The organism is Hydrogenophaga sp. IBVHS2, assembly GCF_002127215.1.
In the GTDB taxonomy this organism is placed as follows: Bacteria; Pseudomonadota; Gammaproteobacteria; order Burkholderiales; family Burkholderiaceae_C; genus Hydrogenophaga.
Genome location: NZ_NFUT01000002.1, coordinates 55,134 through 165,241 on the forward strand (window position 1 = coordinate 55,134; position 110,108 = coordinate 165,241).

The following is a 110,108-nucleotide window of genomic DNA, read 5'->3' on the forward strand; positions in this document are numbered from 1 at the left end:
CGCGGTAGAGCTCCCAGTTGCTGGTGAAGATGCCGCCGTCCTTGTTGCTGTCGGAGTAGCCCAGCATCACGTCCTGCTCGTGGTAGCCGGCACTGCGGCCGCGTTGCACCATGGCCTGGATGCCGGGCAGGGCGTAGTAGGCCTGCATGATGGGCGCAGCCTGCCGCAGGTCCTCGATGGTCTCGAACAGCGGCACCACGATCAGGTCGGCCCGGGCGTCGCGGTCGAGCGTGCCGTGCAGCAGGCCGCATTCCTTCTGCAGCACCAGCACTTCCAGCAGGTCGCTCACCGTTTCGGTGTGGCTGATGATGGCGTGGCGGATGGCGTGCGGACCGAAACGCTCGCGGCCGCTGCGGGCGGTCTCGAAGATGGCCAGTTCGCCCCGGGTGTGCTCGCTGTAGTCGGCCCCGGGCACGCGCAGCGGGCGGGCGTCGCCGAGCACGCGCAGCAGCAGCGCCTGGCGCGAGGCTTCGTCCAGGGCGCTGTAGTCGGCTTCGATGCGGGCGTGGGCCAGCAGCTCGGCCACCACGCGTTCGTGCTGGTCGGAGCTCTGGCGCAGGTCCAGCGTGGCCAGGTGAAAGCCGAACACCTCCACCGAGCGCATCAGGGGCCGCAGCCGGGCTTCCACCATGGCTTCGCCGTGGTGGGCCTTGAGCGAGGCCTCGATGGTCTGCAGATCGGCCAGGAATTCCTCGGCCGACGCGTACGGATGCTGCGGCGCCACCGCATGCCGCGCGGCCTCGGTGCCGGTCAGCGCCTGCAGGGTGGCGGCCAGCCGGGCGTAGACGCCGGTGAGCGCGCGGCGGTAGGGCTCGTCCTGCCGGTGGGCATTGGTGTCGGGCGAGCGTTCGGCCAGGGCCTGCATGGCCGGCGTCACGCCCGAGAGCATGGCCGAGACCGAGAGCTCGCCGCCCAGCAGGTGCACCTGGGTCAGGTGATGCCGCAGCACCATCTCGGCCTGGCTCCTGAGGGCCAGCTCCAGGGTGTCGGCGGTCACGTTGGGGTTGCCGTCCCGGTCGCCGCCGATCCACTGGCCCATGCGCAGGAACGGCGCCACCGGCCGGCCCAGCCCGTCTTCCAGTTCGCGGTACAGGCGCGGGATCTGGGCCAGGAAGGTGGTCTCGTAATAGCTCAGCGAGTTCTCGATCTCGTCGGCCACGCTGAGCTTGGTGAAGCGCAGCAGCCGGGTCTGCCAGAGCTGGGTGATGCGGGCGCGGATCTGCCGGTCGATGTCGGCCTGCTCGCGGGGCGAGGCGGTGTCCCGCTCGGCCAGCAGCCGCGCGATGGCGCGTTCGGCGTCCAGGATGCTCTTGCGCTGCACCTCGGTGGGGTGGGCGGTGAGCACCGGCGAGAGATGGGCCTGCCGCAGCGCTTCGGCCACGGCATCGGGGGCCAGACCTGCCTTGCGCAGCCGCTCCAGCGCCAGCCCCAGGCTGCCCTGCTGCTGCTGCCCGGCGCGTTCGTGCACGGCACGGCGGCGGATGTGGTGCCGGTCCTCGGCCAGGTTGGCCAGGTGGCTGAAGTAGGTGAAGGCCCGGATCACGCTCACCGTCTGGTCGCTGGACAGCCCCTTGAGCAGCTTCTTCAGCGCCTTGTCCGCCGAGGCGTCGTCGTGCCGGCGGAAGGCCACCGAGAGCTGGCGGATCTGTTCGATCAGGCCGTAGGCCGCTTCGCCTTCCTGCTCGCGGATCACGTCGCCGAGCATGCGGCCGAGCAGCCGGATGTCGTCGATCAGGGGCTGGTCCTTGGACGCGGGGGAGGGCGCAGCGGCGCGGCGCGCGGGCGTTCGGCTCATGGCTCTGGCGGGGTGTGGCGCGCGGGGCGCGGGGTCGGGACGGGCGGTGGGCCATGCTAGCATCCGATGGACCCTTGCCCGGGCTCTGCCGGGTGCCCAACACGCCCTCGGTCTGCAGGGCGCCAGCTTCCCGTCAGCCATGCCGTCTGCCCCGTCCGCCTCCCCCCTGGCCATCACCATCGCCACCCGCGAGAGCCGTCTGGCGCTGTGGCAGGCCGAGCATGTGAAGGCCCTGCTGGAAGCGCAAGGGCACCGGGTCACGCTGCTGGGCATGACCACGCTGGGCGATCAGATCCTCGACCGCAGCCTGTCCAAGGTGGGCGGCAAGGGCCTGTTCGTCAAGGAGCTGGAAACCGCACTGGACGACGGTCGGGCCGACATTGCGGTGCATTCGCTCAAGGATGTGCCCATGGACCTGCCGCCCGGCTTCGAGCTGGCCTGCGTGATGGAACGCGAGGACCCGCGCGACGCCTGGGTCTCGCCGCACTGCACCGGACTCGCCGATCTGCCCAAGGACGGCGTGGTGGGCACCTCCAGCCTGCGCCGCGTGGTGCTGCTGCGCGCCGCCCTGGATGCCCTGGGCCGCACCGACGTGCGCATCGAACCCCTGCGCGGCAACCTCGACACCCGGCTGCGCAAGCTCGACGAAGGCCAGTACCACGCCATCGTGCTGGCCGCTGCCGGCCTCAAGCGCCTGGGACTGGCATCGCGCATCCGCGCCATCTTCGACATCACCACCTCGCTGCCGGCGGCCGGCCAGGGTGCCCTGGGCATCGAGATCCGGGCCGGCCGACCCGAACTGGTCGAGGCCCTGCGCCCGCTGGTGCACATGCCCACCTGGCTGCGCGTGGCGGCCGAACGCACCGTCTCGCGGGCCATGGGCGGCAGCTGCTCCATGCCGCTGGCGGCCCACGCCGACTGGACCGCCGACGGCCAGCTGCAGCTCCAGGCCGCCTGGGGCGATCCGGAAGGCGACGCGCGTCTGGTGCAGACGTCGGCGCAGTCGGCCGCCAGCAGCCTGGCGGAAGCGGAAGCGCTGGGGCAGCGCGTGGCCCTGGCCCTGCAGCAGGCCGGGGCGCGACCGGTGCTCAAGGAGGCCTGAGGCCATGGCCGAGCACCGGTCCGGGCCTGCCATCAGCCGGCTCGGCCCGGTGGTGGTGACCCGCCCCGAACCCGAGGCCGGTGCCTGGGTCGAGGTGCTGCGGTCGCAGGGCTGGGCCGCCCAGGCCTGGCCCCTGATCCACATCGGCGATCCCCAGGAACCTGCCCTGCGCCACGCCCTGGCCCACTGGCGCGCGCAATGGTCCGCCTGCGACGCCCTGATGTTCGTCAGCGGCTCGGCGGTCCAGCGCTTCATGAACTCGCCCGGTCTGGTGCGCCCGGCCATCACGCCCGCCACCCGATTCTGGGCACCGGGTCCCGGCACGGCACGGGTGCTGGCCCATGCGCTGGGTGCCCTGGGGCTCCCGGCCGACCGCATCGACAGCCCGCCGTCCGACGCCGCACAGTTCGATTCCGAGCACCTGTGGCCGGTGGTGAGCGCGCAGGTCGGTCCGGGTCGGCGCATCCTGGTGGTGCGTGGCCGCTCCGACGCCCAGGCCGACGCGCCCGAGGGCGGTCTGGCCGGCCATGGCCGTGACTGGCTCATGGCCCGCTGCCGCGAGGCCGGCGCACAGGTGGAGGTCTGCGTGGCCTACGAACGCCGCCCCGCCGTGTTCGACCCGCCGGCCTTGCAGCGGCTGGCCGCCCTGACCGCGCCGGGATCGGTCTGGCTGCTCAGCGCTTCCGAAGCCTTGGCCGCCCTGCCGGGGCGCACGGCCGGCGTCGACTGGTCGCACGCCTGCGCGGTGGTCACCCACCCCCGCATTGCCGAGGCCGCGCAGTCCCACGGTTTCGGCCGTGTGGTGCAGGCCCGACCGGTGCTGCCCGAGGTGTTGCGCACCCTAGAATCCCTCTGAACACCATCATGAGCGCCACCGACCCGACCCCCGCAGCCGACATGCCCCCCCGACCCGAGCGGGCCGAGCGGCCTTCTGCGCCCCAGGCCGGCATCGGCCTGCCGGCCCTTGCGCTGGTGCTTGCCGTGGGTGCCCTGGCCTTCGCCGGCCTGCAGTGGCAGAAGCTCTCGACCACCCAGGTCGAGCTGGCCGAGCGCGCCCGCGAGACCGCGGAGCAGGTGGCCAAGGCCCAGGCGCAGGCCGCCCGTTCCGACGAGCTGGCCCAGGAACTGCAGGCCCGCCTGACCGTGGCCGAGGTGCGGCTCTCCGAGGTCAGCCTGCAGCGCACCCAGCTGGAAGAGCTGATGCTCTCGCTGTCCCGGTCGCGCGACGACAACCTGATCCAGGATCTGGATTCCACCGTGCGGCTGGCGGTGCAGCAGGCCCAGCTCACCGGCAGCGCCCAGCCCTTGCTGACCGCGCTCAAGGCCGCCGACCAGCGGATTGCGCGTTCGGCGCAACCCCGGCTGAACCCGGTGCAGCGGGCCATCGCACGCGACATCGACCGGCTGCAGTCCACCCCGCTGGCCGACATCCCCACCCTGGCCCTGCAGCTCGACGACCTCAGCCGCCAGGTGGACAACTGGCCCCTGCTCAACGAGGTCGGCCTGCGGCGGGCCGGCGTGTCGGCCCCGGCCGCACCGGCGCCGGCCAAGGCGGCGGCCACCGACGATCCGGAAGCCGGCGCCACCCCCCCGGCCGGCTGGCGTGACGCCGTCGCGCAGTGGTGGAGCCGCCTGTGGCGCCAGATCGGGACCGACGCGCTGGACAGTGCCCGCGACCTGGTCCGGGTCACCCGGATCGACCACCCGGAGGCCGCCTTGCTGGCGCCCGAGCAGTCCTTCTTCCTGCGCGAGAACATCAAGCTGCGGCTGCTCAATGCCCGCCTGGCCGTGACCGCGCGCAACATGTCGGCCGCCCAGGTGGACGTGATCGCCATCGAGACCCTGATCGAGCGTTACTTCGACGCCGGTGCCGGGCCGGTGGCCAGCGCCAGCACCACGCTGGCGCGTCTGCGCAAGGACCTTGCCGGCAGCCCCATGCCACGTCCGGACGATACCTTGGCGGCCCTTGCGGTGGCCGCCGGAGGCCGCTGATGCGTAGCCGTCAGAAGGGCGCGATGCGCAGCGTGTTCTGGCTGCTGGGTCTGACGGCTCTCGCCGTGGCGGCTGCCTTGCTCATGGGTGACAACAACGCCAGCGTGACCCTGTTCTGGCCGCCGCTGCGCTACGACATTTCCTTCAACCTGTTCCTGTTCGGCGGCATCGCGCTGTTCCTGCTGGTGCACCTGGCGCTGCGGGCGCTGGCCCTGCTGCGCGATCTGCCGGTACAGGCCCGGCGCTGGCGGCGCCTGCAGGCCGAACGGGCGGTGGTGTCGTCCATCCTGGATGCGCTGTCGCACCAGCTGGCCGGCCGCTTCGTGCGGGCCCAGATGGCGGCCCGGCATGCGGTGGAGCTGCTGCAGCAGCCGGCCTCGGCGGAGTGGCCGCGGCGGCATCAGTGGGTGGTGCTGGCCCACCTGATGGTGGCCGAGAGCGCGCAGTCGCTGCAGAACAAGGACCAGCGTGACCGCTTCCTGCAGGCGGCGCTGCAGCCCGATCTGCAGCGCAACGCGCCCGAGGCCACCGAAGGCGCCATGCTGCGCGCGGTCCACTGGGCGCTGGAAGACCGCGACGCCGCCGGCGCCCGGGCCCGTTTTGCCGACCTGCCCCAGCGCACCACGCGCCGCATCCAGGCGGTGCGTCTGAAGCTGCGCATGGCCCAGCTCGGTCATGCCACCGCCGACGCGCTCGATGCCGCCCGGCTGCTGGCCAAGCACCGCGCCTTTTCTCCCGACGCGGCCCGCAGCGTCATCCGCAGCCTGCTGCTCGATGCCCTGCGCGAGGCCCACGACCCCGCCCAGCTCCAGAAGGTCTGGGATGGCCTGGACGCCGCCGAACGCCAGACCCCCGACATTGCCCTGGCCGCCGCACGCCGGGCCAGCGGCCTGGCCGCCCAGGCCGCCGACCCGGCGCTGCTGCACCAGCAGATCCGCGAATGGCTGGAACCGCTGTGGGCCGGCTTCGACCAGCTCAGCAGCACACAGCAGCACCAGATGGTGACCACCATCGAACCCGGTCTGGCCAGCCTGGATGCCCCCGGCCTGGCGGCACTCGAGCAGCGGCAGCGCCAGCGGCCGGGCAATGCCTGCCTGCAGTACCTCGCCGGTCAGGCCTGCATGCAGCGCCAGCTCTGGGGCAAGGCGGCCCAGCTGCTGGGGCAGGCACGCCATGGCCTGAACGACCCGGTGCTGCTGCGCCGCACCTGGCGGTCGCTGGCCCGGCTGGCCGAGGAACGGGGCGACGAAGCCGCTGCGCAGGCGGCCTGGAAATCGGCCGCCCAGATCGACTGACCCCCCGTACCCGCCCATGAAAAAAGCCGACCCTGGGGTCGGCTTTTTCTTGTCGGCCCTGATGGGCTCAGCGGGCTTCGAACGGCAGCGTCATCTCGCGCAGGTCCTTGCGGGTCTCCACCAGGATCAGCGGGCCCTCGTCGATCACCACCGGGGGCTTGGGCTCGCGCGGCACGTGAACCGGGCGCGGCTCGGCGGCAATGGCCGCCTGTGCCTGTGCCACCTTGGCGGCGTCCGAGTTGACCCACTCCAGGCCGCTGGAGCGTGCCACGGCGTCCAGGTCGTTCAGCGGCAGTTCGAAGGGCTGCACCTTGGGCATGCCCCGGGGGGCAGCGGGCGCGGCAGCCACCGGGGCGGCCTGCGGCTCGGGGGCGCTGCGGCGCGGCGCACGCTCGCTGCGTTCGGCGCGCTCACGGCGTTCCGGCGCGGCGGGCACGTCGGCGGGAGCCGCTGGCTCGGCCGCAGGCGCGGCTGCGGCCGGCTGGGTGAAGTAGCTGCGGACCGGGGCTTCATCGCCCACCGATGCGGGCACGGCGTCGGCCTGAACCGCATCCTGGCCCTGCACCGGCGATTCGGCGTCGTCGCGGGCACCGCCCTGGCGGCGGTCACGGCCATAACGGTCGCGGCCCCGACGCTCGCGCGGCGCACGCTGTTCGCCACCCTCGGACGATTCGGTCGACGCGTCCGGCGCTGCGTTGCCGTCGGCACTGGTCTGGCCAGCCTCGGCGTTCACCGCGTCGGCATCCTGCCGGCGGCGCTCGCCACCCCGGCCGCCACGGCCACGGCGCTGCGGCTCCTGGCCCTCGGCGGTCGGTGCGCCATCGGCCACCACCGCCTGATCGGCGCTGGCCGGCGCTTCGATGCCGTCGGTGACGGGGGCTTCGCGGCGTCCATCGCGACGACCGTCGCGGCGGCCTTCGCCGCGCTCGGTGCGCTCGCCCCGTTCACCGCCGCGGCGGCCTTCGCCATTGCGGCCCTCGCCGCGCTCGTTGCGGCCATTCTCGCGACCCTCCACCGGGCGGGGTTCGCGGCCCTCGCCCTGGGCGGCGCGCTGGCCCTGGTTCTGGCGCTGGCCATCGCGCTGACCGCGTTCGCCACGCTCCCCGTTGCGCTCGCCGCCACGGCCACCCCGGCCACGGCCGTCACGGCGGCCATCACGGCCTTCGGTCTTGTCGGCCGCGGGAGTGGCCGGTGCGGGGGCGGCCGGTGCCGGTGCGGGCGCCGGGCTGCCGCCGAACAGCGACTTCAGCCAGCCGAAGAAACCGGGGCTGGCCGCCACCGGTGCGGCCACCGGGGCTGCCGGTGCAGGCGCCACGGCAGGGGCAGCGGGCACCGGAGCAGCCGCCACCGGCTTGGGCGCGGCCACCGGGGCCGGACCGTCGGGCAGCACGCCCTTGATGACCGGTTCCTGCTTGTTGGTGCGCTCCTGGCTGCGGCGGGTCACGGCGGCCACGTCCTCGACCTCGTCGGCCAGCTTGTAGCTGGCGTCCAGGTTGTCCAGGCGCGGGTCGTCGTGCTTGATGCGTTCCAGCTTGTAGTGCGGGGTGTCCAGCGACTTGTTGGGCACCAGCAGCACGCTGATGCGCTGCTTGAGTTCGATCTTGGTGATCTCGGTGCGCTTTTCGTTGAGCAGGAAGCTGGCCACTTCAACCGGCACCTGCACCAGCACGGCGGCCGTGCTGTCCTTGAGCGACTCTTCCTGGATGATGCGCAGGATCTGCAGCGCCGACGACTCGGTGTCGCGGATGTGGCCCGAGCCACCGCAGCGAGGGCAGGGGATGGACGAACCTTCGTTCAGCGCGGGCTTGAGGCGCTGACGGCTCATTTCCAGCAGGCCGAACTTGCTGATGGCGCCGAACTGCACACGGGCGCGGTCCTGGCGCAGCGCGTCGCGCAGGCGGTTTTCCACGTCGCGCCGGTTCTTCGACTCGTCCATGTCGATGAAGTCGATCACGATCAGGCCACCCAGGTCGCGCAGGCGGGCCTGGCGGGCCACTTCGTCGGCCGCTTCCAGGTTGGTGCGGGTGGCGGTGTCTTCGATGTCGCCGCCCTTGATGGAGCGGGCCGAGTTCACGTCCACCGCCACCAGCGCTTCGGTCTGGTCGATCACGATGGCACCGCCGCTGGGCAGCTGCACGATGCGGCTGTACGCGGTCTCGATCTGGTGCTCGATCTGGAAGCGCGAGAACAGCGGTGCGTCGTCGCGGTAGCGCTTCACGCGGTGCCCGTGCTCGGGCATAACGTGGCTCATGAACTGGTGCGCCTGCTCGAAGATGTCGTCGGTGTCGATCAGGATCTCGCCGATGTCGCTGTTGAAGTAGTCGCGGATTGCGCGGATCACCAGGCTCGATTCCTGGTAGATCAGGTAGGCGCCCTTGCCGCCTTGTGCGGCGCCGTCAATGGCGTTCCACAGCTTGAGCAGGTAGTTCAGGTCCCACTGCAGCTCGGGCGCGTCGCGGCCGATGCCGGCGGTGCGGGCGATGATGCTCATGCCGTTGGGGTACTCGAGCTGGTCGAGCGCGGCCTTGAGTTCCTGCCGGTCCTCGCCCTCGATGCGCCGGCTCACGCCGCCGCCGCGCGGGTTGTTGGGCATCAGCACGACATAGCGGCCGGCCAGGCTCACGAAGGTGGTGAGTGCCGCGCCCTTGTTGCCGCGCTCTTCCTTCTCGACCTGCACCAGCAGTTCCTGGCCTTCGCGGATCACGTCCTGGATGCGGGCCTGGGAGGGCGATGCGTTGCCCTGGAAATACTGGCGCGAGATTTCCTTGAAGGGCAGGAAGCCGTGGCGGTCTTCGCCGTAATCGACGAAGCAGGCTTCCAGCGAGGGCTCCACGCGGGTCACCACCGCCTTGTAGATGTTGCCCTTGCGCTGTTCGCGCCCTTCGATCTCGATTTCGTAGTCGAGGAGCTTCTGTCCGTCGACGATGGCCAGGCGGCGTTCTTCGGCCTGCGTGGCATTGATGAGCATGCGCTTCATGTTGGCGTTTCCTTCGTAACAACACACCAGGGCGCACGGGCGATGGCCCGCGACGCCGCATTGCCGTGAAGCTGCGGAGGAGGCGCGAACGGGGGGAGGAATTGCCGGAGAGCCGTTGACCCGAGGGATCGGGGGATGTCATCCGGGCGGCGCCGTGCGGCGCCGCGTCGAACCGCCGGGTCAGGGCGTAGGCGCGTGGATGTCGGGGCGCAGGGGAGGACGGGGGGGTCTCATGGACAGGTTTCCGGCCAGCGCTGCGGTATTCGCTTCATCCTCGCCCAGCCGCATGGTGACCATGGGCTGGCTGGGCGATTGGGGTATTCCGTATCGGGTTCGAGAGTCTTCAGCAGTTTCGCCCGCAGCGTCCACCGCACAGTCCAGGAGCGCGTTCACCGACGGGGTGACCGGGCCGCTGCCTTGAGCGGGTGATGCGGGATGGCATCCTGCCCGCCGGTGTCCGGCCACCAACATCGGCGGCGGGGGACCGGTGCATGCTCCGAGTGATGGCTCTGCCTTAAACTCAAGGCGAATCAATCACTTACAGCACACTGCGGGCGCTCTGCATTATAGACATGCCACTGCCGCCATGGTGGCTCATTTGCCTTGTCCGAATCCGCTTCGCCCACCGCCGCCCGCTTCATCACCGTCGATGAGGAATCCAGCGGCCAGCGCCTCGACAATTTCCTGATGCGCGAGCTCAAGGGCGTGCCCAAGACCCACATCTACCGGATCATCCGTTCCGGCGAAGTGCGCCGCAACAAGGGCCGCGTCTCGGCCGATGACCGCGTCCAGGCCGGCGACATTCTCCGGATTCCGCCATTGCGCCTTTCGGCCCAGCCCGAGATCAAGGCGGCCGCCGCCGTGCCGGCGCGGGAATTCCGGGTGGTACATGAAGACGAGGCCTTCATCGCCATCGACAAGCCCGCCGGCGTGGCGGTGCACGGTGGCAGCGGCGTGAGTTTCGGCGTCATCGAACAATTGCGCCGCAGCCGGCCGGACGCCCGCCTGCTGGAATTGGTGCACCGGCTCGACCGTGAAACCAGCGGATTGCTGCTGATCGCCAAGAAGAAGAGCGCGCTCAAGCAATTGCAGGACCAGTTCCGCGCCCGGGAAACCGGCAAGACCTATCTGGCGCTGGTGCGCGGCGATTGGCCGGCCCGGCTGAGCCGGCTGGATGCACCGCTGCACAAGTTCCTGCTGCCGGACGGCGAACGCCGGGTGCGGGTGACCACGGCAGAAGATCCGGACGGTCAGCATGCGCTCACATTGGTCCGTGTGGCCCGCAGAATTCCCGTCCTGCCGGGCTGCCCCCAGGGTGCCACATTGCTGGAGGTCACCATCAAGACCGGGCGCACCCACCAGATCCGGGTGCATCTGGCCAGCGCCGGCCACCCCATCCTGGGCGACGACAAATACGGCGATTTCGATCTCAATCGCGAATTGGCCCGGCATGGCTGCCGCCGCATGTTTCTGCATGCGTGGCGCCTGCGATTGAATCACCCGATCAGTGGCCAGTCACTGGAATTGCATGCCGAATTGCCGGAAGAACTCGATCGCTGGCTGCCGCCGGTTCAAACGTGATTAGAATCGGGGACAGCCGGTCCGTTGAATTCATCACCCGATTTAATTCCGTTCCGGTGTTCTTCTGACATGCCGCCGCGGCGGATCCTGAAAGGAATGCCTTCATGCCCACCTATTCCGAACTGATGGCGCAAGCCCAATCCCTGATGGCCCAGGCCGAACAGGCCCGCAAAGCCGAGATTGCCGGCGTGATTGCCGACATCAAGGGCAAGATGAAGCAGTACGGCATCACCGTGGCCGATCTGGGCGGTGCCGCCCCTTCGGCCAAGAAACCCGGCAAGTCCAAATCGGCGGCACCGGCGAAGTACAAGGGCCCGAACGGCGAGCTGTGGGCCGGTGGCCCGGGCCGCAAGCCGGAGTGGGTGCGTGCCGTGCTGGCTGCCGGCAAGAGCATCGAGGATTACCGGATCTGACCGGCCCTCGGGCCGAACAGCAAAAAGCCCGCCATCGGCGGGCTTTTTCATGGGTGGCGCAAGCGTCAGTCCTTGATCCAGATCACCGGCTTGCCGCTGGCTTCCCAGCCCTCGTAGTGGCGGCCGTACACGTCCTCGATGCGGTTGCGCTTGACCTTGAAGGTGGGGGTGATCATGTCGTTGTCGACCGTCCAGGGCTGGGTGACCACGATCAGTGCCTGCATCTGCTCGTGCGGGTCCAGGGTGGCGTTCACCGACTTGCGGTGGGCCGCCAGCGAGGTTTCGAGCTCGGCGCGGGCCGATGCATCGGCCACCGAAGCCGCAGCGTCCGGGTTGAGCATGACGATGCCCAGCGGCTGACCCAGGTTGGCGCCGGTGACCACGCAGGCCTCGATGGCCGGGTGCATCATGAGCTTGTCCTCGATCGGCGAGGGCGCCACGTACTTGCCCTTGCCGGTCTTGAACAGGTCCTTGACCCGGCCGGTGATGCGCAGGCAGCCGCGCTGGTCGATGCTGCCCTTGTCGCCGGTCCTGAGCCAGCCGTCTTCGGTGAACACCTCGCGGGTCTTCTCCGGCTCCAGGTAGTAGCCCAGCATGAGCGCCTGGCTGCGCATCTGGATCTCGCCGGTCTGCGGGTCGATGCGCTGCTCCACGCCTTCGTAGGCCGGGCCGACCGTGCCTTTCTGGTCCTGGCCCGCCACCGTGATGTGCGAGAGCGCCAGGTTCTCGGTCATGCCGTAGCCTTCGTTGATGCGGATGCCCAGTCGCTCGTACCAGTTGAGCAGCGACACCGGCATGGGTGCGGCACCGCCGGCGGCGAACTTGCACTGGTCCAGGCCGAGCGCCTTCTGGATCTTGCGGCGCACCAGCCCGCCGATGAGGGGCAGGCCCAGCAGCTTCTGCAGCTTGGCATCGGGCATCTTCTGGTGGATGCCCTGCTGGAACTTGACCCACAGGCGCGGCACCGAGAAGAACACCGTGGGACGTGCGCGCTGCAGGTCGGCCGCGAAGGTGTCGAGCGATTCGGCAAAGAACACGTGCATGCCGGTGCGCAGCCAGCCGTGCTCCACCAGCATGCGCTCGACCACGTGGGCCAGCGGCAGGTAGGACAGCATGCGGTCGCTGCCGGTGAGCGGGATCCGGCCCAGGCCTTTGTCCAGGGCCCAGGCAAAGTTGGCGAAGCTGTGCATCACGCCCTTGGGCATGCCGGTGGTGCCGGAGGTGTAGATGAGGGTGCAGAGCTCGTCGCCGTTGCGCACCGGGTTGCCCTGGAGCGGCGCGGTCTTGCTGCAGATGGCGTCCCAGCCGGTGTAGCTGTCGATGGCGTCTTTCGGCGAGAGAGGGTAGCTGATGCAGGGCAGGTCGGCGGGAACGCCCGGCTTCATGCCTTCCCAGCCGTCGAGCTTGCCGACAAAGCAGGCCTTGGCCCCGCTGTGGGTGAGGATCTGGCGGATGGTGTCCGGCGCCAGGGTGGGGTAGAGCGGCACCGAGACGTAGCCCGCCATCCAGATGGCCAGGTCGGACATCATCCACCAGGCGCAGTTCTTGGACAGGATGGCGACCCGCGAACCCGGCTCCCAGCCTTGGGCCTGCAGGTAGGCGGCCATGCGGCGGACCTGATCGGCCACCTGGCCCCAGGTGTGGTCCTGCACCACCCCGTTCCCCATGGGCTGTGTCAGGGACACGCGTTGCGGGGCGGTGGATTCCCAGTGGTAGAGGCGTTGCAGCGCCAGCAGGTCGGGGGCGACGGAACTCATGAAGCGGTTACTCCTGTGGGTGATGGGTGTCAGCCCGGCAATCTACCTGCGAACGGTCGTTCTATTCAGTGGGTTTTCCCCGGGGAACTTCGCGATTGGAGAGCGCTCCCCAGAAAACGCGTGCCGTTATGCTGGCCGGATGAACGACCTGCCCCTGAACATCCTGGAAGGCCAGACCGGCCCCGAAGGCGCGCCGGTGGCCGCCAGCATCATCGTGCTGCATGGCCTGGGGGCCGACGGCAACGACTTCGTGCCGATCGCCCGCGAGCTCGACCTCTCGGCCATCGGCGTGGTGCGCTACGTGTTTCCCAGCGCGCCGGTGCGTCCGGTCAGCCTGAACAACGGCTACCCCATGCCGGCCTGGTACGACATCTTCCCGCCGCCCACCGACGCATCGCTGCCGCGCCGCGAGGACGAACCCGGCCTGCGCGAGGCGGCCGGCTGGGTGCAGCAGCTCATCGATCGCGAGGTGGAGCGCGGTGTGCCACCGGGCCGCATCGTGCTCATGGGCTTTTCGCAGGGCTGTGCCATGACGCTCATGACCGGCCTGCGTGCGCCGCAGCGGCTGGCGGGTCTGGCGGGCCTGTCGGGCTACCTGCCCCTGGCCGGCAGCCTGGCGGCCGAGGCGAGTGCAGCCAACCGCGACACGTCTGTCTTCCTGGCCCACGGCACCGAGGACGACATCGTGGTGCCCGAGCGGGGCGAGGCCACGCGCGATGCGCTCACCGCGCTGGGCTACCCGGTGCAGTGGCACACCTATGCCATGGGGCACACCGTGTACCCCGAGGAGGTGGCCGACCTCAACCGCTGGCTGCTGGCGGTGCTGTCGGCGCCGGCGGCTGCCTGAGCTGACGGCGGCACCAGCGCCAGGCCCAGGGGGCCAGGGCCAGGCCGACCAGCGCATACAGCACCTGCACCGGTGCCGGGGGCCACAGGCCGGCCTGGAAGCCGGCGGCCGGCACGTCCACGGCGGCGTGCAGGGCCATCACGCCCGCCAGGCTGAGCCACCAGCGCCGACGTGGTGCTGCGGATGTGCCGGCCAGCAGCGCCGTGAACACGATCTGCAGGCTGAAGGCGGCGAGCCGCTCCAGCGGCAGGGCCAGCACGATCCACCCGCCCGCGTCGGTCACGGCCGACACCTGACGCGCCAGCACGGCCGCTGCCGGCGGCGGCAGGTCCGCCAAGGTCCGGGCCAGCCGATCGGGCTGCGAGGCCAGCAGCCACAGCTGCAGGCTGCCGGCCACGCCCACCAGCAGCAGCTCGGCCAGCGCCCAGCCCAGGGCCAGCCCGGCCAGCGTGCGCCCGGTGGGCCAGCCCTGCCAGCGCAGCAGCGCGGCACGGGTGCCTTCCTCGAACAGGCCCACGCTGAGTGCGCCCACCAGCACGAAGGTCCAGCCTCCGTCGGGCAGCCCGGTCAGTTGCAGGCCCAGCGGCTTGAGCACCAGGGCGGCCAGCACGAAGCCGGCTGCACCGGCCAGCAGAGGGCGCCACAGGCTCATGGCGTCACCGTCCGCCCGGGACGCAGGCGTTGCAGCCAGACAACCAGGTCATGGCCATACAGGATGAGGGCCAGGGCCAGACCGATCAGGGGCAGGGCCACGAACACCCAGCCGGTCAGGCGTTCGCCACCCAGGCCCACGCCCACGGCCAGCGCCACCACCGGATTCACGAAGGAATAGCTGCCGGCCAGCGCCGCACTGGTGTTCTGCAGCAGCCACAGGTAGGCATTGAGCGTGATCAGGGTGCCCGCCACCATCAGGTAGACCCAGGCCAGACCGGAGGCCAGGCTCACCTGCGACAGGCTGAACGACCGCGTGGCCGGCTCCAGCACCAGCGCCGCCACCGTGCCCATCAGGCCGCCCAGCAGCCATTGCGCACCCGAAGCCATGGCCGGTGCGGGCAGCTTCAGCCGGCGCGAGGCGTACGAGCCGATGCTCCAGGCCAGTGGCGCGCCGAAGGCGCACAGGGTGCCCAGCAGGGTCGTGGAGAAGTCGCCTTCGAGCGCCAGCAGCAGGGCGCCACCGGCACCCAGCACCAGGCCGACCCAGCTGGTCAGCGGCACCTTCTCGCCGCCCCAGCGGGTCCACAGCGCCAGCCACATGGGCATGGTGGTGACCACGGTGGCCATGAGGCCCGAGCCGATGCCCAGCCGCTGCGCCAGCATCACCAGCCCCATGGCGGCGAACACCATCAGCCCGCCGATCAGGGCGCTGGCCTGCCATTCCGCGCGGGTCGGCCAGGGCAGGCCCTGCCAGCGCGCGATCGCCAGCATCACCAGACCGGCCACCACGAAGCGGCTGCCGTTCATGAGCAGCGGGGGCAGCGTCTGCATGCCCACATCCAGGGCGAAATAGGTGGTGCCCCAGACGATGTAGACCGTGAGCAGGGCGACCATCAGCCGCCAGGACTGGCGACCATCGGTGTTTGCATTGAAAATGGACGGCATGGCGGCTGAATGACTGGAAAATGTTCGGCGCAGGAGCTGAGGCCCGAATTTTCAACGGAATCCCATCCATATGCAAGCAAATTTTCAGCTCGACGAGATAGACGCCGGAATTCTGACGGCGCTCAGTCAGGACAGCCGACGTTCTTACGGCGATGTGGCCTCCGAGGTGGGTCTTTCCACGGCGGCGGTGCATGAGCGGGTGAAGAAGATGCTGGAACGCGGCGTGATCGAGCGCTTTGCGCTGCGCGTCGACCCCGACAAGGTGGGTCTGCGCTTCACCGCCTTCGTGGCCATCCGCAACGACGGTGGCGTGCACTGCCGCGATGTGGCGCCGCGTCTGCGCGCGATGCCCGAGGTGCTGGAGCTGCACAGCGTGGCCGGCGAATACGACTTCCTGGCCAAGATCCGCACCACCCATGCCCGGGCGCTGGAAGACGTGCTCTACCAGATCAAGGCCATCCCCGGCGTGGCCCGCACCACCAGCACCGTGGTCCTCAACACCGAGTTCGAGGAGCGGCCGCTGCGGCTGCCGGCGGGCCCGGAGGCGGCCGCCTGACCGGTGGTGCGGCGGACGGCACAATCGTCATATGACTTCCGCCACCGCCCCGTTCCAAGACATGCCTCCTGCCGAACTGCTGCGCCGTCTGTACGACGCTGCGGTGCAGCGTGCCCTGCCCCTGCACACGCTGGGTGCCCACCTGCCGCCGCCCCCCCGCGGCCGCACCGTGGTGATCGGTGCCGGCAAGGCCGGGGGCGCCATGGCGCAGGCGGTGGAGGCCTTGTGGCCGGCCGAGGCGCCGCTGTCGGGTCTGGTGGTCACCCGCTACCACCACACGCCGCCGCGCCCGCAAGGCCTGCCGCAGCGCATCGAGGTGGTGGAGGCCTCGCACCCGGTGCCGGACGAGGCCGGCATGGCGGCGGCCGAACGCATCCTGGCCGCCGTGCAGGGCCTCACCGCCGACGATCTGGTGCTGTGCCTGATCTCCGGCGGCGGTTCGGCCCTGCTCACCCTGCCCTGCGAGGGCCTGACCCTGCAGGACAAGCAGCGCATCAACCGCGAGCTGCTGGAATGCGGCGCGCACATCGGCGAGATGAACACGGTGCGCAAGCACCTCTCCCGCATCAAGGGCGGGCGCCTGGCCACGCTGTGCGCGCCGGCCCGCATGATCACCCTGACCATCAGCGACGTGCCGGGCGACGACCCCAGCGTGATCGCCAGCGGCCCCACCGTGCCCGACGCCAGCACCTGTGCCGACGCGCTGGCCATCCTGGACCGCTACGGCATCGCCCTGCCTGCTGCGGTGCGTGCGCGGCTCGAGGCCGGCGAACTGGAGTCGCCCAAGCCGGACGATCCGCGTTTTGCCGGCCAGGAGGTGCGCATGATCGCCACACCGCAGCAGAGCCTGGAAGCGGCCGCCGCACTGGCCGCATCGCTGGGGCTGCCCGCGCACATCCTGAGCGACGAGGTGGAAGGCGAATCGCGCGAGGTCGGCAAGGTGCATGCGGCGCTGGCCCGATCGGTGGCCCTGGGTCGCAGTGCCTTTCAGGCGCCCTGCGTGCTGCTCAGCGGCGGCGAGACCACGGTCACCGTGCGGCCCCTGCAGCCGGGTCAGACCCGGGGCAAGGGCGGCCGCGCCGGCGAGTTCTGCCTGGGACTGGCGCAGTCGCTGGCCGGGCATCCGCGCATCTGGGCACTGGCGGCCGATACCGACGGCATCGACGGCATGGAAGAAAACGCCGGTGCCCGGGTCGACCCGGGCACGCTGGCGCGCGCAGCGGCGCAGGGGCTGAAGGTGACCGATCACCTGGCCCGCAACGATGCCCATGGCTTCTTCCAGGCGCTGGACGACCTGGTGGTGACCGGCCCCACCCACACCAACGTGAACGATTTCCGGGCCATCCTGATCCTCTGAGCGGCACCCTCCTTATACTGTATGCATGAACAGTATCGGGAGGCGCCATGGCCACGGTTCACGGCATTCAGGTCCACAAGGGCCGCGGGGCAGCCAGCTGGCATGCGCACCGCTTTGCAAGCCAGCGGCGGGAGGGCTTTGACGATGGCTGGCCGGCCGATGAAGGCGACGGCCCACCCCCGCCTGCCACCACCGTCACCTGGGAAGACGCCCGCAGCGCCATCACCCGCCACGAATCGCCGGACATCGGTTTTCGCTACGGCCTCAACCCCTACCGGGGCTGTGAGCATGGCTGCATCTACTGCTATGCGCGGCCCACCCACAGCTACCTCAACCTCTCGCCGGGCCTGGACTTTGAAACCCGGCTGATCGCCAAGCGCGGCCTGGCCGGGGTGCTGCGCCGCGAGCTCGCCCGTCCGCGCCACCAGGCCGACCTGCTGGCCCTGGGCACCGTGACCGACGCCTACCAGCCGGTGGAGCGCGAGCTGCGCATCACCCGCAGCCTGCTGGAGGTGCTGGGCGAGGCCCGGCATCCGGTGGCCATCGTCACCAAGGGCAGCGGCGTGGAGCGCGACATCGACCTGCTGGCGCCCATGGCCGCCCAGGGTCTGGCAGCGGTGTACGTCACCATCACCACGCTGGATGCCGACCTGGCCCGCTCCCTCGAGCCCAGGGCTGCGGCCCCGCACCGCCGGCTGCGCACCATCCGCACGCTGGCCCAGGCCGGCATTCCGGTGGGGGTCAGCGTGTCGCCGCAGATCCCGTTCGTCAACGACGACATGGAGCAGGTGCTGCAGGCCGCGCGCGAAGCGGGTGCCGGCCGCGCCTTCTACCAGGTGCTGCGTCTGCCGTGGGAACTCTCGCCCCTGTTCCGGGAGTGGCTCTCGGTGCACCTGCCCGAGCGGGCCGAGCGGGTGATGGCCCGGGTGCAGGACCTGCACGGTGGCCGCGACTACGACGCCGACTTTGCCCGCCGCATGAAGGGCCGTGGCCTGTGGGCCGACCTGCTGCGCCAGCGCTTCGTGCGCGCCTGCGACCGCCTGGGACTCGCGCGCGAGCGCGCCGCCCTGGACACACGGCTTTTCAGGGCCGATGAGGCCCCGGTCCAGGGACGGCTATTCTGACCCGGGCTCAGTGGAGGGACAGGATCTCGTCGGCGGTGGCCAGCTCGCTGTCGAGCTGTACATGCAGCCAGATCTGCACGCTCTGGGCGGCGTCGATCAGGTCCAGCAAGGCGGCCTGCAGATCGGCGGCCGAGCACGCGCCCGCCGGTTGATCGCACAGCAGGTGCAGCGCATGACCCGGCCCTTCCGAGGCCACGCGCATGCTGCGGTTCAGGCCGGCCACGCCGTTGTAGGCCAGCAGGGCCTGGTACAGGGCCGCCGGCGCATCGTCGGGCAGTTCGCCGATCGCCAGGGTCAGTTCGAGCCGGGCAGGGTTGTCGAGCCATCGCAGCCGGATGACGTGGGGACACATCTGAAGCTGCCACACCGACGCCCCGTCGGTGGCATGAAGCGCCAGCATCGGCATGACCGTCTGCAGTTCGTTCAGGAGCCGTTCGGGCGGTGGCAATGAAGCTGGCTGACTGGACATGGACGGTGTCTCCCGGATGGACGTGCAAGGTTGCAGCCCTTGGGTCACAGCCCGGACGCCACCGGTTCCCGCCGGATCGGCCGTTCAGCCCTGATGAAAGCCTGTCGTCAGCCCTGAGCCAGCCGGACCACCACCTCGTCCCGCCAGTGGCCCAGTGCGGCATGAAAGCCTTCCCACACGCAGCCGTTGCAGCCACGGCCACAGCAGGTGGTGGGCTCGGGCGGTGGTGGACGCAAGGCGGCGTCGATGTCGATGCCCTGACGGCGGGCGAGTCCCCGCAGGTGGGCCACCAGGGCGCGGGCACCGGGCAGGTCCACGGTCTGCAGGCCGGCGACGTCATGGCGCATGAAGCGCGGTTGCCGCCGACCCTCGAAGTCGGCGGTCTCGCCGAACATCGCGGCCGGTCGCACCCACAGGCCGAAGCCGCCGTAGAGCGCGCGGTACAGCGTCATGCCCTGCAGGGTCTCGCTGCACCGAACCGTGTCGATCACCTCGTACCAGCCGCCCTTGTAATGGCGGTACAGACCGGGCGGGGTGGGCTGGAGCGGGGGCAGGTCGTCGTCGGTCATGGATCGGTGAGATGTGCCGGCGGATTCTGCCCCAGCGTCGGATGTGGCAGCGCCGGCACCGGCCAGGCCGCTGCCTGCCGACCCCGGGCCCAGGCGGCCGACCAGTCGGGCAGTCGGGCGGCCGGGTCCTCGCCCAGGCCACGCACCACGCAGCCCAGTGCGGCTCCGGTGCTGGCCACCTGCGCCAGCTGCTCGGCGGCCAGCACACCGCCGATACCGACCACCGGCGCGCCCGCCATGTGCGCCCACCAGGCCAGGTTGTCCAGACCCTGCGGGTGCCAGGGCATGGCCTTGGTGGCCGTGCGCCACACCGGACCGCAGGCGATCAGGTCCGGCTGCAGGGCACGCGCACGGCACAGTTCCCACAGGCTGTGCGAACTCAGACCCAGCGACACACCGGATGCGCGTGCCTGCGCCAGCAGGCGGTGATCGTCGGCATCCAGCGCCAGCAGGTCTTCCTGGCCCAGGTGCAGCGCAACGGCCCCGAGCTCCAGTGCCAGCCGCCAGTGGTCGTTGATGACCACCGGCACGCCGCTGCGCCGGCCGGCCTCGATGGCCCGCGACAGCTCGGTGCGCAGAGGGGGGGACGCCACCCCGGCGCCGTCGGTCTTGATGCGCAGCTGCACCAGCGCGGCACCGCCGGCGATGCAGCGCTCCACGCGCGCGGCGCTGTCGACGATGGCATACACGCCCTGTGGGCCCGGCCTGTTGCGCTCGGCCGGGTTGGGCCAGCGGGGGGCCGCTTCGCCCGGCGAGAGCACCGGCAGCAGCGAGGGGTCGTGGCCGAAGCCGGGGGTGGCGATCACCGGGCCGGCGCCCTGGCCCACCGGGCGTGCGTGGCGCAGCGCGTGCGTGGCCAGCATCTTGCCCAGCACGGCGGCGTCGGTGGCCACCCAGCCCAGCGCCATGGCGGCCGCTGCACCGCTGGCCAGCGTGCAGCCGGTGCCGTGGTTGTGCGGTGAGGCCAGGCGGGGCAGGGCGAGCCACCCACGGGCGTGCGGCGAATCCAGCCAGTCGCACGACAGCGCACCGCCCTCGTCACCCCCGGTGATCAGCACCGCCTCGGCACCCAGCGCCCGCAGCGCGGCGGCCAGCATCGGAGACGCAGTGGTGTCGGTCGGCGGCAGCCCCAGCAGGGCCAGCGCTTCGCGCCGGTTGGGCGTGGCCAGACTGGCCCGGGGCAGCAGCCAGCGCACCAGGGCCTGCCGGAGCGCGTCGTCGGCCAGGGTGGCGCCGGTGGTGGCGCGCAGCACCGGGTCCACCACCACCGGCAGCGGGCCTTGCGCGCGCAGCCGGTCGATGCGCTGCGCCAGCGCCTGCACCTGCTCGGGATCGCCCAGCAGTCCGGTCTTGATGGCGCGGGGCGGCAGATCGGCCTGCAGCGTGTCGAGCTGCGCCGTGAACAGGTCGGCCGGGATCGGTGCCACGCGGGTGACGGCCACAGTGCTCTGGGCCGTGATGGCCGCCAGCACCGGACACAGGTGCACGCCGAAGGCGTCGGCCGCGCGCTGGTCGGCCGACAGGCCGGCGCCGCCGCCGCTGTCGTGGCCGGCCACGCTCCAGATCACGGGGGGCGGGGGGGTGGGTCGGTCGTTCATGGCGTCATCCGATCAGCAGGGGACGACCGGCCACCGGCGTGCTGGCCACTGCCATTGCCTGCGGCGCCATGGCACCGCTCTCGAAGGCCAGACGGCCGGCCTGCACCGCATGGCCGAAGGCCCGGGCCATGCCCACCGGGTCGCGCGCCTGGGCCACCGCCGAGTTGAGCAGCACCGCATCGAAGCCCAGTTCCAGCGCCTGTGCGGCATGGCTGGGCGTGCCGATGCCGGCATCGACGATGAGCGTGGCATCCGGCAGCCGCTCGCGCAGGGTGCGCAGCGCCCACGGGTTGATCAGGCCCTGGCCGGAGCCGATGGGCGCGCCCCAGGGCATGAGCACCTCGCAGCCGGCATCGAGCAGGCGCTGGCAGCTGACCAGATCGTCGGTGCAGTAGGGGAACACCGCGAAGCCCTCGCGCACCAGTTCGGTGGCGGCTTCCAGCGTGCCCCAGGGATCGGGCTGCAGCGTGTGTTCGTCGCCCACCACCTCCAGCTTGATCCAGTGCGTGCCGTACAGCTCGCGCGCCATGTGGGCCAGGGCCACGGCCTCGCGTGCGGTGCGGCAACCGGCGGTGTTGGGCAGCAGCCGGGCGCCGCGCTGGCGCAGGCCGGGCAGCAGCTGGCCGATGAAGCCGTTGTCGCCACCGCCGGCCAGCACCCGGCGCAAGCCCACGGTGACCACCTGGGTGCCGCAGACCTGCAGCGCCTGCTCCAGCACGGCGGGCGAGGGGTAGCCGGCGGTGCCCAGCAGCAGCCGGCTGTGCAGCGGGGTGCCGTGCACCGTCCAGGCGGTGTCGGGCCCGTTGTCGATGGGGGATGCGGCCGGGTGGTGGTGCATGGTCAGCCTCCGGTGATGGGTTCGAACGTGGTGATGCGGTCGCGTTCGTGCAGCACGGTGGTGGCACGCGCGGCGCGGGGCACGAAGCGCTGGTTGACGGCGGTGGCCACGGCGTCGGGGGCCACGCCACGCAGGGCCAGCAGGTCGGCCAGGGTGGTGCCGACGGGCAGGGTGCAGGGGTGACCGTCGAGGTCGACCGTGGCGAACCCGTTGACGGAACGGGCAGCGGAATGCGGGTTCATGCCGGGGCTCCTTCGGTGTGACCGGCCGTGTGCAGGCCGGCGAGTTGCAAGGCGTCCTGCGCCAGGGCCGGTGCGATCAGCCAGCCGTGCCGGAACAGGCCATTGATCTGCAGCAGGCCGTCCTCGTGGTGCACATGCGGCAGGTGGTCGGGGGTGGCGGGGCGCAGCTGGGTGTCGTGGTGCAGCAGCCGGGCCTCGGCCAGTTCGGGCAGCACGCTGTGGGCGGCGCTCATCAGTTCCACGGCGGTGCGCAGGCTGATGGGCGAGCGGTCCTCGCTCTCGATCTCGCTGGCACCCACCACCACCACATCGCCGGGCCGGGGCACCAGGTAGATGCGGTGGCGCGGGTGCAGCAGCCGCAGCGGCCGATGCAGCGGCACGCCAGGCGCGTGCAGCCACAGGATCTCGCCGCGCACGCCGCGCAGGGTCAGGCCGGCGCGGCGGGCACCCAGGCCGCGCACGTCGATGGCCAGGTCGCAGGTCAGGGTGCTGCCGCCGTCCAGCAGGAGGGCGCCGGGGCGCACGTCGCTCACCTGGCGGCCCCAGTGCCACTGCACGCCGGTGGCGTGTTCGGCCAGGGCCTGCAGCAACTCGCGCGGCATCACCTGGCCTTCGCCCGGCAGCGACCAGGCGTGCAGGCCCGAAGCCAGGGCCGGCTCCAGCGCGTGCAGGCCGGCCGCGTCCAGCGGCCGCACCGCCTCGGGGCCGGCGGCGGCCTGCAGGCGCGCAAGCACCCGCTGCGCACTGCCCAGGTCGCTGCGGTGGGCCAGCAGCAGGCTGCCGTGGCAACGCATCAGCGGCGGCTCGGCCGGCAACGCTGCTGCCACCTGGGCCCACAGCGGGATCGATCGCCAGCCCAGCGCGGCGATGCGGCCGTCCGCATGGTCCAGCTCGGCCAGCGGGCTGAGCATGCCGGCGGCGGTGAAGCCGGCGGCGCGGGGTCCGGCGGCGGGAGCCGACAGCGCCGGTGCCTGCGGTCCGGGTGCCGGGTCGACCACGCTGACCTGATGGCCTGCGCGCGCGAGCTGCCAGGCCAGCAGCCGGCCCAGCACGCCGGCGCCGGCGATGCCGATGCGTGCCATGCCTCAACCCTTGTGGGCGGTGATCGAATCCACCGGCACGTAGAACTCGCCGCCGGCGGCCCGGAACTCCGCACTCTTGGCCGCCATGCCTTCGGCCAGCGCCTGCTGCTCGCTCAGGCCGCGCGCGGCGGCAAAGTCGCGCACGTCCTGCGTGATCTTCATGGAGCAGAACTTGGGGCCGCACATGCTGCAGAAATGCGCCTCCTTCGAGGCGTCCTTGGGCAGGGTCTCGTCGTGGTAGGACTCGGCGGTCATCGGGTCCAGGCCGAGGGCGAACTGGTCGCGCCATCGGAACTCGAAGCGCGCCTGGCTCATCGCATCGTCGCGTGCGCGGGCCCCGGGATGGCCCTTGGCCAGGTCGGCCGCATGGGCCGCGATGCGGTAGGCCATGATCCCCTGCTTGACATCGTCCAGGTCCGGCAGGCCCAGGTGCTCCTTGGGCGTGACGTAGCACAGCATGGCGGTGCCCATCCAGCCGATCATGGCCGCCCCGATGGCGCTGGCGATGTGGTCGTAGCCCGGCGCGATGTCCATGGTCAGCGGACCCAGGGTGTAGAAGGGGGCCTCGTGGCAGTGCTTGAGCTGCTCGTCCATGTTGGCCTGGATCAGGTGCATGGGCACATGGCCGGGGCCTTCGATCATGGTCTGCACATCGTGCTTCCAGGCGATCTGCGTGAGCTCGCCCAGGGTGCGCAGCTCGGCAAACTGGGCCTCGTCGTTGGCGTCGGCCTGCGAGCCGGGCCGCAGGCCGTCACCCAGCGAGAAGGTGACGTCGTACGCCTTCATGATCTCGCAGATCTCCTCGAAGTGGGTGTGGAGGAAGTTCTCCTGGTGGTGGGCAATGCACCACTTGGCCAGGATCGATCCACCGCGGCTGACGATGCCGGTGCGGCGCTGGGCGGTGAGGTGGATGAAAGCCAGCCGCAGCCCGGCGTGGATGGTGAAGTAGTCCACCCCCTGTTCGGCCTGCTCGATGAGGGTGTCGCGGAACAGCGGCCAGCTCAGGTCCTCGGCCACGCCGCCCACCTTCTCCAGCGCCTGGTAGATGGGCACGGTGCCGATGGGCACCGGGCTGTTGCGCACGATCCAGTCGCGCGTGGTGTGGATGTTGCGGCCGGTGGAGAGGTCCATCACCGTGTCCCCGCCCCACCGGATGGCCCAAACCAGCTTCTGCACCTCTTCCTCGATGCTGGAGGTCACGGCCGAGTTGCCGATGTTGGCGTTGATCTTCACGTGGAAGTTGCGGCCGATGACCATCGGTTCCAGCTCGGTGTGGTTGATGTTGGCCGGGATCACGGCCCGGCCGCGTGCCACCTCGTCGCGCACGAACTCGGGGGTGATGATGTCGGGGATGCGGGCGCCGCGCGGATCGCCGCGCAGCCGGGCCTCGCGGGCCGGGTCGTTCAGGTACTGCTGCATCCACTCGCGCCGGCCGTTCTCGCGGATGGCGATGTATTCCATCTCCGGCGTCACGATGCCGCGCCGTGCGTAGTGCATCTGGGTAACGTTGGCGCCGCTGCGGGCGCGGCGGGGCGCGCGCTGCAGTGCGGCGGCCTGTTCGCGCAGGGCGGCCATGCGCTGCAGCTGCACCGCATCGGGCGTGTCGCTGCGCACACCGTCGTCGAGCTGCTGGGGCGTGCGCCCGGCATAGGCCTCGGTGTCGCCCCGGGCCTCCACCCAGGCGGCACGCACCGGCGGCAGGCCGCGCCGCACGTCGATGTCCACCGCCGGGTCGGTGTAGGGGCCGGAGGTGTCGTACACCACCACCTGCTCCCCGTTGGTGAGTGCGATCTCCCGCATGGGCACCTGCACGCCGGGCTGCTCGCCGGGCACGTAGATCTTGCGGGACTGGGGGAACGGTTCGCGGGTGATCGCGCTGAAGCGGTCGGGTGCATTCATGCTGGGCTCCTGGTGGACGACACGGTGGCAGGGTTGCTCCGGAGGTCCACCCGCCCGACCGTGGAACGGCCCGCCGCTGCGTGCGGGACCGCATCCACATGCCCGGGAGGGCATGCGCTCTTCTTACGCCGGTACTGACCGGATCAAGTTCACGGGTTCGGCATTCAGCCGTCTCAGCGCCGGACCTTGCGGTCCGTGCACCCCGGAGCAGGGCGCAGTGTAGTTCAGGGCAGCCGCAGCTCCGCACAAAGCCCGCCGCAGCGGGCGGTTTCCAGCGTCAGCGTGCCGCCATAGGTCTCGGCGATGTCGCTGGCAATCGCCAGTCCCAGGCCGTGGCCCTCGGCCTGCTGATCGAAGCGCTGTCCCCGTTGCAGGGCGGCCTCGCGTTGTTCGGGGGGCAGGCCGGGGCCATTGTCCTCGATGGCGATGCGCACGCCGCCATCGGCCGGCGTCACGTTCACCGTCACGGCGCTGCGGGCCCACTTGCCGGCGTTGTCCAGCAGATTGCCCAGCATTTCCTCCAGATCGGCTGGCGAACCGTTCCACCACACCGGCCCGGGCGCCTGCAGGGTCCAGCGCAGATCCCTCGCCGCGTGCAGCCGCTGCACCAGGGCCAGGACCTGGCGTGCGGCAGCCGCCGCATCGGTGCGCCCGACGCTGCCGGCGCCGCTGGCCAGCCGGGCCAGGTGGCGGTCGATGACGCGTTCCATGGCCTGGGCCTGGGTCTGCAGGGTGGTGCGGTCGGGTGCCGACTGCTGGGCTTCGAGCGAGAGCACCGTCAGCGGCTTCTTCAGCGCATGGCTCAGGTCGGCAGCCTGGTGGCGGGCCCGTTCCACCACCCGGGCGTTGCGCTCCAGCACCGCATCCAGCGTGCGGGCCAGCGGGTCCAGATCGGGCCCGAAGCCCTGGCCGGCCCGGACCACGGTCGGCGCGTGTCCGGTCTGCACCGCCCCCAGCGCCGCCTGCAGCCGCTGCAGGGGGCGCAGTCCCACCCGGGCCTGCAGCCAGGTGGCGATGGCCACCGCCAGCAGGAACAGGCTGGCGGCCCCCAGCAGCACCCGGTCGATGCGGTCCAGGTCGGTCAGCACCTGCTCCATGGGCCCGAACACCCGCAGCGTGGCGGGCATGCCCAGGGCATCGAGGTCCTTTTCCAGCACCAGCAGGCGCTCCTGGCGCGGGCCCCGGGTCTGCAGCAGCACGCCGGAGCGGCCGGGCAGGGCGGTGTCGCGCGGCACCGCCAGGGTCGCGTCCCAGAGCGATCGCGAACGCAGCTCCCGCCCCTGCAGCCCGATGGTCCAGTACCAGCCGGAGAAGATGGCATTGAACTCCAGCAGCTGGTTGCTGAAGTTGGGATCGTTCAGGCGGCCGTCGGCCACCAGCTCGGCCTCGATGCGTTCGGCCCGATCGGCCAGCTCGCCCTCCAGGCTGCGCAGCACCACGGCGTGCAGCTCGGTGCGCAGCCACCAGCCGGCCGCCGCCGAGCACAGCAGGGCGGCCAGCAGGCCCAGCACCGTCAGGCGCCCGGCCAGGCTGAGCCGTTCAGTCCGGCGCCGTGCCGGCATGGTCGTGCTGCAGCCGGTAGCCGCGCCCGCGCTCGGTGTGGATCAGGGCATGCGGCGCCAGCTTGCGGCGGATGCGCCCGATCAGCACGTCCAGGCTGTTGGAGTCCGGGTCGAGATCGCGGGCATAGACATGGCGGATCAGGTCCTCACGGGTCACCAGCGCACCGGCGCGGGTGATCAGGTGGGCCAGGATGCGCTGCTCCTGCGCGGTCAGCGTCAGTGGCTGGCCGTCCAGGCTGAAGGTGGCGGCCACGGTGTCGTAGCCCAGCGGGCCCTGGTGCACCACCGGGCGGGGCAGGCCGACCTGGCGGCGCTGCAGCACCCGCAGCCGGGTGACCACCTCCTCCATCAGGAAGGGTTTGGTGAGGTAGTCGTCGGCGCCGGCCTGGAAGGCTTCCAGCTTGTCGCTCCAGCGCCCGCGGGCGGTCAGCACCAGCACCGAGAAGCTGCGGCCCCGCGCCCGCCACTGGCGCAGCACCGACAGGCCGTCCAGCCCCGGCAGGCCCAGGTCGAGCACCGCCACATCCACCGCGCCCGGCGTGCCCGGGTCCTGCGCCTGGCGCACGGCCGAGGGGCCGTCGTGGCAATGTTCCACCACCATGCCTTCACGGACCATGGCGTCGCTCATGCCGCGCGCCAGCGCGAGATCGTCTTCGACCAGCAGGACTTTCATCGGCGGGGTTCGGTGTCGTTGATCACCTGGCCGGTGGTGGCGTCCACCAGCAGGCTCAGGCGGCGGCCCTGCGCGTTGAGCAGGGCCATGTCGTAGTACAGGCGGCCTGCGGGTTCGCGGCGCAGTTCCAGTTCGGTCACGCGGGCGGCGTAGCGCGCCTCCAGCGGCTCCAGCAGGTTGACCAGGGGCATCAGCTTGCCGACCGCGCTGCGGTCGGGCACCGGCAGATCCAGCACCGCACCGCTGTAGGCGTCCAGACGCAGCACCTGCCGCTGGCCCCCGGGCGGCAGCAGCCGGACCTCGTAGACCGCCCGCTGGTCGGGCGCGGATTCGAGCTCGATCTCCAGCACGGTGGTGCCGCGCAGCGCGTCGGCCCGGCGCAGCAGTTCGGTGATCGACAGCACCCCGGCCGGCCGCCGTGCCGGTGCGGCCACCTCCTGCCCGGTCACGGCGTCCACATGCACCTCGGTGCGCGAACCGTCCTTCTGCATCAGGCGCAACAGGTACCAGCGCTGGCCGGCCGGCCCGGGCACCAGCTGAACGTCCAGCAGACGCCCGGGGTGGCTGGCCTGCACCGACTGCAGGATGTCGGCCAGCGGCTTGAGGCGCCCGGCCTCCACGTCGCGCCGCACCAGGTCCTGCTCGCCGGCCAGGGCCGCGGCGCAGGCCAGGGAGAGAAGCAGGCTGATCGGTCGGCTCATGGGCCCAAGAATACCGGGCGGGGTGGTGCTCGTCGGGCCACCGGGGCTGGGGATGTCCCTAGGGAGCCGCCCGGAAATCGGTGAAATGTTAAATCTGGATTAATAATATAGATGCGAACGATTCGCATCACGCTTATTATTCATCAGGGATACCATGACATCGTCCATTGCTTTTTCCTCGGCGGCGTTGCGCCACCTGCGACCCCGTGCCATCGCCCTGGCCGCCGCCAGCCTGGCCGGTTCGGCCTTGGCCCAGACCGCCAGTTCCCCCTCTGTTGCCGCTGCGGCGGGTGCCGTGCTCGACGAGGTCCGGGTGATCGACTTCCGCGGCCAGCAGATGGACAGCATCAAATACACGCGCGACCTCAAGGACACGCCGCGCATCATCAGCGTGCTGCCCAGCGACCTGCTGGAAGAGCAGAACGTCACCTCCATCAAGGACGCGCTGCGCAACATCCCGGGCATCAGCCTGCAGGCCGGGGAGGGCAACCCGCCCGGTGGCGACCAGCTCAAGATCCGGGGCTTCAACGCCCGTGACGATCTGAATGTGAATGGCACGCGCGACCTGGGCAACTACTTCCGCGATCCGTTCTACATCGACCAGCTCGAGGTGGTGAAGGGCCCGAATTCGGCCTTCTCTGGCCGGGGGTCGGCCGGCGGCACCATCAACTTCGTCACGAAGAAACCCGGGCTGGAAGCCTTCAACCGCGCCGAGGTGAGTGTGGGCACCGACAGCTATTTCCGCGCCACCGCCGACCTGAACCGTCCACTTGACGACAACAGCGCGGTGCGCATCAACCTCATGCGCCACCAGAGCGACAAGCCAGGACGGGACGTGGCCGAGGAGAGCCGCTACGGCCTGTACGCCGCCTACACCTGGGGCTTCAAGGGCCCGACGCAGATCACGGTCGATTTCCTGCACACCCGCCAGGACGATCTGCCTGATGCTGGCCTGCCGCTGGACCGCACCAACGTGCTGGGCAACGGCGGCGTGCTGCCGCCAGGGCTGGATTTCGACAATTTCTACGGCCACCTGGACGACTACAAGAAGGTCGAGGTCAACCAGGTGGGCCTGTCGGTGCAGCACAGCTTCGGCAACGGTCTGGTGCTGCGCAACCAGACCCGCATCAGCCAGGTCGAGAACGACTCCATCACGTCGTCACCGCGCATCGTCAATGCCACCACCGCGCGGGGCGACACCAAGCCGCGCGACCAGACCGACCAGGGCTTCAACAACCAGACCGACCTGCTGTGGAGCTTTGCCACCGGCACGGTACAGCACGACCTGGTGACCGGTGTGGAGGTGGCGCGTTACACCTACGAGAACCGCCGCCGCCGCGACACCCAGGGCCCCAGCACCTCGCTCTACAACCCGGCGCTGCGGGTGCTGGGCGCGGCCACGCCGGTGTACGACGGCACGGTCTACAGCTTCCGGACCGAGGAGGTCGGCATCTATGCGCTGGACACCATGAAGCTGTCCGACCGCTGGGAGTTCAGCCTGGGCGGCCGTTGGGACAGCGTGCGCGCCGAGGCCAACCGGCGCGGTTTCACCGGCGCCCTGGCCGTCAACAACACCGACCATGTGCGCAAGGACACCGAGTTCAGCTGGAGCACAGGCCTGGTCTACAAGCTGCGGCCCGACACCTCGCTGTACGCGGCCTACGGCAATGCCTACAACATCTCGGGCAGCTTCGACCGCAACCAGGTGCAGCTGGCCGGCGGCGGTGCCACCGAGGCGGTGGTCGGCCCGACCTTCAACACCCCGCCGGAGAAGGTGCAGGCCATCGAACTGGGCGCCAAATGGGACATCGGCTCCGACCTCGACCTCAACATGGCGGTGTTCCGCACCGAGACCAGCGAAGGCCGCTTCCCGGCCGCCGTCCCGGGTGCGGTGACCATTCCCAATGTGAAGTACCACATCAACGGTTTCGAGGTGCTGGCCGCCGGCAACCTGAGCAAGCGCTGGAAGCTCTACGGCGGCTATACCTACCTCGACTCGAAAGTGACCGCCGCACCGACCAATCCGTTTGCCGTGGGGCAGGGCCTGGGCGGCACGCCGCAGCACACCTTCAACCTGTTCACCACCTACGACGTCACACCGCAGTGGACACTGGGTGGCGGTCTGCAGCATGTGTCGGAGCAGACCAGCGGCGTGGAGCCCTCGCCGCCGGCGGGCAATGCCAACCGGGTGGTGCGCATACCGGCCTATACCGTGGCCGACCTGTACGCCACCTACAAGTTCTCGCCCAAGACCCAGGTGCGGCTCAACCTGTTCAATGCCTTCGACAAGCGCTACATCCAGCAGCTGGCCGAGGGCGGCGGGCAGGGCATTCCCGGCCCGGGGCGGCAGTTCATCGTGACCCTGCGTCACGACTTCTGAGGCCGACCATGCTGGTGAGCTTCGACGCCATCCTGTCGGCGGACGAACTGGCGGCGGTGCGCGCGCTGCTGGCCCAGGCGCCCTGGGCCAGCGGCCTGAGTGCAGGGCCGCAGGCGCTCGCGGCCAAACGCAACCAGCAGCTGCCCGAGGACTTCGGGCCGCTGCCGGACCTGCGGCGCATGGTCATGCGGGCGCTCAACCGCTCGCCGCTGCTGCTGTCGGCTGCGCTGCCGAACAAGGTGGTGCCGCCGCAGTTCAACCGCTACACACCCGAGCACAGCCACTACGGCTGGCACACCGACAGCACGCTGCGCTACCTGCCCGACGGCAGCAGCCTGCGCACCGACATTTCGGCCACCCTCTTCCTGAGCGATCCGGCCGATTACGACGGTGGCGAACTGCACATTGAAGACACGTATGGCAGCCATCGCGTCAAGCTGCCGGCCGGCAGCCTGGTCATCTATCCGTCCGGGTCGATCCACGAGGTCACGCCGGTCACGCGCGGTGAGCGCCTGGCCTGCTACCTGTTCCTGCAGAGCGCGGTCAAGGACACCGAATGCCGCCGCCACCTGTGGGAGATGGACCAGGCCTTGATGGAGCTGCGCCAGCGCCACGGCGAGGCCGACCCCGCCCTGGTACGCCTGACCGGGCTCTACAACAACCTGGTGCGGCGCTGGTCGGAATGCTGATCAGCCCGGCGCATGGCGGCCGGCCAGGCCGGCGATCAGGCCGGCCAGTTCGCGGCTGGTGTCGGGCTTCTCGATCACATGGTCGATGCCGGCGGCCCGCGCCTGATCGCGCAGCTCGTCGGTGACGTGGCCGGACGTCAGGATGATGGGCAGCCGTGCATCCAGGGTGCGGATGGCCCGCGCCAGCGAGATGCCCGACATCTGCGGCATGTTGTAGTCCAGGATGACCACGTCGGGCCGCCGCTGCGGCTCGCGCAACCGGTCGATGGCTTCCTGCGGGTTGTCCATCGACTCCACCACATAGCCCTGGCGGGCCAGCATGCGCGACATGACCGAGATCAGCGCCTCATCGTCGTCCACGTACAGCAGGGTGTGGCTGTGCGCGCCGGGCCGCAGCGGGGCGGCGGCCGGGTCGTCGGGCACCGCCGGACGTTCGGTGGTGGCCGGCAGCCAGAGCGTGAAGCTGGTGCCCTCGCCCGGGCGCGACCGCAGCTGCAGGCAGGCGGCATGTTCCATGAGCACGCCGTGCACCACCGACAGGCCCAGCCCCGAGCCCTGACCGGTCGGCTTGGTGGAATAGAACGGTTCGAACAGCCGGCCGACCGCCGACGGGTCGATGCCATGACCGTTGTCGTGCACCTCCACCTTCAGGCCCGGTCGCAGGGTCCGATCGGACGGCGCCATCACCTCCACGCTGCCGTCCGCAAGGCCGGGGGGACCTGCGCAGGCGGTGGCCGCCACCACCACCTCGGCGCCGTCCCGGCCCTGGACCGCCTGGATGGCATTGGTCACCAGGTTCAGGAACACCTGGGCCAGCTGGGTGGCATTGCCCATCACCGACGGCAGCTCGGGCGGCACCGAAAAGCGCAGCTGCACACCGGCGGGCAGCGTGGAGCGCAGGATGCCGTGGGTCTCGCGCAGCACCTCGCCGGGGTCCAGCGCCGCACGCCCCTGGGCCTGCCGGCGCGCAAAGGTGAGGATCTGCTGCACCAGCGAGCGGGCGCGCCGCGCCGCCTTGCGGATCTCGGTCAGGCTGACATGCGCCGGGGAGTCGGCAGGCACGTCGCCCAGCGCCAGTTCGGTGTTGCCCAGGATGGCGGCCACGATGTTGTTGAAGTCGTGCGCGATGCCGCCGGCCAGCGTGCCCAGCGCCTCCATCTTCTGGGCCTGCTGCAGCTGTTCGGTCAGGGCCCGCTGCGTGGCCTCGGCCGCCAGCCGCTCCGACAGGTCGAAGTCGATGCAGAAGAACATCGGGGCCTGACCCGGCACCTCCACCAGCACATGGCCGGAATGCACGTGCACCGGCGAGCCGTCCCGGTTGCGCAGCGTGAGTGTCTCGCTGGGGATGGCCTGGCCGGTGCGCAGCATGGTGTCCACCGCCTGCACCACCAGGGGCTGCATGGCCTCGGGAATGATCAGGTCGAGCAGGCTGCTGCCCACCGCCTCGGCCCTGCTGTAGCCGTACAGGCGCTCGGAGGCGCTGTTCCAGAAGCGGCAGACCAGCTGGCTGTCGTAGCCCTGCACCGCGACGTTCGGAATGCCCTCGATCAGCTGGCTCAGCCGGTCTTCGCTCTCGCGCAGCCGTTCCCGGGCCACCAGGTTGTCGGTCTGGTCCACCACGAACACATGCCAGATGATGTCGCCGCCCGGCGCCCGCTGCACCCGCCCCAGCCCGTGCAGCCATTTGCGCCGCCCCGACGGGGTGCAGATGCGCCATTGCCAGTCCCAGTCCCGCCCGGTGGCCACGCATTCGTCGATGCTGAGCTTCATGGCCGGCATGTCGGCCGGGTCCACCATGGCCCACAGCGAGCTCATGTCGGCATCGAGCTCTTCGAGCGACTTTTCCCAGATGTCCGCGCACCCGCGCGACATGTATTCCAGCCGCCGCCGGCCGTCGGGGCTGGTGCGGGAGCGGAAGAAGGCTCCTGGCAGGTGGTCGGCAAAAGAGCCGAAGGCGCCGGGGTCGGCGCCAAGGAAGGCGGACACATCGTCCTCTCTGCGCCGGTGGGGCGCCTGGCGGCACGTCGATTCATTGTGTTACAGATGGGGGCGCCTGAACGTGGGATGTCCCGGTGTTTTCGGCGGTTTTTATCGGCCTGGGGGCCGGGCGGCATGGGCTACCCGGTCGGGTGTTACATTGCCCGGCTTCGCCGGGCGCACGGCCGCCCGGCGCTTCCTCCCGCACACCCATGACACCGCACAACCCTGTTCCGCGCCTGCGGCTTGACGGCATCACCAAGCGTTACCCCGGCGTGGTGGCCAACGACGGCGTGGCCCTGACCGTGCAGCCCGGCGAGATCCATGCCGTGCTGGGCGAGAACGGCGCCGGCAAGTCCACCCTCATGAAGATCATCTACGGCGCGGTCAAGCCCGACGCCGGTCAGGTGCTGTTCAACGGCCAGCCGGTGCAGGTGCGCAACCCGCAGGAAGCGCGTGCGCTGGGCATCAGCATGGTGTTCCAGCACTTCAGCCTGTTCGAGACGCTGACCGTGGCCGAAAACGTCTGGCTGGGCCTGGATCGCAGCCTCACGCTGGCCGAGGTGACCGCCAGCATCGCGGCCAAGGCGGCCGAATACGGGCTGGACATCGATCCCGAGCGCCCGGTGCACACGCTGTCGGTGGGCGAGATGCAGCGGGTGGAGATCATCCGCGCGCTGCTGGGCCGCCCGCAGCTGCTCATCCTGGACGAGCCCACGTCGGTGCTCACGCCGCAGGCGGTGGAGCGCCTGTTCGAGGTGCTGCGCCAGCTCGCGGCGCAGGGCTGCAGCATCCTCTACATCAGCCACAAGCTGCACGAGATCCGCAGCCTGTGCACCGCCTGCACCGTGCTGCGGGGCGGCCGCGTGAGCGGCACCTGCGACCCGCGCACCGAGAGCAACGCGTCGCTCTCCCGCCTGATGATCGGTGCCGAGCCGCCGCCGCTGGAGGCCCACCCCGCCACCCCGGGTGCGCCGGTGCTGCAGGTGCAGGGCCTGAGCCTGCCGTGCAGCGATCCGTTCGGCACCCCGCTGGGCGCCATCGCCCTGCAGGTGCGCGCCGGGGAGGTGCTGGGCCTGGCGGGCGTGTCCGGCAACGGCCAGCGCGAGCTGCTGATGGCGCTGTCGGGCGAGGACACCCGGGCGCCGGCCGGCAGCATCCGCCTGGCGGGCCGGGACGTGTCGGCCCTGGGGCCGCAGCAACGTCGGGCCCTGGGCCTGCATTTCGTGCCCGAGGAACGGCTGGGCCGGGGTGCCGTGCCCACCCTGTCGCTGGCCCACAACCTGCTGCTGTCCCGCAGCGAGGCGGTCGGGCCCCTGGGCTGGCTGAACGTGGGCGCCCTGCGGCGCCAGGCGGCCGATCTGATCGGTCGTTACCAGGTCAAGGCCCATGGCCCGGACGCCGCGGCGCGTTCGCTGTCCGGCGGCAACCTGCAGAAGTTCATCGTCGGGCGCGAGATCGAGGCGCTGCGTGCGCGCGATGGCGCCCGGCTGCTCATCGTCAGCCAGCCCACCTGGGGCGTGGACGTGGGCGCGGCGGCCCAGATCCGTGCCGCCATCCTGGCCCTGCGCGATGCCGGCTGCGCCGTGCTGCTGGTCAGCGAGGAGCTCGACGAACTCTTCGAGATGGCCGACACCCTGCAGGTGCTGGCCAAGGGGCGGCTGTCGCCTCCGCTGTCCCGGGCCGAGGCCACGGTGGAGCGCATCGGTGAATGGATGTCCGGCCTGTGGGACGGCGCGGCACAGGGGGTGGACCATGCTGCGGCTTGAACCCCGTCCCCAGCCGTCGCGCTGGTGGAGCCTGGCCTCGCCGCTGCTGGCGCTGCTGATCACGGTCGTGATCGGCACCCTCCTGTTCTCGGCCCTGGGCAAGGACCCGGTGCGCGGCCTGCAGGTGTTCTTCGTGGAGCCGCTGCGCAACGCCTATGCCGTCTCCGAGCTGCTGGTCAAGGCCACGCCGCTGCTGATCATCGCGCTGGGCCTGGCGGTGTGCTTCCGCTCCAACGTGTGGAACATCGGTGCCGAGGGCCAGTACATCATCGGCGCGGTGCTCGCCAGCGGTGTGGCGCTGCAGGCCGGCCCGGGCACCGGCCCGTGGATCGTGGGGGCGGTGCTGCTGGCCGGCGTGCTGGGCGGCATGGTGTGGGCCGGCATCACCGCGCTGCTGCGCGACCGTTTCAGCGCCAACGAGATCCTGGTCAGCCTGATGCTGGTCTATGTGGCGGTGCAGGTGCTCAACTACCTGGTCTACGGCCCCTGGAAGGACCCGCAGGGCTACAACTTCCCGCAGACCAAGACCTTCGAGAAGGTGGCCCAGATGCCGCGCCTGATGGACGGCTCGCGGGTCAACATCGGCCTGCTCATGGCCCTGGCGGGGGTGGCGGCGGTCTGGGTCTTCCTGTTCCGCACCCGCGCCGGCTATGCCCAGACCGTGGGTGGTCTGGCACCGGCGGCGGCGCGTTACGCCGGCTTCTCGTCGCGCCGCGCGCTCTGGACCGCGCTGCTGCTGTCCGGCGGTGCGGCCGGGCTGGCCGGCGCGCTGGAGGTGGCCGGCCCCATCGGCCAGCTCACCCCGTACGTGCCGGCCGGCTACGGCTTTGCGGCCATCATCGTGGCCTTCGTGGGGCGGCTGCACCCGGTGGGCATCGTGTTCTCGGCGCTGCTCATGAGCATGTTCTACATCGGCGGTGAACTGGCGCAGTCGCGCCTGGGCCTGCCCAAGTCCATCACCGGGGTGTTCCAGGGTCTGCTGCTGTTCTCGCTGCTGGCCTGCGACACCCTGGTGGCCTACCGCGTGCGTTTCGGAAAGGCCTGACCATGGAATCGACCGCGCTGCTGCTGGCAGCCACCTTCAACGCCGGCACCGTGCTGGCGATTGCCGCACTCGGCCTGCTCATCAACGAGAAGGCCGGCATCGTCAACCTGGGGGCCGAGGGCATGATGCTGTGCGCCGCCCTAGCGGGTTTCGCCACCGTCGTCCACACCGGCAGCACCGCGCTGGGCTTCGTGGCCGGCATGGGCGCGGGCGCGCTGCTGGCGGCCCTCTTCGGGGTGCTGGTGATCTGGCTCAACACCAACCAGTACGCCACCGGCCTGGCGCTCAGCCTGTTCGGGGCCGGCTTCTCCGCATTCGCCGGCACCAGCTATGTGCAGCACAAGCTGCCCGAGCAGGTGGTGTTCGCCATTCCGGTGCTCTCCGACATTCCCTTTTTCGGTGCGGCGCTGTTCCGCCACCATCCGACGGTGTACGCCGCCGTGGCCCTGGCGCTGGGGCTGATCTGGTTCCTGTACCGCTCGCGCGCCGGTCTGGTGCTGCGCAGCGTGGGCGAGAGCCCCGAGTCGGCCCATGCGCTGGGCTATCCGGTGCGCCGCATCCGCCTGCTGGCGGTGGTGGCCGGCGGCGCCCTGTGCGGTCTGGCGGGGGCCTATGTGTCCACCGTGTACACCCCGCTGTGGGTGGAGGGCATGATCGCCGGCAAGGGCTGGATCGCCCTGGCCCTGACCACCTTTGCCACCTGGCGGCCGGCACGTGTCTTGCTGGGTGCCTACCTGTTCGGCGGCGTCACCATGCTGCAGTTCCACCTGCAGGGCATGGGCGTGCAGCTGCCGAGCCAGTTCCTGACCATGCTGCCCTACCTGGCCACCATCGTGGTGCTGGTGCTGATCTCCCGCAATCCGACCTGGATCCGGGTGAACATGCCCGGCTCGCTCGGGAAGCCGTTCCACCCCGGGACATAATTCCGGGTTTCACACCCCGTCCGGTATCCAACCCTCCATCCGCAAGGCCCCTCCATGACCGACCTGAGCAAACGATCCCTGATCAAAGCCGCCGCGCTGACCGCGCTGGCCAGCGCAGCCCTGATCGGCTGCGGCAAGAAGGAAGAAGCCGCTGCCCCTGCGCCGGCGCCCGCCGCGGCCCCCGCTCCGGCCAAGCCCGAGCCGCTGAAGATCGCCTTCGCCTACGTCGGCCCGGTGGGCGACGGCGGCTGGACCTTCGCCCACGACAACGGCCGCAAGGCCATCGAGGCCGAGTTCGGCGACAAGGTGTCCACCAGCTTCGTCGAGAGCGTGCCCGAGAGCGCCGACGCCGAGCGCGTCATCCGCGACATGGCCGCCCAGGGCAACAAGCTGATCTTCGGCACCACCTTCGGCTACATGGAGCCCATGCTCAAGGTCGCGCCCGACTTCAAGGACGTGAAGTTCGAGCACGCCACCGGCTACAAGACCGCCGAGAACATGCGCACCTACGACAGCCGCACCTACGAAGGCGCCTACATGGCCGGCGTGATCGCGGGCAAGATGACCAAGACCAACACCCTGGGTGTGGTCGGCTCGATCCCGATCCCCGAGGTGATCCGCAACATCAACAGCTTCACGCTGGGCGCGCAGTCCGTGAACCCCAAGGTCAAGACCCGCGTGGTCTGGGTGGGTGACTGGTTCAACCCGCCGAAGGAAACCGAAGCCGCCACCGCCCTGATCAACGGCGGCGCCGACGTGCTGATGCAGAACACCGACTCCTCGGCCGTGCTGCAGACCGCCGAGAAGATGGGCAAGCGCGCCTTCGGCTGGGATTCCGACATGACCGCCTACGGCCCCAAGGCCCACCTGGGTTCGGCCGTGATCAACTGGGGCCCGTACTACGTCAAGGCCGTCAAGGACGCGCTGGAAGGCACCTGGACCACCGGCGGCGTCTGGTGGGGCCACAAGGAAGGCGCCATCGACATGGTGTCGGTTGCCGAGGACGTGCCGGCCGACATCAAGGCCAAGGTCGACACCATCAAGGCCGGCCTGAAGGACGGCAGCTTCCACCCCTGGACCGGCCCCATCGTCGGTCAGGACGGCAAGGAAGTTTTGCCCAAGGGCGCCAAGGCCGATGACGCCTTCCTGGGCGGCATCAAGTTCTATGTGAAGGGCGTCGAGGGCAAGGTCCCGAACTGATCCCCCCTCGCGCCGTGCCAGGGCTGCCCTCGGGCAGCCCTTTGTTTTTGGGCTCCCCTGAATGCATCATCCGACCATGCACGCGTACCGCGCCTCCCTGCTGCGCTTCGACGACCACGGCCAGCCGCTGTTCGATACCGACGGCCTGCTGGTGGTCGGCCCGGGGCCGCAAGGCTGGAATGTGGTGATCGATGCCGGCGGCCATGCGGACGTGTCGCGCCGCCATCCCGATGTGCCGGTCACGCACTGGCCCGGCCGCCTGATCGCACCGGGCTTCATCGACCTGCACCTGCACTACCCGCAGACCGACGTCATCGGCTCGCCGGCCGACGGCCTGCTGCCCTGGCTGGAGCGTTACACCTTTCCGCACGAGGCCCGGTTTGCCGATCCGGCCCATGCGGCCGAGGTCGCCACCTTCTTCTTCGACGAGCTGCAGCGCCACGGTGTCACCACCGCGCTGACCTTCGCCACCTCCCATGTGGCCTCGGTGGACGCCGCCATGGCCGAGGCACGGCGGCGCGGCCTGCGCTTCATCACCGGCAAGGTGCTGCAGGACCGGCACAGCCCCGACGGCGTGCGCGATGCCACCGAACAGAGCCTGATCGACACCGAAGCCCTGATCCGCCGCTGGCACGGTGTGGATCGCCTGGGCTACGCCATCACGCCCCGCTTCGCGCCCACCAGCACCGACGCCCAGCTGCAAGGTGCGGGCGAGCTGGCCGCGCGCCATCCGGACGTGTGGGTGCAGTCCCATGTGGCCGAGAACCGCGACGAGGTGCGCTGGGTGGCCGAGCTCTATCCCCGGGCCCGCAGCTACCTGGAGGTGTATGGCGGCTTCGGCCTGCTGCGCGAGCGGGCGGTGTATGCGCACTGCATCCACCTCGATGCGGTCGATCGCGCGCTGATGGCCGCCACCGGCACGGCTGCGGCGGCCAGCCCCACCAGCAACCTGTTCCTGGGCAGCGGTTTCTTCGACTTTGCGGCCGCCCGCGCCGCCGGCATGCGGCACGGCCTGGCCAGCGATGTGGGGGGCGGCACCAGCTTCTCGCCGTTCCACACCATGCTGGCGGCCTACACCGTGGCGCGCGAGGGCCAGACCAAACCCGGCGAGAGCCTGGCGCCCTCGCACCTGTGGTGGCTGCACACGGCGGGGGCCGCGCAGGCCCTGGGCCTGCAGGGTATCGTGGGCAATCTGATGCCCGGGTGTGAGGCCGACTTCGTGGTGCTGAACCCGCAGGCCACGCCGTTGCTGGCCCGCCGGGCAGCGCAGGCCGGCAGCCTAGAGGAGCTGCTGTTTGCGCTCATCGTGTTGGCAGACGAACGGGCGGTGGAGCGGGTCGTTCCCGCAGCGCACTGACGGCGCATTCCCGTCGACGAGCGCCCGGAACCAGGATCCGGGCCGCGTCACACACCAGCATCTCGTCTCAGCGGGGGAGCTGCCGGTGTCGCTTCAAGTCACGTAACGCATGGATGCCCTGTGGTCTGCCCTGGCCCACGAGCTTCCTTCTGTCGAAGCCATCACCTACCACGAGCCCACCGACGACTGTCCGCCGTCCTGGGCCGTGGGGTTCGAGGGCGGAGACATCCTGCTGGTCGATGCCCTGCCCGACCCCGAGCGGCTGGTGTTCAGCATGACCCTGGGCGAGGTGCCCCCCGACCAGCGGCTCCTCATGTACGAGACCGTGCTGCGGGTCAATGCCTGGCTCGCCACCCAGGACGATGTGGTGTGCGGCATCGTGCTCAGCGGCTCGCAGATCGTGCTCAGGGGCCAGCAACGCGTGGCAGAACTGGATCTGCAGGCCCTGCGCCGGACGGTCCTCGACATTCAGGGTGCCGCCCATGCATGGTGGTACTTTTTGCAGACGCGCGAACTTGGTGTGGAAGAGGTGGTGCTCGATGCCCACTTTGCGCGCGCCTGACCCGCCCTTGTCGTTCATCCCAGGAGCTCCGCATGCGCATTTCGTTGTCGCACCTCGACCTCAGAGCCTTCGCACCGCCGGATGGCACCCGCGGACTGGCGCCTGCCGAACGCGTGCTGTTCGAGCGCAAGCCCGGCGTCGCTGCCCACCTTCGGTCTGCCATGGCCGAGCACCGCCAGCAGATGCGGGCCAGCGCGTCCCTGGTCCGCCAGGCCCGATTTCCCTGATCGGGGTCACTGGTAGCTCAGTGCCTTGGCCTTGCCCCAGAACACCTTGTACATGAAGGCGGTGTACAGAATGATCACCGGCAGGGTGATGGCCACCCCCACGAAGATCACGTTGAGCGAAGCCGTGCCGATGGCGGCCTGCCACACCGTCATGCGGCCGATGACGATGTCCGGATAAATGCTGTAGGACAGGCCGAAGAAGGCCAGCACGAAGATCAGCACCGTGGCGGCAAACACCACCCAGCCGTAACCGGCCTTCACCACCTCCGGGCGGGTCACCACCCAGCGCACGGCAAAGAAGGCCACGGCGCACATCAGCGGCACCGGCAGGAGCGCAAACACCATCGGGAAGCTGAACCACTTGGTCACCACCGCCGGGTTCACCAGCGGCGTGGCCGCCGAGATGCCCACCAGCGCTGCGCCCATGGGCCACAGCACCCGCCGTGCCCAGAACACCGAGCGCACCTGCAGCTCGCCTTCCGTCTTCATGATCAGCCAGCCGGCGCCCAGCAGGGTATAGGCCGCCGGCAGCGTGATGGCGATGCCCAGGCTGAAGGCCAGGCCCAGCGGGCCGGGATCGAAGCCGGTGATGTAGCTGCCCAGCATCCAGCCTTGCGACGCGCTGGCGAGCAGCGAGCCGGCGAAGAAGGCCTTGTTCCAGAACGCCTTGTACTGCAGGGGGGCCTTCACCCGGAAGTCGAAGGCCACACCGCGCAGGATCAGGCCGATCAGCATGATGGCCACCGGCAGGTAGAGGGCCTGCAGCACCAGGCCGTGGGCATGCGGAAAGGCCACCAGCAGCACGCCCACACCCAGCACCAGCCAGGTCTCGTTGGCATCCCAGAACGGGCCGATGCTCGAGATCATGGTGTCCTTCTGGGCGTCGTCGGCCAGGGGCAGCAGCAGGCCCACCCCCAGGTCGTAGCCGTCGAGCACCACATAGGCCAGCAGGGCCAGCCCCATCACGGCCAGGAAGATCAGCGGCAGCAGTTCGGGCCAGGCCATGGTCACACCCCCGCCTTGCCGAGGTCGGCGCCGGTCACCGGCACCGGTGCGTGCTTCACCGGGTTCTCGGCCATGTACTTGAGCACGCCGATGTAGGTCACCAGCAGCAGGCCATAGACCACGATGTAGGCCGTCAGGGTGAGCGCGATCATCGGCGGCGGCACGCTGGTGGCCACCTCGCTGGTGCGCAGGGCGCCGTAGACGACATAGGGCTGGCGTCCGATCTCGGTCACATACCAGCCGGCCAGCGTGGCCACCCAGCCCGAGAAGGTCATGCCGGCCAGGCTCCAGAGCACCGGGCGGGGCAGCTTCACCTGCGCTTCACGGCGGCCCTTCCAGAGCTGCCAGGCGGCCGCCGCAGCCACCAGCATCATGAGCGTGCCCACGCCCACCATCACGCGGAAGCCCCAGAACACCGGGCCCACCGGCGGTGCGGAATCACCGAACTCGTTGATGCCCTTGATCTCGCCATTGAGGTCGTGGGTCAGGATCAGGCTGGCCAGCTTGGGGATCTTGATGGCGTAGTGGGTGGTGCCTTCCTCGCTGTCGGGGATGCCGAACAGGGTCAGCGGGGCGCCGCGTTCGGTCTCCCAGATGCCTTCCATGGCGGCCACCTTGGCCGGCTGGTGTTCCAGCGTGTTGAGGCCGTGCATGTCACCGGCCAGGAACTGCAGCGGCATGGCCACCACGGCCACGGTGATGGCCGCGCGCATGGCCTTGTGCGTGCCCCGCGTGGCGCTGCCCTTGAGCAGCTGCCAGGCACACAGGCCGGCGATCAGGAACGAGGCGGTCAGCGTGGAGGCCAGCAGCTTGTGGGTGAAGCGGTACGGGAACGACGGGTTGAAGATCACGGCCAGCCAGTCGGTGGGCAGGAACTCGCCGTTGACGATCTCGTAGCCGGCGGGTGTCTGCATCCACGAGTTGAGGCTCAGGATCCAGAACGCCGACATGGTGGTGCCGAAGGCCACCAGGAAGGTGGCGATCAGGTGCACCCGTTCGCTCACCCGGCCACGCCCGAACAGCATGATGCCCAGGAAGCTGGCCTCCAGGAAGAACGCGGTCAGCACCTCGTAGCCCAGCAGGGGGCCGGCGATGTTGCCGGTCTTCTCCATGAAGCCCGGCCAGTTGGTGCCGAACTGGAAGCTCATGACGATGCCCGAGACCACACCCAGGGCGAAGGTGAGTGCGAACACCTTGGTCCAGAAGTAATAGGCCTCTTCCCAGGCCGGGTCGCGCGTCTGCACGAAGCGCAGGCGGAAGAACAGCAGGAACCAGCACAGCGCGATGGTGATGGTCGGGAACAGGATGTGGAAACTGATGTTGGCCGCGAACTGCATGCGCGACAGGATGAGGGCGTCCATGGCGGGGCTCCGGGGGCAGTGAAACGTTCAGGCGGCGGCGGGCGGGTTCTGGCGCGACGATCGACCGGTCAGGCGGTCCTTGAGTTCGAGCACGCGCGTCACCGTGGCGCCCATGCCCATGAGCTGCAGGGCGGTCTCGGGGGCCAGCTTCTGCACATCGTCGAACCAGGTCATGAGGCGGTCGATCAGGTCGTGCATTTCACGCATGCGGTTCTGGGCATGCTGCTCGGCCTCGGTCTTGGGGGTTTCCAGCAGGGCGGTGCGCAGCATGGACAGGGTGGGCTCGATCTCGCGGCGGCGGCGCTCCTCGGCCAGCACGCGGAAGATTTCCCAGACATCGGCCGGCGCCTCGAAAAACTCACGCCGGTCGCCCGGCTGGTGGCGCAGGCGCACCAGGCGCCAGGCCTGCAGCTCCTTCAGGCCCATGCTGACGTTGGAACGCGAGAACCCCAGGGTCTCGGCGATCTCGTCGGCGCACAGGGCCTGGGGCGAGATGTAGAGCAGGGCATAGATCTGCCCCACGGTGCGGTTGATGCCCCATTTGCTGCCCATCTCGCCGAAATGGGCCACGAACTCGCGGTTCAGGGGCGGAAGCTGGTCTTGTAGCGGCATGGCAAGGATGATACCGGTCATGGCTGAATTTTCAGGAAAAACTGAAAATTCAGAAGGTTTTGGGTGCTCCGACGCCCCCCTACAATCGCCGCCCATGAGCATCAAAAGCGACCTCTGGATCCGCCGCATGGCCGAGCAACACGGCCTCATCGAGCCCTTCGAGCCCAACCAGGTGCGGCAGGTGGACGGTCGCAAGGTGATCAGCTACGGGACCAGCAGCTATGGCTACGACATCCGCTGCGCGCCCGAATTCAAGGTGTTCACCAACATCCACAGCACGGTGGTGGACCCCAAGAACTTCGACGAGAAGAGCTTCGTGGACATCCACAGCGACGTCTGCATCATCCCGCCCAACAGCTTTGCGCTGGCCCGCACGGTGGAGTACTTCCGCATCCCGCGCAACGTGCTGACCATCTGCCTGGGCAAGAGCACCTATGCGCGCTGCGGCATCATCGTCAACGTCACCCCGTTCGAGCCCGAGTGGGAAGGCTACGTGACGCTGGAGTTCTCCAACACCACGCCCCTGCCGGCCAAGATCTACGCGGGCGAAGGCTGCGCCCAGGTGCTGTTCTTCGAGAGCGACGAGGTCTGCGACGTGTCCTACAAGGACCGGGGCGGCAAGTACCAGGGCCAGGTGGGTGTGACGCTGCCCAAGGCCTGAGTCGCCGGGGCTTGACCTGCGTCAAGCCGCCCGGGGCGGCCCGGGCCTAGCATGCCGGCCCATGTCGATGCTGCCCCCGCTCCTGCCGCCCACCGTCCCCCTCGACCAGCCGCTGCCGCACCGCAAGGTGATCCGGGGTTGGCTCACCCCCTGGGCCGATCGCCGCACGCTCCTGGCCCTGGGCCTGCTGGCCACCGATCTGCTGCTGTATGCCGCCTTCCTGACAGGCACGGTGTGGCTGGAGGCGGCGTGGGCCCGCCTGCTGTGCGGTCTGGCCCTGGGCTTCATGATCGGGCGGCTGTTCATCATCGGGCACGACGCCTGCCACCAGAGCTTCACACCGCATCGGCGCCTGAACCGCTGGCTCGGCCGGCTGGCTTTCCTGCCCTCGCTCACCCCCTACAGCCTGTGGGAGGTGGGCCACAACTTGGTCCATCATGGCTACACCAATCTCAAGGGGGTCGATTTCGTGTGGGCACCGCTCACACGGGCCGAGTTCCTGGCCCTGAGTCCTGCGCGTCGGTGGCTCGAGCGCCTCTACCGCAGCGGCTGGGGGCCGGCGCTGTATTACCTGATCGAGATGTGGTGGCTGCGCATGTTCTTCCCCAGCCGTGCGCGGATGGCCACGCGTCGGCGGGAGTTCTGGCTCGACAGCCTGCTGGCCCTGGCCGCCGGGGTGACATGGGTGGGTGGTCTGGCGGGGGCCGCCCTGGCGCTGGACCGTCCCGTCCTGCCCATGCTGGGCTATGGTTTCGTGGTGCCCTTCCTGTTCTGGAACGCCATGATCGGTTTCGTGGTGTATGTGCACCACACCCACACCGCCGTGCAATGGCACGACGACAAGACCGCCTGGGCCAGCGCCGCGCCTTTCGTGTCGACCACGGTGCACCTGGTGTTCCCCTGGCGCATCGGTGCCCTCATGCACCACATCATGGAGCACACGGCGCACCATGTGGACATGAGCATCCCGCTCTACCGGCTGCCGGGCGCGCAGCAGCTGCTCGAGCAGACCCTGCCCGGCCGGATCGTGGTGCAGCGCTTTTCGTGGCGCTGGTATTTCGAGACCGCCCGACGCTGCAAGCTCTACGACTTCGAACAGGCTTGCTGGACGGATTTCAACGGTCAACGCACCGGTTCTGCCCCGATTTCGGTCTGAAAACCCTGCGGTGCGACAATACGGGGCTAACTTCGACCGCAATGACCCAATCCTTTTCCGAACTCAACCTGTCGCCGTCCCTGGCGCGCGCCGTGGCCGAAATGGGCTACGAGAGCATGACGCCCATCCAGGCGCAGGCCATTCCGCACGTGCTGACCGGCCGTGACGTGATGGGAGCGGCCCAGACCGGCACCGGCAAGACCGCTGCCTTCTCGCTGCCGCTGCTGCAACGCCTGCTCAAGCACGAGAACGCGTCCACCTCGCCGGCCCGGCATCCGGTGCGGGCCCTGGTGCTGCTGCCCACCCGCGAGCTGGCCGACCAGGTGGCCGAACAGATCAGGCTGTACGCCAAGTACACCCAGCTGCGCAGCACGGTGGTGTTCGGCGGCATGGACATGAAACCGCAGACCGCCGAGCTGAAGAAGGGCGTTGAGGTGCTGGTGGCCACGCCGGGCCGCCTGCTGGACCACATCGAGGCCAAGAACGCGGTGCTCAACCAGGTCGAGTACGTGGTGCTGGACGAGGCCGACCGCATGCTCGACATCGGCTTCCTGCCCGACCTGCAGCGCATCCTGTCGTACCTGCCCAAGCAGCGCACCACGCTGCTGTTCTCGGCCACCTTCTCGCCCGAGATCAAGCGCCTGGCCAACAGTTACCTGCAGGACCCGATCACCGTGGAGGTGGCCCGTTCCAACGCCACCGCGTCCACGGTGGAGCAGCATTTCTACCGGGTCGAGGAAGACGACAAGCGTGCCGTGCTGCGCCAGATCGTGCGCGAGCGGGGCATCAAGCAGGCCTTCGTGTTCGTCAACAGCAAGCTGGGCTGCGCCCGGCTGGCCCGCGCGCTGGAGCGCGACGGCCTCAACACCACCGCCCTGCACGGCGACAAGAGCCAGGACGAACGCCTCAAGGCCCTGGAGGCCTTCAAGTCGGGTGCGGTCGATCTGCTGATCTGCACCGACGTGGCCGCCCGGGGTCTGGACATCAAGGATGTGCCGGCGGTGTTCAACATCGACATCCCGTTCAACGCCGAGGACTATGTGCACCGCATCGGCCGCACCGGTCGTGCGGGCGCGTCCGGGCTGGCGGTGTCCTTCGTGAGCGGGCGCGATGCCCGCCAGATGGCCGACATCGAGAAGCTGCTGGGCCGCAAGTTCGAGCTCGAAGCCCTGGAGCTGGAAGCCGACCGCCGTCCGGCCGGCCGCTTCAACGACGGCCAGCGGGCCTGGCAGCGCGATGGCGAACGCGGTGAGCGCAGCGAACGTGGGGAGCGCGAGGACCGTGCCCCGCGCGAGGCCCGGTCTGCGCCGGTGCGCCCGGCCCGTGCACCCCGTGCGCCGGCCGATCCGCTGTTCGACAAGCCGTATGAGCCCAGCGGTGCCGCTGCTGCGCCCGCGCCCTGGGAATCGGCGCAGAAGCAGCCCGCGCGCCTGTCGCCCAACATCAAGACCCGCCGCAAGGTGCCGGCGCTGTTCCGCAGCCCCCCGCCTGCAACCGAGCCGGAGCCGGTCGCATCGGGTGCGGACGCAGCCGCCCCCGACGGGCAGGGCAGCTGATCCCTCAGCCCTTGCCGGGCTTCGCCGCCTGTTCGCAGCGAACCGCCATGCGTTCCACCGAAGAGCCTCCGTCGCCCAGGCGGGCCGCCGTCAGACATCCTCCCCAGACACAGCCGGTGTCCAGGGCCAGCAGGCCCGGCCGGTCCACCGTGCCCAGCGTGGACCAGTGGCCGAACGCGATGCGTTCGTCCGCGCTGCGCCGGCCCGGCACGTCGAACCAGGGCATGAAGCCTTCCGGTGCCGCACCGGCGCTGTCCTTGGTCTTGAACTCCATCACGCCGTCGGCGGTGCAGAAGCGCAGCCGGGTGAGCGCATTGACGATCACCCGCAGCCGGTCGCTGCCTTGCAGGCCGTTGCTCCAGCGGTCGGGTGTGTTGCCGTACATCCCGCGCAGGAAGTCGGCCCAGTCGGCGCTGCGCAGCACCTGCGCCAGCTCGTCGGCCAGCGCCAGCGTCTGTGCAGCGTCCCACTGGGGCAGCACGCCGGCATGCACCATCAGCCAGCCATGGGCCTGCAGGGCCAGTGGCCTCTGGCGCAGCCAGTCCAGCAGGGCAGGGCGGTCGGGCGCCTGCAGGATGTCGTCCAGCGTGTCGCTGCGGTGCGGCGGCCGGATGCCCTGCGACACCGCCAGCAGGTGCAGGTCGTGGTTGCCCAGCAGGCAGTGGGCGGAACTCCCCAGGGTCATGAGGCGTCGCACCGTGGCCAGTGAAGCTGGCCCCCGGTTGACCAGATCCCCCAGCACATACGCGGTGTCACGGCTCGCCGAGAAGCCCACCTCGTCCAGCAGGCGGCCCAGCGCGTCGTCGCAGCCCTGCACATCACCGATCAAGTAAACAGCCATCGTCCGATTATGGATTTCCTGCTCATTGCCTTCCTGACCGTGCTCAACGGTGCCTTCGCCATGTCGGAGCTGGCGCTGGCGTCCAGCCGCAAGGCGCGCCTGGCGGCCATGGCCGAGGCCGGCGACAAGGGCGCGCAGACGGCGCTCGATCTGATGGACAACCCCACGCAGTTCCTGTCTTCGGTGCAGGTGGGCATCACGTCCATCGGCATGCTCAACGGCATCGTGGGCGAGGCGGCGTTCAGCGACGACCTGGGGCTGTGGCTGCAGGGCATGGGCATGACCGAGGGCACGGCCTCCATCGTGGCCACGGCCGTGGTGGTGGTGGTCATCACCTTCATCACCATCGTGTTCGGCGAACTGGTGCCCAAACGCATCGGCCAGCTGTATCCGGAGGCGGTGTCGCGCTTCGTGTCGCGGCCCATGGCCTGGGTGGCCAAGGGTGCCAAGCCCTTCGTCTGGCTGCTCACCCACACCACGCAATGGACGCTCAAGCTGCTGCGCATCGACACCAATGCGGTCCAGCATGTGACCGAGGAGGAGATCAACGCCAGCCTGGAAGAGGGCGTGGATGCCGGCATCATCGAGCAGCACGAGCACCAGATGGTGCGCAACGTGTTCCAGCTGGACGACCGCCAGCTCACCTCCATCATGATCCCGGCCTCCGACATCGAATGGCTGGACGCCCAGGACACCATCGACGAGGCGGTGCAGAAGGCCTGGGCCACCGGCCACTCGTGGTACCCGGTGTGCCGGGGCGGGCTGGATGACGTGGTGGGCGTGGTCCACCTGCCGCGCCTGCTGGCCCTGCAGGCCGAAGGCGTGCAGGACGCCATCGCCGGACATCTGCAGCCGGCGGTGTTCGTGCCCGAGACCCTGAGCGGCATGGAGCTGCTGGAGCAGTTCCGCTCACGTGCCACCCGCATGGTGTTCGTGGTGGACGAATACGGCGTGGTGCAGGGGCTGCTCACGCCGCTGGACATGCTGGAGGCCATCACCGGCGAGCTCAAGCCGGAGACCCCGGTGGACGCCTGGGCCACCCGGCGCGAGGACGGGGCCTGGCTGGTCGATGGCGCCATGCCGGTGGCCGAGCTCAAGGCCCGGCTGGACATCGACGAACTGCCCGACGAGGACCGGGGCCGCTACAACACGGTCGCCGGCCTGATGCAGACGGTGGCCGGCGCCTTGCTGGCGCAGGGCGAAGCCGTCGACTGCGCGGGCTGGCGCTTCGAGGTGACCGAACTGGTCGGCCGCCGCATCGAGCGGGTCCTGATCACGCCGCTGCCCGCCGCCGATGCGGGCGACGACAGCGACGGCTGACCTGCCGTGATCAGCGGTGGTTCGGGCCGTCGTCCGAACCCCGTGCGCGGCGGGAGGCACCGGCACTGTCGTCGGCGCCGCGGGTGCGTCCGCCATCGTCGGCGCCGCGATTGCGGCCGCCACCATCGGCCGTGCCGCCATCGTCACCTCCCCGGCCTCGGCCGCGGCCCTGGCCATGACCGCCTTCGCCGCCGTCGCCCGCGCCATCACCACCCCGACCATGCCCGTGGCCATGTCCATGGCCGCCAGACGAGGACGAGGAGGCACTGCCGCCCTTGCCGCCGCCCGAGCTGCTGCCAGACCCACCCGAGCCGCCCGAACCGCCACCGGACCCCCCGCCGGAGCCGCCGTTCTTGGCCAGTGCAATGCCCGACCCGAGGGACAGGACGAGTACGGTGATGAGGGTTCCCAGCAGGGGGCGGCGCGACGTCTTCATGGAAGGCTCCTTGTGTTGATGTGTGGGAATATTTCCCACGAACCCAGTATCTGTGGGAAATATTCCCACGTCAACGTTTTTGTGGGTTTTTTTCCCACGCTTGGCGTTACCATCGTGTCCAGATGTCAGCCAGCCCCCGCCCCGACCCAGCGACCCCGCAGCCGCCCCAGGCACTGACGGCCGGGCTGCGCCGTCTGCTGCGCCCGCTGGTGCGGTTGATGGTGGCGCGTGGCATCACCTACCCGTATCTGGCCGATCTGCTCAAGGGCCTGTTCGTGGAGGTGGCCGACGCCGACTTCCGCATCGATGGCAAGCCCCCCACCGACAGCCGCGTGTCATTGCTCAGCGGCGTGCACCGCAAGGACGTCAGCCGCCTGCGCGCGCTGGACCCGTCGCGCACGCTGCCGGCACCGGTTCCGCTCACGGCGCAGGTGTTCGCCCGCTGGGTGGGTGATGCGGCCTGGCGCAACCGGCGCGGCCAGCCGCTGCCGCTGCCCCGGCTGGCCAGCGATGGCGGCGAGCGCTCGTTCGAGGCCCTGGTGGCCGGCATCAGCACCGACATCCGCCCCCGTGTGCTGCTGGACGAGTGGCTGGACCGTGGGCTGGTGGTGCTGGACGACCAGGACCGGGTCTGCCTGCAGCCGCAGGCCCTGGTGCCGTCGGCCGACGAGCACGAAAAGCTGCACTACTTCATTCACCAGCTCCACGACCACGCGGCCGCCGCCACCCACAACCTGCTGGGGGGCGAGCCACATTTCGACCGCTGCGTGCATGCCGACGGCCTTACCGCTGCCGATGTGGCGGTGCTGCGCGACCTGGCCCGAGCCCAGGGCATGCAGGCGTTGCTGGTGCTCAACGACGAGGTGCAGCGGCTGCAGGCGGCGCACCGTCCCGACGACCCCGATCAACCGCCCGCGCAGGAGCGATTCACCCTGGGGGTCTATTTCTTCAGCGAGACGGTCGATGCCACGGCCGACGGAGCGCCACGATGACCGGCCAACGACTTGTCCTTCTCCTGTCCATGGTGGCCCTGTCCGGCTGCGCCGCCCTGGATGCACCGTGGCTGCGACCAGGCACCGACCCTGCCGCCCCGCGTCCCGCTCCGGCCTGCTTGGCCCCGTCGCAGACCAACCCGGCCCTGGCATCACCCGGCGGCATGGGCGGTACCGGCGCGGTGGCGGCGGTACCGCCCGGTGGCGGGGACGGCATCGGTGGCACCGGGCGCACGGCAGACGCCGGACCGCCGGGGCTGGGCGGCACCGGCATCGTGGGCGTGGTGACCGGTTTCGCCAGCGTCTGTGTCAACGGGGTGGAGGTGGAGCTGCAGCCCGATACCCAGCTGCGCCGGGACGGCGTGTCGGTGGGGCCGCGCGAGCTGGCGGTGGGTCAGCTGGTGGCGATTGCCGCCACCGGTGTCGGCCGCGAAGTGACCGCCTGGCGCATCGAGGTGATCGACACCCTGGTCGCGCCGGTCGAGACGGTGGACGTTGCGCGGCGGGAGCTCACCGCGCTGGGGCAGCGGGTGGTGCTGCTCAATCCGTCCGACGCTGCCGGGCTGCAGCGCGGCGACTGGGTGCGCATCAGCGGGCATCGGGGTGCGGCCGACGAGATCCGGGCGTCCGCGCTGGTCCGTGGGGCGGGCATCGAGCCGCGCGCCCGGTTGCTGGGGCGCGTGGCACGCGATGCCCAGGGGCAGTTGCAAGTGGCCGGCACCCGGGTGGAGGTGCCCCCCGGGCTGGCGCAGGCCCGGCCGGGGGACGAGGTGCTGGTGGTCGGGCTCTGGGACGGACAACAGCTCACCGCCAGCCGCGTCGATGTGCAGCCGATCCGCCGTGCCATCGGGGAGGCCACGAACCAGGCCGTGCTGCAGGGCTATGTGCAGTCCCGCCAGGGGCAGGTGGTGCAGCTCGGCTACGAGCAGGTGGAGCTGCAGACCACGACCCGGGTGTTCGGTGGTTCGCTGGACGCGCTGCAGACCGGTCGACCGGTGCAGGTGAAGGTCCGGCGCGGCGAGGATGGCCGCTGGCGGGTGGACGAGCTCTACCTGGGCCGCGAGGGCGGCCGCGGTGCGCGCAGCAGCGGCGAGCGGGGCGACGACGGCGGTGGCCGGCGTGGCCGCGGCAGCGATGGCGGTGGCGATGACGGCGGCAGCTCGGGCAGCTCGGGCGGGGAGAGCGGCAGTTCGGGATCGTCCGGGTCGTCGGGCTCGTCCGGCGGGGGCAAGGGCCGGGGGCGCGGCGGCAAGTGAGCCGCGGTCAGTAGTGCGGCGGCAGCTCGTCGCGCAGGCTGCGCGGCTCCCCGCCCGGCTCGTCTTCCCGGCGGCGGCGCAGCTCGGCGACTTCGGCCCGCAGGCGGTCGATCAGGTCCTGCTGCCGGGCCACCTGGGCATTGAGGGTGTCCAGCAGGTCATCGGCGAAGCTGAACCGGATTTCCAGATCGATCAGTCGCTGTTCGAGGGGGTGTGGCGTGCTCATGCCCCGTATTGGACACCCACCGGGGTGTCTTCAGTCATCGCTGAAGGGGGTCTGAAGATTTCCTGAATTCCCCTGGCGGCGATGCACCCCTACATTGGACCGGTTGCCCCCCTCCCACCTGCCGGCACCCCGGCCACCGAAAGGCCCCACCATGCTGCAAGCCCTGATCTTCGACGTCGACGGCACCCTGGCCGACACCGAACGTGTGCACCTGGAGGCGTTCAACCACGCCTTCACCGAGGAAGGCATGGACTGGCACTGGGACGAGGCCCGCTACCGCGACCTGCTGGAGATCTCGGGCGGCAAGGAGCGCATGCTCCATTTCTGGAAAGAGCGCTACCCCGAGCTGCGGGAGCTGGACCACGGCGCGGTGCGCAGCCGCATCGAGCGGCTGCACGAGATCAAGACCGCCTACTACGAGAGCGCCGTGCTCGACGGTCGGGTGAGCCTGCGCCCCGGCGTGCTCCACCTCATCGAGGAAGCGCTGCACGCCGGTCTGCAGCTGGCCATTGCCACCACCACCTCGCCGGTCAACATTGCGGCCCTGCTGCGCGCCGCCATGGGGCCGGACTGGCGCACCCACTTCGCGGCGGTGGGCGATGCATCGTCGGCCCCGGTGAAGAAACCGAACCCGCAGGTCTACCTGCAGGTATTGCGGGACCTCGATGTGCCCGCCGGCCGTTGCCTGGCCTTCGAGGATTCGCGCAACGGCCTGCTGGCCGCGCGGGCTGCCGGGCTCCAGACGGTCATCACCCCGACCGCCTTCAGCGGCCACCATGTGTTCGACGGCGCCTTGCGGGTGTTGCCCGACCTCGACGGCGTGGGCGTGGCCGACCTGCGCGCCTGGCATGCCGGGGTGGCGGTGCCGGCCTGAGCCCGCAAGGCTCAGGCCTTGAGCAGCGGCGTGTCGTGTTCCACCAGCAGGGCTTCGCCGCGCTCGATCACGAAGTAGCGGAAGGCTTCCGCAGCCGGTGACAGCACCTTGCTCTGCAGGTGCACCACATGCCAGGTGCGCATGACCGGCGTGCCTTCCACGTCCACCCGCTGCAGCAGGCCCAGCCGCAGCTCCAGGCCCACGGTGTGCAGCGACAGGAAGCTGATGCCCATGTCCGCCATGACCGCCTGCTTGAGGGCTTCGTTGCTGCTCATCTCCATGGTGATCTGCGGCTCGAAGCGCTGTTCGGCGAAAAAGCTCTCCATCGCGCTGCGCGTGCCCGAACCCTGTTCCCGCACGATGAAGGGGTAACCCGCCAGCGCCTTGAGCGGTGGATGGCCGATGCGCATGAGCGGATGGCCCGGGGGCGCCACGAACACCAGCGGGTGGGCGGCGAACGCCTCGCTGCGGGTGGAGAGCTCCGGCGGCGGTCGGCCCATGATCGAGAGGTCGACCTCGCCGGCCTCCATCTGCGCCATCAGCGCCTCGCGGTTGTTGGCCACCGTCAGCCGCACCTCGATGCCCGGGTGCTCCTCGCGGAACAGGGCCAGCAGGCGGGGCACGAAGTACTTGGCGGTGCTCACCATGCCCACGGTGAGCAGGCCATGTTCGAGCTTCTTGAACCGCGCCATGGCGTTCTCGGCGTCGCGCAGGGCGCCCAGCATGCGCTTGGCATGCACCACGAAGTATTCGCCGGCGGTCGACAGCGTCAGGGTGCGGCCGTGGCGGTCGAACAGCTGCAGGCCGACCTGGTTCTCCAGCTCCTTGATCTGCATCGACACGGCCGGCGGCGTGAGGTGCAGGGCGTTGGCCGCCGCCGTGATGCCACCGCGCTGGGCCACTTCCAGGAAGACCCGCAACTGCCTGAAGCTCAGGTTCATGGTTCAGCCTTTCCTGAATCGAAAGCCAACAAAGTTTGACTGGCCTTTATAGCAGTGCCGTTCCACCATGGCACCCGTGCTGACCCGATCCCGGCGGCGGCGCTCACCAGGAGACACCATGAATGCACCCGTCGACGCGGGCCTGAGGGCCGACGCCACCCAGATCACCGACAGCAAGAAGCGCTACAGCGCGGGCGTGCTCAAGTACCGGCAGATGGGCTACTGGGTGCCCGATTACGAGCCCAGCGCCACCGACACCGTGTGCCTGTTCCGCATCACGCCGCAGGACGGCGTGGACCCGGTCGAGGCTGGCGCGGCCGTGGCCGGCGAGAGCAGCACCGCCACCTGGACCGTGGTCTGGACCGACCGCCTGACCGCCTGCGAGAACTACCGCGCCAAGTGCTTCCGGGTGGAGCCGGTGCCGGGCCGGCCGGGCGAGTATTTCGCGTGGGTGGCTTACGACATCATCCTGTTCGAGGAAGGCTCGATCGCCAACATGACGGCCAGCCTGATCGGCAACGTGTTCAGCTTCAAGCCCCTGAAGGCGGCGCGGCTGGAGGACATCCAGATCCCGGTGGCCTATGTGAAGACCTTCAAGGGCCCGCCCACCGGCCTGATCGTGGAGCGCGAGCGCCTGGACAAGTTCGGCCGCCCGCTGCTGGGTGCCACCACCAAGCCCAAGCTGGGCCTGAGTGCGCGCAACTACGGCCGCGTGATCTATGAAGGCCTCAAGGGCGGACTGGACTTCATGAAGGACGACGAGAACATCAACTCGCAGCCCTTCATGCACTGGCGCGACCGCTTCCTGTACGTGATGGACGGCGTCAACAAGGCGAGTGCGGCCACCGGCGAGGTCAAGGGCAGCTACCTGAATGTGACGGCCGGGACCATGGAGGCCATCTACGAGCGCGCCGAGTTCGCCAGGAGCCTGGGCAGCGTGATCGTGATGATCGACCTGATCGTGGGCTGGCCCTGCATCCAGTCCCTGAGCGAATGGTGCCGACGCAACGACATGATCCTGCACCTGCACCGCGCCGGCCACGGCACCTACACCCGTCAGAAGAACCACGGCGTGAGCTTCCGCGTCATCGCCAAATGGCTGCGCCTGGCGGGCGTGGACCACATGCACACCGGCACGGCGGTGGGCAAGCTCGAGGGCGACCCGCTCACGGTGCAGGGCTACTACAACGTCTGCCGCGACAGCTTCACCCGCAAGGACCTGCCGCGCGGCCTGCACTTCGACCAGGACTGGTGCGACCTGAAGAAGGTCATGCCGGTGGCCAGCGGTGGCATCCATGCCGGCCAGATGCACCAGCTGCTGCACCTGTTCGGCGACGATGTGGTGCTGCAGTTCGGCGGCGGCACCATCGGCCATCCGGCCGGCATCCAGGCCGGCGGCGTGGCCAACCGGGTGGCGCTGGAATGCATGGTCAAGGCCCGCAACGAGGGCAAGGACATCCTCAACGAGGGTCCCGAGATCCTGAAGGCGGCGGCGCGTTTCTGCACGCCGCTGAAACAGGCGCTCGACACCTGGGGCGACATCAGCTTCAACTACACGCCCACCGACACGTCGGACTACGCCGTCACGCCCGCCGTGGCCTGATCCACCGCACCACCGGAGCCAACGCCATGATGACCAACCCCACCGGCCGCGTGACCCAGGGCCAGTTCAGCTTCCTGCCCGACCTCAGCGACGACGAGATCCGTGCCCAGATCGACTACGGCCTGGCCCGTGGCTACGCCTGGAGCGTGGAATACACCGACGACCCGCACCCGCGCAACACCTACTGGGAGATGTTCGGCATGCCGATGTTCGACCTGACGGATGCGGCCGGCGTCATGCTGGAGCTGGCGAGCTGCCGCCAGACCTTTCCGCAGCACTACATCCGCCTCATGGCCTTCGACAGCACGCGCGGCATCGAGAGCATCGCCATGAGCTTCATGGTCAACCGGCCGACCACCGAGCCCGGCTTCGGTCTGGTGCGCCAGGAAGCCGACGGTCGCCAGATCCGCTACACCATCCACAGCTACGCCACGGACCGACCCGAGGCCCAACGCTACTGAGGCCGGCATGAACATGCTCTACGCCATTCCGGGGTCGGAGACCCGTGCCGCCGAGGGGGCTGCGCCCGCCGCCGTGGCCGTGCCCCGCAGTGCGCCCCGCACCGTCGGCGAGGTGCTGGCCCACAGCCAGGTCGAGCCGGTGCTGGCCGAGCTCGATGCCGACCTGGTGGGGCTGCAACCGGTCAAGCAGCGCATCCGCGACATCGCCGCGCTGCTGGTGATCGACTGGCTGCGCATGGGTCACGGGCTGCAGGCGCAGACCCCGTCGCTGCACATGTGCTTCACCGGCAACCCCGGCACCGGCAAGACCACCGTGGCCCTGCGCATGGCGACCATCCTGCACCGGCTGGGCTATGTGCGCAAAGGCCATCTGGTGGCGGTCACGCGCGACGATCTGGTGGGCCAGTACATCGGCCACACCGCACCCAAGACGCGCGAGGTGCTCAAGAAGGCCATGGGCGGCGTGCTGTTCATCGACGAGGCCTACTACCTCTACAAGCCCGAAAACGAGCGCGACTATGGGGGCGAAGCCATCGAGATCCTGCTGCAGGTCATGGAGAACCAGCGCGACGACCTGGTCGTCATCCTGGCCGGCTACAAGGACCGCATGGACACCTTCTTCCAGAGCAATCCCGGCATGAGCAGCCGGGTGGCCCACCACCTCGACTTCCCCGACTACGCGCACGACGAGCTGCTGGCCATTGGCGACCGCATGCTGGGTGCCATGAACTACCGCCTGGCCCCGGGCGCCCGCGAGGTGTTTGCCGAGTACCTGCAGCGCCGCCAGGGCCAGCCGCACTTTGCCAATGCCCGCAGCGTGCGCAATGCGCTGGACCGCATCCGCCTGCGCCAGGCCAGCCGCCTGTTTGCCGACCGCGACCGGCCTCTCTCCGAGGACGATCTGGTCACGCTGCAGCCCGAAGACATCCGCGCCAGCCGGGTGTTCACCCTGCCGGTTGCCTCCCCCTGATCGACCCACTTGCCGTTCCCCGGTGCCCATGCCATGCCGCTCTCCCGCCGCTCCACCCTGACCCAGTTCCTGATCGAGGAACGACGCCGCTACCCCGAGGCCAGCGGTGACTTCAATGCCCTCATCCTCAACGTGGCGCTGGCCTGCAAGGCGATCGCCCGCAGTGTGTCCTTCGGCGCCCTGGGCGACGCGATGGGCTCGCACGGCAGCACCAATGTGCAGGGCGAGGTGCAGCAGAAGCTCGACGTGCTGAGCAACGACATGTTCATCCGCGCCACCGAATGGGGCGGCCACCTGGCCGGCCTGGCGTCGGAAGAGATGGAACTGCCCTGGCCCATGCCGCGCGAGTTCCCGCGCGGCAAGTACCTGCTGGTGTTCGACCCGCTGGATGGCTCGGGCAACATCGACGTGAACGTGTCGGTGGGCAGCATCTTCAGCGTGCTGCGGGCGCCGGCCGACGTGCTGGCCACCGGCCGCGACGTGACGGTGGACGACTTCCTGCAGCCCGGCGCCCGGCAGGTGGCTGCCGGTTACGCCATCTATGGCCCCACCACCATGCTGGTGCTCACCGTGGGCAGTGGCGTGCATGGCTTCACGCTCGACCCCAACCTGGGCGAGTTCAAGCTGACCCACCCGGCCATCCGCATCCCCGAAGAAACCCACGAGTTCGCCATCAATGCCTCCAACAGCCGGTTCTGGGAAGCGCCGGTCAAGCGCTATGTGGACGAATGCATGGCCGGGCGCAGCGGCGTGCGCGGCAAGGACTTCAACATGCGCTGGATCGCCAGCATGGTGGCCGAGGCGCACCGCATCCTGATGGGGGGCGGCGTGTTCCTGTACCCGCGCGACAGCAAGGACCCGTCCCGCGCCGGGCGCCTGCGCCTGCTCTACGAAGCCAACCCGATTGCCATGCTGATGGAGCAGGCCGGCGGTCGGGCCAGCACCGGCCGCGAGCCGGTGCTGTCGGTGCAGCCGACTTCGCTGCACCAGCGCATCGGCCTGGTGTTCGGCTCGCGCAGCGAGGTCGAGCGCATCGAGCGCTACCACGCCGAGCCGCTGTCGTGGAAGGACAGCAACCCCCTGTTCGCCGAACGCAGCCTGTTCCGCGACGCGGCCTGATCGCCCTCCCTCAGAGACCCCCATGTCCGAACGCCACCCCATCATCGCCATCACCGGCTCCAGCGGTGCCGGCACCTCCACCGTCACCCGCACCTTCGAGAACATCTTCCGCCGCGAGGGCGTGAGGGCCGCCATCGTCGAGGGCGACAGCTACCACCGCTTCGACCGCCAGGCCATGAAACAGCGCATGGCCGAGGCCGAACGCGCCGGCGACATGAACTTCAGCCACTTCGGTGCCGAGGCCAACCTGTTCGAGGAGATCGAGGCGCTGTTCCGCGAATACGCCGCCACCGGCCAGGGCCGCAGCCGCAAGTACCTGCACAACGCCGAAGAGGCCGCACCCTACGGCCAGGAGCCCGGCACCTTCACCGCGTGGGAGCCGCTGCCGCCCGACACCGCCATGCTGTTCTACGAAGGGCTGCACGGCGCGGTGGTCACGCCCGAGGTGAACGTGGCCCGTTACCCCGACCTGCTGGTGGGGGTGGTGCCGGTGATCAACCTGGAGTGGATCCAGAAGCTCTGGCGCGACAAGCACCTGCGCGGCTACAGCGCCGAGGCGGTCACCGACACCATCCTGCGCCGCATGCCCGACTACGTGAACTACATCTGCCCGCAGTTCCAGCACACGCATGTGAACTTCCAGCGCGTGCCGGTGGTGGACACCTCCAACCCCTTCGTGGCGCGCGACGTGCCCACGGCCGACGAGAGCATGGTGGTGATCCGTTTTGCCAAGCCCAAGGGCATCGACTTCCAGTACCTGCTGAGCATGATCAACGGGTCGTGGATGAGCCGCGCCAACACCATCGTGGTCCCGGGCGGCAAGATGGAGCTGGCCATGCAGCTGATCTTCACGCCCTTCATCTGGCGCATGATGGAGCGGCGCCAGCGCGCGCTGGGCCCGGCATGATGCGGCGCTTCGAACTGGTGCTGTTCGATCTGGACGGCACCCTCATCGAGACCGCGCCCGAGATCGCGGACGCGGTCAATGACACCCTGGCCGCAGTCGGCAAGCCGGCGGTCACGCAGCAGCAGGTGAACGGCTGGATCGGTCACGGCACACGCGAGCTGCTCATCCAGGCGCTGGCCTGGTGCGAGGGCTCATCCGCCGATTCGGTGCGGCACAGCGCCGGGTTTGCGCAGACCGAAGCCGTGTTCGCACGGCACTACCTGGCCCGCTGCGGCACCCGCAGCCACCTGTATCCGCAGGTGCGCGAGACCCTCACCGAACTGCGCGCTCAGGGCGTGAGGCTGGTGGTGGTGACCAACAAGGAAGACCGCTACACCCGCACCGTGCTGGATGCCCACCGGCTCATGCCGATGTTCGACCGGGTCATCAGCGGCGACACGCTGCCGGTCAAGAAGCCCGACCCCACCGCCATCCGCACCTGCCTGCACGACTTCGGCGTGGCGCCGGCGCAGGCGCTGTTCGTGGGGGATTCGTCCATCGACGTGGCCACCGCCCGCAATGGCGGCATCGCGGTGTGGGCGCTGCCCTATGGCTACAACATGGGCGACCCGATCGAGGCCTGCGGCCCCGACCGGGTGATCGCCGACGTGTCGGCGCTGCTGTCCTGAATCAGGCCAGGGTGTCGGCCCAGATGTTGCGCGCCCAGGCCATGGCGTACTGGCCTTCCAGCGCGCTGGCCTGTGCCGACAGGCCGCCCGATCCGGGCACGGTGAGCATGGTCTTCTTCTCGGCGTCGTAGCGGTGCACGCTGGCCACGTGCACCACGTCGGTGGCGGTGACGAAGCTGTAGCAGGTGTTGGCGTAGATCGGCAGGGCCGGCGGTTCCTTGCCCTGCAGCAGCGACACCACGGCGGCCGCGCAGGTCTTGCCGTGCTGGTTCGCCATGTGACCCGACTTGGGCATGAGCGGTGCCACCTGGATGGCGTCGCCCAGCACGTGGATGTTCTTCTGCGCCTTGGATTCGAAGGTCAGGAAGTCCACCTCGCACCAGCGGTTGTTGGCGGTGGCCAGACCGGTCTTGACCGCGATGCTGCCGGCGCTCTGGTTGGGAATGACGTTGAGGATGGCGGCCTTGAAGTCGTCGTTGAACTCGAACTTCAGGGTGCTGGTGGCCACATCCACATCGACCACCTTGTGCTTGGGGCGGTACTCGATCATGCCCTTGTAGTGCTCGTCCCAGGCCTTGAGGAACAGGCCCTTCTTGGACGTGATGTCGTCGTTGGCGTCGAAGATCACCACCTTGCTGCGCGGCTTGGCCTGCTTGAAGTAGCTGGCCACCATGCAGGCGCGCTCGTACGGGCCGGGCGGGCAGCGGTAGGGCGCCAGCGGGATCGACATGGCGAACACACCGCCGTCGGGCATGGCTTCGAGCTGGGCGCGCAGGGCGGCGGTCTGGGGGCCGGCCTTCCAGGCGTGCAGCACCTTGTCCTGTGCGCCGGGCTTGTTCAGGCCCGGGATGTCGTTGAGGAAGTCGATGCCGGGCGAGACGATCAGCCGGTCGTAGGGCAGTTCGGCACCACCGGCCAGCTTCACCGTGCGCTTGGTGGCGTCGATGCTGTCCACCCGGTCGCGCACCAGGCGCACGCCGTGGCGCTTGCTCAGGTTGTCGTAGGGCGTGGTGATGTCGGCCATGGTCTTGTGACCGCCCACCACCAGGTTGGAGATGGGGCACGACACGAACATGGCGCTGGGCTCGATCAGCGTCACGTCGATCTGGTAGTCGGAGAACATGCGCACGTACTTGGCGGCGGTGGCGCCGGCGTAGCCGCCACCGATCACCACCACCTTGGCGCTGCTGCCCCCGGTGCTGGCGCAACCCCCCAGCAGACCCAGTCCGGCCACGGCCGAGCCTGCGCCCAGCGTCTGTACGAATTGACGGCGTTTCATGGTGGCGCTCCTCAGGGTTTCTGTGCGGCGAAGTAGGCCGAGATCTGGGCCAGCTGCTCGTCGGTGTAGCCCTTGGTCAGCTGGTGCATGATGGTCGCGGGACGCTGGCCGTTCTTGTAGGCCAGCAACTTGGCGAGCATCTCGTCCTTGTTCTGGCCGGCCAGGTTGAAGCCGCCTTGTTGTGCCCGGCCGTCGGTGCCGTGGCAGTTGGCGCAGGCCGCAGCCCACACCTTGACTTGATTGACTTGGGCTTGGGCGCCCAGGGAAGCGGCCAGCAGCGTGCCTGCGGCCAGCCATTTCAACGTGGTGTGCATCGTGATCTCCAGCATCTCGTCGGGAAAGGTCCTCGGAAAATGTAGCAGACACCCCCCATGGCGTCGCAGCGGCATGACGGCGCCGAGAGGGTATTGGAGATGAGGGTTAGTACCCATCCAAATATTAGCAATCACTCATATATTCATGTTTATGGGTCCGGGCACTTGCGCGGGCCGTCCGCTTCTCTGTGCCTTTTCAAGGAAGACCCCGTGTCCGACGACCTTCGCCATGTGATCGGCCGCATCCTGCCGGCACCGGAAAACCACCTGGACGCCGCCCGCATGGAGGCCGCGCGCAAGGCTCGCCGCTCCTTCATGGGCAAGGCGCTGGCCATGGGTGCGGGTGCGGTGGCGGCCGCCGGTGCGGCCCGTCCGGCCCGGGCCGAAGGCGAGGACGCCATCCTGAAGCTGCCCGAACACACCACCGGCCTGGGCCAGGGCGTGGCCACCGACGGCTACGGCAAGCCCAGTAGGTGGGAAGGCAACCTGCAGCGCCGCCAGAGTCCGGGCCTGACCCGCGTCAACCAGGCTTCGGTCAGCTTCACGCCGCTGCAGGGCCTGTTCGGCATCATCACGCCCAACGGGCTGCACTTCGAGCGGCACCACCAGGGCTGGTGGGACATCGACCCCTCGAAGCACCGGCTCATGGTGCACGGCCTGGTCAAGCGCGAGCGCGTCTTCACCATGGACGACCTGATGCGCCTGCCCAGCGTCTCGCGCATCCATTTCATCGAATGCGGTGCCAACACGGCGCCCGAGTGGGGCAACGTGGCGCTGCCGTCGGTGCAGTACACGCACGGCATGCTGAGCTGTTCGGAATTCACCGGCGTGCTCCTGTCCACCCTGCTGGAGATGTGCGGCTACGACAGGAAGCTGGGCCGGTATGTGCTGGCCGAAGGCGCAGACGGTTCGTCCATGACCCGAACCATCGACATCGAGCGCGCCATGGACGACTGCATCGTCGCCTGGGCCATGAACGGCGAGATGCTGCGGCCCGAAAACGGCTATCCGTTGCGTCTGGTCGTACCCGGCATTCAGGGCGTGAGCTGGGTGAAGTACCTGCGGCGTCTGGAGGTGGGCGACCAGAAATGGGCCACCAAGGACGAAGCCATCCACTACATCGACCACATGCCCGACGGCACCCACCGCCAGTACACCGGCATCCAGGAGTGCAAGAGCGTCATCACCACGCCCTCGGGCAGTCAGACGCTGCTGGACAAGGGCTACTACAACGTGACCGGTCTGGCCTGGTCGGGCCGGGGCGCCATCAAACGGGTCGACGTGAGCGTGGACGGCGGCCGCAACTGGCGCACCGCACGGCTCGAAGGCCCGGTGCTGCCCAAGGCCCTGACCCGTTTCAACATCGACTGGGTGTGGGACGGCAGGCCCGCCATCCTGCAGAGCCGGGCCATCGACAGCACCGGCTATGTGCAGCCCAAGATCAACCAGCTTCGTGCGGTGCGCGGCACCCGCTCGGTCTACCACCAGAACGCGATCCAGTCGTGGCGGGTGGCCGAGAACGGCGAAGTCTCCAACGTTCAGGTGTTCTGATCATGCGCCCCGTTCTTGCTGCCCTCGCACTGGTTGCATCGTCTGTCGCCCTACCGGTGTTCGCGCAGGCTCAGCCCTGGCATGAACTGGGGCGCCCGGCCACCCAGGCCGAGATCAAGGCGTGGGACATTGACGTACGCCCGGACTTCAAGGGCCTGCCGGCTGGTGCGGGCAGCGTGTCGCTGGGCGAGCGGGTGTGGGAGGCCCAGTGCGCGTCCTGCCACGGCGTGTTCGGTGAATCCAACGAGGTGTTCACGCCCATCGTGGGCGGCACCACGAAAGCGGACATCGAGCGCGGCCGGGTGAAGAACCTGGAGCAGGGCAGCACCTTCCCCCAGAAGACCACCATGATGAAGGTGGCCACGGTCTCCACGCTGTGGGACTACATCAACCGCGCCATGCCCTGGAACGCGCCCAAGTCGCTCAAGACCGAAGAGGTCTATGGCGTGGTGGCCTACATCCTGCACCTGGCCGATGTGGTGCCGGCCGACTTCACCCTGAGCGACAAGAACATCGCCGAGGTGCAGCAGCGCATGCCCAACCGCAACGGCATGGTGTTCCACGAGCCGCTGTGGAAGGTGAACGGCAAGGGCGATGTGAAGAACGTGGCCTGCATGAAGGACTGCCCGACCGAGGCTGCGGTGCGCTCCTACCTGCCCGATTTCGCCCGCGATGCCCACGGCAACATCCTGGAGCAGAACCGGGTCGTCGGCCCGGTGCGCGGCGCCGACACCACCCGCCCGCCGCCGGCCAGCCTGCCCAAGGGTGCCGCTGCTGCACCCTTGGTGGTGGCCGCTGCTGCCGCCACCGGCCCTGACGTGAAAGGCCTGCTCTCGAAGCATTCCTGCACTGCCTGCCACGGCATGACCAGCAAGATCGTGGGTCCCGGCTTCAACGAGATTGCCGCCAGGTACAAAGGCCGTGCCGATGCCGAGGCCTACCTGACCGGCAAGATCAGGAGCGGTGGCTCCGGCGTGTTCGGCCCGGTGCCCATGCCGCCCCAGCCCCAGCTCTCCGAGTCCGATGCCCAGGCCATGGCCCGCTGGATCGCTGCGGGCGCCCGCTGAAGCACCACGAATGGAGCCTTTCGATTGACCATGACCGCGATGCGCCCGTAATTCCCACAGTCGCAGCGCCATGCCCCCCTCGGTACACTCGCCCTTCGCTTTTTTCCACAGGAGCCATCCATGAACCGCTCACGCCGCGTTGCCCTCCAGTCCACGGGCGCTTTTGCCACCCTCGTGTCGCTGGGTCTCATCACCCAGAGCCAGGCCCAGGCTGCCGTCAGCGCCGCCGGCTTCGAGGCCAAGAACCTGGCCGATGCCCTCAAGGCCATCGGCGGCACGCCGGCCACCAGCGACCAGGTCACCGTGGTGGCCCCCGACATCGCCGAGAACGGCGCCGTGGTGCCGGTGGGCGCGGTCAGCAAGCTGCCCAACACCACCGACATCATGATCGTGGTGGAGAAGAACCCCTCGCCCCTGGCGGCGGCCTTCACCATCCCTGCCGGCACCAATGCCGATGTGCAGACCCGCATCAAGATGGGCCAGAGCTCCAACGTGATCGCCGTGGTCAAGGCCGACGGCAAGCTGTACTCGGCCACCAAGGAAACCAAGGTCACCCTCGGCGGCTGCGGCGGCTGAACGCCCGCGTCCCGAGCCGATCCTTCCCACCGAACATCTCAGGAGATTCCCATGGCAGATCCGATGCGCATCCGCGCCGCCGTCGCCGGCGACGAAACCACCGTCCGCGTGCTCATGTCCCACATCATGGAGACCGGCACCCGCAAGGACGCGAACGGCGCCACCATCCCGGCGCACCACATCAAGGACGTGCAGGCCACCCACAACGGCAAGGTGGTCCTGCAGGCCCAGTTCAGCGGCGCTGTGGCCCAGAACCCCTTCCTGTCCTTCAAGTTCAAGGGCGGCGCCAAGGGCGACAAGGTCGTGGTCAAGTGGACCGACAACAAGGGCGACAGCCGCACCGACGAAGCGGTGATCAGCTGACCCCCCCGCCGCGCTGCGCGCGACCCCCCCAGGGGGGCGTCACCGGTGGGCCGGCGGAGCCGGACCCACGGTGACCCTGGATCCAGACACGCGGCTCGACGAAGCCTGTGGTCGAAGACATAGGAGGAGACATTCCATGACACACACCATTCCCCGTGCCGCGCTGGCGCTCGCCGGTCTGCTGGCTGCTGCCGCTGCGCATGCCCAGTCGTCCACGGCCGAGGGCATCGCCAAGTACCGCGAGATGCTGCAGGACGGCAACCCGGCCGAGCTGTTCGAGATGAAGGGCGAGGAGCTCTGGAAGCAGAAGCGGGGCCCGAAGAACGCGTCGCTGGAGCAGTGCGATCTGGGCAAGGGCCCGGGCGTGATCGCCGGTGCTTTTGTCGAGCTGCCGCGCTACTTCAAGGACACCGGCCGCGTGCAGGACCTGGAGACCCGCCTGATCACCTGCATGGAAACGCTGCAGGGCTTCAAGGCCGACGAGATCATGCGCACCCCGTTCGGTCGCGGCGAGATGGCCAACGTCACCGCCCTGGCCACCTATGTGGCCACCGCCTCGCGCGGCATGAAGTTCAACCTGCCGCAGAGCCATGCGCAGGAAAAGCTGATGTACGAGACCGGCAAGCGCCTGTTCTTCACGCGCGGCGGCACGCACGACTTCTCGTGCGCGTCCTGCCACGGCGCCGATGACAAGCGCATCCGCCTGCAGGACCTGCCCAACCTCACCAGGAACCCCGGCGACGGCATCGGCTTTGCCGCCTGGCCGGCCTACCGCGTGTCCAACTCCCAGATGTGGGGCATGCAGTTGCGCCTGAACGACTGCTTCCGCCAGATGCGCTGGCCCGAGCCCAAGTTCGGCAGCGACGCCACCCTGGCCCTGTCGGTCTACATGGGCGTGAACGCCAAGTCGGCCGAGTCCATCGTGCCTGCCATCAAGCGCTGAAGGGATATCCAGATGACTCCATTCGCCATCGTAGCCGTGATCGTGGCGGCCGTTGCAGCGACTACCCAGGTCGGTCAACCTTCTCCCGCCGAAGTCGAGAAGGCCTCCGCCACCATGCTGCAGCAGTCCTTCCAGGCGCGCGGCATTGCCACCCTCGACCGCCTCGATCAGGACCAGGCCAACGCAGCCTGTGCGACCGCCGAGATCGAAGGCAAGCCGCTGGACGAGAAGCTGGCCAAGGCCATCGAAGACGCCAACATGAAGACGGTCAAATGGCCGTCGGACGGCCAGTTCCTGGGCGACTGGAAGCAGGGCGAGGCCATTGCCCAGAGCGGCCGCGGCCTTACCTGGACCGACAAGGCCGGCGATGCCAACGGCGGCAACTGCTACAACTGCCACCAGATCAGCAAGGAAGAGATTTCCTTCGGCACCCTGGGGCCCAGCCTGTACCAGTACGGCAAGCTGCGCGGCGTGACCGACCCGAACAGCCCCGCCGCCCGGCCGATGCTGGAGTACACCTGGGGCAAGCTGTGGAACGCGCGTGCCTACAACGCCTGCTCGCAGATGCCGCGCGTGGGCCACAAGGGCATCCTGACCGAAGCCCAGCTGCGCCACGTGATGGCCCTGCTGCTCGACCCGGCATCGCCCGTCAATCGCTGATCGCCCCTGGCCCCGGAAGCCCAAGGCGCCCGGGGCTTTTCTCCGTCGTAAATATCAGTCATCAGTTATCAAGAAGGCCCCCATGAGCTTGAGCCGCCGCGAATTCCTGCAGATGCTGGCCGTGGCCAGCGCCACCGGCATGGCGCTGGATCACCACGACGTGCTGGCCGCGACCCCGGGTGCCGGCGAACGGCTGTACGACGTGCCGACCTTCGGCAACGTGAGCTTCCTGCACTTCACCGACTGCCACGCGCAGCTCACGCCCATCCACTTCCGCGAACCCAGCGTGAACCTGGGCGTGGCCGAAGCGGTGGGTCGCCCGCCGCACCTGGTGGGCGAGAAGCTGCTCAAGCACTTCAACATCCGGCCCGGCACCGCCAGTGCCCATGCCTTCAGCTACCTGGACTTCACCCAGGCGGCGCGCACCTACGGCAAGGTGGGCGGCTTTGCCCACCTGGCGACCCTGATCCGGCAGATGCGCGCCAGCCGGCCGCACGCGCTGCTGCTGGATGGCGGCGACACCTGGCAGGGTTCGGCCACCTCGTTGTGGACCAACGCCCAGGACATGGTGGACGCCTGCAAGCTGCTGGGCGTGGACATGATGACCTCGCACTGGGAGCACACCTTCGGGGCGAAGCGGGTGCAGGAGATCGTCGAGAAGGATCTCAAGGGCCACATGGAATTCCTGGCCCAGAACATCAAGACCACCGACTTCGAGGACCTCGTCTTCAAGCCCTACGCGCTGCGCGAGATGAACGGTGTGAAGGTGGCGGTCATCGGCCAGGCCTTCCCCTACACCCCGATCGCCAACCCCCGCTACATGGTGCCCGACTGGACCTTCGGCATCCAGGACGAACACCTGCAGAAGATGGTCGACCTGGCCCGGGGCGAGGGTGCGCAGGTGGTGGTGGTGCTCTCGCACAACGGCATGGACGTGGACATCAAGATGGCCTCGCGCGTGCGCGGCGTCGACGCCATCCTGGGTGGCCACACCCACGACGGCATGCCGGCTCCGGTGGTGGTGCGCAACGGCGGCGGGCAGACCCTGGTGACCAACGCCGGCTCCAACAGCAAGTTCCTGGGTGTGCTCGACTTCGACGTGCGCGGCGGCCGCGTGCAGGGTTACCAGTACCGCCTGCTGCCCGTCTTCAGCAACCTGCTCAAGGCCGACCCCACCATGCAGGCCTTCATCGATGGCGTGCGGGCCCCCTTCAAGGCCCGGCTGGACGAGAAGCTCGCCGTCACCGAAGACCTGCTCTACCGCCGCGGCAACTTCAATGGTTCGTGGGATCAGGTCATCTGCGACGCCCTGATGCAGAACAAGGGCGCCGAGATCGCCTTCTCGCCTGGCGTGCGCTGGGGCACCTCGCTGCTGCCGGGCGACGTCATCACCTACGAACGCCTGATGGACCAGGTGGCACTGACCTATCCGGCCACCACGCTCAACGAGTTCAGCGGCGAACAGATCAAGACCATCATGGAAGATGTGGCCGACAACATCTTCAACCCCGACCCCTACTACCAGCAGGGCGGCGACATGGTGCGCGTGGGCGGCATGACCTACACCATCCGGCCCACCGCCCCCATGGGCCAGCGCATCCACAACATGATGCTCAAGGGCAAGCCCATCGAGGCCGGCAAGAAGTACAAGGTGGCCGGCTGGGCCTCGGTGCAGGAAGGCGCCCAGGGCGAGCCCATCTGGGACGTGGTGGCCGGCTACCTGCGCGACAAGAAAGTGGTCAAGGGCGTGCGCATCAACAGCCCGCGCATCGACGGCATGAAGGGCAATCCGGGTCTGGCATGACAAAGCCCGCCGGCCTTGTGGGCGGGCGGGCTTTGCCTTGAAGTGCCCGCATATGGCGGGCCGCTTCAAGCCTTCATCAGAAGGTGTGGATCAGACCCAGGGCGTAGATGTCGCGCTGGCGAAGCTTGGTGCCGGCCGCGTCCTTGATGTCGCCGTTGGTCAGGGCTGCGTAGGCACGGGTGCGCTTGGACAGCGAGTAGGTGACGCCGGCCGAGAAGGCGCTGCCTTTTTCGAAGGTGGCACCCGCCTGCTTGGCCTTGGCTGTGCTGTAACCCACCGAGAAGTCGAATGCACTGACCGGTACGTTCACACCGACGCTGTAGGTGTTGGACTTGCGATCGGTCTGGTTCTTGGCCTGGTTCCAGCCACCGGACACGCGGAACGAGCCGAAGTTGTAAGCGGCAGCCAGGGTGTTGTACTCAATGGTGGTATCCACCAGTGTGGCGTTGATGTTCTTGTTCTCCTGGTAGCCGTAGCCGACGTCCAGGTCACCGGCCTTGTAGCGCAGGTTGAATGCCGTGATGTCGGTCTTCGCAGGTTTCGTGGCCTCTCCGAAGCCGTAGCTCGCGCCGAAGGTGAAGCCGCTGAACGACGGCGACTCGTAGCGGATCTGGTTGCTGGCCCGGTCGCCGTAGTCGGGCAGCGCGTTGGTGGCACCCGTGCCGCCGCCCACGCCGAAGACTGCCGGAACGGCACTGTTTGCATCAGCTCCCAGAATGGTTTCGGTGGAGGCCAGCTGACCCGAATCCCACAGGTTGCTGCTGGTGCTCAGATCGCGGATGTCGTCGAACGAGGTGTCATGCCGACCCAGTTTGATGGTGCCGAAGCCACCGGACAGGCCGACCACGGCAGCGCGGTTGCCCAAGGTGGTGGCACCCGGGGCATCCGGCGTCAGGCCGGTCTCGATGATGAACAGCGCGCTCAGCCCACCACCCAGGTCTTCGGTGCCGCGGAAACCGAGGCGGCTGGTGGTGATGTTGTTCGAGAACATCTGGTCCACGCTCGCCGGGCCGACGCCGGCAGCCACCGGACCCACCTTGGCCGAGCCGATGGAGGCGTCCAGACGGCCGTAAACCGTGACCGACGATTGCGCCATCGCGGCGCCCGACAGGGCCATGGCGGCCACTGCAATCAGTTGCTTGCTGTTCATTACCGGAGATCTCCAGGGGTTGTGTCATGCCGGTCGGCATGCATGCACCACAGGCACCGTGCCTGCGGCCGCCGCAGTATCGAAACCCCCGAATGCGGGTACCTTGCCGGGTACTGTGAGTTTTTGGTGTCCGCGCAACACCCTTGGTCGGCGCAAGAAAAAAGCCCCCCGGCCTTGCGACCGGAGGGCTTCAACGAACCTGGGAGAACCGGAATTCCGGTCGGTCAGGATCAGAAGGTGTGTGCCACGCCGACGGCGTAGATGTCGCGCTGGCGAGTCTTCACGCCGGCGGCGTTCTCGATATCGCCATTGGTCAGCAGCGCGTACAGGCGGGTGCGCTTAGACAGCGAGTAGGTCACGCCAGCTGAGAAGGCATCACCCTTCTCGAAGGTGCCTGCGGGACGCTTGGCTTTGGAGGTGCTGTAGCCCACCGAGAAGTCCAGTGCGTCGACCGGCACGTTCACACCGACGGTGTAGGTGTCGGCCTTGGTGGGGGTTGCGCCTTTGTTCTTGGCCTGGTTCCAGCCGCCGGAAACGCGGAAGGCGCCAAAGTTGTAGGCAGCAGCCAGGGTGTTGTACTCGATGTTGCTGGCCAGAGCGGTGTTGTCCTTGTTCTCCTGGTAGCCGTAGCCGACGTCCAGGTTGCCGGCCTTGTAGCGCAGGTTGAACGCGGTACGGTCCTGCTTGGTCGGTGCAGCAACTTCGTCGAAGGCGTAGCTGACGCCAGCCGAGAAGCCGCCGAAGGTCGGCGACTCGTAACGGATCTGGTTGCTGGCGCGGTCGCCGTAATCAGCCAGGTTGCCCACGCCAGCGAAGCCGGTGGTGCCCACGATGGTCTCGGTGGAGGCGAAGTTGGTGGAGTCCCACAGGTTGCTGCTGACCATCAGGTCGCGGATGTCGTCGAACGAGGTGTCGTGACGGCCCAGCTTGATGGTGCCGAAGCCGCCGGACAGGCCGACGAAGGCAGCGCGGTCACCCAGGCTGGAGGCGACGGGGCTGTCGACGCCAACGCTGGTCTCGATCGCGAAGATGGCCTTCAGGCCACCGCCCAGGTCTTCCGTGCCACGGAAGCCCAGGCGGCTGCTGGTCAGGCTGCTGTTGAACAGCTGGGTGTTGCTGGCGGGGCCCACACCGTTGGTGATGTTGCCGACCTTGCCGGAACCCACCGATGCGTCCAGACGGCCGTAAACGGTGACGGAAGATTGCGCCATGGCGGCGCCGGAAGCGGCCAGAACGGCCAGAGCAATCAGGCTCTTTTTCATGAGGATGTGACTCCGTGTGGAATGAGGTCAAGGCCGCGGGGCCTTCGTCTCCTGCACCGTGCAGGGGGACGGGAGTATTTTCCCCAATCACGTGGGACATTTTGTCGTTATGGAAAAAATAGCCGGGGTATTCACTGATTTACGACACCCCTCATGCCTCGGGCTTCTTTTCATATGTCTGACACATTGGTTCGGCCCCTGAACCCCCGCTCGAAAGCCCATCCATGAACCGCTGCAGCACCATCGAACTGCGCGACCTGCGCATCAACGCCGACATCGGCACCTATGGTCCGCACGACACCGTGCCCGACCACCACTGGCTCGACCTCACGCTGCACATCCGGCCCGATCTGGTGCTGATCGATGCCGACGGCATGGAGCGGGTGTTCGATTACGACCCGCTGGTGGTCGAGATCGATCGCCTGGCGGGGGATGGCCAATACGACACCCAGGAGCGCCTCATGACCCGCATCGTGCAGGCCTGCGCTGCCTACCCGGATGTGCTGGCGCTGGAGATCGGCCTGCGCAAGACGCCGGTGCGCGCCGGCTTGGGGTCGCTCGGCGTGCGCCTACGGCTGGATGCGGCGGGGCTGGCCGCATGGCGACCCCAGGTGTCCCGTGCCTGAGGGCGCCGGCTCATTTGTAGTGGGCGCGCTGGTCCGAGAAGCGTCGCACCCGGCGCCGCCAGGCCCGGTAGCTGCCCGGCGCCAGTTCGCGGCGCATCAGCGCCTTCACCTGGTCTTCGTTCAGACCGTGCTGGGCACGGATCTGCTCGAACCCCACATGGTCACTCAGAGCCATCTGGATGATCTCGCTGGCAGTGGCGGCATCCAGCGCCAGGTGAACGTCGGCCAACTCAGACCATCCGTGCCAGCACCCAGCCGGCCAGACCGATATGCACCAGCGTGATCAGCACCGATGCGCCATGCAGCCACGCGAAGCGCTTTTTCTGGCCGGCATCGGTGGCGGCATTGATGGCCGGCATGAGCAGCTGGCGCGTGGGCACCACCGTGATGGCGATGGCGGCCAGCAGCAGGGCCGACAGGCTGTCGATGCCGGCGCACAAGGCCGCACCCAGTGCTGCGGTGCCCAGCACGAAGAGGTAGAAGTGCGGAAACGCCGCCCGGATGGTGGCGCGGGCCTGCGGCATGGGCAGCGCGGTGAACAGGAAGGCGGCAAAGCCGAACGAGTAAAGCGTCATGCCGCCAAACAGCAGCGCGACGACCAGGACAGCGGCGATTTCCAGCATCGGGTTCGGCAAAACGGAGGGGGTCAGATACGGCGGGCCAGCACCACGGCCGCGGCCGATCCGCTGCCCACCACACGGCACCACAGCCGCAGTGGCCAGGATGGCGCGCCCGCCAGAGCGGCGGCTTCATCCCGGTGGTGGCATTCGTCGGCCTGGCACTGGATCAGCAGGGGCAGCAGGCCATCCGGCCCGCCGTGTGCGCGGATGTGGTCGATCTGCTGCTGGTAATGCCGGTCGACGAAGGTCTCCACCGCGGCGATGGTGGCGTACACCGCACGCCGTCCGGCCAGCGCCGGCAGAGCGCCGGTGAGCCAGCCCGCCAGCCGCCAGGGGCCCAGCAGGCGGCTGCGCTGCGCAGGCGGCAGCCAGGTCTCGATCAGGCGCAGGTGCTCGGATTCGGTGGCGCCATGCGCCTGGGCGAAGGCCAGCAGTTCGGCATCACCGCGCCGTCGGGCGACGGCGGCGATGCCCCGGTAGATCTCCACCGCGCCGGTCTCGCCCGCATGGTCGGAGCGCAGTTCGCGCACCAGATACGTTGACCATCCCGGACCGGACGCCTCGGCCGCCGGCTCCAGCCGCCGGGCCAGGGACTGCATGGCAGGGCGCACACGCAGGAAGCCGTTGTACGAACGCTCCATCAGCCACAGCATGCCGGGCAGACGCGAGAGCCGGGCCAGCCAGCGCCAGCCCGGCAGGCGGGCCCACATGGCCACAAAGGCAGCCGCTCCATCCAGCCGCGATCCATCGGCCTTCTGCACATGGAAGCGCGCCAGCAGGCGTTGTTGCTCGGCTTGCAGCGCTGGGTCGGTGGTCTGGCTGATGTCGACGAAGCAGAGTCCCGCTCCTCCGCTGCGCTGGGCCAGACCTTGCGCGTGTGCGATCTCGCGCCGGCACAGCGGACAGGCGCCGTCGTAGAGCACGGTCAGGGAGTCGTCGGGAGGGGCGGGCATGGGGGGCCATCCTAGTCGCCGCTGCCATGGCCGGCCGTAGGCCCGCAAAAAACCCCGCCAACCCAGAAGGGCGCGGGGTCTTGAAGGTGGTGCCGGAAAGAGGAATCGAACCCCCGACCTTCTCATTACGAATGAGCTGCTCTACCGACTGAGCTATTCCGGCACAGCCCGAGATTATAGCCAGCCACCCCGCCGGGGCGGGGCTGGCTCAGCGTTCCAGGTGGTAGGCGGTGACGCGCTCGACCTCGTTGCGCGAGCCCAGGATCACGCTCACGCGTTCGTGCAGCTTGGAGGGGACGATGTCCAGGATGCGCTGGCGGCCGTTGGTGGCGGCACCACCGGCCTGTTCCACCAGCCATCCCATGGGGTTGGCCTCATACATCAGGCGCAGCTTGCCGGCCTTCTCGGGTTCGCGCTTGTCCCAGGGGTACATGAAGATGCCGCCCCGGGTGAGGATGCGGTGCACGTCGGCCACCATGCTGGCGATCCAGCGCATGTTGAAGTCCTTGCCGCGCGGGCCTTCCTTGCCGGCCAGGCATTCGTCCACATAGCGCTTCACCGGGGCATCCCAGTGGCGCATGTTGCTCATGTTGATGGCGAACTCCTTGGTGTCGGGCGGGATCTGCACGTTCTCGCGGGTGAGCACGAAGGAGCCCTGTTCGCGGTCGAGCGTGAACATGGCCACGCCGTCGCCTACGGTGAGCACCAGGGTGGTCTGGGGGCCGTACACGCAATAGCCGGCCGCCACCTGCTGTGCGCCGGGTTGCAGGAAATCCTGCTCGCTCACGCCGGCGGTGCCGTCGGGCTTTTTCAGCACGCTGAAGATGGTGCCGATGCTGACGTTCACGTCGATGTTGCTGGAGCCATCGAGCGGATCGAACAGCAGCAGGTATTCGCCCTGCGGGTAGCGGTTCGGCACCAGGTAGATGCCTTCCATTTCCTCGCTGGCCATGGCGGCCAGGTGACCGCCCCATTCGTTGGCCTCGATCAGCACCTCGTTGGCGATGATGTCGAGCTGCTTCTGCACCTCGCCCTGCACGTTCTCGGAGTCGGCCGAGCCGAGCACGCCGCCCAGGTCGCCCTTGTTGACCGCCTGGCTGATGGTCTTGCAGGCACGGGCCACCACCTCCAGCAGCAGGCGCAGCTCGGCGGGGATCTTGCCGTCGACGCGTTGCTGCTCGACCAGGTAGCGGGTGAGGGAAATCTTCTTGCTCATGGGGTGGGCTTTCAGTCGGCCAGGGCGCGGGTGACCACCTCGCGCACATCGTTGCTGAGTTCGGTCTGGGCGGCCACGCGGGCAATCGCCTCGCGGGCCGCGCTGCGGTAGGGCTCGGCCAGCTTTTTCCAGCGGTCCAGGGCGCGGGCCAGGCGCGCGGCCACCTGGGGGTTGAAGCGGTCGATCTCGATCACGCGGTCGCTCCAGAACACGTAGCCGGCGGCGTCGGTGCGGTGGAAGGCGCCCGGGTTGGCGCTGCAGTAGCTGAAGATCACGCTGCGCGCCCGGTTGGGGTTGCGCAGCGAGAAGTCCGGATGGTTGAGCAGCTGCCGCACCGCCGGCAGGATGTTGCCGCCCCGGTCGGGCGCGCCGGCCTGCAGCGCGAACCATTTGTCCAGCACCAGGGCTTCGTGACGGAACAGGGTGTGGAAGCGGGTGAGCGCCTCGCGGGCCAGCGCATGGTCGCTGATGACCAGGGCCGAGAGCGCGTTGAAGCGGTCGGTCATGTTGCCGGCATCCTTGAAGCGCTGGTACGCCTTGCCAGGCCACACCGCATCGCCGCTGGCGCGGGCACCCAGGCACAGCATGGTCAGGGCCAGGCCGCACAGGGCACGGCGGCCGGCGCTGCGCGGGTCCGGGCGGTAACCGCCGCTGTCGCTGTGGGTGTCCAGGGCCCAGGCCCAGTCGTCGTGCAGGGCGGTGGCCAGCTGCTGGCGCATGGCCTCGCGCACGGCGTGCACCCGCTGCGGGTCGACCACCTCGAGCTGCTCCGAGATGTAGGTCTCGCTCGGGAAGGTCAGCACCAGTTCCTTGAAGGCGGCATCCAGCGTGTCGTGGCGCAACACGGCGCGCAGCGCGTCGATGACCGCACGGTCCAGCGGCATCGGGTTGACCGGGCCGGGTGTGGCGATGGCAGCCAGCGCGCGGCGCAGCACCAGGCGCTGACCGGCTTCCCAGCGGTTGAACGGATCGCTGTCGTGGGCCAGCAGGGCCAGCAGCTGGGCGTCGGTGTAGTCGTGCTCCAGCACCACCGGGGCCGAGAAGCCGCGCAGCAGCGAGGGCACCGGCTCGGCGCTCAGGCCGTCGATGCGCAGGCTCTGCTCCGCCTCGGTCAGCACGAACAGGCGCTGCTCGGCCGACAGCGGCAGGTCGCGGCCATCGGCATCCAGCAGCCCGATGGCCACCGGGATCACGAACGGCTGCTTGAGGGCGGCGCCCGGTGTGGGCGGGCACGACTGCGCAAAGTGCAGCGTGCAGCTGCCCTCGGCGGCATTCCACTCGGTGCGCACCTTCACGCGCGGCGTGCCGGCCTGGCTGTACCAGCGCTTGAACTGGGACAGCAGACGGGCCAGGGTGCTGTCGGGGTTGGCGTCGGCAATGGCCTGGGCGAAATCGTCGCAGGTCACGGCCTGGCCGTCGTGGCGCTCGAAGTAGAGCTTCATCCCCTTGGCGAAGCCGTCGCGCCCGACGAGGGTCTGCATCATGCGCACGACCTCGGCACCCTTCTCGTAGACGGTGACCGTGTAGAAGTTGTTGATCTCCACATACTGGTCGGGCCGCACCGGATGCGCCATGGGCCCCGCGTCTTCCGGGAACTGCGCGGTGCGCAGCACCCGCACGTCCTCGATGCGCTTGACCGCGCGCGCCGACGGGTCGGCGCACAGGTCCATGCTGAATTCCTGGTCGCGGAAGACGGTCAGGCCTTCCTTGAGCGAGAGCTGGAACCAGTCGCGGCAGGTCACGCGGTTGCCGGTCCAGTTGTGGAAGTACTCGTGGCCCACCACCGATTCGATGTTCGCGAAGTCGGTGTCGGTGGCGGTGGCGCTGTTGGCCAGAACGTACTTCGTGTTGAAGATGTTCAGGCCCTTGTTCTCCATGGCACCCATGTTGAAGTCGGCGGTGGCCACGATCATGAAGCGCTCCAGATCGAGCGGCAGGCCGAAGCGGGCTTCGTCCCAGGCCACGCTGGCCATGAGGGAGTTCATGGCGTGCTCGGTCTTGTCTATGTCGCCGGGGCGCACGAACACCTGCAGCAGGTGCTCGGTGCCGCTGCGCGAGACGATGCGCTGCTCGCGCGCCACCAGGTTGCCCGCCACCAGCGCGAACAGGTAGCAGGGCTTGCGGTGCGGGTCGACCCACTTGGCGAAGTGACGGCCGTCCTCCAGATCGCCGCTGTCCACCAGGTTGCCGTTGGACAGCAGCACCGGGTAACGGGTCTTGTCGGCGCGCAGCGTGACGCTGTAGCTGGCCATCACGTCGGGACGGTCCAGGAAGTAGGTGATGCGGCGAAAGCCCTCGGCCTCGCACTGGGTGAAGAAGGTGCCCTGGCTCACGTACAGGCCCATGAGCTGGGTGTTCTTGTCGGGCGCGCAGGTGGTGAAGATCTCCAGGTCGAACGGCGCCTCGCCTTCGGGCAGGTTGTCCAGCACCAGCTGGCCGTTGTCCATGCGGAAGGAGCAGCCGGCGCCGTTGACCAGCACCCGCGCCAGGTTCAGGTCTTCACCGTCCAGCCGTAGCGGCTGGGCGGCCACGGCGGTGTTGCGGCGCAGGCGCATGCGGTTGAGCACGCGCGTCTTGGCGGGGTCGAGGTCGAAGCTCAGGTCGACGGTGTCGATCCAGTACGCCGGGGGGCAGTAGTCTTCGCGCCGCACCAGGGTGCTGGGGCCTTCACGGAGGGACATCATGTTCAAACCCCTTGCTTGAGGGAGGCTTCAATGAAGGGATCGAGATCGCCGTCCAGCACCTTCTGGGTGTTGGAGATCTCGACGTTGGTGCGCAGGTCCTTGATGCGGCTCTGGTCGAGCACGTAGGAGCGGATCTGGTGACCCCAGCCCACATCGGTCTTGGTGTCTTCCAGCTTCTGCTGCTCTTCCATGCGCTTGCGCATCTCGAAGTCGTACAGGCGCGAGCGCAGGCGCTGCCAGGCCACGTCGCGGTTGCTGTGCTGGCTGCGGCCGTCCTGGCACTGCACCACGATGCCGGTGGGGATGTGCGTGAGGCGCACGGCCGAGTCGGTCTTGTTGATGTGCTGGCCGCCCGCGCCGCTGGCGCGGAAGGTGTCGGTGCGCACATCTGACGGGTTGATGTCGATCTCGATGGTGTCGTCGATTTCCGGGTAGACGAAGACGCTGGCAAAGCTGGTGTGGCGACCGCCCGAGGAGTCGAAGGGCGACTTGCGCACCAGGCGGTGCACGCCGGTTTCGGTGCGCAGCAGGCCGAAGGCGTAGTCCCCCTCGATCTTGATCGATGCGCTCTTGATGCCGGCGGTGTCGCCCGGGGTTTCTTCTTCCACCGTGGCCTTGAAGCCCTTGCGCTCGGCGTACTTGAGGTACTGGCGCAGCAGCATGCTGGCCCAGTCGCAGGCCTCGGTGCCGCCGGCGCCGGCCTGGATGTCCACGAAGCAGTTCAGCGGATCGGCCGGGTTGTTGAACATGCGGCGGAACTCGAGCTTCTCGACATCGGCCTTGAGGTTGGCGGATTCGGCCTCGATGGTCTCCAGGCCGGCGTCGTCGCCGTCGGCGGCCGACATCTCGAACAGTTCGAGGTTGTCGGCCAGTTCGCCGGTGAGGCGGTCGAGCACCACCACCACGTCCTCGAGCGATTTCTTTTCCTTGCCCAGTTCCTGGGCGCGCTTGGGGTTGTCCCAGACGGTGGGGTCTTCCAGCGCGCTGGAGACCTCCGAGAGCTTCAGGGCCTTGGCATCGTAGTCAAAGATACCTCCGGAGCTCGACGACCCGGGCGGACAGGTCTTCGAGTTGGCTTCGGATGGCGTTGCTGCGTTCGGCTTCCATGGCGTTGTTCCTGCGGTGTTCTGGGTAAAGACGGGATTTTCTCACGCCCCCGCCACCCGGCGCAGGCCGACGCTCAGAACCGCCAGGTCCCGCCGACCATGATGGCGGCCGTGCCGAGCAGCTGCACCTGCAGGGCGGCCTGATCGGTCAGGCGCCAGCTCACCGACGGGATGACCGCCGGCGAGAAACCGCCCACGTTCAGGGGCACCTTGTCCTTGTAGCGACCCACATAGCCGTAAATGATGCCAGCGGTCACTCCCACGCTGAGCTGCGGCACCGAGGGCAGCAGGCCGGCCCATTCCTTGCCCACGAAGGCGTAGGCGGATGGCTGGCCGAAGGAGTTGTTGAACAGGCTGAATCCGCAGAAGCGGCCATTCTCCAGCCGGCGGCTCAGGCTCAGCGCATGCACCGTGCGGTGCTCGGGCGAGTAGGTCCAGTGGTGGGTGTAAGGCGAATAGAACAGCTCGTACTTCGGCCGGGTCGGCTCGGCGTCGTCGCCCAGACCGGGGCAGAGGGTGTCGGTCGGTCCGGCGTGGGCCAGGCTGGCGGCGGACAGCGCGGCCAGGACCAGGAAGGCGCGAAGGGTGGGGCGGCAGGGGATGGACATCCCGGGAGTGTGCCTGTTGTGGCGGAAGTCTCTTGTGAACCGCCGCCGACCAGCCGCAACCAGGTGTATCCGTGCGGTTCAGCCCCCCGCCAGAAAGGCTTCCACCCGGCGGGCCAGCTCGGCCGGCTGGTCGTGGTGCAGCATGTGGCCGCAATCGGGCAGCCCGGTCTCCTGCAGATGCGGAATGTGGCGGATGCGTTCGCGGTAGTCGGCCAGGGTGTAGCGGTCCTTCCACCACTGGGCCAGGCTGTCGTCGCTGGCGGTGACCGACAGGGTGGGCGCGGTGATGCGCTCGTACACCGCCACCGCCTCGTCGGCCCGGTACAGGTAGGCGCTCACCACCTTGTGGGCGGCATCGCCCAGGATGGTCCAGCGCCCGTCCGGTCCGGGCGCCGCCCATTGGCCGGCCAGCCATTCGGCCTTGTCGGCCGGCAGGCGCGGGTTGGTCTTCATGAGGCGGCGGGCCACGCCCTGCACGTCGTCGTAGGTCTGCAGGCCCTTGCTGCCCGCACGGCAGTCCCGGATCTCGTCGAGCCATTGGGCGTAGCGGCCCGGCGCCTGTGCAGCGCGCGTGGCCGGCATGCCGAAGCCCTCCAGGTTGACCAGCCGGCGCACCCGCTGCGGCCGCACCCCGGCGTAGATGGTGGCCACGTTGCCGCCCATGCTGTGGCCCACCAGGTCCACCGGCCGGTCGGGCGACAGGTCATCGAGCAGGGCATCGAGATCGCCCAGGTAGTCGGGGAACCAGTAGCTGTCCACCGGCGGACCATCGCGCCGGGTCAGACCGAAGCCGCGCCAGTCGGGGGCCACGATCCAGCGGTCCTGCGACAGCGCATCCACCATGAACTGCCACGAGGCCGACACGTCCATCCAGCCGTGCACCAGCACCAGCGGCGGCGTCTGCGGGTCGGGTTCGCCCCAGACGCGAAGGTGATAGGACAGACCGCGAACCGGCCGGAATTCGCTGCGGGAGGGTCGACGTGCTTGGTACATTCGGCCGATCATAGAGACGCCCCCGGAGACAGACGATGCCCCACCGTCAAGGCAGCGACACCCCGCGCCCCGACCTGCACCAGGCCCTGCACAGCCGATTCGGCTGGCAGGTGCCGGACCTGTTCAACATGGCCGAGGTCTGTTCCCGGCGCTGGGCGGCCGACCGGAAGCACGCCGGCACCACCGCGGTGATCGACACCGCTCCCGGCCAGCCCGACCGCACATTCACCTACGCCGATCTGCAGGCCCAGTCCAACCGGCTGTCCAATGTGCTGGCCTCCCTGGGCGTGCGCCGGGGCGACCGGGTGGCCATCGTGCTGCCGCAGCGGTTCGAGACCGCCGTGGCCTACATGGCGGTGCTGCAGATGGGTGCGGTGGGCATGCCGCTGTCGCAGCTGTTCGGGCCGGAGGCGCTGTCGTACCGGCTGCACGACAGCGAGGCGGTGGTGGCCCTGTGCGATGCCGGCACGCTGCCCGGCATACAGGCCGTGGCGGCGGAGAGCCCGCTGCTGCGCCATGTGGTCTGCATGGACGCGCCGGCCGACGGCACGGTGCTGGACTGGACCGCCCTGTGCACGCAGGCAGCTGACCGGTTCGATCTGGTCAGCACCCATGCCGACGATCCGGCGGTGCTCATCTACACCAGCGGCACCACCGGCAACCCCAAGGGGGCGCTCATTCCGCACCGGGCGCTCATCGGCAACCTGACCGGTTTCGTGTGCAGCCAGAACTGGTTCGGCTTCGACCCGTTCGATGCGCGCCAGCCCTCGAAGGCCGTGTTCTGGTCCCCGGCCGACTGGGCCTGGACCGGCGGCCTGATGGATGCGCTGCTGCCCACGTTGTACTTCGGTCGGCCCATCGTGGCACACAACGGCCGCTTCGGCCCGCAGGTCGCCTTCGAGCTGATCGAGCGGCACGGTGTGACCCACACCTTCCTGTTCCCCACCGCGCTCAAGGCCATGATGAAGGCCTTTCCGCAACCCTCGCAGCAGTTCCGTTTCCGGCTGCAGGCCATCATGAGTGCCGGCGAGGCCGTGGGCGACGCGGTGTTCGCCTATTGCCGCGATCAGCTGGGCGTGGTGGTCAACGAGATGTTCGGCCAGACCGAGATCAACTACATCGTGGGCAACTGCGACCGTCTCTACCCCGCGCGCGCCGGCAGCATGGGCAAGGCCTATCCGGGCCACCGGGTGGCCGTCATCGACGACGAAGGCCGCGAATGCCCGCCCGGCACGCCGGGCGATGTGGCGGTGCACCGGCTCGATGTGCACGGCGACCCCGACCCGGTGTTCTTCCTGGGCTACTGGAAGAACGACCGCGCCACCCGCGCCAAGTTCACCGGCGACCCGGCTTCCAGCTGGTGCCGCACCGGCGACCTGGCGGTGCAGGACGCCGACGGCTACCTCTGGTACCAGGGCCGCAGCGACGACGTGTTCAAGGCCGCCGGCTACCGCATCGGCCCCAGCGAGATCGAGAACTGTCTGGTCAAGCACCCGGCCGTGGCCAACGCGGCGGTGGTGCCCAAACCCGACGCCGAACGCGGCGCGGTGGTCAAGGCCTATGTGGTGCTGGCCCCCGGACACACCGGCAATCCGGCGCTGGTGGCCTCGCTGCAGGCGCACGTGAAGGGGCAGCTCGCGCCTTACGAATACCCCAAGGAGATCGAGTTCATCGACGCCCTGCCCATGACCACCACCGGCAAGGTGCAGCGACGGGTGCTGCGCCTGCAGGAGGAGGAGCGGGCGCGCCAGGCTCAGCGCTGAGCCGTGGTGGCCGGTTCGGCCACGTAGATCTCGACCCGCCGGTTGGCGGCCCGTCCGGCGGCGCTGCCGTTGTCGGCCACCGGCTCGCGCGAGCCGCGGCCATCGGTGGTGAAGCGCGCGGCCGACACCCCACGGCCCACGAGGTAGTCGCGGGTGGCGTTGGCGCGGTCCACCGACAGCGGGTTGTTGATGGCGTCGCTGCCGGTGTTGTCGGTGTGGCCGACGATGGTCACCTGGGTGATCTGGTTCTGCTGCAGGGTGCCGGCGAACTGGTTGAGCACACCGGCCAGCGCCGGGCTGATGGCCGAGCGCCCGACGGCGAAGCCGGCATCGGCCGGCACATCGAGCTTGAGGCGGTTGTCGGCGGTCTGGCTCACGCCGATGCCGGTGCCCTGGGTGGCCTTCTCCATGGCCTTCTTCTGTTCCTGCATGCGGGTCGACCAGATGTAGCCGCCCAGCGCGCCGGCGCCGGCACCGATGACGGCGCCCTGCGTGGCGCCCTTGGAACCACCGGTGAGTCCGCCCAGCACGGCGCCCGCCAGGGCGCCGATGCCGGCACCCTTGGCCGAGTCGGACTGGGTCTCGCTCATGTTCGCGCACCCGGACAGCACCAGGGCGATGGTGACCACGCCAAGCGTGAAGCGGGATGCAGCGGCAGCGGGTGCAGAGGAGGTGTTCATGTGGGTTCTCCGGAGGGTCGGGGGTGTGACAGGCCTAAACTTATACCCTCACCCTGTATCGCCTCTGTTTACGAATGTTTCACATGACCCCTGTTTCCCTGGGCCGGAGCCCGCTGCGCGCATCGCCCATCTGCCTGGGCACCATGACCTTCGGCGAGCAGGTGGCCGAGCCGGATGCCCACCGCATCCTGGACCGCGCGGTGGAGCGCGGCATCGACTTTCTGGATGCCGCCGAGATGTACCCGGTGCCGGCGCGCGCCGAGACCTGTGGGGCCACCGAAACCATCATTGGCCGCTGGCTGGCCGCGCGCCCCGGCATGCGCCAGCGCATCGTGCTGGCCACCAAGGTGGCCGGGCCTTCGCGGGGCATGCCCTGGATCCGGGGCGACCAGTCCGGCCTGACCCGGGCCGAGGTCATCGCGGCCTGCGACGGCAGCCTCAAACGCCTGCAGACCGAGGTGATCGACCTCTACCAGCTGCACTGGCCGGCGCGCAACGTGCCGGTGTTCGGCAACCTGTATTTCGACCCGACCAAGGACCGCGCCTGCGCCGCCATCGACGAGCAGCTCGATGCCCTGGACACCCTGGTCAAGGCCGGCAAGGTGCGGGCCGTGGGCCTGTCCAACGAGTCGCCCTGGGGCGTGCACGAGTTCGTGCGGCTGGCGGACGAGCGCGGACTGCCGCGCGTGGCCACGGTGCAGAACCCGTACTGCCTGATCAACCGGTCGTACGAGAACGCGCTGGACGAGACCTGCCACCGCCTGGGCGTGTCGCTGCTGGCCTACTCGCCGCTGGGCTTCGGTCTGCTGTCGGGCAAGTACGACGAGACCGGCCTGGCGGGCGACCACGGCCGAATGGCCATTTTTGAATCGATGCGCAAGCAGCGCTGGGGCCGACCGGAGTCGCTGGCCGCGGCCCGCCGCTACAACGCGCTCGCCCGCGAACACGGGCTCACGCCGGCGCAGCTGGCGCTGGCCTTCTGCTACCGCAACTGGCGCGTGGCGAGCACCATCATCGGCGTGACCAGCGTGGCCCAGCTCGATGAATGCATCGACGCCTGGAACGTGCAGCTGTCGCCCGAACTGCTGGCCGCCATCGACCAGGTCCGCTGGGAGCTGCGCGACCCGGCCCAGTGACAGGGCAGGCCGATGGGCAAGAAGGTTCACGTCAGCGAGACGCCGGCCACCGCCTGGCTCAAGGCCCATGGCGTGGTCTACACCGAGCATCCGTACGAGTACCTGGAGCACGGAGGTGCCCAGCACAGCGCCCAGGTGCTGGGGCTGGACCCCTTCGCGGTGGTCAAGACCCTGATCATGCAGGACCAGGACGCCAAACCCCTGGCCATCCTCATGCACGGCAACCGCACCGTGTCCACCAAGAACCTGGCCCGGCAGATCGGGGTCCGATCGGTCGAACCCTGCAAGCCGGAGGTGGCCAACCGCCACAGCGGGTATCTGGTGGGTGGCACCTCGCCGTTCGGCCTGCGGCGTGACATGCCGGTGTATGTGGAATCCACGGTGCTCGGGCTGCCCCGCATCTGGATCAATGGCGGGCGGCGGGGCTTTCTGGTGGGCATCGATCCTGCGGTGCTGGCCGGGCCGCTCGGTGCGACGCCGGTGCAGTGCGCGCTGGCAGAATAGGCCGGCAGAACTGGCCCTGTCCGTCGGGCCCAGCCGCCCAGACCGCTTCGGAGCATTCCCTTGGACTTCCTCTACCCGCTGCTGGCCACCGTGGCCAGCTACCTGATCGGCTCGTTGTCGTTTGCCGTGCTGGTGAGCCGCCTCATGGGCCTGAACGACCCCCGCACCTATGGCAGCAAGAACCCGGGCGCCACCAACGTGCTGCGCTCGGGCAACCGCAAGGCGGCCGTGCTCACCCTGCTGCTCGACGCCTTCAAGGGCTGGCTGCCGGTGGTGCTGGTGCAGGGCTGGGGTGAACCGTACGGTCTGGGTGCCGGCACGGTGGCCCTGGTGGGTCTGGCGGCCTTCCTGGGCCATCTGTTCCCGGTGTTCTTCCGCTTTCAGGGCGGCAAGGGCGTGGCCACGGCGGCCGGTGTCATCCTGGCCTTCAACCCCTGGCTGGGGCTGGCTTCGCTGGCCACCTGGATCATCGTGGCGTACTTCTTCCGGTTCTCGTCGCTGGCGGCCATCGTGACCGCGGTGTTCGCGCCCGCCTACTTTCTGCTCGGGCGTGGCGTGGCCTGGGACGCGCCGGGTGTGATGGTGCTGGCCCTGGCCGTCATGGGCGTGCTGCTGATCTGGCGCCATGCCGAGAACATCAACCGCCTGCTGGCCGGCACCGAGAGCCGCCTGGGCGCCAAAAAGAAGTGATGCCATGAGTTCTCCCGAGCGCTACATCCACCGGGTCGGCATGGCCACGCGCTACAGCGAAGCCGCCGTGTTCCAGGGCATCGTCTACCTGGCCGGCATGGTGCCCGAGCGCGGCGACACCGACATCGCCGGTCAGACCGCCGACGTGCTGGCCCAGGTCGAGCAGCGCCTGATCGAGTGTGGGAGCCACAAGTCGCGCATCCTGCGCGCGCAGATCTATCTGGCCGACATCGCCGACATCGGCGCCATGAACGCGGTGTGGGACGCCTGGGTGGTGCCGGGTGCGGCGCCGCCCCGGGCCACGGTGCAGGCCGCGCTGGCCGACCCGGCCTGGCGCATCGAGATCGTGGTCACGGCCGCGGTGGCCTGAACGTTTCAGTAACGCCGCTCCAGCGTGAGCTGGTCGTTGGTGCGCTGCATCTGGAAGCGGTTGAGGAAGCTGTTGCCCAGCAGCACCGACGGCATGGGCTGCGGCAGCACGATGGCGCTCACACCATAGATCTGGGCCTCGCCGACCCTCACCGAGTCCAGCTGGATGCGGTGACCGTTGACCTGGCCGTTGGCGGTGGACACCGTCACCCGCTGACCCTTGGCGAAGTCGAGATTGATGCGTTTCGCTTCGCTCTCGCTCAGGATGACCTCGGTCGCTCCGGTATCCACCAGGAACTGCACCGAGCGCCCGTTGATCTGGCCGGCCGGTGAGAAGTGTCCGCGGCTGTCGGCCGTCATCACCACCCGGCCGCTGCCTTGCGGTGCGGCCCCACCGCCCAGGCTGACCGGGGCCTCGCCCACCCGCAGGGTCTGGCGACGGCCATCGATTTCGACCGTGGCCACTTCGCCGTCGAGCTTGAGCAGCTTCACGCCCTGGTGGGTCTGACCCACGCCCACGAAGCGGGGTGCGCCGCCCTCCACGATCAGCAGTGCGCGCGAGCCGGACACACCGCCCAGGGCCACCTGCTGCGCGGCCGCCGGCAGCGACACGCCCGAGCCCAGCGTCACCGCCAGCAGCAGGGACGTCAGGGCAGGGCGGTGCATGGGGAGGTCAGTCGCGGAAGTTGTTGAACGACAGCGGCAGGTCTTTCAGCTCGCTGCGGATCAGGGCCATGGCGGCCTGCAGGTCGTCGCGCTTGGCGCCGGTCACGCGCACCGCATCGCCCTGGATGGCGGCCTGCACCTTGAGCTTGCTGCCCTTGATGACCTGCTGGATCTTCTTGCCGTCCTCGGTGCTGATGCCGTTGCGCACCTTCACCACCTGCTTGACCTTGTCGCCACCCACCTTCTCGACCTTGCCCACATCGAGGAAACGCACGTCCACGTTGCGCTTGGCCAGCTTGTTGCGCAGCACGTCGTCGATCTGCTGCAGCTGGAAATCGGCATCGCCGAACAGGGTGATCTCCTTGTCCTTGAGCTCGATGGCGGCGCTGGTGCCCTTGAAGTCGAAGCGGGTGCCGATCTCGCGGGAGACCTGGTCGATGGCGTTCTTGACCTCGACGAAATCGGCTTCGAGAACGGTGTCGAAAGATGGCATGGTGGTGGGCGGGAAAAGGGTCTGCGGAAGGGCTGCAGGCGTTGGCCTCAAGGCCGGACGCGGCGGCCCGGGTGAGAGAATCGGCGGATGATAGTCGAGAAGCAGGTACCCCTGCAGCCCCACAACACCTTCGGCATCGTGGCCCGCGCGCTGCACCTGGCGCGCCTGCGCCACGAGTCCGACATTGCCGCGCTGCGGGCCGATCCGCAGTGGTCGGCGCTCACCGCCGAGCAGCCGCCCTTCGTGCTGGGCGGCGGCAGCAATCTGGTCATCACCGGCGATGTGCGCCCCCTGGTGCTCAAGGTCGAGATCATGGGCCGCCGCCTGCTGCGCGAGACCGACAAGGGCTGGCTGGTGGAAGCCGGCGCCGGCGAGAACTGGCATGCCTTCGTGCAGTGGACCATCGAGCAGGGCTGGCCGGGCCTGGAAAACATGGCCCTCATCCCGGGCACGGTGGGGGCCTCGCCGGTGCAGAACATCGGCGCCTACGGCGTGGAGCTGCAGGACCGGTTCGATTCGCTGGACGCGATCGACCTGCAGACCGGCGAGCCCTTCACCCTGAACGCCGCGCAGTGCGGCTTCGGCTACCGCGATTCGGTGTTCAAGCATGCGCCGGCCGATGCGCGTGGCCTGGGTCTGGCCGGCCGCGCCCTCATCACCCGGGTGCGTTTCTGGCTGCCCAGGCCCTGGCAGCCGGTGCTGGGCTATGCCGACCTGGAGCGCCGCATGGCCGAGACCGGCAACACAGCGCCCGACGCCCGCACCCTGTTCGACTGGGTGGTGGACATCCGCCGCGCCAAGCTGCCGGACCCGGCGGTCATCGGCAATGCCGGCAGCTTCTTCAAGAACCCCACGGTCACGCCGGAGCAGTGCGCCGACATCATTGCCCGCGAGCCGCGGGTGGTGCACTACCCCATGCCCGACGGCACGGTGAAGCTGGCGGCGGGCTGGCTGATCGACGCCTGCGGCTGGAAGGGCCGGGGCGTGGGCAACGCAGGGGTCTACGAAAAGCAGGCGCTGGTGCTGGTGAACCGGGGCGGGGCCACCGGCGGCGAGGTGATGACGCTGGCGGGAGCCATCCAGACCAGCGTGTACGAGCGCTTCGGGATCCGGCTGGAGCCTGAGCCTGTGGTGATCTGACCGGTTTCTTGTCGGTTTTGCTCGTCTGCTTCTTCTGACGGGCTGGGGCGGGTGCCGGGCCTCTGGCCCACCTCGCGGGGGGCTGCCCGTGTGCGCTGGTGTTTCTTCGTCAACGCTGTGTGGGTACGCAGGCTCTGTGGCAACCGCGAATGGGGCCGGCGGCCCGGCACCCGCCCCAGCCCGTCCACACGATGGTGGTGCGCGGCCCTTCGATCGCCCACAAAAAAGCCGCTCCAGAGAGCGGCCTTTTCGGGGAACACAGGGAAGTTCAGTCCCCCTTGCCACCCTCGAGCTTGAGCATCTGTGCCCCCTCGCCCAGCGACAGCAGACCGCTCTTGGCATAGATGCCCAGTTTGCCGCGCGTGTCGGTGATGTCCAGGTTGCGCATGGTCAGCTGGCCGATGCGGTCCAGCGGCGAGAACGGTGCGTCCTCCACCTTCTCCATGCTCAGTCGCTCCGGCGCGTAGGTCAGGTTCGGGCTGTCGGTGTTGAGGATGCTGTAGTCGTTGCCGCGGCGCAGCTCGATGGTCACCTCGCCGGTGATGGCGCGGGCCACCCAGCGCTGGGCCGTCTCGCGCAGCATGATCGACTGCGGATCGAACCAGCGGCCCTGGTAGAGCAGGCGACCGAGCTTGAGGCCATTGATGCGGTACTGCTCGATCGTGTCCTCGTTGTGGATGCCGGTCACCAGGCGTTCGTAGGCAATGAACAGCAGCGCCAGGCCCGGGGCCTCGTAGATGCCGCGGCTCTTGGCCTCGATGATGCGGTTCTCGATCTGGTCGCTCATGCCCAGGCCGTGGCGGCCACCGATCTCGTTGGCCTTCAGGATCAGGTCCACCGGGCTGGCGAAGGTCTCGCCGTTGAGCGCCACGGGCTGGCCTTCTTCAAAGCGCACCGTCACGGTTTCGCGCTTGACCACGACCTCGTCTTTCCAGAACGCCACACCCATGATGGGGTTCACGATCGAGATGCCGCTGTTCAGATGTTCGAGGTCTTTTGCTTCGTGCGTGGCGCCGAGCATGTTGCTGTCGGTGCTGTAGGCCTTCTCGGCGCTCATCTTGTAGCCGAAGCCGTTGGCGGTCATGAAGGCGCTCATCTCGGCACGGCCGCCCAGCTCGTCGATGAAGCGCTGGTCCAGCCAGGGCTTGTAGATCTTCAGGCTGGGGTTGGTCAGCAGGCCGTAGCGGTAGAAGCGCTCGATGTCGTTGCCCTTGAAGGTGGAGCCGTCGCCCCAGATGTGGACATCGTCTTCCTTCATGGCGGCCACCAGCATGGTGCCGGTCACGGCACGGCCCAGCGGCGTGGTGTTGAAGTAGGTCACGCCGGCGGTGCTGATGTGGAAGGCGCCGCACTGCAGGGCGGCAATGCCTTCATGGGCCAGCTGGCTGCGGCAGTCGATCAGACGGGCCTTCTCGGCGCCGTAGGCCATGGCCTTGCGCGGGATCTCGTCGTAGTCCGGCTCGTCGGGTTGCCCCAGGTTGGCGGTGTAGGCGTAGGGGATGGCACCCTTCTGCTTCATCCACAGCAGCGCGGCGCTGGTGTCGAGACCGCCGGAAAACGCGATGCCGACTTTCTGTTGCAGGGGGAGGTTCTGGAGGATGGTGGCCATGGTCGGGTCCGTGGGTCCGTGGATCAGCCGAAGTGGCAGATGTAGTGGTAGGGCTCGGTTACCCGGATCTGGAAGCTGCTGTTGCCGGGCACATCGAATTTTTCGCCGGCGCTGCTCTTGACCCAGGTACTGCTGCCGGCCAGCAGGTATTCGCACGAGCCGGCCACGCATTCCATGATCTCGGGTGCGCCGGTGTTGAAGGTCAGGGTGGCCGGCAGGATGACGCCGACCGACTTCTTCGTGCCGTCGGCCAGCGTGATGCCGTGGCTCACGCATTTGCCGTCGAAGTACACATTGGCCTGGGTGGCGACGGTCACGCCGCTGAATTGGGTGGTGGTCATGGGGGCGGTGGGGAAAGCGGGTTGGAAGATCGGCGAAACCATCGATTTTAGGCAGCGGCCCAGGCCACCGGGTCGAAGCCCACGGTGATGCGGCCATCGCTCCACTCCACCACCGGCCGCTTGATCACGCTGGCATGGGCCAGCAGCAGGGCGCGGGCCGAGGCGGCATCGGTGACGCCGGCCCGCAGCGATTCGTCCAGACCGCGCCAGGTGGTGCCCTTGCGGTTGACCAGCAGCTCCCACCCGGCGGATGCCAGCCAGCGGTCCAGCGCCTCGGGCGGCACGCCCTGCTTCTTGAAGTCATGGAATCGGTGCTCGATGCCCTGGTCCTGCAGCCAGGCGCGGGCCTTCTTGACCGTGTCGCAGTTCGGAATGCCGAACACCGTGGTGGGGGAGGTGGGGGTCGTCATGCCCGGATTGTCCCCGACGGGCCGGGCCGATCGGGGCCGATGGGACAATCCTGCCCATGCTCGACATCCCCGTTCCCGACCACCCCGCCACCCTGGCCGACTGGCTTGCCCACGCCGAGCGGCTGCACCCCCAGGCCATCGACATGGGCCTGGAGCGGGTGCAGGCTGTGGCCCGCCGCATGGACCTGACGCTGCCGTGTCCGGTCATCACCGTGGCCGGCACCAATGGCAAGGGCAGCACCTGCGCCATGCTCGAATCGATCTACGGACAGGCCGGCTACCGCACCGGGCTGTACACCTCGCCCCACCTGGTGCACTTTGAAGAGCGCTGCCGCATCGACGGCCGCCCGGTCGACGGTGCCGCTCTGGTGCCGGCCCTGGCCGAGGTCGAGCAGGCCCGGCGCGGGCAGGGCCCCGACCAGCCCGAGATCAGCCTGACCTACTTCGAGTTCACCACCCTGGCCATCCTGCGCACCATGGCCCGGGCGGGCATCGATGTGGCCATTCTGGAGGTGGGCCTGGGCGGGCGGCTGGATGCGGTGAACATCATCGACACCGACTGTGCCGTCATCACCTGCATCGCCCTGGACCACATGGCCCTGCTGGGCCCGGACCGCGAATCCATCGGCCGCGAGAAGGCCGGCATCATGCGCACCGGCCGTCCGGTGGTGGTGAGCGACCCCATGCCGCCGCAAAGCGTGCTCGATCGGGCCCTGGAGATCGGGGCCGACCTCTGGCGCGTCGGGCTGGACTTCCACTTCGCCGGCGACCAGCAGCAGTGGGGCTGGGCCACCCACCCCAACCGGGGCGGAAGGCGCTATCCCGGCCTGGCCTATCCGGCGCTACGCGGGGCCAACCAGCTGGTCAATGCCTCCGGCGTGCTGGCCGCCATCGAGGCCCTGCGCCCGCGCCTGCCGGTCACCGCCCAGGCGGTGCGCACCGGGCTGGCCCTGGTGGAGCTGCCGGGCCGCTTCCAGATCGTGCCGGGCAACCCGACCCTGGTGCTGGATGTGGCCCACAACCCCCATTCGGTGGCGGCCCTGGCCGAGAACCTGGACGCCATGGGCTTCTACCCCGGCACCCATGCGGTGTTCGGCGCCATGGCCGACAAGGACCTGACCGCCATGATCGAGCGGGTGGCGCCGCTGGTCGACCACTGGTACGTCACCGATCTGCCCTTGCCCCGCGCCTTGCCGGCCCGCGAACTCTCCGGCGTGGTGGCATCGGCCATCCAGGGGCGACCCGGTCCCGCCGCCCGGGTGGCGGGCACCTTCCCGGACCCCCGCGCCGCCCTGGCCGCTGCCGTCGCTGCGGCAGACCCCGCTGATAGAATCGTGGTCTTTGGTTCCTTCCACACGGTGGGTGGCGTGCTGCAGGACGGGGTGCCCCGGCTGGCCGCCAAACACCTGAAGGGCTGATGCCCCGGCCAGCCCCGTGCCACCGCCAGCCGTTGATGGCGAATTGGTATCCCACCGCATGGTCAACCCCCGCTCCGGCTCCGCAGGCAGTGCCCCCACCCCCACCATCGACGCGGTGCGCCGCCGCGCGCGCCACCGCCTGATCGGCGCCAGCGTGCTGGTGGCCGTGGGCGTGATCGGTTTCCCGCTCCTGTTCGACACCCAGCCGCGACCGATTCCGGTGGACATCCCCATCGAGATTCCGGCGCGCAACACCCCGTCCCCGGCGGCCAAGCCCCCGGCCGCACCCGCCGCTGCCCCGGCCCCGGTGGCCGGTGGCAAGCTGCCCATGATCACCGAGTCCCCCGAGCCGGCCCCCAAGGCCGAGCTGCCGAAGGCCGAGGCGCCGAAGGCCGAGGCGCCCAAGGCAGAGACCGCCAAGGTCGACGTGGCCAGGACCGAAACCCCCAAGGCCGAGGCGCCCGCTCCCGCGCCGGCCCCTGCACCGGCCCCCGCCCGCCCGGCGGCCACCGACGGTGCCCGCGCCGAAGCCCTGCTCAAGGGCCAGACCGACCCCAAGCCCGCCAGTGCGCCAGCGTCGGCCCGGCTGGTGGTGCAGGTGGGCGCCTACGCCGAAGAGGACCGTGTCCGCGACGTGCGCCAGAAGCTGGAGAAGGCCGGTCTGAAGACCTATGTGCACACGGCGACCCTGCCCGAGGGCAAGCGCACCCGGGTGCGGGTCGGTCCCTTCGACAACCGGGCCGATGCCGACAAGGCGGCCGCGCGCATCAAGGCACTCGGCCTGCCGGCTGCCGTGCTCACCCTCTGAGATCGCCATGGTCGCCCTCGACATCGTCATGCTGCTGATCCTGCTGCTGTCGGTCCTGATCGGGCTGTGGCGCGGGCTGATGTACGAGGTGATCGTGGTGGCAGGCTGGGTGGCCGCCTTCGTGCTGTCGCCCATCTACGCGGCCGACGTGGCGGCCTGGCTGCCCGCCGACAGCCTCTCCGAGCATCTGCGCCTGGCCATCGGCTTCGTGCTGGTGTTCATCGCGGTGGTCTTCGCCGGTGGCCTGGTGGCCTGGCTGGTGCAGAAGGCCGTCACCAGCGTCGGGCTGCGACCGGTTGACCGCATCCTGGGCGGCGGCTTCGGCCTGGCCCGGGGCGCCGTGCTGCTGCTGGCGCTGGCGCTGGTGGTGAACATGCTGGGACAGCACGACGCCGGCTGGTGGACCGAGTCGCAAGGCGGCCGCCTGCTGTCGGCCACCCTGCACGAATTGCGCCCGCTGCTGCCACAGACCGTGGCGGCCTACATACCGTAAAGATTTTTCGAAGGATCCCGTCATGTGTGGAATCGTGGGTGTCGTCAGCCAGGACCCGGTCAATCAGCTCATCTATGACGCCTTGCTGCTGCTGCAGCACCGGGGCCAGGACGCGGCCGGCATCGTCACGCAGCAAGGACGCAAGTTCTTCATGCACAAGGCCAAGGGCATGGTGCGCGACGTGTTCCGCACCCGCAACATGCGCTCGCTGCCGGGCAACTGCGGTCTGGGCCAGGTGCGCTACCCCACGGCGGGCAACGCCTTCAGCGAGGAAGAAGCGCAGCCCTTCTACGTGAATGCGCCGTTCGGTCTGGTGCTGGTGCACAACGGCAACCTCACCAACGCCCATGCGCTCAAGCAGGAGCTGTTCCAGACCGACCACCGCCACATCAACACCGAGAGCGATTCCGAGGTGCTGCTCAACGTGCTGGCGCACGAACTGGAGAAGGTCACCCGCGGCCTCACCCTCAAGCCCGCCGACGTGTTTGCCGCCGTGCGCGGCGTGCACCAGCGGGTGCGCGGCTCGTATGCGGTGGTGGCGCTGATCGCCGGCCACGGCCTGCTGGCCTTCCGCGACCCCTACGGCATCCGGCCCCTGTGCCTGGGCCGTCAGGGTGGCAGCGTGATGCTGGCCAGCGAGTCGGTCACGCTGGAGGGCACCGGTTTCGAGCTGGAACGCGACGTGGCGCCCGGCGAGGCGGTGTTCGTGGACCTGCAGGGCAACGTGCAGGCCGAACAGTGCGCGGCGGCCCCGTCGCTCAAGCCCTGCATCTTCGAATACGTGTACCTGGCCCGGCCGGACTCGGTCATCAACGGCATCTCGGTCTACCAGGCCCGCCTGAACCTGGGGGCCACGCTGGCCAAGCGCGTCATCTCCACCGTGCCGCCGAACGACATCGATGTGGTCATCCCCATCCCCGAATCGTCGCGCCCCAGCGCCATGGAGCTGGCCCAGCTGCTGGGTCTGCCTTACCGCGAAGGCTTCGTGAAGAACCGTTACGTGGGCCGCACCTTCATCATGCCGGGGCAGGCGGTGCGCAAGAAGTCGGTGCGCCAGAAGCTCAACGTGATCGGCAGCGAGTTCAAGGGCCGCAACGTGCTGCTGGTGGACGACTCCATCGTGCGCGGCACCACCAGCCGCGAGATCGTGCAGATGGCGCGCGACGCCGGTGCCCGCAAGGTCTATCTGGCCAGCGCTGCGCCGCCGGTGCGCTTTCCCAACGTGTACGGCATCGACATGCCCACGCCCGACGAGCTCGTGGCCCACGGCCGAACGGTCGACGAGGTGCGCCAGATCATCGGCTGCGATGCGCTCATCTACCAGGACGTGGACGCCATGAAGCAGGCCGTGGGCCAGCTCAATCCCAGGCTCGGCGGATTCGATGCGTCGTGCTTCGACGGCGAGTACGTCACCGGCGACATCACCGCCGACGACATCGCCCGGCTCAACCAGGGTCGGGACCAGGTCGAAGAGGGCACCGAGGACACCTCCCGTCTGGCCCTGCCCAATGCACAGGTGGCCTGATGACCGGAAAGCCCTTGCCCGAAGGTCTGCACCGCGACACGCTGGCGGTGCGCGCAGCGGTCGACAAGAGCCAGTACGGCGAGAACGCCGAGGCCCTGTTCCTCACCAGCAGCTTCACGCAGCCCGACAGCGAGACCGCCGCCCGCCGCTTTGCCGGCGAGGAAGACGGCTACATCTATTCGCGCTTCTCCAACCCCACGGTGGCCAGCATGGAGCAGCGGCTGGCCGCGCTCGAAGGCATGGAAGCCTGCGTGGGCACCGCCAGCGGCATGGGCGCCATCCTGCTGCTGTGCATGGGCCTGCTCAAGGCCGGTGACCATGTGGTGTGCTCGCGCTCGGTGTTCGGATCGACCATCAAGCTGCTGGGCACCGAGTTCGCCCGCTTCGGCGTGGAGACCAGCTTCGTCTCGCAGACCGACGTGGCCGAGTGGAAGGCCGCCGTGCGTCCCACCACGAAGCTCTTCTTTGCCGAGACACCCACCAACCCGCTGACCGACGTGTGCGACATCCGCGCACTGGCCGACATCGCCCACAACGCCGGTGCGCTGCTGGCGGTGGACAACTGCTTCTGTTCGCCGGCGCTGCAGCAGCCGGCCACGCTGGGTGCCGACATCGTCATCCATTCGGGCACCAAGTACCTTGACGGCCAGGGCCGCGTGGTGGCCGGAGCCCTGTGCGCCAGCGAGGCCCTGGTGCGCAAGACCTTCATCCCGGTCATGCGCAGTGCCGGCATCAGCCTCTCCCCCTTCAACGCCTGGGTGGTGCTCAAGGGCATGGAGACGCTGGGCATCCGCATGGAAGCGCAGTCGCGCCGCGCACTTGAACTGGCGCAGTGGCTGGAAGCCCATCCCAAGGTCGAGCGGGTGTATTACCCGGGCCTCAGGAGCCATCCGCAGCACGAGCTGGCCATGGCCCAGCAGTCGGGCATGGGCGGTGCAGTGCTGTCCTTCGACGTGAAGGCACCCGATGCGGCCGAGGCCCGCCGCCGTGCCTTCCATGTGATCGACACCACGCAGCTCATGTCGGTCACCGCCAACCTGGGCGACGTGAAGACCATCATCACCCACCCCGGCACCACCTCGCACGGTCGCCTGACCGAAGACCAGCGCCAGGCCGCCGGCATCCGGCAGAACCTGGTGCGCGTGGCCGTGGGCCTGGAACACCTCGACGATCTCAAGGCCGACCTCTCGCGTGGTCTGGACACCCTGTGAACCCTGTGAAAGTACGCACCCGTTTCGCGCCGTCCCCGACCGGCTTCATCCACCTCGGCAACATCCGCTCGGCCCTGTACCCGTGGGCCTTTGCGCGCTCGCAGCAGGGCGACTTCATCCTGCGCATCGAGGACACCGACCTGGAGCGCTCCTCGCAGGCCGCCGTGGACGTGATCATCGAAGGCATGAAGTGGCTGGGCCTGAACCACGACGAAGGCCCCTTCTTCCAGATGCAGCGCATGGACCGCTACAAGGCGGTGCTGGAGCAGCTCAAGGCGGCCGGCCATGTGTATCCCTGCTACATGAGCGTGGCCGAACTCGACGCCCTGCGCGAGCGCCAGATGGCCGCCAAGGAGAAGCCGCGTTACGACGGCACCTGGCGCCCCGAGCCGGGCAAGACCCTGCCGCCGGTGCCCGAGGGCGTGCAGCCGGTGCTGCGTTTCCGCACCCCGGCCGGTGGCAGCGTGGTGTGGGACGACAAGGTCAAGGGCCGCATCGAGATCAGCAACAACGAGCTCGACGATCTGGTCATCGCGCGTCCGGACGGCACGCCCACCTACAACTTCTGCGTCGTGGTCGACGACATCGACATGGGCATCACCCATGTGATCCGCGGCGACGACCATGTGAACAACACCCCGCGCCAGATCCACATCTTCCGGGCCCTGGGCCACGAGCCGCCGGTGTATGCCCACCTGCCCACCGTGCTGAACGAGCAGGGCGAGAAGATGAGCAAGCGCAACGGCGCCAAGCCGGTGACGCAGTACCGCGACGAAGGCTATCTGCCCGATGCGATGGTGAACTACCTGGCCCGCCTGGGCTGGAGCCACGGCGACGACGAAATCTTCAGCCGCCAGCAGTTCCTGCAGTGGTTCGATCTGGACCACCTGGGTCGCAGCGCCGCGCAGTTCGACGAGGCCAAGCTGCGCTGGGTCAATGCCCAGCACCTCAAGGCCATGGACGATGCCGAGCTGGCGCCGCTGGTGGCCGAGCAGCTGCAGCGCCTGGGTCTGAAGGCCGACGATCGCCTGCCCGCCATCTGCGGTCTGTTCAAGGACCGTTGCGACACCACCGTGGCGCTGGCCGGTTGGGCCCGGGCCTTCTATGCGGACGTGCAGCCGGATGCGGCCGAGCTTGCCCAGCACGTCACCGATGCCGTCCGGCCTGCGGTGCGGTCGCTGGCGCAGCAACTGGAAGCCTGCCCCTGGGACAAGGCGGCCATCGCTGCGGTCATCAAGTCGGTGCTGGCCGAGCACGGCCTGAAGATGCCGCAGCTCGCCATGCCGGTGCGCGTGCTGGTCATGGGCACGGCCCAGACGCCGTCGCTGGACGCGGTGCTGGCACTGCACGACAAAAAAGTTGTGGTGAGGCGTTTGCAGAACGCCTGAAAAGTGGTCTATAATTTGAGGCTTGCTGATGCACACGACGCAACGCAGACAGACAGACTTCAAAAGCTGTTCGATGCCGAGCCAAGTGGGTTGAAAGCAAACCCTGTGGGGGTATAGCTCAGCTGGGAGAGCGCTTGCATGGCATGCAAGAGGTCAGCGGTTCGATCCCGCTTACCTCCACCAACAATTCGGAGTCGCGCAGTGCGGCAGGGTCAGAGATTCGATCTTGAACACTGCTACAATGCGAGATTCCAGTCCAGGTTATGACCCTATCGTCTAGAGGCCTAGGACATCACCCTTTCACGGTGAGTACCGGGGTTCGAATCCCCGTAGGGTCGCCAAACATGCCGCAAGGCACGTAGGCACAAGTGGTGGCACTTGGTTCGCAAGAACGAACGCCAACTGCCAGGAGTGGTAGTTCAGTTGGTTAGAATACCGGCCTGTCACGCCGGGGGTCGCGGGTTCGAGCCCCGTCCACTCCGCCAAACAAATCAACGGGTTGCACGAGAAATCGCGCAACCCGTTGTGCTTTCTGGAACCGAATTCCCGATCTCCGGGGTTCAGGCCACCCGCCGCTCCAGCCATCCCACCCGCACCAGCCCGGTGGACAAGGCGGTGCCGCACACGATCACCAGCCCGCAGCCCACCATCCAGGCGGTGACGCGTTCGTTTAGGAACACGGCGCCGTAGGACATGGCGAACACCGGCACCAGGAAGGTGACGGTGAGTGCCTTGCTGGGGCCGGCCTTCTCGATGATGCGGAAGAAGATCACATACGCAATGGCGGTGCACAGCAGCGCCACGGCGACCACCGCCCACCAGGCGGTGGCGCTGGCCGGCTGGCTGGGCCAGAACACCGCCGTGGGGATGGCCAGGGCCAGTGCGGCACCGATCTGGCTGCCGCTGGCCGTGGCCAGCGGGTGCAGACCGCCGAGGTGCTTTTTGGTGAAGCTCGCCGCCAGGCCATAGCAGACGGTGGCCAGCAGGCAGGCACCCATGGCCAGCAGCGCCAGCGGGCTGGACGACGCGGCCAGGCCGCTGAGCCCCGATTTGCCGATGACCAGCAGGCACACGCCGGCAAAGCCGATGCCCAGACCCAGCATGCGCGAAGGGCCAGGGCGTTCACGCAGCCAGATCCAGGCGACGAGCGCCCCGGTCAGGGGAACGGTCGCGTTCAGGATGGAGGTCAGCCCGGTGGGGATGTGCAGCACCGCAAACGCGAACAGCATGAACGGAATGCCCGAGTTCAGCAGGCCCACGAACAGGATGGGGCCCAGGCGGCGGCGGAAATCGGCCCACACCCCGGACACCAGAAACACCGGCAGCATGAACAGCGCCGCCAGCCCGACCCGCAGGCCGGCGGTGGCGACGATGCCGAAGTCGGCGACGCCCAGGCGCATGAACAGGAACGACGAGCCCCACAGGGCTGCAAGGGCGACGAACTCAAGGATCAGGATGGGGGGCATGGGGCGGGTTGCGCGGGCAGGCGTTCAGATCAGCCGGGGTTCGCCGGACTCGAGCGCCAGCAGGGCCACCTTGCGGTGCAGCCCGCCAGAATAACCGGTCAGTGATCCGTTGGCGCCCATCACGCGGTGGCAGGGCACGATGACGCTGACCGGATTGGCGCCGACCGCAGCACCCACCGCCCGCACCGCAGAGGGTCGGCCGATGGCGCGCGCCACCTCGCCGTAGCTCACCGTGCGGCCCGGTTCGATCAGGCACAGGGCCTGCCAGACGGCTTGCTGGAATCCGGTACCGGCCGACAGGTCCAGCGGCAGGTCGAAGCCTGCGGTGTCACCGGCAAAGTAGCGCTCCAGGACCTGCGCCGTTCGTTGCAGCAGCGGATGCGTGGCATCGCGGGTCCAGCGGGCCACCGCGTCGGGGGCCGGCGTGTCGCGCTGGCCTTCGTGGAACCAGGCGCCGGCCAGGCCGGTCCCGGTGGCGGCCAGCAGGAGTCTGCCCAGCGGGGTGTCGACATCGGTGCAGACCATGGGGGCTCGGGGTGCAGGGGTTTTCATGAGGCGTTGGAGGCAGGTGAATGGTCGGCCCACAGCCGGATGACGGCGTAGCTGCGCCAGGGTTGCCAGGCTGCTGCGACGGCATCGGCGTGCCGCTGGCGTTCGCGCGGGGACAGCCCCGGCGACCGGGGTGCCAGGGCCTCGAGCAGCACCACGTCGCCCGGCGGCCAGGCGTCCGGCCAGCGCAGGGCGCGCATGGCGATGTAGTGGGCGGTCCACGGCCCGATGCCCGGCAGCGCCTGCAAGGCAGCGATGGTGGTGTCCACCCGGGCGTGCGGGCTCAGATCCAGACCGCCGTGCTCCACCGCCTCGGCCAGGGCCACGATGGCCCGCTGGCGCTGCCGCACCACACCGAGCTGGCCTAGCCGCTCGGCCGCATCCGGCGCCAGGAACCGGGCGGCCGGCGGGAACAGGCGTTCCAGCCCGGGCAGGGCAGGGGGTGTGTCCGGGCAGGGGTCGCCAAACGCCTGCACCACGCGGCCGGCCAGCGTGCGCGCCGCCGCCACCGTGACCTGCTGGCCCAGGATGGCCCGCAACGCCAGCTCGAAGCCGTTCACCGTGCCGGGCACCCGCAGGCCGGCCGCGCCGGGCAGGGTGGGTTCCAGCGCGGTGGCCATGGCGACGGGGTCGGCATCCAGATCGAGCAGGGCGCGCAGTCGCACCATGACCACCGGCAGCACCGCCAGCAGGCCGTCGCTCACCATCAATCCGACCCGTTCACGTTGCGGCTCGAACTGCAGCGCACACCAGCCGGCATGGGTCCGCCCGGCCACGGTCAGTCGCAGCGTGCGGGCATAGCGCAGGCCGGTCCGGTCCACCGTTTCAACGCCGGGCAGGGCGCGGGCCGCCAGGAAGCCCAGTAGGCCGTCCAGATCGAGTGGTCCCTGCCAGCCCAGCCACACCAGACCCGGCTGGCGGGTGCGGGCCCGGCTGGCACGGATCTGCAGCGGTGGCAGGCCGTAGTGCTGGCGCATGGCCGCATGAAAGCGCCGCTGGCTGCCGAAACCCGCAGCCAGCGCCACCTCGGCCACCGGCAGATCGGTGTCGGTGAGCAGCTGCTTGGCGCTCAGCAGGCGCCGGGTCTGCAGCACCTGCAACGGCGACACGCCCAGGTGCTGCGCGAACACCCGGCGCAGATGGCGGTCGGTCACACCCAGGTGGCCGGCCAGCCGGGCCAGCGTGGGGCCGTCGCCGGCCAGGTGCTGCTGCGGATCGTTCAGCCAGCGCAGGGCGTGCTGCAACAGGATGTCACCGGCATCCAGCGTGGACCACGGACGCTCGGCCGGTGCCAGTTCGGGCCGGCAGCGCAGGCAGGGCCGGAAGCCGGCCTGTTCGGCCTGTGCGGCATGGTCGAAGAACCGGCAGTGTTCCCGCCGCGGCGTTCGTACCGCGCACACCGGCCGGCAGTAGATGCCGGTGCTGGTCACCCCCGCAAAGAAGCGGCCGTCGAACCGGCGGTCACGCGAGCACAGGGCGCGGTAGCGGGCATCGTCCGCGCAGGCCGGGCCATGGCCCTCGGTGAGGGCTTGTGCATCGGTGATCCGGGTCGTGGACATGCCGCGATGGTAGGGCCGGAATGCCGTGCGGCATGGCCGTTTCCGGACCTGTGTTTACCGCCGGTTCACAGGACGGGCCCGGGCCGATTCCTACAATCCTCGGTTTGATTCCACAGGGAGCATTGCATGCAGGTTGCCGCGTCCATCTTCAAGGCCTACGACATCCGGGGTGTGGTGCCCGCCACATTGAACGAGTCGGTGGCCGAAGCCCTGGGCCGGGCCTTCGGCTCGGTGGCGCGGCAGCAGGGCGAGACCACGGTGGCGGTGGGTCGCGACGGGCGCCTGTCCGGCCCCGACCTGTCGGCGGCCCTCATCCGGGGTCTCGTGGCCGCCGGCATCGATGTCATCGACGTGGGCATGGTCACCACCCCCATGCTGTATTTCGCGGCCAGCACCCTGTGCCGCAGCGGCATCCAGGTGACCGGCAGCCACAACCCCAAGGACTACAACGGCTTCAAGATGGTGCTGGCCGGCCGGGCCATCTTCGGTGAAGACATCCAGGCCCTGCGCCGTCTGATCGAGCAGGACGCAGCGGTGCCGGCCGATGGTGGCCGGGTGCGGCATGTGAACGTGGCGGGAGCCTACCGCGACCGGATCGTGGGCGATGTGAAGCTCGCCCGGCCCATGAAGATCGTGGTGGACTGCGGCAACGGCGTGGCCGGCGCCTCGGCCCCGGCACTGTTCCGCGCGCTGGGCTGCGAGGTGATCGAGCTGTTCAGCGAGGTCGACGGCGAGTTCCCGAACCACCACCCCGACCCCAGCAAGCCCGAGAACCTGCAAGACCTGATCCGCACCCTGTCCGAGACCGACGCCGAGCTGGGCCTGGCCTTCGACGGCGACGGCGACCGCCTGGGCATCGTCACCCGGTCGGGCCAGAACATCTACCCCGATCGCCAGATGATCCTGTTCGCGCAGGACGTGCTCACCCGCGTGCCCGGTGGCGACATCGTGTTCGACGTGAAGTGCTCGCAGCGCCTGGGCCCGGCCATCGAGGCGGCCGGCGGCCAGCCCCACATCTACAAGACCGGCCATTCGCTCATCAAGGCCCGCATGAAGGAGCTGAACAGCCCGTTGGGCGGCGAGATGAGCGGCCACATCTTCTTCAAGGAGCGCTGGTTCGGCTTTGACGACGGCACCTACGCGGGCGCGCGCCTGCTGGAGATCCTCAGCCGCCATGCCGATGCCAGCGCCACGCTGGAAGCGCTGCCCACCAGCCACAGCACACCCGAGCTCAATGTGGGCTGTGCCGAAGGCGAACCGCACGCGGTGGTGGCGCGCCTCGTCGAGCAGGTGAAGGTCGACGCGCCGGCGCGCTTGTCGACCATCGACGGCGTGCGCATCGACTGGCCGGACGGTTTCGGGCTGATCCGGGCCTCCAACACCACGCCGGTGCTGGTGCTGCGTTTCGAAGGCCAGACGGTGGAGGCGCTGCACCGCATCGAGGCCCACATGCTGGCGCTGCTGCGCCAGGCCAAGCCCGACGCCGTGGTGGGCGCGGCCGCCCACTGAGCGTTCGGCGCCGTCCGGGTCAGTGCGGCAGCAGCCCCAGCAGGTGCTGCAGCACGGCGGTGGCACGGGGGTCGACCGGCAGCGGCTGACCGGCCTGAGCAGCCCCTGCCCAGGCGGCTTCCACCGCCTGTTCCACGGCCGTTGCATCGGCCACCGGCAGGGTCTGGCCGGCGGCGTCGAGCTGTTCGTAGCTCTCGGCAAAGTTCCACACATTCGGCCCGTGCAGCACCTGGCAGCCCAGGGCCAGCGGTTCGTGCGGGTTGTGGCCGCCCACCGCCGCGAAGGACCCGCCCACCAGCGCCACCGGCGCCAGCCGGTACCACAGGCCCATCTCGCCGATGGTGTCGGCCACGTACACCGCGCCGCCGTCGGGCAGGTGCACGCCGGCGCTGCGCAGCGGGGCCGGCGGCTGGCACAGCGCGGCCACTTCGGCGCCCCGGGCCGGTGCCCGTGGCGCAATGACGAGCAGGGCATCCGGGTGGCGTTCGAGCAGACCGCGGTGGGCCTGCAGGGCCAGGGCTTCCTCGCCGGGGTGGCTGGAGGCCAGCAGCCAGACCGGGCGGGTCCGCAGCGCGGCCAGCCAGGCGGCCAGGTCGTCGGCATCGCAGGCCAGCGGCGGTGTGAGCGACTTGATGGTGCCGCTCACCGCCACGCGGTCCGGGCGGGCACCCAGCGCCACCAGGTGGGCGGCACTGGTGTCGTTCTGCGCGAACAGCCGGTCGAAGCCGGGCAGCAAGGCGCGGTAGATCCAGCGGCCCCAGCGTCGCTTGGCCATCGACGCGTCGCTCAGCCGGGCATTGACCAGCACGCGGGGAATGTCCCGCGCGGCCGTGGCGGCGATCAGGGTGGGCCACAGGTCCATCTCGCACCACACGGCCAGGTCGGGACGCCAGTGGTCGAGGAAGCGGTGCACGGCACCGGGCGTGTCGGCCGGCGCGAACTGGTGCTGCACGCCGTCGGGCAGGCCGGTGCGGCGCAGCGCATCGCCCGACGTGCGGGCGGTGGTGGTGATCAGGAAGTGCACCTCCGGCCGGGCCTGTGCCATGCGCGCGAACAGCCCGGCCAGGGCCATGGCTTCGCCCACGCCCACGGCATGCCCCCAGACCAGCGGACCCTCGGGGCGGTCGGCGTATTCGTGGCCCAGCTTCTGGTGCACGCTGCGGGGGGTTTCCTTGCCGCGCCGCAGACGGTGCCTGAGCCCCAGGTGCCACACCGGGGTCAGCAGGTGCGACAGCGCCACGTAGGCCCGCAGCGCCAGCGTCATGCCCGGCCCTCCAGCCAGGGCCCGAGCACCGCCATGTGGCGCCGGGTCGAGCCGCCGTGCTCGGCGTAGAAGGCTTCGGCGCCGGCGGTGGCCAGGGCCTGCCGCTCGGGCGATGTCAGCAGATCGACCAGGGCGCGGGACAGGCCCGGGATGTCCATGTGCTGCTGCAGCACGCCGGCCTCCAGCGCCTCCACGCCCGGGTACTCGATGCCCCAGATGCTGGGGCCCACCATCACCGGCTTGCGCAGGGCCAGCGGCTCGATCACGTTGTGGGCGCCCATGGGCACGAAGGATGCGCCCACCACCACCACCTGCGACAGCGCCAGATAGAAGTACATCTCCCCCAGCGAGTCGCCCAGCAGCACATCGACGGTGGCCATGTCGGGGCTGTCGGCGTTGGGTTGCAGCGCCGCGTCCAGGTCGCGGCTGCGACGGCTCACCCGCAGGCCGGCTGCGCCCAGCAGCTCGGCCACCGCGTCGAAGCGCTGCGGGCTGCGCGGCACATAGACCACCAGCAGCGGCGGCAGGCCGGCAGCGGCCACACCTTGCCGCACCTGGCTAATGGCATCGATGAAGGGTTCGTCCTCGCCGACGATGGCGCTGGCAAAGCACAGCACCGGCCGCCCCCCGACCACGCCGGTGGCCAGTTGCCAGGGCGCCAGCAGGGCCTGGCCGGCGGCCAGGTGGGCGGGGTTGGGCGGCAGGTCGAAGCGGGTCTCGCCGACGACCTCGACCCGCTCGCAGCCGACGTCGCGGAAGCGCTGTGCATGGGTCTCTGACTTGCACATGACCAGTTCGTAGGCCCGGAAGATGTCGGCCCGGAATCCCCAGGCCACGCGCCGGTCGCGCTCGATGCTCTTGCGCGGGTACTGAGCATTGGCCATGCCCAGCGGCACACCGCAGCGGCGTATGCCCGCCAGCAGCACCGGCCAGGTGTCGATCTCGGTCATGAGCGCAGCGCGCGGCCGGGTGTGGGCCACAAACCGCCGCACGGCCCAGCCCAGCTCCAGCGGCACGAAGCACACCTGCAGCCGTCCTGCGGCCATGTCCTCGGCGAACAAGGTGTGTGCAGCCGTGCGACCGGCCGGCGTCAGGGTGGACACCAGCACCGGGTAGCCGGCGGCCAGCAGCGCGCGGATGAGGGGAGCGGCACCGCGCAGCTCCCCCATGGAAGCCGAGTGAACCCACACCGGCCGCTGCAGCGCGGTGTCGACCCGGCCGAAGCGTTCGCCCCAATGCCGGCGGTACAGCGGTTCCTTGCGGCCGCGACGCCACAGGAACAGCAGGAACACCGGCAGCATCAGGTGCCACGCCAGTCCGTACAAGACCAACAGCACCCGGGTCTGCCAGCGGAACGGCGACGGTCGGACAGACGACGGCAACGCAAGGGTCATGAAAAAAGGGACCGTTCGGACACAGGGGGTGGGGTGGGGCTGGCAGGCGTCTTGCCCGTAGCCCGTTCAGTATAGTTATGCCCTGCGACGCCCCTGCTGCGGCGCCCCCCGCCCTGGACCTTCCCTCATGCCCCTCGACCTGCCGGCCTGGACCGCCGTCATTCCCTTGCGCGCCGGCTCCAAGGGCCTGCCGGGCAAGAACCTGCGTCCGCTCGGTGGCAAGCCCCTGTACCGGCATGCGCTGGACCAGGCCCTGGCGGCCGGAGCCGCGCGCGTGCTGATCACCACCGACCTGCCCGAGGTGCTGCAGGCCGGGCTGCCTCCCGAGGTGCATGGCATCCCCCGCCCGCCCGAACTCGCCGGGGACGCGGTGCCCATGGCGCCGGTGCTGGTGCACGCCCTGCAGCAGGGCGATGTGCAGGGCACGGTGGTGCTGCTGCAGGCCACTTCGCCCCTGCGCACGGCGGACGACATCCGCGCCGCGCTGGCGCTGTTCGCCACGGGTGATTACGGGCTGGTGATGAGCGTGACCGAGGCCGACCGGGGCGTGCTCAAATGGGGCCGGCTGGACGGTCAGCGGTTCGTGCCGCTGTCGGCCCCCGAGCACTGCTTCGCCAACCGCCAGTCCTTGCCGCCGGTGGTGCGGCCGAATGGGGCCGTCTATGTGTTCGACGCCGCGCGCCTGGTGGCCACCGGCAGCCTGGCCGCCGATGCGGTGGGCGTGATCACCATGCCGGCCGAACGCAGCCACGACATCGACAACCTCGACGACTTTGAGCAGGCCGAGCGCCTGCTCGCCCGACACGCCCTGGAGCACCCATGAAGATTGCACACCGCGAGATTTCTCCCACCCAGCCGCCCCTGGTGGTGGCCGAGATCGGCATCAACCACGGCGGCAGCCTGGAAGTGGCCAAGGGCATGGTGCTGGCCGCGGCCAAGGCCGGCTGCGAGATGGTCAAGCACCAGACCCATTTCGTCGACGACGAGATGACCGACGAGGCCAAGGCCATCTTCCCGCCCAACGCCGACAAGTCCATCTGGCATGTGATGGAGGAGTGCGCCCTGGGCAAGGACGACGAGATCGAGCTCAAGCGCTACGCCGAGTCGCTGGGCATGATCTACATCTCCACCCCGTTCTCGCGCGCTGCGGCCGACTTTCTGGCCGAGATCGGCGTGGCGGCCTTCAAGATCGGCTCGGGCGAATGCAACCATGTGCCCCTGATCCGGCACATCGCCAGCTTCGGCAAGCCGGTGATCATGAGCACCGGCATGCAGACCATCGACAGCCTGCGGCCTTCGGTGGAAGCCCTGGACCAGGCCGGCATCGAGTACGCGCTGCTGGAGTGCACCAACCTCTACCCGTCGCCGCCGGAGATCGTGAGCCTGCAGGGCATCGGCGAGCTGCGGCGGGCCTTTCCGAAGGCGGTGATCGGCTTCTCCGACCACAGCATCGGCCCCGAGATGGCCATTGCCTCGGTCGCACTGGGCGCCTGCATCCTGGAGCGCCACTTCACCGACACCCGTTACCGCAAGGGCCCGGACATTCCGTGCTCCATGGACCCGGCCGAGCTGCGTTTCCTGATCGACCGCTCGCGCGAGGTGCACACCGCCCTCATGAACCCCAAGGTGCGCACCGCGCCCGAGGAAGATGTGTACCGCTTCGCGCGGGGCTCCATCGTGGCCGACCGTGACCTGCCTGCGGGCCATGTCGTCACCGAGCAGGACATCTGGGCCCGCCGGCCCGGCTCCGGCGAGATCTCGGTGCAGCACTTCGATCGCCTGGTGGGCGCCCGCCTGACCCGCTCGGTGCGCCGCAACCAGCAGCTGCGCTGGTCCGATCTGGACGGCGTGGCTCCGCTGGTCAACACCTGATGGCCATGGCACGTCGCCTGCTCTTCGTCACCGGCACCCGCGCCGACTACGGCAAGCTCGAACCGCTGGCCCTGGCCGCGCAGCAGGCGGGATTCGCCATCGGCTTCTTCGTCACCGGCATGCACATGATGGGCCGCTACGGCGAGACGCGGCTGGAGGTGCGGCGCTTTCCCGGGGCCGAGATCCACGAGTTCCACAACCAGCGCGAAGGCGATGCGCAGGAGTTCATCCTGTCCAAGACGGTGCTCGGCTTCTCCGACTTCCTGCACGAGCACCGGCCCGATCTGGTGGTGATCCACGGCGACCGGGTGGAGGCGCTGGCCGCCTCCATCGTCTGCGCCATGAAGTACATCCCCTCGGCCCATATCGAAGGCGGCGAGGTGTCGGGCACCATCGACGAGTCCATCCGCCACTGCAACACCAAGCTGTGCAGCGCGCATTTCGTGAGCTCCGAGCCGGCGCGCCAGCGGGTGCTGGCCCTGGGCGAGGCGGCGGCCAACGTGTTCAACATCGGCTCGCCCGAACTCGACACCCATGCCCGCCCCAGCGGCGTGACGCTGCAGCAGGTCAAGGAGCGCTACGCCATCCCGTTCGATGACTACGGCATTGCGGTGTTCCACCCGGTCACCTCCGAGGCGGCGAGCATCGGCGCGCAGGCGCAGTCGCTGTTCGGCCGGCTGCAGGCCAGCGGGCGGCATTTCGTGGTGATCGCGCCCAACAACGACCCCGGCACCGAAGACATCTTCCGGGTGCTGGAGGGCCTGCCGCCCGAGCGCTTCCGCCTGATCCCGTCCATGCGTTTTGCCTACTTCAGCGAACTCATGCGCCATGCCAGCGCCATGATCGGCAACAGCAGTGCCGGCGTGCGCGAGGCGCCCTTCCTGGGTGTGCCCAGCCTGGACGTGGGCACCCGCCAGAACCGGCGCGCCAGCGGCCCGTCGATCACACCCTGTTCGGCGTTCGACGTCGATGTGATCGACCGCTTCCTGACCGAATCCTGGGGGCGGCGCCTGGCGCCCGACACCACCTTCGGCGCCGGTGATGCCGCTGCCCGTTTCGTGCAGGTGCTGCAGCAGGCGTCGTTCTGGGAGCGGCCGCTGCAGAAGGTGTTTGCCGATGACTGATGCATCCCTGGCATGGCCCGCGCGCGGCTGGCTGGACCGCGCCACCGGTTTCTTCGACGGCATGGCGCGGTGGTCCGCGGTGGGCCTGCTGCTGGGCGTGCCGACCTCGATCGCCCTGGTCAACATCAGCATCCTGTTCCTGCTGATCGGCTGGGCCGGTTCGGGCCGCTGGCAGCGCAAATGGGACGCCTTGCGCGCCAGCCCGCTGACCTTGCCGGTGGTGTTGCTGTCGGCCTGGATGCTGCTGGGCATGGCGTGGACCGAGGCCGACCGCAAGGTGATCGGCTCCCACCTGTACGTGTACAGCAAGCTGCCGCTGATGCTGGTCCTGCTCACCGTCTTCGACGACGCCCGCTGGCGCCAGCGGGGCTGGTGGGCGTTTGCCGTCGGCTGCCTGATCACCCTGGGCTCGACCTACGCCAGCATCTGGGTGCAGATCCCCTGGGCCGATTCGTACCAGCGGGGCTTCGGTGTGTCCCACCACATCTTCAACGACTACATCGCCCAGGGGCTGGCCATGTCGGTGTTCGTGGCCTGGGTCGTGTCGCAGGCGATCGATGCGAAGCAGCCGCTGCTGCGATGGGGGTGGGCGCTGGTGGCCGCGCTGGGCGTGTTCAGCGTGACGCACCTGCTGGAAGGCCGGACCGGCCAGGTCACGGTGCTTGCCATGGGGCTGGCCATGGTGATGACCATCGAATCCGCCCGGGTCCGCTGGACGATGGTGGTGCTGCTCGTGGCGGGTGCCGTGGTGCTGGCCTTCAGCTCGCCCCTGATCGTGGCCAGGGTCACGCAGGCCCTGGCCGAGGCGCGCCAGTACGACAGCGCCGGTGTGGTCTCCACCTCCATCGGCGCCCGGCTGGACATGTGGCGCAACGCCTGGGGCATGTTCCTGGACAGTCCCTGGATCGGTCACGGTCCCGGCGGCTACCGGGTGCTGTCTACCGCCATCTACTCGATCGGGGCCCAGTGTTCGGTGTCGTGCATCCATCCGCACAACCAGTACCTGTTCTTTCTGGTGGACCATGGTCTGCCGGGCCTGCTGATGTACCTGTGGGTGCTGGGTTGTCTGGCGGCGCTGGTGTGGCGCAGTCATGGTGCGCAGCGCGCGCTGGTCACCGGATTCCTCGCGGTGCTGCTCGTGGACGGCTTCATCAACGGACCGTTCTGGGTCACGACCGAGCGCCATCTGTTCGCCACCGTGCTGCCGCTCCTGATGGCGGCCTGGCCGTCCCGCCCTTCCCCGACCGCCGGGGCCGGCACCGCATGATCCCCCTGTGGAAGCTGCGTCGGGAATGGGCGTCGCTGCAGCAGCAGCTGCAGGCCGTTCCGGAGCGGCTGATCGGCCCTTGGCGCCAGCGCCGGCTGGACGCCCGCTTTCCGGCCGACTGCCACGTGCAGGACGGTGGTCATCCGCTGACCGACAAGGTGGCCATCTTCCTGGTGTTCCAGCCGGCGGGCCTGAGCGATTCATGCCGCCAGACCTGCGAGCACCTGGCCCGCCAGGGCCACGCGGTGCTGCTGGTGGCCAACCACGCCGTGACGGCCACCGATGTCGAGCGCCTGCGCCCCTGGGTCTGGCGCTTTGTGCAACGGCCCAATTTCGGTTACGACTTCGGGGGTTATCGCGATGGCATCCGCCTGCTGCAGCACTGGGGTGTGGAGCCGGCGCAGGTGGTGATGCTCAACGACAGCATCTGGTACCCGGTGGTGCCGAGCGATGCCCTGCTGCCTGCCATGGAAGCCTCGCCGGCCTCGTTCACGGGCGCCTTCCGGTTTGTGGACCCGGGCGGCCATGACGCCGAGCATGCGGGCATCTTCCTGTCCTATTTCTTCCACTTCAAGCGCCCGCTCTGGCAGTCGAAGGTGTTCCGTCGCTACTGGAGCGACTATGTCTGCAGCAGCAACAAGGTGCTCACCGTCAAGCGCGGCGAACGGGGCTTCTCGCGCACCCTGATGGGCGCCGGTGTGCCCAGCGAAGGCATCCATTCGCGGGATCGGCTGATGGCTCTCCTGCGCGGGCTGCCGGACGAAGAACTGCGCAAGGTGCTGGATTACGCGGCCTACACCGACGAGTCCCTGCAGCGCCAGGGCGATGCCCTGCTGGCCGAATCGCCATCGGCCCCGGGCTGGCGAGATCGGGCGCTGGCGCAGCTGCAGGCGGCGGTCGACCGCCGCAACCCGGTGTCCACCCTGTGCTATGCCGCCATCCGGTGGATGGGCGTGCCTTACCTCAAGAAGAACGCGGGCGAGTTGCAGGTGCGCATGCGCCGGCAGTACCTGCGCGCCGTGGCGGCCGGGGATCTGCCGCACCCCGGCGAGGTGGTGCTGGCCGAGGTGAGGGCGCGCACGCCCGGGGCCTGAGGCGCCCTGGCGGGCTCAGACCACGCCGGCGTAGAAATCCAGGATGCGCTGGCGCATGGCGCCCAGGGTCCAGCCCGACCAGATCAGGGCACGGCCCTTGTTGTCGGTGACCACGTCGCCGTCGCGCAGCTTCATCAGGTTCTCGGGCTTGATGTCGATGCCGTTGAGGGTCACGGCCACCTGCTGGCGGCGCCGCGCGCGGATCCAGGGCAGCAGCGGCTTGATCCACAGCCACACCCGGATGCGCGACATGTACTCCAGCGTGAGCTTGACCGCAAACCGCCCGCTCAGGGCCTTCATGTGGGGCTGGGCGGCCCAGCTGATGAAGCGTTCGTCGGCGGCCATCGGGCGGTAACCCAGATCCGGGTGCTGCGCGAAGAGTTCGCGGAAGCGCTGTGCGATGTAGTGGCACTGCGCCGGGTGGAACACCACCAGCGACGAATTGCCCCGTGCGTACTTGCGGCCCTGTGTGCGCCGGTGGATGAACCGCCCCACCGGACCGAAGGGGATGATGGCGCTCTGCAGCATGGCCACGGTCTGAGGCGTGTCCATGAGGGACAGCGCCTGACCAAGGTCGCCGAACACCAGGGTGTCCAGGTCCACGTAGATGGCGGGCAGGTCGGTGGGCAGCACGCCGGGCTCGAACATGCACAGCTTGGCCTGGCAGCCGGCCCGCATCAGGGGGGGCTGCAGGAAGAAGGCCGGCATCTGCACCGGGGTCACGCGGGGGTCCAGGCCCTCGCGGTCACGGTCGGTGAGCAGCGTGAAGCGGGCCACGCCCGGGCTGTGCTCCGCGATCGCCCGCACCAGCCGGTTGACGATGGACACCGGGTACTTGGTGCCCCAGCAGATCAGCACGCACTGCCAGGCAGCACCGGGGGACGACGGGTTCATGAATGCAGGGATGGGAGCGTCACTGCGACAGCAGCGAATTGATCGGTCGCAGGTCGTCCGGCGTCAGCACGCCGGCGGCCTGTCGCAGCCGCAGGTTGCCCAGCAGCACGTTGTAGCGGGCCTGGGCCAGATCGCGCTTGGTCTGGAACAGCTGGCTCTGGGCATTGAGCACGTCGATGTTGATGCGCACGCCCACCTGGTAGCCCAGGCGGTTGGCGTCGAGCGCGCTCTGGCTGGAGGCCTCGGCGGCTTCCAGCGCCTTCACCTGGCCCTGGCCGGACACCACACCGAAGAACGCACTGCGGGCGGCCTGGTCGACACCGCGGCGCGCGCCTTCGAGGTCGTTGCGGGCCTTTTCCTCCAGCGCCAGTGTCTCCTTGATCCGGTTCTGCACCGCGAAGCCGGCAAACAGCGGCAGGTTGAGCTGCACGCCCACGCTGCCGGTGTTGGTGCGCACATTGCCGGGGATGCCCTGGATGGACGACGGGGCGCGGCTGGTGCCGTAGGAGGCCACCAGGTCCACCGTGGGCTTGTGGCCGGCCTCTGCCTTCCCGGTCTCGAGCTGGGCGATCTCG

General features: G+C 69.2%; 106 protein-coding genes, 4 tRNA genes, 1 pseudogene and 1 riboswitch (2 of these 112 cut by a window edge). Of the genes and pseudogenes, 61 read left to right on the forward strand and 50 right to left on the reverse strand.

The annotated features are described in order from the left end of the window. On the reverse strand, positions 1–1,795 hold the 5' portion of the coding sequence (gene ppc / locus CAP38_RS05000; RefSeq protein WP_086119825.1) for a phosphoenolpyruvate carboxylase. Its footprint begins 998 nt before the window's first position; only the first 1,795 of its 2,793 coding nucleotides appear in the window; the start codon lies at positions 1,793–1,795; its stop codon lies off the left edge, out of view. Between the two features lie 139 nt (positions 1,796–1,934). Between ppc and hemC the strand changes: the two genes are divergently transcribed. Genes hemC through CAP38_RS05020 form a run of 4 tightly spaced genes read left to right on the forward strand, consistent with a single transcriptional unit; the run spans position 1,935 to position 6,184 of the window. After that, entirely contained in the window at positions 1,935–2,897 is a 963-nt protein-coding gene (hemC, locus tag CAP38_RS05005; protein WP_086119826.1) for a hydroxymethylbilane synthase, read from the forward strand. Positions 2,898–2,901: 4 nt separating this feature from the next. Further along, positions 2,902–3,753: a uroporphyrinogen-III synthase gene (locus tag CAP38_RS05010; RefSeq protein WP_086119827.1), complete on the forward strand. Its 852-nt coding sequence runs from the start codon at positions 2,902–2,904 to the stop codon at positions 3,751–3,753. Between the two features lie 8 nt (positions 3,754–3,761). Then, positions 3,762–4,889 carry a uroporphyrinogen-III C-methyltransferase gene (locus CAP38_RS05015; RefSeq protein ID WP_086119828.1) on the forward strand — a complete coding sequence of 376 codons (1,128 nt, stop codon included), beginning with the start codon at positions 3,762–3,764 and terminating at the stop codon, positions 4,887–4,889. Next, positions 4,889–6,184 (forward strand): heme biosynthesis protein HemY, encoded by a 1,296-nt coding sequence (locus CAP38_RS05020; RefSeq protein ID WP_256924290.1) that lies wholly within the window; start codon positions 4,889–4,891, stop codon positions 6,182–6,184. Before CAP38_RS05015 ends, CAP38_RS05020 begins: the two co-directional genes overlap by 1 nt. Positions 6,185–6,251: 67 nt before the next feature. Here CAP38_RS05020 and CAP38_RS05025 read toward each other — a convergent pair whose 3' ends face one another. After that, positions 6,252–9,161 (reverse strand): Rne/Rng family ribonuclease, encoded by a 2,910-nt coding sequence (locus tag CAP38_RS05025; RefSeq protein WP_086119830.1) that lies wholly within the window; start codon positions 9,159–9,161, stop codon positions 6,252–6,254. A gap of 603 nt (positions 9,162–9,764) precedes the next feature. Between CAP38_RS05025 and CAP38_RS05030 the strand changes: the two genes are divergently transcribed. Continuing rightward, the gene (locus CAP38_RS05030) at positions 9,765–10,742 is read left to right on the forward strand and encodes an RluA family pseudouridine synthase (protein WP_256924291.1); all 978 of its coding nucleotides are present in this window, start codon (positions 9,765–9,767) and stop codon (positions 10,740–10,742) included. Between the two features lie 104 nt (positions 10,743–10,846). After that, positions 10,847–11,155, forward strand: a complete 309-nt coding sequence (locus tag CAP38_RS05035) for an H-NS family nucleoid-associated regulatory protein (RefSeq protein ID WP_086119831.1) — start codon at positions 10,847–10,849, stop codon at positions 11,153–11,155. A 65-nt stretch (positions 11,156–11,220) separates the two neighbouring features. Here the strand turns inward: CAP38_RS05035 and CAP38_RS05040 are convergent, their stop codons facing one another. Beyond that, complete coding sequence (locus CAP38_RS05040) at positions 11,221–12,912, reverse strand: AMP-binding protein (protein WP_086119832.1); 1,692 nt, start codon at positions 12,910–12,912, stop codon at positions 11,221–11,223. A gap of 139 nt (positions 12,913–13,051) precedes the next feature. On the opposite strand from CAP38_RS05040, the gene CAP38_RS05045 reads away from it, so the two are divergent. Next, positions 13,052–13,759 (forward strand): alpha/beta hydrolase, encoded by a 708-nt coding sequence (locus CAP38_RS05045; protein ID WP_086119833.1) that lies wholly within the window; start codon positions 13,052–13,054, stop codon positions 13,757–13,759. Here the strand turns inward: CAP38_RS05045 and CAP38_RS05050 are convergent. After that, positions 13,713–14,411 (reverse strand): YhfC family glutamic-type intramembrane protease, encoded by a 699-nt coding sequence (locus CAP38_RS05050; RefSeq protein WP_086119834.1) that lies wholly within the window; start codon positions 14,409–14,411, stop codon positions 13,713–13,715. The two genes, CAP38_RS05045 and CAP38_RS05050, sit on opposite strands and share 47 nt — an antisense overlap. Further along, on the reverse strand, positions 14,408–15,358 hold the full coding sequence (locus CAP38_RS05055; RefSeq protein ID WP_086119835.1) for an EamA family transporter: 951 nt from the start codon (positions 15,356–15,358) through the stop codon (positions 14,408–14,410). Before CAP38_RS05055 ends, CAP38_RS05050 begins: the two co-directional genes overlap by 4 nt. A gap of 70 nt (positions 15,359–15,428) precedes the next feature. Here CAP38_RS05055 and CAP38_RS05060 point away from each other — a divergent pair, with 70 nt between their 5' ends. From CAP38_RS05060 to CAP38_RS05070, 3 genes are read left to right on the forward strand one after another with little or no spacing between them, the layout of a single operon-like run. Further along, positions 15,429–15,914, forward strand: coding sequence for an Lrp/AsnC family transcriptional regulator (locus tag CAP38_RS05060; RefSeq protein WP_179188463.1), 486 nt, complete (start codon positions 15,429–15,431; stop codon positions 15,912–15,914). A gap of 31 nt (positions 15,915–15,945) precedes the next feature. Next, positions 15,946–17,271 (forward strand): glycerate kinase, encoded by a 1,326-nt coding sequence (locus CAP38_RS05065; RefSeq protein ID WP_086119836.1) that lies wholly within the window; start codon positions 15,946–15,948, stop codon positions 17,269–17,271. 47 nt (positions 17,272–17,318) lie between these two features. Then, complete coding sequence (locus CAP38_RS05070) at positions 17,319–18,395, forward strand: PA0069 family radical SAM protein (RefSeq protein ID WP_086119837.1); 1,077 nt, start codon at positions 17,319–17,321, stop codon at positions 18,393–18,395. 7 nt (positions 18,396–18,402) lie between these two features. Here the strand turns inward: CAP38_RS05070 and CAP38_RS05075 are convergent, their stop codons facing one another. The 11 genes and pseudogenes from CAP38_RS05075 to CAP38_RS05120 all read right to left on the reverse strand — a co-directional run bounded on the left by CAP38_RS05075 (position 18,403) and on the right by CAP38_RS05120 (position 28,028). Next, the gene (locus CAP38_RS05075) at positions 18,403–18,864 is read right to left on the reverse strand and encodes a type III secretion system chaperone (protein WP_143435752.1); all 462 of its coding nucleotides are present in this window, start codon (positions 18,862–18,864) and stop codon (positions 18,403–18,405) included. A gap of 107 nt (positions 18,865–18,971) precedes the next feature. After that, positions 18,972–19,211, reverse strand: coding sequence for an oxidoreductase-like domain-containing protein (locus CAP38_RS05080; protein WP_086121036.1), 240 nt, complete (start codon positions 19,209–19,211; stop codon positions 18,972–18,974). Then, a pseudogene (locus CAP38_RS15320) lies at positions 19,206–19,433 on the reverse strand (DUF1653 domain-containing protein); the annotation flags it as partial. The gene CAP38_RS05080 and the pseudogene CAP38_RS15320, both read right to left, overlap by 6 nt. Beyond that, the gene (locus CAP38_RS05085) at positions 19,430–21,031 is read right to left on the reverse strand and encodes a bifunctional hydroxymethylpyrimidine kinase/phosphomethylpyrimidine kinase (protein ID WP_086119839.1); all 1,602 of its coding nucleotides are present in this window, start codon (positions 21,029–21,031) and stop codon (positions 19,430–19,432) included. The pseudogene CAP38_RS15320 and the gene CAP38_RS05085, both read right to left, overlap by 4 nt. A 4-nt stretch (positions 21,032–21,035) precedes the next feature. After that, complete coding sequence (locus tag CAP38_RS05090; protein WP_086119840.1) at positions 21,036–21,869, reverse strand: thiazole synthase; 834 nt, start codon at positions 21,867–21,869, stop codon at positions 21,036–21,038. 2 nt (positions 21,870–21,871) lie between these two features. Then, positions 21,872–22,111, reverse strand: coding sequence for a sulfur carrier protein ThiS (gene thiS, locus CAP38_RS05095; protein WP_086119841.1), 240 nt, complete (start codon positions 22,109–22,111; stop codon positions 21,872–21,874). Continuing rightward, the gene (locus CAP38_RS05100; RefSeq protein WP_086119842.1) at positions 22,108–23,193 is read right to left on the reverse strand and encodes an FAD-dependent oxidoreductase; all 1,086 of its coding nucleotides are present in this window, start codon (positions 23,191–23,193) and stop codon (positions 22,108–22,110) included. Before CAP38_RS05100 ends, thiS begins: the two co-directional genes overlap by 4 nt. A 3-nt stretch (positions 23,194–23,196) precedes the next feature. After that, on the reverse strand, positions 23,197–25,092 hold the full coding sequence (gene thiC / locus CAP38_RS05105; protein ID WP_086119843.1) for a phosphomethylpyrimidine synthase ThiC: 1,896 nt from the start codon (positions 25,090–25,092) through the stop codon (positions 23,197–23,199). Positions 25,093–25,195: 103 nt separating this feature from the next. Beyond that, a riboswitch (TPP riboswitch) is annotated at positions 25,196–25,307 on the reverse strand. Between the two features lie 9 nt (positions 25,308–25,316). Next, complete coding sequence (locus tag CAP38_RS05110) at positions 25,317–26,654, reverse strand: sensor histidine kinase (RefSeq protein ID WP_086119844.1); 1,338 nt, start codon at positions 26,652–26,654, stop codon at positions 25,317–25,319. Further along, a complete protein-coding gene (locus tag CAP38_RS05115; RefSeq protein ID WP_086119845.1) occupies positions 26,632–27,327 on the reverse strand; it encodes a response regulator transcription factor in 696 nt (231 codons plus the stop codon). Before CAP38_RS05115 ends, CAP38_RS05110 begins: the two co-directional genes overlap by 23 nt. Then, positions 27,324–28,028 carry a PepSY domain-containing protein gene (locus CAP38_RS05120; RefSeq protein ID WP_086119846.1) on the reverse strand — a complete coding sequence of 235 codons (705 nt, stop codon included), beginning with the start codon at positions 28,026–28,028 and terminating at the stop codon, positions 27,324–27,326. Before CAP38_RS05120 ends, CAP38_RS05115 begins: the two co-directional genes overlap by 4 nt. A gap of 154 nt (positions 28,029–28,182) precedes the next feature. On the opposite strand from CAP38_RS05120, the gene CAP38_RS05125 reads away from it, so the two are divergent. Then, a complete protein-coding gene (locus CAP38_RS05125; protein ID WP_086119847.1) occupies positions 28,183–30,408 on the forward strand; it encodes a TonB-dependent siderophore receptor in 2,226 nt (741 codons plus the stop codon). Positions 30,409–30,416: 8 nt separating this feature from the next. Further along, on the forward strand, positions 30,417–31,097 hold the full coding sequence (locus tag CAP38_RS05130) for a Fe2+-dependent dioxygenase (RefSeq protein WP_086119848.1): 681 nt from the start codon (positions 30,417–30,419) through the stop codon (positions 31,095–31,097). On the opposite strand, the gene CAP38_RS05135 is transcribed toward CAP38_RS05130, so the two are convergent. Beyond that, complete coding sequence (locus CAP38_RS05135) at positions 31,098–33,083, reverse strand: PAS domain-containing sensor histidine kinase (protein ID WP_086119849.1); 1,986 nt, start codon at positions 33,081–33,083, stop codon at positions 31,098–31,100. A gap of 203 nt (positions 33,084–33,286) precedes the next feature. On the opposite strand from CAP38_RS05135, the gene CAP38_RS05140 reads away from it, so the two are divergent. The 7 genes from CAP38_RS05140 to CAP38_RS05170 all read left to right on the forward strand — a co-directional run bounded on the left by CAP38_RS05140 (position 33,287) and on the right by CAP38_RS05170 (position 40,157). Next, positions 33,287–34,843: an ABC transporter ATP-binding protein gene (locus CAP38_RS05140; protein ID WP_086119850.1), complete on the forward strand. Its 1,557-nt coding sequence runs from the start codon at positions 33,287–33,289 to the stop codon at positions 34,841–34,843. After that, on the forward strand, positions 34,830–35,888 hold the full coding sequence (locus CAP38_RS05145; protein WP_086119851.1) for an ABC transporter permease: 1,059 nt from the start codon (positions 34,830–34,832) through the stop codon (positions 35,886–35,888). Before CAP38_RS05140 ends, CAP38_RS05145 begins: the two co-directional genes overlap by 14 nt. Positions 35,889–35,890: 2 nt before the next feature. Beyond that, the gene (locus CAP38_RS05150) at positions 35,891–36,811 is read left to right on the forward strand and encodes an ABC transporter permease (RefSeq protein WP_086119852.1); all 921 of its coding nucleotides are present in this window, start codon (positions 35,891–35,893) and stop codon (positions 36,809–36,811) included. Positions 36,812–36,865: 54 nt separating this feature from the next. Continuing rightward, a complete protein-coding gene (locus CAP38_RS05155) occupies positions 36,866–38,011 on the forward strand; it encodes a BMP family ABC transporter substrate-binding protein (protein WP_086119853.1) in 1,146 nt (381 codons plus the stop codon). A 76-nt stretch (positions 38,012–38,087) separates the two neighbouring features. Continuing rightward, entirely contained in the window at positions 38,088–39,368 is a 1,281-nt protein-coding gene (guaD, locus tag CAP38_RS05160; RefSeq protein ID WP_086121037.1) for a guanine deaminase, read from the forward strand. A 109-nt stretch (positions 39,369–39,477) separates the two neighbouring features. Continuing rightward, positions 39,478–39,930 carry a type III secretion system chaperone gene (locus tag CAP38_RS05165; RefSeq protein ID WP_086119854.1) on the forward strand — a complete coding sequence of 151 codons (453 nt, stop codon included), beginning with the start codon at positions 39,478–39,480 and terminating at the stop codon, positions 39,928–39,930. 32 nt (positions 39,931–39,962) lie between these two features. Next, positions 39,963–40,157 carry a hypothetical protein gene (locus tag CAP38_RS05170; protein ID WP_086119855.1) on the forward strand — a complete coding sequence of 65 codons (195 nt, stop codon included), beginning with the start codon at positions 39,963–39,965 and terminating at the stop codon, positions 40,155–40,157. A 6-nt stretch (positions 40,158–40,163) separates the two neighbouring features. On the opposite strand, the gene CAP38_RS05175 is transcribed toward CAP38_RS05170, so the two are convergent. Genes CAP38_RS05175 through CAP38_RS05185 form a run of 3 tightly spaced genes read right to left on the reverse strand, consistent with a single transcriptional unit; the run spans position 40,164 to position 43,135 of the window. Beyond that, entirely contained in the window at positions 40,164–41,162 is a 999-nt protein-coding gene (locus CAP38_RS05175) for a cytochrome d ubiquinol oxidase subunit II (RefSeq protein ID WP_086119856.1), read from the reverse strand. Positions 41,163–41,164: 2 nt separating this feature from the next. Further along, a complete protein-coding gene (locus tag CAP38_RS05180; RefSeq protein WP_086119857.1) occupies positions 41,165–42,523 on the reverse strand; it encodes a cytochrome ubiquinol oxidase subunit I in 1,359 nt (452 codons plus the stop codon). Positions 42,524–42,550: 27 nt separating this feature from the next. Next, a complete protein-coding gene (locus CAP38_RS05185) occupies positions 42,551–43,135 on the reverse strand; it encodes a GbsR/MarR family transcriptional regulator (protein WP_086121038.1) in 585 nt (194 codons plus the stop codon). Between the two features lie 94 nt (positions 43,136–43,229). On the opposite strand from CAP38_RS05185, the gene dcd reads away from it, so the two are divergent. The 3 genes from dcd (at position 43,230) to CAP38_RS05200 (ending at position 46,508) form a co-directional block, all read left to right on the forward strand. After that, the gene (gene dcd / locus CAP38_RS05190; RefSeq protein ID WP_086119858.1) at positions 43,230–43,796 is read left to right on the forward strand and encodes a dCTP deaminase; all 567 of its coding nucleotides are present in this window, start codon (positions 43,230–43,232) and stop codon (positions 43,794–43,796) included. 61 nt (positions 43,797–43,857) lie between these two features. Beyond that, positions 43,858–44,952, forward strand: a complete 1,095-nt coding sequence (locus CAP38_RS05195) for a fatty acid desaturase (protein ID WP_086119859.1) — start codon at positions 43,858–43,860, stop codon at positions 44,950–44,952. Positions 44,953–44,993: 41 nt separating this feature from the next. Further along, positions 44,994–46,508: a DEAD/DEAH box helicase gene (locus CAP38_RS05200; protein WP_086119860.1), complete on the forward strand. Its 1,515-nt coding sequence runs from the start codon at positions 44,994–44,996 to the stop codon at positions 46,506–46,508. Positions 46,509–46,512: 4 nt separating this feature from the next. Here the strand turns inward: CAP38_RS05200 and CAP38_RS05205 are convergent, their stop codons facing one another. After that, positions 46,513–47,349 (reverse strand): symmetrical bis(5'-nucleosyl)-tetraphosphatase, encoded by an 837-nt coding sequence (locus CAP38_RS05205; protein WP_086119861.1) that lies wholly within the window; start codon positions 47,347–47,349, stop codon positions 46,513–46,515. Positions 47,350–47,358: 9 nt separating this feature from the next. Between CAP38_RS05205 and CAP38_RS05210 the strand changes: the two genes are divergently transcribed. Then, positions 47,359–48,669 (forward strand): hemolysin family protein, encoded by a 1,311-nt coding sequence (locus tag CAP38_RS05210; protein WP_086119862.1) that lies wholly within the window; start codon positions 47,359–47,361, stop codon positions 48,667–48,669. Between the two features lie 10 nt (positions 48,670–48,679). Here CAP38_RS05210 and CAP38_RS15135 read toward each other — a convergent pair whose 3' ends face one another. Next, positions 48,680–49,105: a hypothetical protein gene (locus CAP38_RS15135; protein ID WP_143435753.1), complete on the reverse strand. Its 426-nt coding sequence runs from the start codon at positions 49,103–49,105 to the stop codon at positions 48,680–48,682. 122 nt (positions 49,106–49,227) lie between these two features. Between CAP38_RS15135 and CAP38_RS05220 the strand changes: the two genes are divergently transcribed. Next, the gene (locus CAP38_RS05220; RefSeq protein ID WP_218776558.1) at positions 49,228–50,097 is read left to right on the forward strand and encodes a DUF6502 family protein; all 870 of its coding nucleotides are present in this window, start codon (positions 49,228–49,230) and stop codon (positions 50,095–50,097) included. After that, the gene (locus tag CAP38_RS05225) at positions 50,094–51,353 is read left to right on the forward strand and encodes a DUF5666 domain-containing protein (protein ID WP_143435754.1); all 1,260 of its coding nucleotides are present in this window, start codon (positions 50,094–50,096) and stop codon (positions 51,351–51,353) included. Before CAP38_RS05220 ends, CAP38_RS05225 begins: the two co-directional genes overlap by 4 nt. Positions 51,354–51,360: 7 nt before the next feature. Here the strand turns inward: CAP38_RS05225 and CAP38_RS05230 are convergent, their stop codons facing one another. Then, a complete protein-coding gene (locus tag CAP38_RS05230) occupies positions 51,361–51,579 on the reverse strand; it encodes a SlyX family protein (protein ID WP_086119865.1) in 219 nt (72 codons plus the stop codon). Positions 51,580–51,730: 151 nt separating this feature from the next. On the opposite strand from CAP38_RS05230, the gene CAP38_RS05235 reads away from it, so the two are divergent. Continuing rightward, positions 51,731–52,453, forward strand: coding sequence for an HAD-IA family hydrolase (locus CAP38_RS05235; protein ID WP_179188464.1), 723 nt, complete (start codon positions 51,731–51,733; stop codon positions 52,451–52,453). Positions 52,454–52,464: 11 nt separating this feature from the next. Here CAP38_RS05235 and CAP38_RS05240 read toward each other — a convergent pair whose 3' ends face one another. Beyond that, the gene (locus tag CAP38_RS05240) at positions 52,465–53,394 is read right to left on the reverse strand and encodes a LysR family transcriptional regulator (protein ID WP_086119866.1); all 930 of its coding nucleotides are present in this window, start codon (positions 53,392–53,394) and stop codon (positions 52,465–52,467) included. Positions 53,395–53,512: 118 nt separating this feature from the next. Between CAP38_RS05240 and CAP38_RS05245 the strand changes: the two genes are divergently transcribed. Genes CAP38_RS05245 through CAP38_RS05270 form a run of 6 tightly spaced genes read left to right on the forward strand, consistent with a single transcriptional unit; the run spans position 53,513 to position 59,122 of the window. After that, the gene (locus tag CAP38_RS05245; RefSeq protein WP_086119867.1) at positions 53,513–54,997 is read left to right on the forward strand and encodes a form I ribulose bisphosphate carboxylase large subunit; all 1,485 of its coding nucleotides are present in this window, start codon (positions 53,513–53,515) and stop codon (positions 54,995–54,997) included. Between the two features lie 26 nt (positions 54,998–55,023). Then, positions 55,024–55,458, forward strand: coding sequence for a ribulose bisphosphate carboxylase small subunit (locus tag CAP38_RS05250; RefSeq protein WP_086119868.1), 435 nt, complete (start codon positions 55,024–55,026; stop codon positions 55,456–55,458). A gap of 7 nt (positions 55,459–55,465) precedes the next feature. After that, complete coding sequence (cbbX, locus tag CAP38_RS05255) at positions 55,466–56,428, forward strand: CbbX protein (protein WP_086119869.1); 963 nt, start codon at positions 55,466–55,468, stop codon at positions 56,426–56,428. A gap of 33 nt (positions 56,429–56,461) precedes the next feature. Further along, positions 56,462–57,547, forward strand: a complete 1,086-nt coding sequence (locus CAP38_RS05260) for a class 1 fructose-bisphosphatase (protein ID WP_086119870.1) — start codon at positions 56,462–56,464, stop codon at positions 57,545–57,547. Positions 57,548–57,569: 22 nt separating this feature from the next. Further along, on the forward strand, positions 57,570–58,454 hold the full coding sequence (locus tag CAP38_RS05265) for a phosphoribulokinase (protein WP_086119871.1): 885 nt from the start codon (positions 57,570–57,572) through the stop codon (positions 58,452–58,454). Next, positions 58,451–59,122, forward strand: a complete 672-nt coding sequence (locus tag CAP38_RS05270) for a phosphoglycolate phosphatase (RefSeq protein ID WP_086119872.1) — start codon at positions 58,451–58,453, stop codon at positions 59,120–59,122. The genes CAP38_RS05265 and CAP38_RS05270 overlap by 4 nt, the downstream gene beginning before the upstream one ends. A 1-nt stretch (position 59,123) precedes the next feature. Here the strand turns inward: CAP38_RS05270 and CAP38_RS05275 are convergent, their stop codons facing one another. Beyond that, positions 59,124–60,401: an NAD(P)/FAD-dependent oxidoreductase gene (locus CAP38_RS05275; protein WP_086119873.1), complete on the reverse strand. Its 1,278-nt coding sequence runs from the start codon at positions 60,399–60,401 to the stop codon at positions 59,124–59,126. An 11-nt stretch (positions 60,402–60,412) separates the two neighbouring features. After that, positions 60,413–60,715 (reverse strand): c-type cytochrome, encoded by a 303-nt coding sequence (locus CAP38_RS05280; RefSeq protein WP_086121041.1) that lies wholly within the window; start codon positions 60,713–60,715, stop codon positions 60,413–60,415. A gap of 282 nt (positions 60,716–60,997) precedes the next feature. Between CAP38_RS05280 and soxC the strand changes: the two genes are divergently transcribed. The 7 genes from soxC (at position 60,998) to soxB (ending at position 67,679) form a co-directional block, all read left to right on the forward strand. After that, entirely contained in the window at positions 60,998–62,266 is a 1,269-nt protein-coding gene (gene soxC / locus CAP38_RS05285; protein WP_086121042.1) for a sulfite dehydrogenase, read from the forward strand. A 2-nt stretch (positions 62,267–62,268) separates the two neighbouring features. Then, entirely contained in the window at positions 62,269–63,333 is a 1,065-nt protein-coding gene (locus CAP38_RS05290) for a c-type cytochrome (protein WP_086119874.1), read from the forward strand. 120 nt (positions 63,334–63,453) lie between these two features. Further along, on the forward strand, positions 63,454–63,909 hold the full coding sequence (gene soxY, locus CAP38_RS05295) for a thiosulfate oxidation carrier protein SoxY (protein WP_086119875.1): 456 nt from the start codon (positions 63,454–63,456) through the stop codon (positions 63,907–63,909). Between the two features lie 51 nt (positions 63,910–63,960). Further along, the gene (gene soxZ / locus CAP38_RS05300; RefSeq protein ID WP_179188465.1) at positions 63,961–64,272 is read left to right on the forward strand and encodes a thiosulfate oxidation carrier complex protein SoxZ; all 312 of its coding nucleotides are present in this window, start codon (positions 63,961–63,963) and stop codon (positions 64,270–64,272) included. A 136-nt stretch (positions 64,273–64,408) separates the two neighbouring features. Next, positions 64,409–65,215: a sulfur oxidation c-type cytochrome SoxA gene (soxA, locus tag CAP38_RS05305; RefSeq protein ID WP_086119877.1), complete on the forward strand. Its 807-nt coding sequence runs from the start codon at positions 64,409–64,411 to the stop codon at positions 65,213–65,215. Positions 65,216–65,227: 12 nt separating this feature from the next. Beyond that, positions 65,228–65,875, forward strand: a complete 648-nt coding sequence (gene soxX, locus CAP38_RS05310; RefSeq protein ID WP_086119878.1) for a sulfur oxidation c-type cytochrome SoxX — start codon at positions 65,228–65,230, stop codon at positions 65,873–65,875. An 82-nt stretch (positions 65,876–65,957) separates the two neighbouring features. Continuing rightward, positions 65,958–67,679: a thiosulfohydrolase SoxB gene (gene soxB, locus CAP38_RS05315; RefSeq protein ID WP_086119879.1), complete on the forward strand. Its 1,722-nt coding sequence runs from the start codon at positions 65,958–65,960 to the stop codon at positions 67,677–67,679. A 76-nt stretch (positions 67,680–67,755) separates the two neighbouring features. Here soxB and CAP38_RS05320 read toward each other — a convergent pair whose 3' ends face one another. Both CAP38_RS05320 and CAP38_RS05325 read right to left on the reverse strand, forming a co-directional pair. Further along, positions 67,756–68,829 carry a porin gene (locus tag CAP38_RS05320; RefSeq protein ID WP_086119880.1) on the reverse strand — a complete coding sequence of 358 codons (1,074 nt, stop codon included), beginning with the start codon at positions 68,827–68,829 and terminating at the stop codon, positions 67,756–67,758. A 230-nt stretch (positions 68,830–69,059) separates the two neighbouring features. Continuing rightward, complete coding sequence (locus CAP38_RS05325; RefSeq protein WP_086119881.1) at positions 69,060–70,091, reverse strand: porin; 1,032 nt, start codon at positions 70,089–70,091, stop codon at positions 69,060–69,062. 224 nt (positions 70,092–70,315) lie between these two features. Between CAP38_RS05325 and CAP38_RS05330 the strand changes: the two genes are divergently transcribed. Further along, complete coding sequence (locus CAP38_RS05330) at positions 70,316–70,717, forward strand: dihydroneopterin aldolase (protein ID WP_086119882.1); 402 nt, start codon at positions 70,316–70,318, stop codon at positions 70,715–70,717. Positions 70,718–70,727: 10 nt separating this feature from the next. Here the strand turns inward: CAP38_RS05330 and CAP38_RS05335 are convergent, their stop codons facing one another. The 9 genes from CAP38_RS05335 to CAP38_RS05375 form a co-directional block, all read right to left on the reverse strand. Next, a complete protein-coding gene (locus CAP38_RS05335; RefSeq protein ID WP_218776559.1) occupies positions 70,728–70,946 on the reverse strand; it encodes a DUF2805 domain-containing protein in 219 nt (72 codons plus the stop codon). Between the two features lies 1 nt (position 70,947). After that, complete coding sequence (locus CAP38_RS05340) at positions 70,948–71,340, reverse strand: DUF4149 domain-containing protein (RefSeq protein ID WP_086119883.1); 393 nt, start codon at positions 71,338–71,340, stop codon at positions 70,948–70,950. A 23-nt stretch (positions 71,341–71,363) separates the two neighbouring features. Further along, positions 71,364–72,290, reverse strand: a complete 927-nt coding sequence (locus CAP38_RS15460; protein WP_086119884.1) for a demethoxyubiquinone hydroxylase family protein — start codon at positions 72,288–72,290, stop codon at positions 71,364–71,366. A gap of 87 nt (positions 72,291–72,377) precedes the next feature. Beyond that, positions 72,378–72,453: transfer RNA gene (locus tag CAP38_RS05350), tRNA-Thr, on the reverse strand. 45 nt (positions 72,454–72,498) lie between these two features. Continuing rightward, positions 72,499–73,506 carry a class 1 fructose-bisphosphatase gene (locus tag CAP38_RS05355; protein ID WP_086119885.1) on the reverse strand — a complete coding sequence of 336 codons (1,008 nt, stop codon included), beginning with the start codon at positions 73,504–73,506 and terminating at the stop codon, positions 72,499–72,501. Between the two features lie 11 nt (positions 73,507–73,517). Further along, complete coding sequence (gene pepN, locus CAP38_RS05360; RefSeq protein ID WP_086119886.1) at positions 73,518–76,190, reverse strand: aminopeptidase N; 2,673 nt, start codon at positions 76,188–76,190, stop codon at positions 73,518–73,520. Between the two features lie 2 nt (positions 76,191–76,192). Continuing rightward, a protein-coding gene (prfB, locus tag CAP38_RS05365; RefSeq protein WP_143435755.1) for a peptide chain release factor 2 occupies positions 76,193–77,297 on the reverse strand; the annotation gives its coding sequence in 2 pieces (ribosomal slippage) (positions 76,193–77,215 and positions 77,217–77,297; 1,104 coding nt in all). A 73-nt stretch (positions 77,298–77,370) separates the two neighbouring features. Further along, positions 77,371–77,904: a hypothetical protein gene (locus CAP38_RS05370; protein WP_086119887.1), complete on the reverse strand. Its 534-nt coding sequence runs from the start codon at positions 77,902–77,904 to the stop codon at positions 77,371–77,373. Between the two features lie 78 nt (positions 77,905–77,982). Further along, positions 77,983–78,897 carry an alpha/beta fold hydrolase gene (locus CAP38_RS05375; RefSeq protein ID WP_086119888.1) on the reverse strand — a complete coding sequence of 305 codons (915 nt, stop codon included), beginning with the start codon at positions 78,895–78,897 and terminating at the stop codon, positions 77,983–77,985. Between the two features lie 35 nt (positions 78,898–78,932). Here CAP38_RS05375 and CAP38_RS05380 point away from each other — a divergent pair, with 35 nt between their 5' ends. After that, a complete protein-coding gene (locus CAP38_RS05380; RefSeq protein ID WP_086119889.1) occupies positions 78,933–80,660 on the forward strand; it encodes an acyl-CoA synthetase in 1,728 nt (575 codons plus the stop codon). On the opposite strand, the gene CAP38_RS05385 is transcribed toward CAP38_RS05380, so the two are convergent. Further along, positions 80,651–81,340: an OmpA family protein gene (locus CAP38_RS05385; protein WP_086119890.1), complete on the reverse strand. Its 690-nt coding sequence runs from the start codon at positions 81,338–81,340 to the stop codon at positions 80,651–80,653. The genes CAP38_RS05380 and CAP38_RS05385 overlap by 10 nt on opposite strands. Before the next feature lie 83 nt (positions 81,341–81,423). Here CAP38_RS05385 and CAP38_RS05390 point away from each other — a divergent pair, with 83 nt between their 5' ends. The 4 genes from CAP38_RS05390 to CAP38_RS05405 are packed head-to-tail and all read left to right on the forward strand — an operon-like array spanning position 81,424 to position 84,040. Further along, positions 81,424–82,476 carry an aldo/keto reductase gene (locus CAP38_RS05390; protein ID WP_086119891.1) on the forward strand — a complete coding sequence of 351 codons (1,053 nt, stop codon included), beginning with the start codon at positions 81,424–81,426 and terminating at the stop codon, positions 82,474–82,476. A gap of 12 nt (positions 82,477–82,488) precedes the next feature. Continuing rightward, positions 82,489–82,980 (forward strand): aminoacyl-tRNA deacylase, encoded by a 492-nt coding sequence (locus tag CAP38_RS05395; RefSeq protein ID WP_086119892.1) that lies wholly within the window; start codon positions 82,489–82,491, stop codon positions 82,978–82,980. Positions 82,981–83,040: 60 nt separating this feature from the next. Further along, on the forward strand, positions 83,041–83,670 hold the full coding sequence (plsY, locus tag CAP38_RS05400) for a glycerol-3-phosphate 1-O-acyltransferase PlsY (protein ID WP_086119893.1): 630 nt from the start codon (positions 83,041–83,043) through the stop codon (positions 83,668–83,670). 4 nt (positions 83,671–83,674) lie between these two features. Further along, on the forward strand, positions 83,675–84,040 hold the full coding sequence (locus CAP38_RS05405; RefSeq protein ID WP_218776560.1) for a RidA family protein: 366 nt from the start codon (positions 83,675–83,677) through the stop codon (positions 84,038–84,040). Between the two features lie 5 nt (positions 84,041–84,045). Here CAP38_RS05405 and CAP38_RS05410 read toward each other — a convergent pair whose 3' ends face one another. Both CAP38_RS05410 and CAP38_RS05415 read right to left on the reverse strand, forming a co-directional pair. Next, positions 84,046–84,705 carry a TIGR02281 family clan AA aspartic protease gene (locus CAP38_RS05410; RefSeq protein WP_086119895.1) on the reverse strand — a complete coding sequence of 220 codons (660 nt, stop codon included), beginning with the start codon at positions 84,703–84,705 and terminating at the stop codon, positions 84,046–84,048. A gap of 7 nt (positions 84,706–84,712) precedes the next feature. Continuing rightward, complete coding sequence (locus tag CAP38_RS05415) at positions 84,713–85,198, reverse strand: YajQ family cyclic di-GMP-binding protein (RefSeq protein WP_086119896.1); 486 nt, start codon at positions 85,196–85,198, stop codon at positions 84,713–84,715. Positions 85,199–85,285: 87 nt separating this feature from the next. Here CAP38_RS05415 and murB point away from each other — a divergent pair, with 87 nt between their 5' ends. Then, the gene (gene murB / locus CAP38_RS05420; RefSeq protein WP_086119897.1) at positions 85,286–86,338 is read left to right on the forward strand and encodes a UDP-N-acetylmuramate dehydrogenase; all 1,053 of its coding nucleotides are present in this window, start codon (positions 85,286–85,288) and stop codon (positions 86,336–86,338) included. 268 nt (positions 86,339–86,606) lie between these two features. Here the strand turns inward: murB and argG are convergent, their stop codons facing one another. The 3 genes from argG to CAP38_RS05435 are packed head-to-tail and all read right to left on the reverse strand — an operon-like array spanning position 86,607 to position 88,698. Then, complete coding sequence (gene argG, locus CAP38_RS05425; RefSeq protein WP_086119898.1) at positions 86,607–87,947, reverse strand: argininosuccinate synthase; 1,341 nt, start codon at positions 87,945–87,947, stop codon at positions 86,607–86,609. A gap of 23 nt (positions 87,948–87,970) precedes the next feature. Continuing rightward, on the reverse strand, positions 87,971–88,288 hold the full coding sequence (locus CAP38_RS05430; protein WP_086119899.1) for a pyrimidine/purine nucleoside phosphorylase: 318 nt from the start codon (positions 88,286–88,288) through the stop codon (positions 87,971–87,973). A gap of 47 nt (positions 88,289–88,335) precedes the next feature. Then, positions 88,336–88,698, reverse strand: coding sequence for an ArsC family reductase (locus CAP38_RS05435; protein WP_086119900.1), 363 nt, complete (start codon positions 88,696–88,698; stop codon positions 88,336–88,338). 56 nt (positions 88,699–88,754) lie between these two features. Between CAP38_RS05435 and folC the strand changes: the two genes are divergently transcribed. The 9 genes from folC to CAP38_RS05480 all read left to right on the forward strand — a co-directional run bounded on the left by folC (position 88,755) and on the right by CAP38_RS05480 (position 96,026). After that, on the forward strand, positions 88,755–90,116 hold the full coding sequence (gene folC, locus CAP38_RS05440; RefSeq protein ID WP_086119901.1) for a bifunctional tetrahydrofolate synthase/dihydrofolate synthase: 1,362 nt from the start codon (positions 88,755–88,757) through the stop codon (positions 90,114–90,116). Positions 90,117–90,174: 58 nt separating this feature from the next. Next, positions 90,175–90,924, forward strand: coding sequence for an SPOR domain-containing protein (locus CAP38_RS05445; RefSeq protein WP_086119902.1), 750 nt, complete (start codon positions 90,175–90,177; stop codon positions 90,922–90,924). A 7-nt stretch (positions 90,925–90,931) separates the two neighbouring features. Next, positions 90,932–91,417, forward strand: coding sequence for a CvpA family protein (locus CAP38_RS05450; RefSeq protein ID WP_086119903.1), 486 nt, complete (start codon positions 90,932–90,934; stop codon positions 91,415–91,417). 22 nt (positions 91,418–91,439) lie between these two features. Continuing rightward, positions 91,440–92,942: an amidophosphoribosyltransferase gene (purF, locus tag CAP38_RS05455; protein ID WP_086119904.1), complete on the forward strand. Its 1,503-nt coding sequence runs from the start codon at positions 91,440–91,442 to the stop codon at positions 92,940–92,942. Next, complete coding sequence (locus CAP38_RS05460) at positions 92,942–94,153, forward strand: O-succinylhomoserine sulfhydrylase (RefSeq protein ID WP_086119905.1); 1,212 nt, start codon at positions 92,942–92,944, stop codon at positions 94,151–94,153. Before purF ends, CAP38_RS05460 begins: the two co-directional genes overlap by 1 nt. A 5-nt stretch (positions 94,154–94,158) precedes the next feature. Beyond that, entirely contained in the window at positions 94,159–95,541 is a 1,383-nt protein-coding gene (gltX, locus tag CAP38_RS05465; RefSeq protein ID WP_086121044.1) for a glutamate--tRNA ligase, read from the forward strand. Between the two features lie 107 nt (positions 95,542–95,648). Next, positions 95,649–95,724 (forward strand) — tRNA-Ala (locus CAP38_RS05470). Between the two features lie 82 nt (positions 95,725–95,806). Beyond that, positions 95,807–95,882: transfer RNA gene (locus CAP38_RS05475), tRNA-Glu, on the forward strand. A gap of 67 nt (positions 95,883–95,949) precedes the next feature. Then, positions 95,950–96,026, forward strand: a tRNA-Asp gene (locus CAP38_RS05480). 75 nt (positions 96,027–96,101) lie between these two features. Here CAP38_RS05480 and CAP38_RS05485 read toward each other — a convergent pair. Genes CAP38_RS05485 through CAP38_RS05495 form a run of 3 tightly spaced genes read right to left on the reverse strand, consistent with a single transcriptional unit; the run spans position 96,102 to position 99,115 of the window. Next, entirely contained in the window at positions 96,102–97,007 is a 906-nt protein-coding gene (locus tag CAP38_RS05485) for a DMT family transporter (RefSeq protein ID WP_086119906.1), read from the reverse strand. 24 nt (positions 97,008–97,031) lie between these two features. Further along, complete coding sequence (locus CAP38_RS05490; protein ID WP_086119907.1) at positions 97,032–97,559, reverse strand: methylated-DNA--[protein]-cysteine S-methyltransferase; 528 nt, start codon at positions 97,557–97,559, stop codon at positions 97,032–97,034. After that, positions 97,556–99,115 (reverse strand): DNA-3-methyladenine glycosylase 2 family protein, encoded by a 1,560-nt coding sequence (locus CAP38_RS05495; protein ID WP_086119908.1) that lies wholly within the window; start codon positions 99,113–99,115, stop codon positions 97,556–97,558. The genes CAP38_RS05490 and CAP38_RS05495 overlap by 4 nt, the downstream gene beginning before the upstream one ends. Before the next feature lie 126 nt (positions 99,116–99,241). Between CAP38_RS05495 and CAP38_RS05500 the strand changes: the two genes are divergently transcribed. Continuing rightward, positions 99,242–100,624 carry a phosphomannomutase/phosphoglucomutase gene (locus CAP38_RS05500; protein WP_086119909.1) on the forward strand — a complete coding sequence of 461 codons (1,383 nt, stop codon included), beginning with the start codon at positions 99,242–99,244 and terminating at the stop codon, positions 100,622–100,624. Between the two features lie 19 nt (positions 100,625–100,643). Here the strand turns inward: CAP38_RS05500 and CAP38_RS05505 are convergent, their stop codons facing one another. Both CAP38_RS05505 and CAP38_RS05510 read right to left on the reverse strand, forming a co-directional pair. Beyond that, positions 100,644–101,888, reverse strand: a complete 1,245-nt coding sequence (locus tag CAP38_RS05505) for a 3-deoxy-D-manno-octulosonic acid transferase (RefSeq protein ID WP_086119910.1) — start codon at positions 101,886–101,888, stop codon at positions 100,644–100,646. Then, positions 101,885–103,282 carry a 3-deoxy-D-manno-octulosonic acid transferase gene (locus tag CAP38_RS05510; RefSeq protein WP_086119911.1) on the reverse strand — a complete coding sequence of 466 codons (1,398 nt, stop codon included), beginning with the start codon at positions 103,280–103,282 and terminating at the stop codon, positions 101,885–101,887. Before CAP38_RS05510 ends, CAP38_RS05505 begins: the two co-directional genes overlap by 4 nt. Positions 103,283–103,409: 127 nt before the next feature. Between CAP38_RS05510 and CAP38_RS05515 the strand changes: the two genes are divergently transcribed. From CAP38_RS05515 to CAP38_RS05535, 5 genes are read left to right on the forward strand one after another with little or no spacing between them, the layout of a single operon-like run. Next, positions 103,410–104,105: a cytidylyltransferase domain-containing protein gene (locus tag CAP38_RS05515; RefSeq protein WP_086119912.1), complete on the forward strand. Its 696-nt coding sequence runs from the start codon at positions 103,410–103,412 to the stop codon at positions 104,103–104,105. Further along, positions 104,102–105,154 (forward strand): N-acetylneuraminate synthase family protein, encoded by a 1,053-nt coding sequence (locus CAP38_RS05520; protein WP_086119913.1) that lies wholly within the window; start codon positions 104,102–104,104, stop codon positions 105,152–105,154. Before CAP38_RS05515 ends, CAP38_RS05520 begins: the two co-directional genes overlap by 4 nt. Positions 105,155–105,159: 5 nt before the next feature. Then, positions 105,160–106,278 carry a UDP-N-acetylglucosamine 2-epimerase gene (gene neuC, locus CAP38_RS05525; RefSeq protein ID WP_086121045.1) on the forward strand — a complete coding sequence of 373 codons (1,119 nt, stop codon included), beginning with the start codon at positions 105,160–105,162 and terminating at the stop codon, positions 106,276–106,278. After that, positions 106,271–107,545 carry an O-antigen ligase gene (locus CAP38_RS05530; protein ID WP_179188466.1) on the forward strand — a complete coding sequence of 425 codons (1,275 nt, stop codon included), beginning with the start codon at positions 106,271–106,273 and terminating at the stop codon, positions 107,543–107,545. The genes neuC and CAP38_RS05530 overlap by 8 nt, the downstream gene beginning before the upstream one ends. After that, positions 107,542–108,639, forward strand: coding sequence for a rhamnan synthesis F family protein (locus CAP38_RS05535; RefSeq protein ID WP_086119915.1), 1,098 nt, complete (start codon positions 107,542–107,544; stop codon positions 108,637–108,639). The genes CAP38_RS05530 and CAP38_RS05535 overlap by 4 nt, the downstream gene beginning before the upstream one ends. A 15-nt stretch (positions 108,640–108,654) precedes the next feature. On the opposite strand, the gene CAP38_RS05540 is transcribed toward CAP38_RS05535, so the two are convergent. Both CAP38_RS05540 and CAP38_RS05545 read right to left on the reverse strand, forming a co-directional pair. Then, positions 108,655–109,533 carry a hypothetical protein gene (locus tag CAP38_RS05540; protein WP_086119916.1) on the reverse strand — a complete coding sequence of 293 codons (879 nt, stop codon included), beginning with the start codon at positions 109,531–109,533 and terminating at the stop codon, positions 108,655–108,657. A 19-nt stretch (positions 109,534–109,552) separates the two neighbouring features. Then, positions 109,553–110,108, reverse strand: the final stretch of a protein-coding gene (locus tag CAP38_RS05545; RefSeq protein ID WP_086119917.1) for a TolC family outer membrane protein. 800 nt of this gene lie beyond the right edge of the window; only the last 556 of its 1,356 coding nucleotides appear in the window; its start codon lies off the right edge, out of view; it ends in the stop codon at positions 109,553–109,555.

Excerpts from the sequence above, each read along its gene's own strand:
- cbbX (WP_086119869.1), top strand. The coding sequence starts at position 55,466 with ATGAACATGCTCTACGCCATTCCGGGGTCGGAGACCCGTGCCGCCGAG.
- CAP38_RS05535 (WP_086119915.1), top strand. The coding sequence starts at position 107,542 with ATGATCCCCCTGTGGAAGCTGCGTCGGGAATGGGCGTCGCTGCAGCAG.
- hemC (WP_086119826.1), top strand. The coding sequence starts at position 1,935 with ATGCCGTCTGCCCCGTCCGCCTCCCCCCTGGCCATCACCATCGCCACC.
- CAP38_RS05075 (WP_143435752.1), bottom strand. The coding sequence starts at position 18,864 with ATGTCCAGTCAGCCAGCTTCATTGCCACCGCCCGAACGGCTCCTGAAC.
- CAP38_RS05530 (WP_179188466.1), top strand. The coding sequence starts at position 106,271 with ATGACTGATGCATCCCTGGCATGGCCCGCGCGCGGCTGGCTGGACCGC.
- CAP38_RS05240 (WP_086119866.1), bottom strand. The coding sequence starts at position 53,394 with ATGAACCTGAGCTTCAGGCAGTTGCGGGTCTTCCTGGAAGTGGCCCAG.
- CAP38_RS05245 (WP_086119867.1), top strand. The coding sequence starts at position 53,513 with ATGAATGCACCCGTCGACGCGGGCCTGAGGGCCGACGCCACCCAGATC.
- CAP38_RS15460 (WP_086119884.1), bottom strand. The coding sequence starts at position 72,290 with ATGCCCGCCCCTCCCGACGACTCCCTGACCGTGCTCTACGACGGCGCC.
- CAP38_RS05395 (WP_086119892.1), top strand. The coding sequence starts at position 82,489 with ATGGGCAAGAAGGTTCACGTCAGCGAGACGCCGGCCACCGCCTGGCTC.
- murB (WP_086119897.1), top strand. The coding sequence starts at position 85,286 with ATGATAGTCGAGAAGCAGGTACCCCTGCAGCCCCACAACACCTTCGGC.
- CAP38_RS05515 (WP_086119912.1), top strand. The coding sequence starts at position 103,410 with ATGCCCCTCGACCTGCCGGCCTGGACCGCCGTCATTCCCTTGCGCGCC.
- argG (WP_086119898.1), bottom strand. The coding sequence starts at position 87,947 with ATGGCCACCATCCTCCAGAACCTCCCCCTGCAACAGAAAGTCGGCATC.
- CAP38_RS05415 (WP_086119896.1), bottom strand. The coding sequence starts at position 85,198 with ATGCCATCTTTCGACACCGTTCTCGAAGCCGATTTCGTCGAGGTCAAG.
- CAP38_RS05085 (WP_086119839.1), bottom strand. The coding sequence starts at position 21,031 with ATGAACGACCGACCCACCCCCCCGCCCCCCGTGATCTGGAGCGTGGCC.
- CAP38_RS05140 (WP_086119850.1), top strand. The coding sequence starts at position 33,287 with ATGACACCGCACAACCCTGTTCCGCGCCTGCGGCTTGACGGCATCACC.
- CAP38_RS05355 (WP_086119885.1), bottom strand. The coding sequence starts at position 73,506 with ATGAGCAAGAAGATTTCCCTCACCCGCTACCTGGTCGAGCAGCAACGC.
- soxY (WP_086119875.1), top strand. The coding sequence starts at position 63,454 with ATGAACCGCTCACGCCGCGTTGCCCTCCAGTCCACGGGCGCTTTTGCC.
- CAP38_RS05540 (WP_086119916.1), bottom strand. The coding sequence starts at position 109,533 with ATGAACCCGTCGTCCCCCGGTGCTGCCTGGCAGTGCGTGCTGATCTGC.
- CAP38_RS05280 (WP_086121041.1), bottom strand. The coding sequence starts at position 60,715 with ATGCACACCACGTTGAAATGGCTGGCCGCAGGCACGCTGCTGGCCGCT.
- CAP38_RS05330 (WP_086119882.1), top strand. The coding sequence starts at position 70,316 with ATGAACCGCTGCAGCACCATCGAACTGCGCGACCTGCGCATCAACGCC.
- thiS (WP_086119841.1), bottom strand. The coding sequence starts at position 22,111 with ATGAACCCGCATTCCGCTGCCCGTTCCGTCAACGGGTTCGCCACGGTC.
- CAP38_RS05050 (WP_086119834.1), bottom strand. The coding sequence starts at position 14,411 with ATGAGCCTGTGGCGCCCTCTGCTGGCCGGTGCAGCCGGCTTCGTGCTG.
- soxX (WP_086119878.1), top strand. The coding sequence starts at position 65,228 with ATGACTCCATTCGCCATCGTAGCCGTGATCGTGGCGGCCGTTGCAGCG.
- CAP38_RS05035 (WP_086119831.1), top strand. The coding sequence starts at position 10,847 with ATGCCCACCTATTCCGAACTGATGGCGCAAGCCCAATCCCTGATGGCC.
- CAP38_RS05100 (WP_086119842.1), bottom strand. The coding sequence starts at position 23,193 with ATGGCACGCATCGGCATCGCCGGCGCCGGCGTGCTGGGCCGGCTGCTG.
- CAP38_RS05170 (WP_086119855.1), top strand. The coding sequence starts at position 39,963 with ATGCGCATTTCGTTGTCGCACCTCGACCTCAGAGCCTTCGCACCGCCG.
- CAP38_RS05015 (WP_086119828.1), top strand. The coding sequence starts at position 3,762 with ATGAGCGCCACCGACCCGACCCCCGCAGCCGACATGCCCCCCCGACCC.
- CAP38_RS05200 (WP_086119860.1), top strand. The coding sequence starts at position 44,994 with ATGACCCAATCCTTTTCCGAACTCAACCTGTCGCCGTCCCTGGCGCGC.
- CAP38_RS05020 (WP_256924290.1), top strand. The coding sequence starts at position 4,889 with ATGCGTAGCCGTCAGAAGGGCGCGATGCGCAGCGTGTTCTGGCTGCTG.
- CAP38_RS05435 (WP_086119900.1), bottom strand. The coding sequence starts at position 88,698 with ATGACGACCCCCACCTCCCCCACCACGGTGTTCGGCATTCCGAACTGC.
- CAP38_RS05390 (WP_086119891.1), top strand. The coding sequence starts at position 81,424 with ATGACCCCTGTTTCCCTGGGCCGGAGCCCGCTGCGCGCATCGCCCATC.
- pepN (WP_086119886.1), bottom strand. The coding sequence starts at position 76,190 with ATGATGTCCCTCCGTGAAGGCCCCAGCACCCTGGTGCGGCGCGAAGAC.
- soxA (WP_086119877.1), top strand. The coding sequence starts at position 64,409 with ATGACACACACCATTCCCCGTGCCGCGCTGGCGCTCGCCGGTCTGCTG.
- CAP38_RS05150 (WP_086119852.1), top strand. The coding sequence starts at position 35,891 with ATGGAATCGACCGCGCTGCTGCTGGCAGCCACCTTCAACGCCGGCACC.
- CAP38_RS05070 (WP_086119837.1), top strand. The coding sequence starts at position 17,319 with ATGGCCACGGTTCACGGCATTCAGGTCCACAAGGGCCGCGGGGCAGCC.
- CAP38_RS05040 (WP_086119832.1), bottom strand. The coding sequence starts at position 12,912 with ATGAGTTCCGTCGCCCCCGACCTGCTGGCGCTGCAACGCCTCTACCAC.
- CAP38_RS05325 (WP_086119881.1), bottom strand. The coding sequence starts at position 70,091 with ATGAAAAAGAGCCTGATTGCTCTGGCCGTTCTGGCCGCTTCCGGCGCC.
- CAP38_RS05210 (WP_086119862.1), top strand. The coding sequence starts at position 47,359 with ATGGATTTCCTGCTCATTGCCTTCCTGACCGTGCTCAACGGTGCCTTC.
- CAP38_RS05175 (WP_086119856.1), bottom strand. The coding sequence starts at position 41,162 with ATGGCCTGGCCCGAACTGCTGCCGCTGATCTTCCTGGCCGTGATGGGG.
- CAP38_RS05510 (WP_086119911.1), bottom strand. The coding sequence starts at position 103,282 with ATGACCCTTGCGTTGCCGTCGTCTGTCCGACCGTCGCCGTTCCGCTGG.
- CAP38_RS05275 (WP_086119873.1), bottom strand. The coding sequence starts at position 60,401 with ATGAAACGCCGTCAATTCGTACAGACGCTGGGCGCAGGCTCGGCCGTG.
- CAP38_RS05250 (WP_086119868.1), top strand. The coding sequence starts at position 55,024 with ATGATGACCAACCCCACCGGCCGCGTGACCCAGGGCCAGTTCAGCTTC.
- CAP38_RS05145 (WP_086119851.1), top strand. The coding sequence starts at position 34,830 with ATGCTGCGGCTTGAACCCCGTCCCCAGCCGTCGCGCTGGTGGAGCCTG.
- dcd (WP_086119858.1), top strand. The coding sequence starts at position 43,230 with ATGAGCATCAAAAGCGACCTCTGGATCCGCCGCATGGCCGAGCAACAC.
- CAP38_RS05265 (WP_086119871.1), top strand. The coding sequence starts at position 57,570 with ATGTCCGAACGCCACCCCATCATCGCCATCACCGGCTCCAGCGGTGCC.
- CAP38_RS05430 (WP_086119899.1), bottom strand. The coding sequence starts at position 88,288 with ATGACCACCACCCAATTCAGCGGCGTGACCGTCGCCACCCAGGCCAAT.
- CAP38_RS05065 (WP_086119836.1), top strand. The coding sequence starts at position 15,946 with ATGACTTCCGCCACCGCCCCGTTCCAAGACATGCCTCCTGCCGAACTG.
- thiC (WP_086119843.1), bottom strand. The coding sequence starts at position 25,092 with ATGAATGCACCCGACCGCTTCAGCGCGATCACCCGCGAACCGTTCCCC.
- CAP38_RS05130 (WP_086119848.1), top strand. The coding sequence starts at position 30,417 with ATGCTGGTGAGCTTCGACGCCATCCTGTCGGCGGACGAACTGGCGGCG.
- soxC (WP_086121042.1), top strand. The coding sequence starts at position 60,998 with ATGGAGGCCGCGCGCAAGGCTCGCCGCTCCTTCATGGGCAAGGCGCTG.
- CAP38_RS05230 (WP_086119865.1), bottom strand. The coding sequence starts at position 51,579 with ATGAGCACGCCACACCCCCTCGAACAGCGACTGATCGATCTGGAAATC.
- CAP38_RS05025 (WP_086119830.1), bottom strand. The coding sequence starts at position 9,161 with ATGAAGCGCATGCTCATCAATGCCACGCAGGCCGAAGAACGCCGCCTG.
- CAP38_RS05520 (WP_086119913.1), top strand. The coding sequence starts at position 104,102 with ATGAAGATTGCACACCGCGAGATTTCTCCCACCCAGCCGCCCCTGGTG.
- CAP38_RS05115 (WP_086119845.1), bottom strand. The coding sequence starts at position 27,327 with ATGAAAGTCCTGCTGGTCGAAGACGATCTCGCGCTGGCGCGCGGCATG.
- CAP38_RS05110 (WP_086119844.1), bottom strand. The coding sequence starts at position 26,654 with ATGCCGGCACGGCGCCGGACTGAACGGCTCAGCCTGGCCGGGCGCCTG.
- CAP38_RS05260 (WP_086119870.1), top strand. The coding sequence starts at position 56,462 with ATGCCGCTCTCCCGCCGCTCCACCCTGACCCAGTTCCTGATCGAGGAA.
- CAP38_RS05225 (WP_143435754.1), top strand. The coding sequence starts at position 50,094 with ATGACCGGCCAACGACTTGTCCTTCTCCTGTCCATGGTGGCCCTGTCC.
- CAP38_RS05495 (WP_086119908.1), bottom strand. The coding sequence starts at position 99,115 with ATGTCCACGACCCGGATCACCGATGCACAAGCCCTCACCGAGGGCCAT.
- CAP38_RS05490 (WP_086119907.1), bottom strand. The coding sequence starts at position 97,559 with ATGAAAACCCCTGCACCCCGAGCCCCCATGGTCTGCACCGATGTCGAC.
- CAP38_RS05410 (WP_086119895.1), bottom strand. The coding sequence starts at position 84,705 with ATGCACCGCCCTGCCCTGACGTCCCTGCTGCTGGCGGTGACGCTGGGC.
- soxB (WP_086119879.1), top strand. The coding sequence starts at position 65,958 with ATGAGCTTGAGCCGCCGCGAATTCCTGCAGATGCTGGCCGTGGCCAGC.
- CAP38_RS05165 (WP_086119854.1), top strand. The coding sequence starts at position 39,478 with ATGGATGCCCTGTGGTCTGCCCTGGCCCACGAGCTTCCTTCTGTCGAA.
- CAP38_RS05080 (WP_086121036.1), bottom strand. The coding sequence starts at position 19,211 with ATGCGCCATGACGTCGCCGGCCTGCAGACCGTGGACCTGCCCGGTGCC.
- CAP38_RS05405 (WP_218776560.1), top strand. The coding sequence starts at position 83,675 with ATGAGTTCTCCCGAGCGCTACATCCACCGGGTCGGCATGGCCACGCGC.
- CAP38_RS05090 (WP_086119840.1), bottom strand. The coding sequence starts at position 21,869 with ATGCACCACCACCCGGCCGCATCCCCCATCGACAACGGGCCCGACACC.
- CAP38_RS05340 (WP_086119883.1), bottom strand. The coding sequence starts at position 71,340 with ATGCTGGAAATCGCCGCTGTCCTGGTCGTCGCGCTGCTGTTTGGCGGC.
- CAP38_RS05505 (WP_086119910.1), bottom strand. The coding sequence starts at position 101,888 with ATGACGCTGGCGCTGCGGGCCTACGTGGCGCTGTCGCACCTGCTGACC.
- CAP38_RS05010 (WP_086119827.1), top strand. The coding sequence starts at position 2,902 with ATGGCCGAGCACCGGTCCGGGCCTGCCATCAGCCGGCTCGGCCCGGTG.
- CAP38_RS05205 (WP_086119861.1), bottom strand. The coding sequence starts at position 47,349 with ATGGCTGTTTACTTGATCGGTGATGTGCAGGGCTGCGACGACGCGCTG.
- CAP38_RS05235 (WP_179188464.1), top strand. The coding sequence starts at position 51,731 with ATGCTGCAAGCCCTGATCTTCGACGTCGACGGCACCCTGGCCGACACC.
- CAP38_RS05195 (WP_086119859.1), top strand. The coding sequence starts at position 43,858 with ATGTCGATGCTGCCCCCGCTCCTGCCGCCCACCGTCCCCCTCGACCAG.
- CAP38_RS05180 (WP_086119857.1), bottom strand. The coding sequence starts at position 42,523 with ATGGACGCCCTCATCCTGTCGCGCATGCAGTTCGCGGCCAACATCAGT.
- CAP38_RS05155 (WP_086119853.1), top strand. The coding sequence starts at position 36,866 with ATGACCGACCTGAGCAAACGATCCCTGATCAAAGCCGCCGCGCTGACC.
- CAP38_RS05380 (WP_086119889.1), top strand. The coding sequence starts at position 78,933 with ATGCCCCACCGTCAAGGCAGCGACACCCCGCGCCCCGACCTGCACCAG.
- guaD (WP_086121037.1), top strand. The coding sequence starts at position 38,088 with ATGCACGCGTACCGCGCCTCCCTGCTGCGCTTCGACGACCACGGCCAG.
- CAP38_RS05120 (WP_086119846.1), bottom strand. The coding sequence starts at position 28,028 with ATGAGCCGACCGATCAGCCTGCTTCTCTCCCTGGCCTGCGCCGCGGCC.
- CAP38_RS05500 (WP_086119909.1), top strand. The coding sequence starts at position 99,242 with ATGCAGGTTGCCGCGTCCATCTTCAAGGCCTACGACATCCGGGGTGTG.
- folC (WP_086119901.1), top strand. The coding sequence starts at position 88,755 with ATGCTCGACATCCCCGTTCCCGACCACCCCGCCACCCTGGCCGACTGG.
- CAP38_RS05450 (WP_086119903.1), top strand. The coding sequence starts at position 90,932 with ATGGTCGCCCTCGACATCGTCATGCTGCTGATCCTGCTGCTGTCGGTC.
- CAP38_RS05220 (WP_218776558.1), top strand. The coding sequence starts at position 49,228 with ATGTCAGCCAGCCCCCGCCCCGACCCAGCGACCCCGCAGCCGCCCCAG.
- purF (WP_086119904.1), top strand. The coding sequence starts at position 91,440 with ATGTGTGGAATCGTGGGTGTCGTCAGCCAGGACCCGGTCAATCAGCTC.
- CAP38_RS05320 (WP_086119880.1), bottom strand. The coding sequence starts at position 68,829 with ATGAACAGCAAGCAACTGATTGCAGTGGCCGCCATGGCCCTGTCGGGC.
- CAP38_RS05060 (WP_179188463.1), top strand. The coding sequence starts at position 15,429 with ATGCAAGCAAATTTTCAGCTCGACGAGATAGACGCCGGAATTCTGACG.
- CAP38_RS05485 (WP_086119906.1), bottom strand. The coding sequence starts at position 97,007 with ATGCCCCCCATCCTGATCCTTGAGTTCGTCGCCCTTGCAGCCCTGTGG.
- CAP38_RS05045 (WP_086119833.1), top strand. The coding sequence starts at position 13,052 with ATGAACGACCTGCCCCTGAACATCCTGGAAGGCCAGACCGGCCCCGAA.
- CAP38_RS05290 (WP_086119874.1), top strand. The coding sequence starts at position 62,269 with ATGCGCCCCGTTCTTGCTGCCCTCGCACTGGTTGCATCGTCTGTCGCC.
- CAP38_RS05375 (WP_086119888.1), bottom strand. The coding sequence starts at position 78,897 with ATGTACCAAGCACGTCGACCCTCCCGCAGCGAATTCCGGCCGGTTCGC.
- soxZ (WP_179188465.1), top strand. The coding sequence starts at position 63,961 with ATGGCAGATCCGATGCGCATCCGCGCCGCCGTCGCCGGCGACGAAACC.
- CAP38_RS15135 (WP_143435753.1), bottom strand. The coding sequence starts at position 49,105 with ATGAAGACGTCGCGCCGCCCCCTGCTGGGAACCCTCATCACCGTACTC.
- CAP38_RS05460 (WP_086119905.1), top strand. The coding sequence starts at position 92,942 with ATGACCGGAAAGCCCTTGCCCGAAGGTCTGCACCGCGACACGCTGGCG.
- CAP38_RS05185 (WP_086121038.1), bottom strand. The coding sequence starts at position 43,135 with ATGCCGCTACAAGACCAGCTTCCGCCCCTGAACCGCGAGTTCGTGGCC.
- CAP38_RS05125 (WP_086119847.1), top strand. The coding sequence starts at position 28,183 with ATGACATCGTCCATTGCTTTTTCCTCGGCGGCGTTGCGCCACCTGCGA.
- CAP38_RS05370 (WP_086119887.1), bottom strand. The coding sequence starts at position 77,904 with ATGTCCATCCCCTGCCGCCCCACCCTTCGCGCCTTCCTGGTCCTGGCC.
- CAP38_RS05445 (WP_086119902.1), top strand. The coding sequence starts at position 90,175 with ATGGTCAACCCCCGCTCCGGCTCCGCAGGCAGTGCCCCCACCCCCACC.
- neuC (WP_086121045.1), top strand. The coding sequence starts at position 105,160 with ATGGCACGTCGCCTGCTCTTCGTCACCGGCACCCGCGCCGACTACGGC.
- CAP38_RS05055 (WP_086119835.1), bottom strand. The coding sequence starts at position 15,358 with ATGCCGTCCATTTTCAATGCAAACACCGATGGTCGCCAGTCCTGGCGG.
- CAP38_RS05385 (WP_086119890.1), bottom strand. The coding sequence starts at position 81,340 with ATGAACACCTCCTCTGCACCCGCTGCCGCTGCATCCCGCTTCACGCTT.
- CAP38_RS05270 (WP_086119872.1), top strand. The coding sequence starts at position 58,451 with ATGATGCGGCGCTTCGAACTGGTGCTGTTCGATCTGGACGGCACCCTC.